Annotated in this window: 113 protein-coding genes and 1 riboswitch (2 of these 114 running past the window's edge); of the genes, 54 read left to right on the top strand and 59 right to left on the bottom strand. The window is 44.8% G+C overall.

The window, feature by feature from the left end:
* The 4 genes from FFM75_RS00540 to FFM75_RS00555 all read right to left on the bottom strand — a co-directional run.
* Positions 1–299 carry the beginning of an ATP-binding cassette domain-containing protein gene (locus FFM75_RS00540; RefSeq protein ID WP_137627239.1) on the bottom strand. 595 nt of this gene lie to the left of the window's left edge, so 299 of the gene's 894 nt are visible here — the first part of the coding sequence; the start codon lies at positions 297–299; its stop codon lies off the left edge, out of view.
* Complete coding sequence (locus FFM75_RS00545; RefSeq protein WP_414672086.1) at positions 296–661, bottom strand: GntR family transcriptional regulator; 366 nt, start codon at positions 659–661, stop codon at positions 296–298. The genes FFM75_RS00540 and FFM75_RS00545 overlap by 4 nt, the downstream gene beginning before the upstream one ends.
* A 123-nt stretch (positions 662–784) precedes the next feature.
* Entirely contained in the window at positions 785–970 is a 186-nt protein-coding gene (locus tag FFM75_RS00550) for a hypothetical protein (RefSeq protein ID WP_137627240.1), read from the bottom strand.
* Between the two features lie 123 nt (positions 971–1,093).
* Entirely contained in the window at positions 1,094–1,621 is a 528-nt protein-coding gene (locus FFM75_RS00555; RefSeq protein ID WP_137627241.1) for a GNAT family N-acetyltransferase, read from the bottom strand.
* A gap of 208 nt (positions 1,622–1,829) precedes the next feature.
* Between FFM75_RS00555 and FFM75_RS00560 the strand changes: the two genes are divergently transcribed.
* The 7 genes from FFM75_RS00560 (at position 1,830) to FFM75_RS00590 (ending at position 8,088) form a co-directional block, all read left to right on the top strand.
* The gene (locus FFM75_RS00560) at positions 1,830–2,297 is read left to right on the top strand and encodes an ASCH domain-containing protein (protein ID WP_137627242.1); all 468 of its coding nucleotides are present in this window, start codon (positions 1,830–1,832) and stop codon (positions 2,295–2,297) included.
* Positions 2,298–2,724: 427 nt separating this feature from the next.
* A complete protein-coding gene (locus FFM75_RS00565) occupies positions 2,725–3,267 on the top strand; it encodes a helix-turn-helix domain-containing protein (protein ID WP_137627243.1) in 543 nt (180 codons plus the stop codon).
* 37 nt (positions 3,268–3,304) lie between these two features.
* Positions 3,305–4,402 (top strand): ABC transporter ATP-binding protein, encoded by a 1,098-nt coding sequence (locus tag FFM75_RS00570; RefSeq protein WP_137627244.1) that lies wholly within the window; start codon positions 3,305–3,307, stop codon positions 4,400–4,402.
* A gap of 12 nt (positions 4,403–4,414) precedes the next feature.
* The gene (locus FFM75_RS00575) at positions 4,415–5,248 is read left to right on the top strand and encodes an ABC transporter permease (protein ID WP_137627245.1); all 834 of its coding nucleotides are present in this window, start codon (positions 4,415–4,417) and stop codon (positions 5,246–5,248) included.
* The gene (locus tag FFM75_RS00580; RefSeq protein WP_137627246.1) at positions 5,245–6,054 is read left to right on the top strand and encodes an ABC transporter permease; all 810 of its coding nucleotides are present in this window, start codon (positions 5,245–5,247) and stop codon (positions 6,052–6,054) included. The genes FFM75_RS00575 and FFM75_RS00580 overlap by 4 nt, the downstream gene beginning before the upstream one ends.
* Positions 6,051–7,121: an ABC transporter substrate-binding protein gene (locus tag FFM75_RS00585; RefSeq protein WP_137627247.1), complete on the top strand. Its 1,071-nt coding sequence runs from the start codon at positions 6,051–6,053 to the stop codon at positions 7,119–7,121. Before FFM75_RS00580 ends, FFM75_RS00585 begins: the two co-directional genes overlap by 4 nt.
* A 190-nt stretch (positions 7,122–7,311) precedes the next feature.
* Positions 7,312–8,088 carry a CPBP family intramembrane glutamic endopeptidase gene (locus tag FFM75_RS00590; protein WP_137627248.1) on the top strand — a complete coding sequence of 259 codons (777 nt, stop codon included), beginning with the start codon at positions 7,312–7,314 and terminating at the stop codon, positions 8,086–8,088.
* Between the two features lie 45 nt (positions 8,089–8,133).
* Here FFM75_RS00590 and FFM75_RS00595 read toward each other — a convergent pair whose 3' ends face one another.
* Both FFM75_RS00595 and FFM75_RS00600 read right to left on the bottom strand, forming a co-directional pair.
* Positions 8,134–8,391, bottom strand: a complete 258-nt coding sequence (locus tag FFM75_RS00595; RefSeq protein ID WP_137627249.1) for a hypothetical protein — start codon at positions 8,389–8,391, stop codon at positions 8,134–8,136.
* Positions 8,392–8,459: 68 nt separating this feature from the next.
* Positions 8,460–8,894, bottom strand: a complete 435-nt coding sequence (locus tag FFM75_RS00600) for a MarR family winged helix-turn-helix transcriptional regulator (protein ID WP_137627250.1) — start codon at positions 8,892–8,894, stop codon at positions 8,460–8,462.
* A 79-nt stretch (positions 8,895–8,973) separates the two neighbouring features.
* Here FFM75_RS00600 and FFM75_RS00605 point away from each other — a divergent pair, with 79 nt between their 5' ends.
* Entirely contained in the window at positions 8,974–9,399 is a 426-nt protein-coding gene (locus tag FFM75_RS00605) for a GNAT family N-acetyltransferase (RefSeq protein ID WP_137627251.1), read from the top strand.
* Between the two features lie 132 nt (positions 9,400–9,531).
* Here the strand turns inward: FFM75_RS00605 and FFM75_RS00610 are convergent, their stop codons facing one another.
* Entirely contained in the window at positions 9,532–10,740 is a 1,209-nt protein-coding gene (locus FFM75_RS00610) for an acetate/propionate family kinase (RefSeq protein ID WP_137627252.1), read from the bottom strand.
* Positions 10,741–10,946: 206 nt separating this feature from the next.
* Between FFM75_RS00610 and FFM75_RS00615 the strand changes: the two genes are divergently transcribed.
* From FFM75_RS00615 to apf (FFM75_RS00645), 7 genes are all read left to right on the top strand, one after another.
* A complete protein-coding gene (locus FFM75_RS00615; RefSeq protein ID WP_137627253.1) occupies positions 10,947–11,309 on the top strand; it encodes a hypothetical protein in 363 nt (120 codons plus the stop codon).
* Positions 11,310–11,446: 137 nt separating this feature from the next.
* Positions 11,447–13,843: an ATP-dependent DNA helicase gene (locus FFM75_RS00620; RefSeq protein ID WP_137627254.1), complete on the top strand. Its 2,397-nt coding sequence runs from the start codon at positions 11,447–11,449 to the stop codon at positions 13,841–13,843.
* Positions 13,815–14,531: a hypothetical protein gene (locus FFM75_RS00625; protein ID WP_137627255.1), complete on the top strand. Its 717-nt coding sequence runs from the start codon at positions 13,815–13,817 to the stop codon at positions 14,529–14,531. Before FFM75_RS00620 ends, FFM75_RS00625 begins: the two co-directional genes overlap by 29 nt.
* Positions 14,528–15,460 carry a sce7725 family protein gene (locus FFM75_RS00630; RefSeq protein WP_137627256.1) on the top strand — a complete coding sequence of 311 codons (933 nt, stop codon included), beginning with the start codon at positions 14,528–14,530 and terminating at the stop codon, positions 15,458–15,460. Before FFM75_RS00625 ends, FFM75_RS00630 begins: the two co-directional genes overlap by 4 nt.
* Before the next feature lie 48 nt (positions 15,461–15,508).
* Positions 15,509–15,880, top strand: coding sequence for a biotin/lipoyl attachment domain-containing protein (locus FFM75_RS00635; RefSeq protein WP_137627257.1), 372 nt, complete (start codon positions 15,509–15,511; stop codon positions 15,878–15,880).
* Between the two features lie 441 nt (positions 15,881–16,321).
* The gene (gene apf / locus FFM75_RS00640) at positions 16,322–16,882 is read left to right on the top strand and encodes an aggregation-promoting factor (protein ID WP_137627258.1); all 561 of its coding nucleotides are present in this window, start codon (positions 16,322–16,324) and stop codon (positions 16,880–16,882) included.
* A 438-nt stretch (positions 16,883–17,320) separates the two neighbouring features.
* On the top strand, positions 17,321–17,860 hold the full coding sequence (gene apf / locus FFM75_RS00645; RefSeq protein WP_137627259.1) for an aggregation-promoting factor: 540 nt from the start codon (positions 17,321–17,323) through the stop codon (positions 17,858–17,860).
* 401 nt (positions 17,861–18,261) lie between these two features.
* On the opposite strand, the gene FFM75_RS00650 is transcribed toward apf (FFM75_RS00645), so the two are convergent.
* The 4 genes from FFM75_RS00650 to FFM75_RS00665 all read right to left on the bottom strand — a co-directional run bounded on the left by FFM75_RS00650 (position 18,262) and on the right by FFM75_RS00665 (position 25,495).
* On the bottom strand, positions 18,262–18,921 hold the full coding sequence (locus tag FFM75_RS00650; RefSeq protein ID WP_137627260.1) for an ABC transporter ATP-binding protein: 660 nt from the start codon (positions 18,919–18,921) through the stop codon (positions 18,262–18,264).
* Positions 18,922–18,933: 12 nt separating this feature from the next.
* Complete coding sequence (locus tag FFM75_RS00655) at positions 18,934–20,415, bottom strand: ABC transporter permease (protein WP_137627261.1); 1,482 nt, start codon at positions 20,413–20,415, stop codon at positions 18,934–18,936.
* A gap of 360 nt (positions 20,416–20,775) precedes the next feature.
* On the bottom strand, positions 20,776–21,339 hold the full coding sequence (locus FFM75_RS00660) for a DNA-3-methyladenine glycosylase I (protein ID WP_137627262.1): 564 nt from the start codon (positions 21,337–21,339) through the stop codon (positions 20,776–20,778).
* 109 nt (positions 21,340–21,448) lie between these two features.
* Positions 21,449–25,495 (bottom strand): MMPL family transporter, encoded by a 4,047-nt coding sequence (locus FFM75_RS00665; RefSeq protein ID WP_137627263.1) that lies wholly within the window; start codon positions 25,493–25,495, stop codon positions 21,449–21,451.
* Between the two features lie 181 nt (positions 25,496–25,676).
* Between FFM75_RS00665 and FFM75_RS00670 the strand changes: the two genes are divergently transcribed.
* Positions 25,677–26,261, top strand: coding sequence for a TetR/AcrR family transcriptional regulator (locus FFM75_RS00670; protein WP_137627264.1), 585 nt, complete (start codon positions 25,677–25,679; stop codon positions 26,259–26,261).
* A 337-nt stretch (positions 26,262–26,598) separates the two neighbouring features.
* Here the strand turns inward: FFM75_RS00670 and FFM75_RS00675 are convergent, their stop codons facing one another.
* From FFM75_RS00675 to FFM75_RS00685, 3 genes are all read right to left on the bottom strand, one after another.
* A complete protein-coding gene (locus FFM75_RS00675; protein ID WP_137627265.1) occupies positions 26,599–27,288 on the bottom strand; it encodes a GTP pyrophosphokinase in 690 nt (229 codons plus the stop codon).
* Positions 27,289–27,341: 53 nt separating this feature from the next.
* A complete protein-coding gene (locus FFM75_RS00680; RefSeq protein ID WP_137627266.1) occupies positions 27,342–27,629 on the bottom strand; it encodes a hypothetical protein in 288 nt (95 codons plus the stop codon).
* 151 nt (positions 27,630–27,780) lie between these two features.
* Positions 27,781–29,175, bottom strand: coding sequence for an FAD-binding oxidoreductase (locus FFM75_RS00685; protein WP_137627267.1), 1,395 nt, complete (start codon positions 29,173–29,175; stop codon positions 27,781–27,783).
* A gap of 317 nt (positions 29,176–29,492) precedes the next feature.
* Between FFM75_RS00685 and FFM75_RS00690 the strand changes: the two genes are divergently transcribed.
* A complete protein-coding gene (locus FFM75_RS00690) occupies positions 29,493–30,518 on the top strand; it encodes an LCP family protein (protein ID WP_137627268.1) in 1,026 nt (341 codons plus the stop codon).
* A gap of 160 nt (positions 30,519–30,678) precedes the next feature.
* Here FFM75_RS00690 and FFM75_RS00695 read toward each other — a convergent pair whose 3' ends face one another.
* On the bottom strand, positions 30,679–30,945 hold the full coding sequence (locus FFM75_RS00695) for a hypothetical protein (RefSeq protein ID WP_137627269.1): 267 nt from the start codon (positions 30,943–30,945) through the stop codon (positions 30,679–30,681).
* Between the two features lie 229 nt (positions 30,946–31,174).
* Here FFM75_RS00695 and FFM75_RS00700 point away from each other — a divergent pair, with 229 nt between their 5' ends.
* From FFM75_RS00700 to FFM75_RS00725, 6 genes are all read left to right on the top strand, one after another.
* Positions 31,175–31,486: a hypothetical protein gene (locus FFM75_RS00700; RefSeq protein WP_137627270.1), complete on the top strand. Its 312-nt coding sequence runs from the start codon at positions 31,175–31,177 to the stop codon at positions 31,484–31,486.
* Positions 31,487–31,642: 156 nt separating this feature from the next.
* Positions 31,643–32,347 (top strand): response regulator transcription factor, encoded by a 705-nt coding sequence (locus FFM75_RS00705; RefSeq protein ID WP_137627271.1) that lies wholly within the window; start codon positions 31,643–31,645, stop codon positions 32,345–32,347.
* Positions 32,334–33,722: a sensor histidine kinase gene (locus tag FFM75_RS00710; RefSeq protein WP_137627272.1), complete on the top strand. Its 1,389-nt coding sequence runs from the start codon at positions 32,334–32,336 to the stop codon at positions 33,720–33,722. Before FFM75_RS00705 ends, FFM75_RS00710 begins: the two co-directional genes overlap by 14 nt.
* 638 nt (positions 33,723–34,360) lie before the next feature.
* Positions 34,361–34,609, top strand: a complete 249-nt coding sequence (locus tag FFM75_RS00715; protein WP_137627273.1) for a hypothetical protein — start codon at positions 34,361–34,363, stop codon at positions 34,607–34,609.
* Between the two features lie 47 nt (positions 34,610–34,656).
* Positions 34,657–34,962, top strand: a complete 306-nt coding sequence (locus FFM75_RS00720; RefSeq protein ID WP_223876579.1) for a hypothetical protein — start codon at positions 34,657–34,659, stop codon at positions 34,960–34,962.
* 28 nt (positions 34,963–34,990) lie between these two features.
* A complete protein-coding gene (locus FFM75_RS00725) occupies positions 34,991–35,617 on the top strand; it encodes a hypothetical protein (RefSeq protein WP_137627274.1) in 627 nt (208 codons plus the stop codon).
* 71 nt (positions 35,618–35,688) lie between these two features.
* Here the strand turns inward: FFM75_RS00725 and FFM75_RS00730 are convergent, their stop codons facing one another.
* Positions 35,689–37,083 (bottom strand): Nramp family divalent metal transporter, encoded by a 1,395-nt coding sequence (locus FFM75_RS00730; RefSeq protein WP_137627275.1) that lies wholly within the window; start codon positions 37,081–37,083, stop codon positions 35,689–35,691.
* A 186-nt stretch (positions 37,084–37,269) separates the two neighbouring features.
* Complete coding sequence (locus tag FFM75_RS00735) at positions 37,270–37,950, bottom strand: TetR/AcrR family transcriptional regulator (protein ID WP_137627276.1); 681 nt, start codon at positions 37,948–37,950, stop codon at positions 37,270–37,272.
* 182 nt (positions 37,951–38,132) lie between these two features.
* On the opposite strand from FFM75_RS00735, the gene FFM75_RS00740 reads away from it, so the two are divergent.
* Positions 38,133–38,573: an Rrf2 family transcriptional regulator gene (locus tag FFM75_RS00740; protein WP_137627277.1), complete on the top strand. Its 441-nt coding sequence runs from the start codon at positions 38,133–38,135 to the stop codon at positions 38,571–38,573.
* Between the two features lie 142 nt (positions 38,574–38,715).
* Complete coding sequence (locus FFM75_RS00745) at positions 38,716–39,597, top strand: tyrosine-protein phosphatase (protein WP_223876580.1); 882 nt, start codon at positions 38,716–38,718, stop codon at positions 39,595–39,597.
* A gap of 100 nt (positions 39,598–39,697) precedes the next feature.
* On the opposite strand, the gene lpdD is transcribed toward FFM75_RS00745, so the two are convergent.
* From lpdD to FFM75_RS00760, 3 genes are all read right to left on the bottom strand, one after another.
* Positions 39,698–40,108 (bottom strand): prenylated flavin chaperone LpdD, encoded by a 411-nt coding sequence (gene lpdD / locus FFM75_RS00750; protein WP_137627278.1) that lies wholly within the window; start codon positions 40,106–40,108, stop codon positions 39,698–39,700.
* A gap of 3 nt (positions 40,109–40,111) precedes the next feature.
* Positions 40,112–40,675, bottom strand: a complete 564-nt coding sequence (locus tag FFM75_RS00755) for a UbiX family flavin prenyltransferase (RefSeq protein WP_137627279.1) — start codon at positions 40,673–40,675, stop codon at positions 40,112–40,114.
* Between the two features lie 141 nt (positions 40,676–40,816).
* Positions 40,817–41,242: a MarR family winged helix-turn-helix transcriptional regulator gene (locus FFM75_RS00760; RefSeq protein ID WP_137627280.1), complete on the bottom strand. Its 426-nt coding sequence runs from the start codon at positions 41,240–41,242 to the stop codon at positions 40,817–40,819.
* Between the two features lie 128 nt (positions 41,243–41,370).
* Here FFM75_RS00760 and FFM75_RS00765 point away from each other — a divergent pair, with 128 nt between their 5' ends.
* A complete protein-coding gene (locus FFM75_RS00765; protein ID WP_137627281.1) occupies positions 41,371–41,835 on the top strand; it encodes a DUF2798 domain-containing protein in 465 nt (154 codons plus the stop codon).
* 171 nt (positions 41,836–42,006) lie between these two features.
* Here FFM75_RS00765 and FFM75_RS00770 read toward each other — a convergent pair whose 3' ends face one another.
* Positions 42,007–42,822: a chitosanase gene (locus FFM75_RS00770; RefSeq protein WP_137627282.1), complete on the bottom strand. Its 816-nt coding sequence runs from the start codon at positions 42,820–42,822 to the stop codon at positions 42,007–42,009.
* 223 nt (positions 42,823–43,045) lie between these two features.
* On the opposite strand from FFM75_RS00770, the gene FFM75_RS00775 reads away from it, so the two are divergent.
* Positions 43,046–43,825 carry a hypothetical protein gene (locus FFM75_RS00775; protein WP_137627283.1) on the top strand — a complete coding sequence of 260 codons (780 nt, stop codon included), beginning with the start codon at positions 43,046–43,048 and terminating at the stop codon, positions 43,823–43,825.
* A gap of 111 nt (positions 43,826–43,936) precedes the next feature.
* On the opposite strand, the gene pnuC is transcribed toward FFM75_RS00775, so the two are convergent.
* Entirely contained in the window at positions 43,937–44,716 is a 780-nt protein-coding gene (gene pnuC / locus FFM75_RS00780; protein ID WP_137627284.1) for a nicotinamide riboside transporter PnuC, read from the bottom strand.
* Between the two features lie 542 nt (positions 44,717–45,258).
* On the opposite strand from pnuC, the gene map reads away from it, so the two are divergent.
* Entirely contained in the window at positions 45,259–46,047 is a 789-nt protein-coding gene (map, locus tag FFM75_RS00785) for a type I methionyl aminopeptidase (RefSeq protein ID WP_137627285.1), read from the top strand.
* A gap of 50 nt (positions 46,048–46,097) precedes the next feature.
* Here map and rbsU read toward each other — a convergent pair whose 3' ends face one another.
* From rbsU to FFM75_RS00810, 5 genes are all read right to left on the bottom strand, one after another.
* Positions 46,098–46,982, bottom strand: coding sequence for a ribose/proton symporter RbsU (gene rbsU / locus FFM75_RS00790; RefSeq protein WP_137627286.1), 885 nt, complete (start codon positions 46,980–46,982; stop codon positions 46,098–46,100).
* A 28-nt stretch (positions 46,983–47,010) separates the two neighbouring features.
* Positions 47,011–47,406: a D-ribose pyranase gene (gene rbsD, locus FFM75_RS00795; protein WP_137627287.1), complete on the bottom strand. Its 396-nt coding sequence runs from the start codon at positions 47,404–47,406 to the stop codon at positions 47,011–47,013.
* Entirely contained in the window at positions 47,406–48,326 is a 921-nt protein-coding gene (gene rbsK, locus FFM75_RS00800) for a ribokinase (RefSeq protein ID WP_137627288.1), read from the bottom strand. Before rbsK ends, rbsD begins: the two co-directional genes overlap by 1 nt.
* Positions 48,327–48,430: 104 nt before the next feature.
* Positions 48,431–49,429, bottom strand: a complete 999-nt coding sequence (gene rbsR, locus FFM75_RS00805) for a ribose utilization transcriptional repressor RbsR (RefSeq protein ID WP_137627289.1) — start codon at positions 49,427–49,429, stop codon at positions 48,431–48,433.
* 102 nt (positions 49,430–49,531) lie between these two features.
* Positions 49,532–50,881, bottom strand: coding sequence for a DUF2252 domain-containing protein (locus FFM75_RS00810; protein ID WP_137627290.1), 1,350 nt, complete (start codon positions 50,879–50,881; stop codon positions 49,532–49,534).
* 217 nt (positions 50,882–51,098) lie between these two features.
* On the opposite strand from FFM75_RS00810, the gene ndk reads away from it, so the two are divergent.
* Positions 51,099–51,563: a nucleoside-diphosphate kinase gene (gene ndk / locus FFM75_RS00815; protein ID WP_137627291.1), complete on the top strand. Its 465-nt coding sequence runs from the start codon at positions 51,099–51,101 to the stop codon at positions 51,561–51,563.
* 74 nt (positions 51,564–51,637) lie between these two features.
* Here the strand turns inward: ndk and FFM75_RS00820 are convergent, their stop codons facing one another.
* From FFM75_RS00820 to FFM75_RS00845, 6 genes are all read right to left on the bottom strand, one after another.
* On the bottom strand, positions 51,638–51,862 hold the full coding sequence (locus FFM75_RS00820) for a hypothetical protein (RefSeq protein WP_137627292.1): 225 nt from the start codon (positions 51,860–51,862) through the stop codon (positions 51,638–51,640).
* A 16-nt stretch (positions 51,863–51,878) separates the two neighbouring features.
* Positions 51,879–52,211, bottom strand: coding sequence for a thioredoxin (gene trxA, locus FFM75_RS00825; protein ID WP_137627293.1), 333 nt, complete (start codon positions 52,209–52,211; stop codon positions 51,879–51,881).
* 165 nt (positions 52,212–52,376) lie between these two features.
* The gene (locus FFM75_RS00830; protein WP_137627294.1) at positions 52,377–53,531 is read right to left on the bottom strand and encodes a mannitol-1-phosphate 5-dehydrogenase; all 1,155 of its coding nucleotides are present in this window, start codon (positions 53,529–53,531) and stop codon (positions 52,377–52,379) included.
* Position 53,532: 1 nt separating this feature from the next.
* Positions 53,533–53,982, bottom strand: a complete 450-nt coding sequence (locus tag FFM75_RS00835; RefSeq protein WP_137627295.1) for a PTS mannitol transporter subunit IIA — start codon at positions 53,980–53,982, stop codon at positions 53,533–53,535.
* 14 nt (positions 53,983–53,996) lie between these two features.
* Positions 53,997–56,072 carry a BglG family transcription antiterminator gene (locus tag FFM75_RS00840; RefSeq protein WP_137627296.1) on the bottom strand — a complete coding sequence of 692 codons (2,076 nt, stop codon included), beginning with the start codon at positions 56,070–56,072 and terminating at the stop codon, positions 53,997–53,999.
* 24 nt (positions 56,073–56,096) lie between these two features.
* Positions 56,097–57,929, bottom strand: coding sequence for a PTS mannitol transporter subunit IIBC (locus tag FFM75_RS00845; RefSeq protein WP_137627297.1), 1,833 nt, complete (start codon positions 57,927–57,929; stop codon positions 56,097–56,099).
* Positions 57,930–58,234: 305 nt separating this feature from the next.
* Between FFM75_RS00845 and FFM75_RS00850 the strand changes: the two genes are divergently transcribed.
* Entirely contained in the window at positions 58,235–58,441 is a 207-nt protein-coding gene (locus tag FFM75_RS00850) for a hypothetical protein (RefSeq protein ID WP_137627298.1), read from the top strand.
* Positions 58,442–58,510: 69 nt separating this feature from the next.
* A complete protein-coding gene (locus FFM75_RS00855; protein ID WP_137627382.1) occupies positions 58,511–59,929 on the top strand; it encodes a C69 family dipeptidase in 1,419 nt (472 codons plus the stop codon).
* Positions 59,930–60,022: 93 nt separating this feature from the next.
* On the opposite strand, the gene FFM75_RS00860 is transcribed toward FFM75_RS00855, so the two are convergent.
* Together FFM75_RS00860 and FFM75_RS00865 are read right to left on the bottom strand one after the other, a co-directional pair.
* Entirely contained in the window at positions 60,023–60,736 is a 714-nt protein-coding gene (locus tag FFM75_RS00860; protein WP_137627299.1) for a glucosamine-6-phosphate deaminase, read from the bottom strand.
* Positions 60,737–61,022: 286 nt separating this feature from the next.
* Positions 61,023–61,514 (bottom strand): DUF4352 domain-containing protein, encoded by a 492-nt coding sequence (locus FFM75_RS00865; protein WP_171001400.1) that lies wholly within the window; start codon positions 61,512–61,514, stop codon positions 61,023–61,025.
* 229 nt (positions 61,515–61,743) lie between these two features.
* Between FFM75_RS00865 and greA the strand changes: the two genes are divergently transcribed.
* Positions 61,744–62,214, top strand: a complete 471-nt coding sequence (greA, locus tag FFM75_RS00870) for a transcription elongation factor GreA (RefSeq protein WP_137627301.1) — start codon at positions 61,744–61,746, stop codon at positions 62,212–62,214.
* A gap of 71 nt (positions 62,215–62,285) precedes the next feature.
* Here the strand turns inward: greA and FFM75_RS00875 are convergent, their stop codons facing one another.
* On the bottom strand, positions 62,286–63,116 hold the full coding sequence (locus FFM75_RS00875; protein WP_137627302.1) for an aldo/keto reductase: 831 nt from the start codon (positions 63,114–63,116) through the stop codon (positions 62,286–62,288).
* A 15-nt stretch (positions 63,117–63,131) separates the two neighbouring features.
* Positions 63,132–63,605: a glutathione peroxidase gene (locus tag FFM75_RS00880; RefSeq protein ID WP_137627303.1), complete on the bottom strand. Its 474-nt coding sequence runs from the start codon at positions 63,603–63,605 to the stop codon at positions 63,132–63,134.
* A gap of 147 nt (positions 63,606–63,752) precedes the next feature.
* Positions 63,753–63,845, top strand: a riboswitch (TPP riboswitch).
* Between the two features lie 106 nt (positions 63,846–63,951).
* Between FFM75_RS00880 and FFM75_RS00885 the strand changes: the two genes are divergently transcribed.
* From FFM75_RS00885 to FFM75_RS00895, 3 genes are read left to right on the top strand one after another with little or no spacing between them, the layout of a single operon-like run.
* A complete protein-coding gene (locus FFM75_RS00885) occupies positions 63,952–64,527 on the top strand; it encodes an ECF transporter S component (RefSeq protein ID WP_137627304.1) in 576 nt (191 codons plus the stop codon).
* Between the two features lie 13 nt (positions 64,528–64,540).
* The gene (locus FFM75_RS00890) at positions 64,541–65,959 is read left to right on the top strand and encodes an ATP-binding cassette domain-containing protein (RefSeq protein WP_137627305.1); all 1,419 of its coding nucleotides are present in this window, start codon (positions 64,541–64,543) and stop codon (positions 65,957–65,959) included.
* Positions 65,949–66,608, top strand: a complete 660-nt coding sequence (locus tag FFM75_RS00895) for an energy-coupling factor transporter transmembrane component T (protein ID WP_137627306.1) — start codon at positions 65,949–65,951, stop codon at positions 66,606–66,608. Before FFM75_RS00890 ends, FFM75_RS00895 begins: the two co-directional genes overlap by 11 nt.
* Before the next feature lie 127 nt (positions 66,609–66,735).
* Here the strand turns inward: FFM75_RS00895 and FFM75_RS00900 are convergent, their stop codons facing one another.
* Positions 66,736–68,250: an ABC-F family ATP-binding cassette domain-containing protein gene (locus tag FFM75_RS00900; RefSeq protein WP_137627307.1), complete on the bottom strand. Its 1,515-nt coding sequence runs from the start codon at positions 68,248–68,250 to the stop codon at positions 66,736–66,738.
* A gap of 302 nt (positions 68,251–68,552) precedes the next feature.
* Between FFM75_RS00900 and FFM75_RS00905 the strand changes: the two genes are divergently transcribed.
* From FFM75_RS00905 to uhpT, 3 genes are all read left to right on the top strand, one after another.
* Positions 68,553–68,936 carry a fluoride efflux transporter FluC gene (locus FFM75_RS00905; RefSeq protein WP_137627308.1) on the top strand — a complete coding sequence of 128 codons (384 nt, stop codon included), beginning with the start codon at positions 68,553–68,555 and terminating at the stop codon, positions 68,934–68,936.
* A 1-nt stretch (position 68,937) separates the two neighbouring features.
* Complete coding sequence (crcB, locus tag FFM75_RS00910; RefSeq protein ID WP_137627309.1) at positions 68,938–69,291, top strand: fluoride efflux transporter CrcB; 354 nt, start codon at positions 68,938–68,940, stop codon at positions 69,289–69,291.
* Positions 69,292–69,368: 77 nt separating this feature from the next.
* A complete protein-coding gene (gene uhpT / locus FFM75_RS00915) occupies positions 69,369–70,757 on the top strand; it encodes a hexose-6-phosphate:phosphate antiporter (RefSeq protein WP_137627310.1) in 1,389 nt (462 codons plus the stop codon).
* Between the two features lie 56 nt (positions 70,758–70,813).
* Here the strand turns inward: uhpT and FFM75_RS00920 are convergent, their stop codons facing one another.
* The gene (locus FFM75_RS00920) at positions 70,814–72,652 is read right to left on the bottom strand and encodes an FAD-dependent oxidoreductase (protein WP_137627311.1); all 1,839 of its coding nucleotides are present in this window, start codon (positions 72,650–72,652) and stop codon (positions 70,814–70,816) included.
* A gap of 126 nt (positions 72,653–72,778) precedes the next feature.
* Here FFM75_RS00920 and FFM75_RS00925 point away from each other — a divergent pair, with 126 nt between their 5' ends.
* Complete coding sequence (locus tag FFM75_RS00925) at positions 72,779–73,672, top strand: LysR family transcriptional regulator (protein ID WP_137627312.1); 894 nt, start codon at positions 72,779–72,781, stop codon at positions 73,670–73,672.
* A gap of 53 nt (positions 73,673–73,725) precedes the next feature.
* Here the strand turns inward: FFM75_RS00925 and FFM75_RS00930 are convergent, their stop codons facing one another.
* Positions 73,726–73,920 (bottom strand): small multidrug resistance protein, encoded by a 195-nt coding sequence (locus FFM75_RS00930; protein ID WP_137627313.1) that lies wholly within the window; start codon positions 73,918–73,920, stop codon positions 73,726–73,728.
* Between the two features lie 135 nt (positions 73,921–74,055).
* Entirely contained in the window at positions 74,056–75,240 is a 1,185-nt protein-coding gene (locus FFM75_RS00935; RefSeq protein WP_137627314.1) for an acetate/propionate family kinase, read from the bottom strand.
* A 110-nt stretch (positions 75,241–75,350) separates the two neighbouring features.
* Here FFM75_RS00935 and FFM75_RS00940 point away from each other — a divergent pair, with 110 nt between their 5' ends.
* Together FFM75_RS00940 and FFM75_RS00945 are read left to right on the top strand one after the other, a co-directional pair.
* A complete protein-coding gene (locus FFM75_RS00940; RefSeq protein WP_137627315.1) occupies positions 75,351–76,232 on the top strand; it encodes an NFACT RNA binding domain-containing protein in 882 nt (293 codons plus the stop codon).
* Positions 76,219–76,569: an iron chaperone gene (locus FFM75_RS00945; RefSeq protein WP_137627316.1), complete on the top strand. Its 351-nt coding sequence runs from the start codon at positions 76,219–76,221 to the stop codon at positions 76,567–76,569. Before FFM75_RS00940 ends, FFM75_RS00945 begins: the two co-directional genes overlap by 14 nt.
* A 35-nt stretch (positions 76,570–76,604) precedes the next feature.
* On the opposite strand, the gene FFM75_RS00950 is transcribed toward FFM75_RS00945, so the two are convergent.
* The 5 genes from FFM75_RS00950 to FFM75_RS00970 form a co-directional block, all read right to left on the bottom strand.
* Positions 76,605–76,826 carry a hypothetical protein gene (locus FFM75_RS00950; protein WP_137627317.1) on the bottom strand — a complete coding sequence of 74 codons (222 nt, stop codon included), beginning with the start codon at positions 76,824–76,826 and terminating at the stop codon, positions 76,605–76,607.
* A 122-nt stretch (positions 76,827–76,948) separates the two neighbouring features.
* Positions 76,949–77,593, bottom strand: coding sequence for an NAD(P)H-binding protein (locus FFM75_RS00955; protein WP_137627318.1), 645 nt, complete (start codon positions 77,591–77,593; stop codon positions 76,949–76,951).
* A gap of 244 nt (positions 77,594–77,837) precedes the next feature.
* Positions 77,838–78,830 (bottom strand): aldo/keto reductase, encoded by a 993-nt coding sequence (locus FFM75_RS00960; protein WP_137627319.1) that lies wholly within the window; start codon positions 78,828–78,830, stop codon positions 77,838–77,840.
* Between the two features lie 253 nt (positions 78,831–79,083).
* Positions 79,084–79,704 carry a GyrI-like domain-containing protein gene (locus tag FFM75_RS00965; protein ID WP_137627320.1) on the bottom strand — a complete coding sequence of 207 codons (621 nt, stop codon included), beginning with the start codon at positions 79,702–79,704 and terminating at the stop codon, positions 79,084–79,086.
* Positions 79,705–79,718: 14 nt separating this feature from the next.
* Complete coding sequence (locus FFM75_RS00970) at positions 79,719–80,342, bottom strand: histidine phosphatase family protein (protein ID WP_137627321.1); 624 nt, start codon at positions 80,340–80,342, stop codon at positions 79,719–79,721.
* A gap of 404 nt (positions 80,343–80,746) precedes the next feature.
* On the opposite strand from FFM75_RS00970, the gene serC reads away from it, so the two are divergent.
* The 6 genes from serC to FFM75_RS14105 all read left to right on the top strand — a co-directional run bounded on the left by serC (position 80,747) and on the right by FFM75_RS14105 (position 87,057).
* A complete protein-coding gene (serC, locus tag FFM75_RS00975; RefSeq protein ID WP_137627322.1) occupies positions 80,747–81,835 on the top strand; it encodes a 3-phosphoserine/phosphohydroxythreonine transaminase in 1,089 nt (362 codons plus the stop codon).
* On the top strand, positions 81,835–83,004 hold the full coding sequence (locus tag FFM75_RS00980; RefSeq protein WP_137627323.1) for a phosphoglycerate dehydrogenase: 1,170 nt from the start codon (positions 81,835–81,837) through the stop codon (positions 83,002–83,004). Before serC ends, FFM75_RS00980 begins: the two co-directional genes overlap by 1 nt.
* A gap of 14 nt (positions 83,005–83,018) precedes the next feature.
* Positions 83,019–83,453 carry a GNAT family N-acetyltransferase gene (locus FFM75_RS00985; protein WP_137627324.1) on the top strand — a complete coding sequence of 145 codons (435 nt, stop codon included), beginning with the start codon at positions 83,019–83,021 and terminating at the stop codon, positions 83,451–83,453.
* Positions 83,454–83,611: 158 nt separating this feature from the next.
* On the top strand, positions 83,612–85,270 hold the full coding sequence (locus FFM75_RS00990; protein ID WP_137627325.1) for a peptide ABC transporter substrate-binding protein: 1,659 nt from the start codon (positions 83,612–83,614) through the stop codon (positions 85,268–85,270).
* 726 nt (positions 85,271–85,996) lie between these two features.
* Entirely contained in the window at positions 85,997–86,839 is an 843-nt protein-coding gene (locus tag FFM75_RS00995) for a helix-turn-helix domain-containing protein (protein WP_137627326.1), read from the top strand.
* Between the two features lie 86 nt (positions 86,840–86,925).
* On the top strand, positions 86,926–87,057 hold the full coding sequence (locus FFM75_RS14105; protein ID WP_263390544.1) for a hypothetical protein: 132 nt from the start codon (positions 86,926–86,928) through the stop codon (positions 87,055–87,057).
* Positions 87,058–87,130: 73 nt separating this feature from the next.
* Here FFM75_RS14105 and FFM75_RS01000 read toward each other — a convergent pair whose 3' ends face one another.
* Positions 87,131–91,426, bottom strand: coding sequence for a SpaA isopeptide-forming pilin-related protein (locus tag FFM75_RS01000; protein ID WP_137627327.1), 4,296 nt, complete (start codon positions 91,424–91,426; stop codon positions 87,131–87,133).
* A 304-nt stretch (positions 91,427–91,730) separates the two neighbouring features.
* On the opposite strand from FFM75_RS01000, the gene FFM75_RS01005 reads away from it, so the two are divergent.
* Positions 91,731–91,937, top strand: coding sequence for a hypothetical protein (locus tag FFM75_RS01005; protein ID WP_137627328.1), 207 nt, complete (start codon positions 91,731–91,733; stop codon positions 91,935–91,937).
* 53 nt (positions 91,938–91,990) lie between these two features.
* Here FFM75_RS01005 and FFM75_RS01010 read toward each other — a convergent pair whose 3' ends face one another.
* The 5 genes from FFM75_RS01010 to FFM75_RS01030 all read right to left on the bottom strand — a co-directional run bounded on the left by FFM75_RS01010 (position 91,991) and on the right by FFM75_RS01030 (position 96,857).
* Positions 91,991–93,238 carry an MFS transporter gene (locus tag FFM75_RS01010; RefSeq protein WP_137627329.1) on the bottom strand — a complete coding sequence of 416 codons (1,248 nt, stop codon included), beginning with the start codon at positions 93,236–93,238 and terminating at the stop codon, positions 91,991–91,993.
* A 2-nt stretch (positions 93,239–93,240) separates the two neighbouring features.
* A complete protein-coding gene (gene aroE / locus FFM75_RS01015) occupies positions 93,241–94,125 on the bottom strand; it encodes a shikimate dehydrogenase (protein ID WP_137627330.1) in 885 nt (294 codons plus the stop codon).
* A 33-nt stretch (positions 94,126–94,158) separates the two neighbouring features.
* Complete coding sequence (locus FFM75_RS01020) at positions 94,159–95,043, bottom strand: shikimate dehydrogenase (RefSeq protein ID WP_137627331.1); 885 nt, start codon at positions 95,041–95,043, stop codon at positions 94,159–94,161.
* Positions 95,044–95,142: 99 nt separating this feature from the next.
* Positions 95,143–95,982: an SDR family NAD(P)-dependent oxidoreductase gene (locus tag FFM75_RS01025; RefSeq protein WP_137627332.1), complete on the bottom strand. Its 840-nt coding sequence runs from the start codon at positions 95,980–95,982 to the stop codon at positions 95,143–95,145.
* A 23-nt stretch (positions 95,983–96,005) separates the two neighbouring features.
* Complete coding sequence (locus FFM75_RS01030; RefSeq protein ID WP_137627333.1) at positions 96,006–96,857, bottom strand: sugar phosphate isomerase/epimerase family protein; 852 nt, start codon at positions 96,855–96,857, stop codon at positions 96,006–96,008.
* A gap of 214 nt (positions 96,858–97,071) precedes the next feature.
* Here FFM75_RS01030 and FFM75_RS01035 point away from each other — a divergent pair, with 214 nt between their 5' ends.
* The 3 genes from FFM75_RS01035 (at position 97,072) to FFM75_RS01045 (ending at position 101,260) form a co-directional block, all read left to right on the top strand.
* Positions 97,072–97,977, top strand: coding sequence for a LysR family transcriptional regulator (locus FFM75_RS01035; RefSeq protein ID WP_137627334.1), 906 nt, complete (start codon positions 97,072–97,074; stop codon positions 97,975–97,977).
* 878 nt (positions 97,978–98,855) lie between these two features.
* Complete coding sequence (locus FFM75_RS01040) at positions 98,856–99,749, top strand: LysR family transcriptional regulator (RefSeq protein ID WP_137627335.1); 894 nt, start codon at positions 98,856–98,858, stop codon at positions 99,747–99,749.
* A gap of 74 nt (positions 99,750–99,823) precedes the next feature.
* Positions 99,824–101,260, top strand: coding sequence for a hypothetical protein (locus FFM75_RS01045; RefSeq protein WP_137627336.1), 1,437 nt, complete (start codon positions 99,824–99,826; stop codon positions 101,258–101,260).
* A 72-nt stretch (positions 101,261–101,332) separates the two neighbouring features.
* On the opposite strand, the gene FFM75_RS01050 is transcribed toward FFM75_RS01045, so the two are convergent.
* From FFM75_RS01050 to FFM75_RS01060, 3 genes are all read right to left on the bottom strand, one after another.
* Positions 101,333–102,805 (bottom strand): vinyl phenol reductase, encoded by a 1,473-nt coding sequence (locus FFM75_RS01050; RefSeq protein WP_137627337.1) that lies wholly within the window; start codon positions 102,803–102,805, stop codon positions 101,333–101,335.
* 13 nt (positions 102,806–102,818) lie between these two features.
* Positions 102,819–103,685: a helix-turn-helix domain-containing protein gene (locus FFM75_RS01055; RefSeq protein WP_137627338.1), complete on the bottom strand. Its 867-nt coding sequence runs from the start codon at positions 103,683–103,685 to the stop codon at positions 102,819–102,821.
* Positions 103,686–103,910: 225 nt separating this feature from the next.
* Positions 103,911–105,587, bottom strand: a complete 1,677-nt coding sequence (locus FFM75_RS01060) for a glycoside hydrolase family 13 protein (protein ID WP_137627339.1) — start codon at positions 105,585–105,587, stop codon at positions 103,911–103,913.
* 437 nt (positions 105,588–106,024) lie between these two features.
* Between FFM75_RS01060 and nhaC the strand changes: the two genes are divergently transcribed.
* Together nhaC and FFM75_RS01070 are read left to right on the top strand one after the other, a co-directional pair.
* Positions 106,025–107,434: a Na+/H+ antiporter NhaC gene (gene nhaC / locus FFM75_RS01065; protein WP_379832556.1), complete on the top strand. Its 1,410-nt coding sequence runs from the start codon at positions 106,025–106,027 to the stop codon at positions 107,432–107,434.
* Positions 107,435–107,545: 111 nt separating this feature from the next.
* Complete coding sequence (locus FFM75_RS01070) at positions 107,546–108,466, top strand: NADP-dependent oxidoreductase (protein ID WP_137627383.1); 921 nt, start codon at positions 107,546–107,548, stop codon at positions 108,464–108,466.
* Positions 108,467–108,514: 48 nt separating this feature from the next.
* Here FFM75_RS01070 and FFM75_RS01075 read toward each other — a convergent pair whose 3' ends face one another.
* Positions 108,515–109,495, bottom strand: coding sequence for a LacI family DNA-binding transcriptional regulator (locus tag FFM75_RS01075; RefSeq protein ID WP_137627341.1), 981 nt, complete (start codon positions 109,493–109,495; stop codon positions 108,515–108,517).
* Positions 109,496–109,505: 10 nt separating this feature from the next.
* Positions 109,506–110,981, bottom strand: coding sequence for a sucrose-6-phosphate hydrolase (locus FFM75_RS01080; RefSeq protein ID WP_137627342.1), 1,476 nt, complete (start codon positions 110,979–110,981; stop codon positions 109,506–109,508).
* A gap of 288 nt (positions 110,982–111,269) precedes the next feature.
* Between FFM75_RS01080 and FFM75_RS01085 the strand changes: the two genes are divergently transcribed.
* Complete coding sequence (locus FFM75_RS01085; RefSeq protein ID WP_137627343.1) at positions 111,270–112,136, top strand: fructokinase; 867 nt, start codon at positions 111,270–111,272, stop codon at positions 112,134–112,136.
* A 525-nt stretch (positions 112,137–112,661) separates the two neighbouring features.
* Here the strand turns inward: FFM75_RS01085 and FFM75_RS01090 are convergent.
* Both FFM75_RS01090 and FFM75_RS01095 read right to left on the bottom strand, forming a co-directional pair.
* Positions 112,662–114,938 carry a glycoside hydrolase family 65 protein gene (locus FFM75_RS01090; RefSeq protein WP_137627344.1) on the bottom strand — a complete coding sequence of 759 codons (2,277 nt, stop codon included), beginning with the start codon at positions 114,936–114,938 and terminating at the stop codon, positions 112,662–112,664.
* A 100-nt stretch (positions 114,939–115,038) separates the two neighbouring features.
* Positions 115,039–115,343: the end of an ABC transporter ATP-binding protein gene (locus FFM75_RS01095; protein ID WP_137627345.1), read on the bottom strand. Its footprint extends 799 nt past the window's final position; only the last 305 of its 1,104 coding nucleotides appear in the window; the start codon falls outside the window, past its right edge; it ends in the stop codon at positions 115,039–115,041.

The following is a 115,343-nucleotide window of genomic DNA, read 5'->3' on the forward strand; positions in this document are numbered from 1 at the left end:
GCTTGATAAAACCACGCGATTTGTTTAGCGGTCGCGGTTTTAAAAAAGGTCGCTTGTGGATCCACAAAGCTCAATTGTTGCCGTAATTCCGGTTGGGTGACCACTACTTGACCATCGACCAACACTTGGCCGTCGTCTGGTAAATACTGACCATTGATCGTTCGAAATAGTGTCGTTTTGCCGACCCCATTACGACCAATGATCCCCACGATCTGCCCTGGTTGGATTTCAAAATTCAAGGCCGCTAATGTGGCTTGCTGATTAATTTGTTTACTTAGATTAACAATGTTTAAGCTCATGGCTCGGATGCCTCCATTTGTGTCAGCCAGTTCTTTAGACTAGCAATTGTAATGCCGGCTTGCGCGGCTTGTTGGACTAATTGGCTTAGCTGTTGTCGGACCACCGTTTGGGTCTCTAACGTCGTGGCGACATTGACATAGCTGCCCTTACCCGGTATGGTTCGGATCACTTGTAAGGTTTCAAGTTGCTTATAAGCTTTACTAACAGTGTTTGGATTCAATAAATGCTGCTTGGCCATCTCGCGTACCGAAGGCAATTGATCCCCCGGTTGCAAGATACCATGGGCCAGATCTTGTTGGATACCCGTCACTAGCTGTGCGTAGTACGGTTGTCCACTCTGGCGATCAATGACGACCATCATATCAGCTCCCAACTGTGCGCTACTGTATTACGGTGTATTATATCAGGCTAGTACAGTTTGGGCAATCAAAATCAACAAAAAAAGATTCAACGCCAGTGATCACGTTGAATCTTGCTAATACCATTATTTACGTCGTAATTCGCGGGCCGCATATTCCATGACGCCCATTAATAACAATAAGCTGATTGGAAAGGCCACCACACTGACCATTAAGTTCGCCGTAATTTCAAAGAAGTAAAAGATCACTGCTAAAACCAAAATTGCCGCAATTAACATGCCAGTATCCACTTTCGCCCAGTGCTTAATCATCGGTACAACCCCGTTTCGATTTATTTGTCGTACCGAGTGTAACACGAACACTATCAGTTTATCCGGGGACCGCGTAAGAATTCCATTAGAAATCTTTTAATGTTGAAAGCGATTAACTAGGTGCTAAACCAGCAACCGGGTCATCGTCGTGACAGCTAGCCGGCCATCGTGGGCTAATGGTAAAAAGAGTTGATCGCCATCTTCAAAGCCTAGCTTTGTCCAAAAGGCTTTCACGCCAGTATCGGCCGTCACCCGTGTCAGTTGTAAACAGTGAATATTACTTTGCAACGCTGCTTGCATGAGACCAGTCATAATCACACTACCAACCGTTTTACGTTGATAAGGTGCCCCCACCATTAATAAGCCAATAAATAGGAAGTCTTGTTCTGGATATTGATTTAATAAGTCGACAACGGCCACCAAATGATCCGCCAAGTAAAATCCAAAGACTTGCTTTTGATCAGCGCTAACTTGATCAGGATGGCCCGTCAAGTCATCATGAATTTCCGCTAAGGTCAATTCACCCGCCCCTAAAGTGGTCCGATAATCAGGATTGCTTTTTTCTAACTCAAATAAAGCTTGTTGATCCGCATCGGTTAACAAACGGATCTTAAAGTTTGGTAAGTTTGCTTGTAGAGCTGATAATTTCATCTTGTCTGCCTCGTTTCCGTCCAAATTCATCATCGGCCATTATACCAGAGAATACCGGTTAGTTGCTTGTCGGAACAAAGTCAAAAAATCCCCGGTGGACAAAATGGTCAACGACATGTCGTTTTTTAAGCGAACATGCTATACTTAAGTTGTGAATTCGTTTACAAATACGTGAATTCAGTAATCTTAAAGAAAATGGGTGACTACTATGCCAGCACAATCTGCCGAACAATTATGGAAAGATTTTAACGAAACCACCGATACCAACGGGGCTTCTTATCAAACGCGTTGGTTTGGTGACCAAAACCAACCGGCCCAAGTCCAAGCCTTAACGGATGCTATCTTAGCTGGTCAGAAAACTGCCACGACCACCCCACTCGATAGTTATACTGCCGAACAAGTGGCCATTCCACAAGTCGGTGACTATAACGTCTTATTAAATGGTGAGATGAAACCAGTGGCCGTCTTAAAGACTGTCGTTTCAGAGCTCATCCCGTTTTACCGCATCTCTGCGGAACATGCTTATCACGAAGGTGATGGCGACCGCAGTATTGGCAATTGGCGGGAAATCAAAACAACCGAATTCACCCCAGCCCTAGAAGAACATGGCCATAACTTGGGACCTGATACCCCAATGGTCAGCGAAGTCTTTGAAATCGTCTACCGCGCGGATTAATATATGATGACAACGGCCTGAGACTTTGTCTTGGGCCTTTTTTGTCGAGTGTGAAGGCGGGTGGGAGTTTCTGAGCATTAGCCTAGCTAGGGGATTATCGCGGTGGATTTTCCGCGATGGTCACCTAGCGTAGCTAAGCGGAAGAAACTGCCCGCCTGAACACGTTTCGACACGCTGAGTAAAGTGGCGCTCGTTCAATTTAGCGAGCCGAAACGTGTTCGCTTGGACTGCCAGCTCCGCTTGCTACGCTAAGACAACTATCCGGAACCCCACCGGATAATTGTCTTAGCTAGGCAATGCTCACTAGCAACCCGTCCGCGCTCACACTCTAAAAAAACTTGCCACCCCCAAAATTTCCGTTATAATAATAAATCGTACTAAACTTTAAGTTTACTAATACAAAACAAGCACCTAAGGAGGTGACGTCATGGATATCGGTCAGCGCATTCGTAACTTACGGATGCAAAAACAATTGACGCAAGAAGAACTCGGTGAACGTACCGATCTTTCAAAAGGTTACATTTCTCAATTGGAACATAATCAATCTTCGCCCTCGATGGAAACATTTTTCTCGATTCTAGCGGTCTTGGGTGAAACGCCGGCTAACTTTTTTAAACCGGAAGCACCGACGCACAAGATTGTTTATCATCCAGCAGAACAAACGACTTATGACGATGAAACATTAGGCTATCAATTAAAATGGTTAGTACCTGCTTCTAACGAAAATGCATTAGAACCCGTCACCATTACCCTAGCCCCTAAAGGATGTTTCAAACCCTTTGAGCCGTCGCCAGCCGAAACCTTTATTACGGTTCAAGCTGGCACGTTAACATTACATCTGGGGGCACAACACTACACCGCAACGGCTGGCGATACACTGTATTTTCACGCCACGAAAAAACATCAAATCAATAATGCGGGGACTGGTCCATGCACGTTTACCTTAGTGACGACCGAGTCCTACCTATAGTAACTGGGATATCCAGTTTTAAAAGGAGGGGTTAAAATTGGCGGTCAATACACAACCAATTATTCGTTTAACCAATGTATGTAAAAGTTATGGGGATCATCAAATCCTGAAAAATATCAATCTTGAGCTCGAAGCAGGTAAGTTCTATACCTTACTAGGACCGTCCGGTTGTGGGAAAACCACGATTTTACGGACGATTGCTGGCTTTACTGATGCTACCGCCGGACAAGTGATGTTTGATGGGCAAGTGATTAATGACCTCCCTGCTAACCAGCGGCAGGTCAATACGGTCTTTCAAGATTACGCCCTCTTTCCACATCTCAATGTGGCGGAAAACGTCGGCTTTGGACTCAAGCTACATAAAGTTGCCAAAGCTGAAATCGATCAACGGGTGCAACAAGCCCTCGCCCTCGTGCAATTAGCCGATTTCGGCGATCGTGAAATCAGTGAGATTTCTGGTGGGCAACAACAACGCGTCGCCATCGCCCGGGCATTAGTGATGCAACCAAAAGTCCTCTTATTAGATGAACCTCTATCGGCGCTTGATGCAAAGCTACGTAAAGATATGCAATATGAATTACGCGACTTGCAACAACGATTAGGGATCACTTTCTTGTTTGTCACTCATGACCAAGAAGAAGCGCTCGCCATGAGTGATGAAATCTTCGTGATGAATAATGGCGAAATCTTACAAGGTGGTACTCCGGTTGATATTTACGATGAACCGATCAATCACTTTGTGGCAAACTTCATCGGTGAAAGTAATATCATCCCCGGCAATATGTTGCAAGACTATGAAGTTGAATTCGTCGGCAAGCGCTTTGAATGTGCCGATGCTGGGATGCGTCCTAATGAAGCCGTCGAAATCGTCTTGCGGCCAGAAGATTTAGATATCGTCGCCGCTGACCAAGGCAAACTCGTGGTCACGGTTGATTCACAACTCTTCCGCGGCAACTACTTTGAAATCGTTGCTTATGATAATGACCACAATGAATGGCTCGTCCATTCAACTAATCCGGCTGATGAAGGCACGCCAATTGGGTTAACCTTTGACCCACAAGACATCCACGTCATGCGGTTACACGAATCTGAAGCAGCCTTTGATGCGCGGCTTGAACGCTACGAAGATGATTAGGGGGTGACTGATTTGCAACGAAAACAACGTTTGACGCGTAGTACCGCTTATTTTATCCCGTACACTTTGTGGATTTTGTTATTTGTGATTGCCCCGGTCTTATTATTGATTTATCAGTCATTCTTTAATATCGATGGTCAATTTACTTTCGCCAATTATCAGACTTACTTTGCTTCTAGCACTTATCTCATGATGACCGTGAATTCCGTTTGGTATGCCTTTTTAATTACCTTGGCGACTTTATTGATCAGTTATCCCACGGCTTATTTATTGAATGAAACCAAACATCCACAACTTTGGTTACTATTGATCATTATGCCAACTTGGATTAACTTATTGCTCAAAGCCTATGCGTTTATTGGCATCTTTAGTCAGGCCGGGATCGCCAATCAGTTCTTGAGTTTTATCGGCATCGGCCCCAAACAGTTATTATTCACGAACTTTAGTTTTATCTTTGTCGCCGCCTATATCCAGATTCCATTTATGGTGTTGCCAATTTATAACTCAATCAGTGAACTAAAACCGTCGTATATCAATGCTAGTCGTGATTTAGGCGCGACCAACTGGCAAACATTTAGTCGCGTAATTTTTCCGTTGACGTTGCCCGGGGTTAAAGCCGGGATTCAAGCCGTCTTTATCCCATCACTATCGCTCTTTATGTTGACGCGTTTAATCGGTGGCAACAAAGTGATCACGCTAGGGACTGCGATTGAAGAACACTTCTTAACTACGATGAACTGGGGCATGGGTTCCACGATTGGGGTCGTCTTAATCGTCGCCATGGTGATTATCATGTGGTTGACCGGTGGTCGTAAGCCCCGCTCACGAAAGGGGTTGACGAAATGAAGACCCGTTTTAAATGGCGTAACTTATATCTGTGGTTAGTCTTTATCATCTTATACGCTCCGATTATCTTTTTGATTGTTTATTCGTTCAGTCAAGGGACCACCATGAATAACTTCCACGGCTTTACTTGGTCACATTATCAAGATTTATTCGCAGATAGTCGCTTGATTGCAATTTTCTTAGATACGTTGTTAATTGCCCTTTTATCATCCTTACTTGCAACAACGATTGGCACTTTAGGTGCTTTAGGCATCAATAATACGACCCGGCCGGTAACCAAAAGCACGTTACTTGCCTTGAATAATATCCTAATGGTCTCACCCGACGTGATTATCGGGGCCAGCTTTTTGATTTTCTTTACAGCTTTGAAAATTCCCTTAGGGTTTGGGTCGGTCTTATTGAGTCATATCGCCTTTTCAATTCCGATTGTGGTGTTGATGGTCTTGCCAAAGATTCAAGAAATGGGTACTAGTCTATTGGATGCGGCCGCTGACTTGGGCGCCAACAACTGGCAATTATTGAGTCAAGTCATCGTGCCATATATCATGCCTGGTATCTTCTCGGGCTTCTTTATGGCCTTGACCTACTCATTAGATGACTTTGCGGTAACCTTTTTCGTCACTGGTAATGGTTTTACGACTTTGTCTGTCGAAATTTACTCCCGCGCACGCCAAGGCATCAACCTAGAAATCAACGCGCTATCTGGCTTGATGTTCTTGTTGGCCTTAGTCTTGGTCATTGGTTATTACTTTATTAATCAATATAGTAGTCAACATCGTAAGGCAGTTAGGGGGCGGCGCGGATGAAAAAGCTCTTTAGCGCCATCATTGGCTTACTGTTAGTTTGCGGGCTGCTTGCATTTGGCGCTCACAGTTTGCAGACGAGTTCCGGCAGCACTGGTAAAAAAGTCTTGAATTTATATACTTGGGGTGATTACATTGATCCCAGCTTGTTGACCAAGTTTCAAAAGCAAACTGGCTACCACGTTAACGTCGAAACCTTCGACAGTAACGAAGCGATGTTCACCAAAATCAAACAAGGTGGCACTAGCTATGATTTAACCGTTCCGAGTGACTACATGATCGAAAAGATGAAAGCTGCCCATTTATTATTACCGTTAAATAAAAAGCGGCTGACCGGCATGCAAAATTATGATGCTCGCTTTATGAACTTGGCGTTTGACCGTCACAACAAGTATTCCGTGCCTTACTTCTGGGGGACTTTAGGGATTATCTATAACGATAAGTATGTCAAACCGGGTAGTATCAAGCATTGGAACGACTTGTGGACGAAAAAGTACAGCAATAACATCATGTTGATCGACAGTGCGCGTGATGTCATGGGGTTTGCCCTAGCGTCAATGAATCAATCCATGAACACGACTGATCCAGCGACTTTATTGGCGGCCAGAAATAAGCTCAATCGCCTATCACCGAATGTTAAAGCCGTCGTCGCTGACGAAATCAAAATGTACATGATTCAAAACGAAGCCGCAGTGGCCGTTGACTGGTCTGGTGAAGCGTCTGAAATGTTGGCTGGCAACTCACATTTACATTATGTCGTGCCGTCTGAAGGCAGTAACTTGTGGTTTGATAACTTAGTCATTCCCAAGACCGCTAAGCATTTCAATGCCATTTATGCGTTCTTGAACTTCATGAGTGAGCCCAAAAACGCCGCGCAAAATGCCGAATATATTGGCTATGCCACGCCTAACGCCAAAGCGAAGGCGTTATTACCTAAAGCGGTGCGTAACGACCGTCAATTTTATCCTGACAATCGGACCATCAGTCACTTACAAATCTATCAAGATTTATCACCAGCTAAAGTTGGCTTATATAATGATCGTTATCTTGAATTCAAGATGCATCACTAATTAAGTCGACCGTATCTCCAACTAATAAGGTCTCTCAACGTGAGACCTTATTTTTGTACCTTCAATCCGCTCCCTGGCCAACGACGATGCTGATAGCTTAGTTCATAAACTTGTTTTGACAGCAGTTTGATCAGCGCTTTAGCGGTCAGGCATGCTACACTTAGATTATTAGACTAAGGAGAAAACTTCGATGAAAACTTTTAAACGCGGTTGGGGTGCCGCCGTATTGCTCTTTATTTTGGTCCCCGTCATGATGTTTGCCGCCGCTTGGTTCGTCAAATTAACCGGCTTATCTAGCCAAGTTTCTGGGCCGTTACAAGACGGTATCGTGCTGTTAGGTGCTTGGACGTATAATCGCTTCTTTGCTAAGGTCCCGATCCACTGGGGACACGTCCACCATTTAGGTGACCAATTGCGCTTAGCAGTCCCCGCTTTGATTCTAGTGGGCTTGCTGGCAACCGCTAAACTCGTGCAATTATTCCAAACCCCATTTCAACCTTTGATGATTTTCTACCTCTGTTACGTCATCTTGATTGGCTTAACTGAAGAATTCGTCTTTCGTGGGGTCTTGATTCCATTGTTAGCACGTTCTTTACCGGGGAAGACATTAACCGTCATCATTTTGGATAGTGCTTTATTTGGTGGCTTGCATCTGATCAATACGACCCAAATCTCATGGACTTATGTCCTGCCACAAATTTTATTCGCCATGGCTTTAGGCACATTCTTCGCTGGCCTTTACGTCAGCACCAACAACCTAATGTTGCCGATTATTTTGCACGCGGTGACCGATGTGTCGTTGATTACCCAATTGATCAATCATCCGACTAATTGGAATAACTTCAACATTTCAACTTCGGCCTCAATGGCCGTCTCAGCATTTTACTTCATCATCTTGGTCATCGCGATTCTAGTCGTCAAAAACCAAGTCCGTGGCATTACCATTCAAACTGAATTAAAGTCCTAACAAAAACGTCGATTGACCAAACTGGTCAACCGGCGCTTTTTAGGCTCACAGTGCTGATAACACAAAGAACTTGACTAGACTGATTACAACTAAACTCAAGGTGCCCCATAAACTCAAGCGACTCATCCAATCGGTTGCTGCCGTATCAGGAAATAACAAGAAGTGCCCGTTCAACAACACTAGCGCACTAAAAGCTAAGCCCCCGACTAGCCAACGATTAAAACTGAGACAGGTCACCCCTAACCAAATGCCGACCATCAATAAAAAGAACCGTTGCAGTCGTTTATAAGTTGTCGCGCGCATCAGCACCATCCCCTTGGTACTTTGAGTTTAACCGCACGTCCTGCCAACTGACCAGCCGCAAACCTTGGTTACTTAACTGGCCGTTCAATACCTTGTTGCACATGAGCGGCTACTAGCGATAAGTCTTCAAATAAGACTTGCCGCTGTCCGGGCGTCAACTGATCAGTGACCAAGTCAGCACACCACTGCTCATACGCGTGTAATTCCGGATAAAGGGCTTCGCCGGCTTTAGTCGGATACAAGCAGCGGACCTTCTTATTATCTGGATGGGTCGTTTTGACCACATAGCCTTTTTTGATCAGATTTTGGACGGCACGATAATTCGTCGTACGATCCATCTTCATCTGGTCGGCCAGTTGACTGAAAAATAGGCCGGGTTGTTCACAAATTCGAATCAAATAAATAAATTGATTATTATTGAGACCATATTGGGCAAAGCGTTGATTACCTTCGTTCATAATCACCCGTGAAATCGTCCCCATTAATCTTAAGGTTGGAATCATCGCATAACGCTCCTATTTTTGATTGCATATGCAATCATTAAGTGATAGACTTAAAAACATTCGAAAGGAAGTGCTCCTAATGTGGCAAATTAAACGGTTTGCAGATCTAACGACCACTGAATTATACGCTATTTATCACTTGCGCGTCAAAACGTTCGTCGTTGAACAAAATCGGGTCTACCAAGAAGTCGACGAAATCGACCAACAAGCCATTCATATTTTTAAAGTGCTTGATCATAAAATTGTTGCATATGCACGTGTTTTTCAAGAAGGTGACCATTTATCGTTTGGTCGGGTCGTCGTCGATCAAATGCTGCGCGGTCAGCACTTGGGTGCCGACTTGATGGACCACGTCTTGGCGGTAGCCCATGACCAGTTCCCACAAGAAACCATTCAAATCGAAGCCCAGATTCAAGTTCAAGACTTTTACAAACGCTATCAGTTTCAACCTGTTGGGGCGCCTTTCTTATTCAACCACACCCCTCATATTAAAATGATCAAATAAACGGACCAGCACCTCACCTCGAGATGCCGATCCGCTTTTTGATTGTTGCTAATTTAAACCCTTGTTTTCGCCCCACACATCTGTAAAAAAAGAACGCGGCAAGTTGCACGCGTTCTTCAAGTTTCATTTAACTTATTTTGTCACTGGGGCCTTTTTCGTCAAGCGGGCCACATCACGCACAATCATTAACTCTTCGTTCGTAGGGACAACTAACACATCAACGGGTGCGCCATCTTGATTGATGATTTGTTCCTTACCATGAACGTTATTCTTGGCATCGTCAACCGTGATGCCAAAGTAGCCTAATTGATCAGCAATCTTGGCGCGCATCGCAACTGAGTTTTCACCAACCCCAGCCGTAAAGGCAATCGCATCAACGCCGCCCATTTCGGCAATGTAACTCCCAACATACTTCACAACGCGGTTCGCAAAAATATCTAATGCCAATTGAGCTAACCGGTTCGTATCTTTGGCTTCATCTAAGTCACGCATATCAGGTGACAAGCCTGAAATACCTAGTAACCCTGACTTATTGTTCAAAATATCAATAAAGTCCTGCACATCTGAGATGCCTAAATGCCGCATCAAGAATGGAATCAAGGACGCATCGATATCCCCTGACCGGGTACTCATCGTGATCCCAGCTAGTGGGGTAAAGCCCATCGAGGTATCCACCGCCTTGCCGTGGTCAAAAGCGGTAATGGATGCCCCTGACCCTAGATGTAAGGTGATCAACTTCATGTCATTTAAGTCTTTGCCCAAAATTTCAGCTGTCCGGTGCGCAACATAACGATGACTCGTGCCATGGGCGCCATATTTTCGGGCCCCAAATTGCTTGTAATAGTCATAAGGGATGCTGTATAAGTAGTTCACTTCTGGCATCGTTGCATACAACGACGTATCAAAGACAGCCACTTGAACTGTTTTTGGTAACAGTTGTTGGAAGACTTCGATATAGTAAGCTTGCGTCGGGTTATGTAATGGCGCATATTCCGATAAGTCTTTGATTTGCTTCAAAGTCGTTGGGGTAATGATGACGGAATCCTTAAAGTTTTCCCCACCAGCCACGATCCGGTGACCGATCCCGGTAATTTCACTCAAATGCGTCAAAATACCGTCACTCTTTAACCGCGTTAAGACCATCGCAGCCGCTTCTTGGGCATCGATTTGATCTCTAGTTTCAGACTGCTTTTCACCGCCAGCCTTTTGGATAACGAACTTTGATTGTGGTAACCCTAAGCGATCGACCATCCCGGATGCGATCACTTCTTCTTCTGGTAAACTAAATAACTTCCACTTTAACGTTGAACTACCAGCGTTAATTGCTAAAACTTTTGCCATTTTCTTTCCCTCCATTTTCTCGCGTGCTTACTGTAAGTGTAACCAATATTGAATGCGCTTTCAAGGACTGAATGAAAAAGCTTGTCTTTTTCTTGAAAGCGGCTTCATTTTCATTAAAAATCAACTGATTTTGCACGCATATCATTTTATTCAATCGCCACAGCGGGCGTATAATAAAGGTAGTCAAAGATAAGGCGGTGAGTCATATGACCTCAAAATTCACTTGGACCTTGAGTCACCTTTTTGCCACGCTGTTACTCATTATCGGTAGTGGCTTGTTGCTTTGGACTCTTAGTACAAACTTCGGCACCCATTTGAGCGTTGACGCCACGGTGACCGCTGGTATGTTAGGTCTGGCCGGATTGGTCTTTTTACACCCCATTCCGTTTAATATCCTAGCACCGGCCATTGGGATTATCAGTTTAACGCTCGGTTACGCTACTTTTTATAGCACGGCTCATTCTTGGCTCAGTGCCAGTATCGCCGTCATCGTCATGGTAGCCATCTTAAGTTATGGTTTTAATCTCCGACGGGCCTTACGCCAACGCCACAACCAATGGCCAGCTTAATCTTGTTGCAATCCCCCCAACGGTGGGCTGATAGCTTCCTATCACCTACCGCTTTTTTTGTGCCCGCATACAGACAAACTCGAACGTCTGTTTTATAATTAAAACCGATTTGTTTTTTACGGAAAGGAGGCCCCACCATGCCGACCAAAATCGGAATTCGCCAATTAGTCGAGTTCGTCTTACGCAAAGGCGATTTAATTGAAGTTAAGAATAGTCAAAATACGGCCCAACAAGGCGCAAAGATTCATCGCCAACTTCAAGGTACTCGTTCCGAAGCTTATCAAAGCGAAGTTTATCTAAAAAAGACGGTCACCATGAATGGGGCCGACTACGTGATTGCGGGACGCGCTGACGGGATCCAAACCACTGATGACGGGATTTTGATTGAGGAAATCAAGACTTCCGACCAAGCCTTTGAAGACTTAACTGATAATACCCGGGACTTATACTGGGGCCAAGTCAAAGTCTATGGTTATTTGTGCTTACAAGATCATCCCGAACTGGACCAAATCACCTTACAACTAACTTATGACCAAGTTGATGTTGAAAAAATCACGATCACTAAACACGTGCTGACACGGGCCGAACTCGACACCTTTTTTAAAGACCTGATTACGGAATACGAGTATTGGTTGACGTTACGGGCGGATTTGCGGGTCCGACGCAACCAGTCGATCACTGATTTGCCATTTCCATTTCCAGCATATCGGGCCGGTCAACGTGACTTAGCGGTCGCTGTTTATAAAACGATCCGGCTCAAAAAGCGGCTCTTCGTCGAAGCCCCAACTGGAACTGGCAAGACGATTTCAACGTTATTTCCGGCTATTAAAGCCTTAGGCGAAGACGAAATCGAACGACTCTTTTACTTGACCGCCAAACAAAGTACCCGTCATGTCGCCGAAGAAGGCATCGCCTTAATGAGTCGAGACGGCTTACGCTTAAAAAGCATCACCCTAACGGCTAAAGATCAAATTCGCTTCCCAGAAGAACAAGCGGTGCCACCAGAAGAAAATCCCTTTATGATTGGTTACTATGACCGCTTAAAACCGGCTTTGAAGGATCTGTTAACTAATGAGGACCAACTAACTAGACCCGTGATCGAGCAATACGCGCGCAAGCACACGGTCGATCCATTTGAATTTTCACTCGACGCGTCCTTATTTTGTGATGTCGTCATTTGCGATTATAACTACCTATTTGATCCCCTGGTTTACTTACAACGCTTCTTTAGTGAAAGTGACGATGACAACTTTTTCTTGATCGATGAAGTCCACAATCTCGTCAGTCGGGCCCGGGATATGTATTCAGCGACAATCAACGATCAGCCGATCGCCCCGTTACTGAAGTTAGCCAAACCCGACAAGTCACAAGCAAGCGACGACTTACAACAAGCGCTCAAAAAAGTCCGCCGTAGCTTTAATCGCTTACGCCGGGTCTTAACGGATGATGGCAAAACCGAATTACTCGCACCAGAGCCACCCGAAAGTTTGCTGCGAACGTTACGCAACTTTAACGAATTCATGGGTGATTGGTTGGCTAAACAAGCCCCATCGCCATTATTAGACGCCGCCAGAGCTTATTTTTTTGATTGTCTGACTTTTGTTAAGATTGGTGATCTCTATGATGGCAGTTATCAGACACGGATCGTCTCAGACGGGCATCATGTAACGGTCAAAGAATTGTGCTTAGATCCCAGTGATTTCTTGAATCGTTCTTTAGAGCTAGGCGCTGGGGCAGTGTTATTTTCCGCCACCTTATCACCTATGTCGTATTATCAGACGGTCTTAGGTGGGACGGCTAACAGCTTGGCGTATCAGTTGCCATCACCATTTCCACCTAAGCATCAAGCGATTTTAGTCACGCAATATGTCCAGACGACCTATCACGAGCGCCCGCATAATGAGGCCGCAATCGTCGCCAGTTTGAACGCCTTAGTCAGCGCAAAGACTGGTAATTATTTGGTTTTCTTACCCTCATATGGTTATTTGACCCAAATTAAAGCAGCCTTTGAAACGGCCTATCCAGCAATTGCGACTACCGTCCAAGCTGCCGCGATGGATGCGCAAGCACGGCAGGACTTCTTGGATCAATTTCAGGCCAATACTAATCAAACGTTGGTCGGCTTTTGCGTGTTAGGCGGCATCTTTTCAGAAGGCATCGACTTACGGGGGGATCGCTTAATTGGCGTAGCCATCGTTAGCGTCGGCTTACCGGGCATCAACCCAGAAACGAACTTGATTCGCGACTACTATGACCACGAAAATGGCCAAGGCTTTGCTTACGCGTATCAACTGCCCGGGATGAACAACGTCTTGCAAGCCGCGGGCCGGTTGATTCGCAGTAGTCATGATACCGGGATCGTCTTATTACTTGATCAGCGCTTTGCCAGTCGGCGCTACACAGACTTGTTTCCACCCCACTGGCAATATTACCAAACGATCCAATCAGTGCCGCAGTTGACGGCCACGATTCAAAACTTTTGGCACCAATTAGCGGAGGCTCCAGATGAAAACGAAACTCACAAAACAACTTGAAAGTACCCTCTACCAGTATTGCCTTGAACAAGGCGCCTACGTCGTTGAAGAAGTCTCGATGCCGGACAAACAAGGCATCGTGGATACGTTAAGTTACCAACAATTACCCGATGGCCAATTAGAATGGCGTTGTTACGAATTGAAAGTCACTAAGGCTGACTTTCATTCCAAAGCCAAGCTCTCTTTTATCGGTAACTACAATTACTTCGTCTTACCCCAAGCACTCTATACCGAAGTTGCTGCTGAAATTCCAGATCATATCGGCGTCTTGATTTATCGGGCCTTTGATCAAAAGGCGATGGACTTGGCACCTCAAGCTTTGCGGGCACCTGGATTTTTAACTGTCGCAAAAAAAGCCCAGCGTCAAGATTTACAAGTCGACGAAACGGCCTTAACCAGTCACTTTGTGGCCTCACTATTTCGCGAAGTCGATAAAGCTAAACGCGTCCAAAAAGGCCTACAGCTCTACACGGACGACCAATTATTTAAAGCCCTCAAGAAACGTTCCCAAGTCGGTTATGACGTCTATGACCCCGACCACAACTTATACGACCGGTTTGTCGCTGATCTGCAAACGGATGCCGTTGACGCTTTGCAAGCTGAACTTGATGCACGTAATGCTGAATATCAAGCCTTACAACTGAAATATCGGGCGCACGTTCATCCTAATCTGGAGGACCAAATTTGACAACTTATTATCCCTATTTACGCGGCCGGATGTATGACTTACTGGCCCTCAAAGCGCTCGCCGAGCAACAACAGCTAGGGCCACATATCGTGCCAATTATCGAACCAGTCCGCGACTCTAAAGAATTACTGGCCACGGTCAACGCGTTAATCGCCGCCCAGCAACCGTTCAGTGTGATCACCAATCCACAAGTCAGTGTGTATGGTTTAAATGATACTAAGTTATATCCACTACCTGATTTAACGGCGGTGCCGTTCTTTCACCCTAGCGCCATTTTAGCCGCCGACTTTAGTACGACTTTTTTAACCACGGGTTCCCACCAGACCAGCCTCTTAATTGCGCCCAACTATGCGTTACTGGCAGCCTATCACCAGAGTCGCATCTTACAACAAGTCAGTGGCATCTTGATTCCAGATGAAGCCCGTTTGCGCGCACTTGCTGGGCCACGGGCCATTAGTCTGACGGATCCAATGCCATTCTTAAAACATGTCGAAGACTACGGGCAATTGACGGATGAATTCTTTGCGCCCGCTAACTGGGCTTACCAACTCAATGGGCAGCGCGGTTTTGGCGATTATTCAATGGTTGGCCAACCCTACTTCGACAAAGGCTGGGCGTCACGAGCCATCGCGATTCATCTCATTTATGTCACCGCCGATGGTAGTTTGCGACTGCATCACTTTGTCTCCGATAGTAATGCGTCGATGCGCGGTCAAAAGCAAAAGTTCTTCGAAGCCTTGCACAAACTCACAACTTGGGCACCAGACCATTTACACGGTCTTAATGCCACGCCGGCGTTAGCGACCTTATTGGCTTATGCCACCCAAGATAAATTTCCAGGGTTAGGCAACGTCAAAAAATTGTCGTTGATGCATCACTTTCAATTAATGCACCGCTTACTAGCCTTAGATACGACACCAACCGATTGACAGCGCTTAATGTGCTATACTTGAGCTCTACATAGAGGAGGAGTTTTTATGGCTTCAGCATTCAGAGAAACATGGGATTATTTTAAAGATGATTGGCTCACACATCATTCAAAAGTCACGACGACTTATGATGGCGTCTGGCTTCAAAGCGGTAAACACGACCACATCGTGTTAGGTTTGACTGATGACACTAAAACAACTTTGGGTACCATCACGGCTATCACCTATCCTAGTAATCAGACCAGCTTGCAAGCTGGTGCTGTCTTGGCCACCTTGACGGGAACCCAAGCCACCATCACGCTTAAAGTTCCAGTCGGTGGAACTGTCATCGGTTATAATACCGACTTGCAAGCCCAACCCGACCAAAGCAATCACCAAAAAATGGCCAAGAACTGGTTGGTCGAATTGCAAGGTGATTAATTCTTAAGTCCATTAATTACTAAAAATAAGTCAATTTAAAACGATGTAATCGGTTGCAAGTCCAATGAATACAATCATATTTATGAGAATGTTCGTTGACCGCAACAGACTACTAAGCCGCTCACCGTGCAAAACGCACGGTGGGCGGCTTTTTTGTAAAGCGCGGTCTACCGCGCTTACGCGTTAATTTTAATAATAATTAAATGAATTTATTAACCGATTATCTCATCTTTTCCAGTGAGTCGACCTGATTTCGGCTTTAAATATTACGGAATATTACAAGAAATCCCTTATATTACAAAAAGCCACCAATTTCGTAAAATAACTGCTATTCGTTTGTCACACTGCCCAGTTATACTAGTCCCAGATAAGTTGCTTAGCGAGCAATTCGGGGGCTAAGCAAAAAATTCGGAAATTAAAAAAACAGGAGTGTACATTACTTTGAAAATTAAGAGTGCCTTATTATCAACCGTTGCAGCGGCGTCTGGTCTTTTAGCTTTAGGAGCAACTGCTAACGCAGCTACTGTCACAGTTAAAAGCGGCGACACTGTTTCTAAGATTGCGCGTACCCACAAGACAACCATTTCTGCCATTGAAAAAGCTAACCATTTAAAAAACGTTAACTTGATCTATGTTGGTCAACAATTGACCGTTAATGGTGACAGTGACACTACTAGTGCAACAACTAGTACCACGCAAGCTAGTGCCAACACAACCACGACTCAAGCGACAACGAACACGACTAGCCAAAGCACGACGACTGCCAGTGCAACTAATAGTTCTGACAGCTCAGCTAAAGCTTGGATCGCCAACAAAGAATCTGGTGGCTCATACAGTGCCCGCAACGGCCAATATATTGGGAAATACCAATTAAGTTCATCTTACTTAAACGGTGATTACTCTGCTGCCAACCAAGAAAAAGTTGCCAATAGTTATGTCGCTTCACGTTATGGGTCATGGTCAGCGGCCAAAGCTCACTGGGAAGCAAACGGCTGGTACTAAACTTAAATCGAATGCACTAAAAGCAACGCGTTGGCGTTGCTTTTTATTTGGCCTTTTTTAGGTCGACTACTTGGACTATCGATATGGTTGCGACAATTGTAGGTGGTCGTCGCCGGCCAGCTAGTCTCGCTCAAATCTTTTTCATAATCCTTACAAATCCACTAATAATCAGCTTAATCGGTCCTTTTGCTTAACTATCGTTACCCAATTTTATGAAAAAAGCCCCAAAAATGTTACAAAAGATTACAGAAACTACCGTTTATTACATTTGACCTTTCAAAACGTAATCTCCTATTTATTGCCTTGCAACACTCACCCGTTATACTAGTCACTGTTGTTTGGTTAGCGCGGTTCAACTTGCTAGCCAATTAGGAACGACCTACTGAGTTAGGTCTGATAATAGAAACCCACTGCAAATTATAGGAGTGAATTAATTTTATGAAGATCAAAAATTTTGTTTTATCAACTATCGCTACTTTCGGTTTATTCGCTGTCGCAACGACGACTGCTAACGCCGCTACGGTTACCGTTAAATCTGGTGACACGGTTGCTAAAATCGCTAACGCTCACAATACGACGGTTGCCGCAATCAAGAAAGCCAACAGCTTATCTAACGTTAACATGATCTATGTTGGCGATAAACTTGAAGTTGGTGGGACTAGCACAACGACAACTAGTACCAGCACGGCTTCAACCGCTAGTGCAACCACGACTAGTACCGCAACGACATCAACGACGTCAACCACAACTAGCTCAAGCGATTCAGCTGCTAAAGCTTGGATTGCGAACAAAGAATCTGGTGGCTCATACACCGCTTCAAACGGGAACTATTATGGTAAATATCAATTAACTAAGTCCTTATTAAATGGCGACTTGTCAGCTGCCAACCAAGAAAAGGTTGCCAATGCTTATGTCGCTTCCCGTTATGGGTCATGGACCAAAGCCAAAGCCTTCTGGATGGCTAACGGCTGGTACTAAAACTCCGCATTAACACAACAAAAGCTATGAAAAGCCTCGCTTGTCATCATCAGTTGCAAGCGAGGCTTTTTGCGTCTTTATCCACAACGTACCCCTGGCAATTGAATTACAACTATTTATCCACATGGGGATAACTTTAACGCGTTTATCGGTCGCTAATTAGTACAATCCCAGCTGCCAGTTGTTCCAAGTGACCTTTTGTTGTGCGTTAGGCTCACGATATAGTGACCAACTGATGCTTGACACCTTTTGATTTATCCACATTTACATGTTTCAGCCTCAAATACCGGCCTTAAACCACTACTTTATCCCCAGATGTGGGGATAAAGTAGTGGTTAACCAGCCATAAAAATAATCCCCAACCAGTTATGCACACTGGTTGGGGATTATTTCAGTTAACCTTAGCTTTCTAAAGCAAATTCATGCTTTGATAACCGATAGGAATGGTCACAAGCTTTCGCCACATCCGATTCATGGGTGACGATGATCACACATTTATTTTGTTCATGAGCAATCTTTTGGAACTGCTCAATCACATACTTCGTGTTTTCTTCATCCAAGTTACCAGTTGGTTCATCGGCAACGACTAACTTGGCATCACAGCACATCGTGCGCGCAATCGCGACCCGTTGTTGTTGACCACCAGATAGTTTTTGAACATTTTTCTTCATCTGTTCATCAGTAATCCCAAGTTTACGCAACATCTCAGCCGCATAGTCCTTGTCACCACGATGACTGGATTCTGTCACCGCCATGGCAGTGAGCAAGTTATTCAATGGCGACATGTAGTTAAACAAGTTATACGATTGGAACACGATTGCCACGTGCGACTTACGATAATTCGTAAGGCCAATCTTATTGATAGGCTCACCATTCAATTCGATTTGTCCAGCCCGCGGTTTATCAAGCCCCGCCAACAAAGATAAAAATGTCGTTTTACCAGAGCCACTTTGACCGACAATCGCATATGAGGTGCCGGACTTAAACTCCAAGTTGACATGTTCAAACAAGCTATTTTCCTGGCGATCATACCAGTAACCTAAATCATTCGTTTTTAACATTCAAGACACCTCCTATTCAATCAAGACTTTCTTCGGTTGTAAGCGTAAAATCCCACCAGATGCTAACATGATCGACAAGAACATGATGGCTAACCCGAAGCCGCCAAGTTCAACTAAGTCTAAGACGGTGACGCTAACATCTAATTCAGTTTGTTTTTGTGACGTTGTGGTACTACTACTGCTGCCAGGGGTACCACCATTCATGTTGCCACTAGGCTTGCTGCCACCACTTGGGGCACCACCGCCACCACCAGGTTGACCACCTTGGGTTTGCGTGCTAGTTGAACTAGTTGTCGCCGTGGTCGTTTGTTGTGAAACTAACTGTTGACCCAGTTTATTTCCAACGAACTTACCACCAGCACCGGCAATCACGATTGAAACAATTAAAACCATGACCATTTCAACGAAGAATTGGGCCACGATCTTCCACCGTGCTTCACCAAGGGATAACAAGACCCCAATTTCGTAACGGCGTTCACGGATCATTAAGATCACGATCAAGGCTAAAATAATCGTCCCAGCAATGGCCACTAACCAAACGATTTTATCGGCAAACGACTTCACATTATCCATCGATGCTTTAACCGTTTGATAGCTACTGTCATTAGTTGATAATGAATACTTCGACGTATTGATCAACTTCTTACCAGCAGTCTTAACCGCACTAACTTTAGCTGGATCAGAAACGTTGAAGGTCACTGAATCAGCTGTATTCTTATACTTCGAACCCTTAACGGTATTGGCAAAGGTATATGACGTATAAACGCTGTTAGATGGATCGGTTGCACCAGGGCCTTGTTCGGTACTTGTACTTGAAGAAGCTTTATAAATCCCCACGATCTTCATGGTGTAAGTCTTCTTACTCCCAGTTGTCGCCTTCAATTTAATCGTGTCACCGACACTCAAGCTATCTTCTTTAGCCAGTTCACTTTCGATAACGACATTATTGGTGCCTTCATCAGCGGTCGTGATGCCACGACCTTTAGTGATCTTGCTAGACTTTTCTTCAAAAGCCGACGTTGAAGCAGTTGATGTCACCCCAGAAATGGCGATATCGCCCGAACTAGAACTACTGCTCATGCCGCCCTTCATACCCATGCCACCGCCATTGCTACTACTTGATGTCGAAATGGCATCAAAGCCCTTCGCGTTTGCGGAAGTCGAAACGGTCGCACTGTAACTTGAAATATTGTTGAGCTTCGCAATCTTCTTGGCATCACTCAGTTTAACCGGCGACGTTGTCAATTTTGGTTTTGACTTTTTAGAAGTGCTCGTACTACTCCGCATCTTCTTAAAAGCCGCTTCCCGGTTAGCAGACAACGTAATTGTCGCCCCGACACTCTTCTTCGCATTACTCGTCGCGGTATCGGCGGCGTTGCGAATCAGTAGGCCAGCTAATACAAACAACATAATTGCTGATGTAACTAGAATTAATAGAATTGAACGGCCTTTCTTTGCCGTCAAATTAAGCCATGCACGTTTAAAGAAATTCACGGCTTGACCTCCTTAAAATAAGTATTCGTACTGCTTAGGTACTTGAACACTTAACAACATACCGGAAAAAAACTACTAAAATGTGAAATTCTTAGGTTCTTTCAACGTTACGCTTAGACCTTTTTTAGAAAATTCTAGCCAAACCTCGAATTAACGTGATGTTTACAAAAAACTGGTGACGACCAGACACGGTCGTCACCAGTTCGACTAGCTCAATTGGGATGATTAATTCATTATTTTAAACCTCTGGAACCTATCATCCAGTCAGTAGAAATGTCAGGGGGTTACTGACTGGTTCGCACATGAATTAACACCTTCAATATACTACTCGTTAGTGTAAGATTCAATTGCAAGCAACTACTATTTCTTTTGATTTTCCGGTGCCCAATCACAAGATTTTAAATGGTCATTTATTAAGCCAGCGCCTTGTAAATAAGAATAAATCGTGGTTGGACCAACAAACTTAAAGCCCCGTTGTTTCATCGCTTTAGATACTTGTTGCGCTAACGCGTTGGTCGCTGGTAGCTCGCTGACACTCGTCCAAGCTTGGCGAATCGGCTGATTATCCACAAATGCCCACAACCACTCGGCATACGTGGGTCCGGCCGGCCAATCGCGAATCACGCGGGCATTATTGATTGTCGCCATTAACTTCTGACGATGGCGAATAATCCGTGCATCGGTCAACAAGCGTTCAACATCGGCCGGCGTCATCGCCGCCACTTGGTCAATGTCATAATGGTAGAAATCCTCATTAAACGCCGCACGCTTATTCAAAACCGTCTGCCAACTCAACCCGGCCTGATACGTTTCCAGACACAATAACTCGAATAGTGGTTGTTGTTCACATAGTGGTTGGCCCCATTCTTGATCATGATACGCTTGCATTAATGGGTTATGACCAACCCAATCACAACGGTGCATCTGCTTCACCCTTTCCTTCAAAAAAGCGGTGCCCGCCGCAGTCTTTTGACCACGACCGGCACCGCCAGCTAAGTTAACAGTAACATATGACTGTACTTATTTTGAGTTTTTAGTTCCGACTACGCTTGGTCTTTTTTTCAGCGGTATCTTCATTTTCCATGCGATCGGTCAACGGATAAGTTAATCGAATCAAACTTGGAATAATAGTTGGAATCGCAAAGACTAAGATAATCAACCCGATGATAACGACCATTGCCACTTGAATCAAGGTCAAGACACCAGATGGCATCAAGGCGGCAAAAGTCCCACTTAAGATCAAGGCAGCTGATAAGACCACGGCCCCAATCACACCAGATGCTCGTACGATCCGGGTGCTTGGCGTTGCCGCTGAATTATCGAATTCTCGATACTTCATCATCAAGAAGATACTGTAATCGACCCCTAAAGCAATTAACATGATGAACCCGAAGAATGGGGTATTCCAAGTTAACATGCTTTGACCTAAGATCAAGTTACTCAACATCCGCGTGATGCTCAAGGACATGATGTAAGCCAACAATAAAGTCCCTAAGATGTAGAACGGTTGTAAGACTGAACGCGTGATAAACATCAAGGCGATCAAGATACCAACTAACATAATCGCGGCCGTCCGGGTAAAGTCACTCGAGGCGATCGATTGGGTATCGTTAGTTTCAGATGTTTGACCACCGATGGCAATCGTTGCACCGTCTAACGCAGTTCCCTTCAACGTGTTGGTTGCTTGGGTTTGAATAGCTGCAATCCGGTTCATCGCCGTCTTAGAACTTGGATTATCATTTAAGACAATCGTCAACTTCGTGGCGTGATTGTTACCAGACATGTAAGCCTTAATGGCAGATGCATAAGTCTTACCCTTCAACGTGCTCTTTGGTACATAGTACGTCTTAGCCGCATCGGAGTCCTTCACACCAGTTAAGTAACTATTGGCGGATTTAACCCCAGTGTTGACTTTCTTCGTCCCAGAACTTGCAGAAGCCAAACCTTTTTGTAAGGTCGACATTTGTTTAACTAGACCTTGCAACGTGGTGTACATGGTTTCGTTACCAGTAGCTAATTGGCTAGCACCGCTGTTCAAGGTTGCTGAGCTATTGGCTAACTTGTTCGTCCCAGCAGCTAAAGTTTCAATCCCACTAACTAAGGTAGGTACCTTGTTGTTTAAGGTCGTTAAGCCACTAGAAATTTGTGAACTCCCACTAGTTAACGAACTTGAGTTATTTGCTAACTTGTTCGTCCCAGTTGCTAATGCATTGATTGCACTCGTCAAGGTTGGTACTTGTGAGCTTAATTGGCTAACCCCAGAATTCAAGGTTGAAGCCCCACTCGTCAATTTATCAGCACCAGAAGCTGCTGAAGCCACCCCATTGGTGTATTGATTCAATGAACTAGCCATTGATTGGGTACCAGCTTGTAACTTGGTCAAGCCTTGAGAAACTTGACTAGACCCACTTACCAAACCAGTTTGTGAGCCACTACCCGTTAAGGCCGTTTCAATTTGTTGCATCCCAGTGATTGCTTCTTCTAACTTACTAATAACTTGCAATGAAGCCGTATTAGCTTTGATAGAACCTTGCGCTAAGGTACTCAAATCAGACAAACTGCTCAATTGCGTGCTTAAACTTTGTAACTTAGTCGTAGCCGTTGTTAAGCTCGTCAATTCTGATTGTAAGTTACTCAAAGCTTGCAACCCTTCTGCTGCCGTCACAGTAGAAGAACTAGCCCGTGTCGTTGCCGTTGAGCTGCTTGCTGAACTAGCATTGGCACTATTTTGTGAGGCAATTTGGGCTGCAACCGCTGAACTGATTGCGGCTTTTTCTTCTGAAGTTGCAGAAGAGCCTGCTGCTGACACCGCTGCTGCAGCTACCGGACTAGCATCAACACTCGTACTCTTAGTGCTCGTTGAACCAGAGGCTGCTTCAGCAGTAGCTGCTGCCGTCAAAGCATTTTTAATCGTCGTCATATCACTAGTAATAGCTGATTGTGAATTACTGAAAGTTTCAGCAGTTGAATTCAGCGACGATACACTAGAATTGACAGTTCCAGAAGCACTAACTAGTTTTTCCATTTCAGTATTCAACGTATTCAAACTGGCCGTCAACGTCTTCAACTGCGAGGTATCTGCTGAACTAGTTGCTGATTTAACTTGTGCTTCCATTTGTGCCAAACCATTGGCGACTTGCGCCGAACCGCTTTGCAATTGGGCAACACTTGACGTTAACGTCGCTGTCCCACTAGTCAAAGCCGACTTCTTACTATTCAACGTATCCAACCCCGATGATAAAGATTGGGTGCCGCTAAATAGCGTACTCGTCCCGGTTGCTAATTGGTTAACACCACTCGCTAACGAACTGGTTTTACTATTAAGTGTATTCAACCCTTGATTAACGGTATAAACACCATTCGTGTAAGTGACAAGCCCACTATTAAGTTTCGTTGCCCCCGTTGAGAGCTTGGAAACGCCACTCGCTAGCGTGCCGGTACTACTATTAAGTTTTTTAACCCCGGTATTAACGGTATAAACACCGTTCGTATAAGTGACTAAGCCTTTCTTCAGGCTATTGGCACCCGTTGCTAACTTCTTCGCACCACTAACCCCAGAAGACATATCTGAGCTCTTCAACTTCGAGTTAGCACTGTCTAACCCTTTACTGATCTTCGTCAATCCACTACCAGCGGTCTTCATCCCACTCGTAACGGTACCTAATTGACTCTTCAAGTAAAGCGCACTAATTTCAGAACCACCTGGTTGGGTCACAGAAGCAACCGTCTTAACCCCTTTGACCTTTTGTAATTGCTTGGTCAAGTTGTCGATGGCTTTAAGATCTTTTTCGTTATTCAAGGCATGATCAGTCTTGATATATAACGTTGATGGTTCAGCCGTCCCTTTAGAGAAATGCTTTTGAACGACTTTAAACCCTTTTTTAGCTGGAATCGTATCGTTCAATTCCGCTAACGTGTCATAGTTTAATTGATTATTGTATGTCAGCATAAATGGTAATGACACACCTAAGACAACTAATAACGCAATCAATGGATAACGTACTGAGCCAGCAGCAATCCCATGCCACATCTTGCTCGTACTCCCACCGGCGAACTTCTTACTTGGCCAGAACAACCGTGGTCCCAGCAGTGCCATGAAGAATGGATTCAATGTTAGTAAAACTAACAGTAAAATCGCCACGGCAACCGCGACCCCAACGGCCGAACGGTAAATCGAGAAGTTGGCTAACCCTAAAGCAGAAAACCCAATTAAGAGTGAAGACCCACTAAAGAGAATCGTCCGGCCGGCAATCTTTAATGCACGCCCAGTCGCGGCGACCGGACTATCACCATGACTGAGTTCTTCTTTGAATTGATCAAACAGTAAAATGTTGTAGTCGGTCCCAATCCCAAAGAGCACGACGACCATGAAGACTTGCGTAAAGTTTGACAATGGAAAGTTAAACTTATCGACTAAGTTCATGACGATACTCAACGAAATAATAAACGAGACCCCAACTGATAATAATGAAACTAATGGGGTAATTGGTGACCGGAAGACTAAGGTCAACACGATGAAAATAAAGATCACGGTAATGATTTCAGTCTTCTTGATCCCAGCTTCAGTTTCTTGCGTGAAGTCATCATTTAAGATGTCACTCCCAGTCACGTAAGTTTTCACGCCACTGGTTTTGGCCCCTTCGGTAATCGTCTTAGTCATGTTCTCGACGGTTTGATTCTTACCAACCATCAATTGCAATAACTCGGTCGATTTATCTTTAGAAATCAGTTGTTTCTTGGCTGCCGCATTATCGCTAGCCGCCGTCATTGATTTCACATGATACTTCGATTTTTGTACCTTGAAGCGTTGAATCGTCCCATCGATTTCTTGCTTCTGGGTATCTGTCAGCGGTGAATCGCCGTTGCTAAAGACCACAACCACTTGACGGGTATTGTTCTGGTTCCGCCCCCAATGGTTTTGAATCACTTGTGCAACTTGACTTTTCGCACTACTTGGTAGTTGCGTTTGGCCCTTGTCGCGGACCAATTGGCTGACGTTTGGTAACATGATAACGGCCGCTACCATTACCACTAACCAAACGACGGCCTGAATAATAAAGCGTCTACGGCTCCCTTTCAATCTGTATCCCTTCCCTAAATCAGATTCTCAAAACGACATCGTGACATTTAATCAACAATGTGTTTAAATAATAACAACATGTTAGTTGAAAACAAATGAAATATCAACCAACAATTTTCATAATTTCGTCATTAAATAAACAATTAATGGCGTATTGTTCAAACAATGAGGTGAAATTAAAGTGGTAGGTACGAAAAATAACCGACGGTCGCAAATGACGGAGCGATTGATTCAAGATAGCTTGATTCAACTACTTCAAACCCAAGACATTAACGACATTACTGTGACTGCCGTTTGCAAAGCCGCTGACATCAATCGGGGAACGTTTTATGCGCATTATGATGATGTCAAAGACTGTATGCATACAATGGAACAAGATGCGACTAAAGAGTTATTAGCCGTCATTAATGAGCATCTGCATCCGAACTCATTGCGCGCGATTTTAACTGGTATTTTTGAAGTCGTTAAAAAACGCCATGCGGTCACGTCATTTATCTTAACGACGGACCAAGATTTCTTAATGCACTTCATTGCCACGACTAAGCGTGAGATTCTTGAGCATAACCAAGTGCGAATCGGCAACATTAGTCCGCGCGAGAGCCAATACATGTTTGAATACTACTTAAATGGGATTGTCGGCGTCGTCCGCTATTGGCTCAAAACCGGCTTACAAGAATCGCCAGAAGAACTGGCCAATTTTATTAATGATTGGTGGTATCGTGGTAAACCTTTCAAAGACATCTCGGACCTACCGCCGGAAGCTTAAGGTTATTACGAGATCACAACCTTTCTAAACGTTATCAAACACCAAACGTGCTGATTATCAGGTCCTGCTGTATCAGTATCATAATCGGTTAATTATTAATACTTATATACCTAAAACAACCTGACGAATATGTTGAATGCTAATAACCTGCGTATTAAAAATATCATGCCCACCAGGATAGTGAAAGTATTCCATCCTTAATAATTGACCTGACCGACTAATCAAGTTCAATCGGGTCATTTTAGGCTATCAAATTCACAGCAATTGCAACTTGACGACCATCAAATTAGACCTAAAAAATGCCCCCCAGCTCTTAAGTTGGGGGGCACGCTTTGTTTTATGGCCGCTTATCAGGCGGTGTTTGATCATACATGCGCGTTTTAATATCGTCCATTTCTTGATCAAGTTCCGTAATCAGTTGCGCCTTTTTCGTCAGCGACTGCTGCAAGGCAACTTGATGCGGGACATTTTTCTTATAGTTCAGTTCATGTTCCAAAGAAGCCCAAAAGTTCATCGCAATCGTGCGAATCTGTAATTCGACTTCAATAATATTAGGGCCATCGACGGTGTACACCGGCACGCCCAATATGAGATGTAGACTTTGATAGCCATTGTGCTTCGGATGATGGACATAATCTTTCACCTTCAGCACTTTGATATCAGCTTGTGTCGCCAGCAAATCTTCAACAATCTTAATATCACTTAAGAATCGCACGATTAAGCGAATCCCAGCAATATCATGTAAGTTATTGAAAACGGCTTGAAAGGTCAGCGGTAAATTTTTACGCCGTAACTTACCTACAATACTTTCTGGCGACTTAATTCGTGATTGCTTACTGTCAATCAACGCATACCCATATCTTAGTTCGTACTCTTGACTAATATAATCTAATTTATCTAAGACCAGTTTCATTGCGACTTCATACCGGAGCGAATATGCCTTGAGTTGATCAACGGCTTGTAATAACTCAGGCGGGGCCGGTAAGAATCGATCATCGTCAGCTGGTTGTGATGCAGAATTACTCACATTTTCCACTCCAATGGTGAACGCTTTCTCTCAAATGCCTAAATTGAGGCGGCTTATTGAATCGTGACAACCCAGTCGCTAACAATCTGATCATACGCGACTTGATACGTGTCCCCGCCAGCTGAATAACTCAACTGACCGTTAACATCTTTGAACTCACTCGGGATTAACCCGTGCCCTTCCAACACATTTAAGTGACCCCAAACCATGCGATCCTCTAAAAAATGTTCGAAACGTTGCCAGAAGCGTTTAAAGCTAGCGAAATCTACGATGTCGGCCACTTCGTTGCGTAAGACCTCAGCGTCAAATTCGATGCGAATGTTAGTACTACGTGGTGCCAAACAATCTCCTCCCCACTCAAAAAAAGTGCTGACTACCCCCTAATCATAACGATAATCATCACCCGACGCAATCATTAACCGACCGCTAATAATTATCGTGTCAACAAACTGCGCCGAAAACTCCTGTAAACGACGCAGTCCTTAAATTGATTTAGTTAATTTTTCGTTTAGGATTCAATAGATTCATCGGGTCAAATAAGGCTTTGATTTGATGTTGGATTTGATCAACATCTTCACCCAATTCAGCGTTGTTCCATTGATTCTTCAACATGCCAACCGCATGTTCACCAGAAATCGTCCCGCCTAAAGCCAAAGTCTTATTAAACATCTCTTGTAAGGCAACAATGACATTTTCAGGCACTTCAGTTTCGTCTTTTGGCCAGATCAACGTTGGATGCACATTCCCATCACCTGCGTGACCAGCGGTGTAAATCTTAACGCCTAACCGCTTGCCAAGGTCTTGAATATAATCCATTAATGGCGCTAACTGTGACAATGGTACGGCCATATCTTCCATAATATGGTTTTGCCCAGCAAAGACCGCTGGTAACATATCTTGTCGCAACTTTTCTAGTTTAGCTTGTTCGGCTGGATCAGTCGTGACGGTGACATGACTAGCTTGTTGGTCAGCCAACAGTTGCTTGACCACATTCATACTAGCCGTCCCACCATTATCTAGCTTGAAAATCAACATCGCACCATTGTTATCGGCATAATGGGTCTTTTCATACCGGTCTAACGCAATCACGGTGTTGCCATCGAGTGCTTCTAGCATTGTTGGGTAGACCCCTGAAATCCGAATTGCAGTCACGGCTTTGGCTAAGGCGGTCATATTATCAAAGAAGGCGACCCCCATCACGGGTGTTCCAAGTGGAATCGGCAATAATTTGACGATAACTTGGGTAATAATGCCCAATGTGCCTTCTGAGCCGACCATTAATTGGGTCAAATCGTAACCAAAGGCTTGTTTGAGCGTCCGACCACCGAATTGGACTTCGCGGCCATCAGCTAAGACCACTTTAACGCCTAATACGTTATCCTTTGTCGCGCCATACTTCACCGTACTCATCCCACCAGCATTCGTGGCGACATTACCCCCAATACCAGAGATTGGCTTAGAACCGGGATCTGGGGCATAAAACATCCCTTGCTTCCGGGCTTCGCGGTCTAAATCGCCATTGATGACCCCGGGTTCAACGACCGCTAATGAATCGTCTTTACTGATCTCTAAAATCCGATTCATCTTAGCCGTCGACAAAATCAAGCCACCCGCTAAGCCATCAGAACCAATCACCGTACTCGTCGTTTGTGCTTGGGGAACGACTGGCAAATGAAATTTACGCGCCGTCTTTAACACCCCTTGCACATCTTTAGTCGATTGCGCTTCAATGTAGGCTAACGCTAACCCACTATCATCATCAGTTAGATTCTTGCTGAATGAAAATTTTTGTAACGTTGCTGCATCGGTTAACACTTGACCATCTGGTACTTGTGCCGTTAAAAAGGTCACGACATCAGCATCGGAAAAAGCTTTAAAAACTGTCACATTCAAGACCTCACTTCATATTATGATCCGCCAACTTTTGATACGGTTAACAACTTGTATCTTGCTATTGTGATCGAGTCCGACCACATTGTCGCAGTTGACGTTGCCAACTTAATTCACAGTCTCAGTATAGGCCAAAATAAAAGATCTAACTATTAATCTGCACGCAATCTTAACGAAGTGTTTAGACACTTACCTTTTAAGCAAGTTTAGTGGTATTTATTTTTTTGATTCTCTACACTTAATTTTAGTATTTTTCAACGACCATGTTTACCGCTATGCTAAATAGCAGTTACCAAAAAAGAGGGGTGCAACACATGCAACATATGGGACGTTCAAAGCGGCGACCGCTTTGGTTAATCTTTGTACTGGTCGTCGTCATTATCGCCGCAATCGTGGTGGGGTTACGATTACATCAAGCACAAGCACGTTATCAAACGAAAATTTATACGGGGACTAAAGCTGATTCAGTTGATACAAGCAAACCGATGAGTATCCTACTACTTGGCACAGATACTGGGGCCGATGGGCGCATCACCAAAGGTAATTCAGATACGATCATGGTCGTAACGATCAATCCGAAGACGAAAAAGACTGTCATCACCAGTATTCCGCGCGATACATTAGCACAGATGGTTGGCACTAAAACAACGAATGTGCAAAAGTTAAATGCCGCTTACAATATTGGCGGCTCAACGATGGCCAAAGCCAGCGTTAGCAAACTATTGAACATTCCAATCAATTACTATGCCACGATCAACATGGGCGGCTTAAAACAAATCGTCGATGCCGTGGGCGGTGTCACGATTAAAAGTCCCATGAAAGTCAGTTATGATCATATTACGATTACTAAAGGTCGCCATCACTTAAATGGTAAGCAAGCTTTAACCTATACCCGGATGCGTTATCAAGATCCCCGTGGTGATTACGGTCGACAATTACGTCAACAACAAGTTATGAAGGCCGTTTTAACTAAGCTAGCAGCCACCAAAACATTGACGCGCTATAACCAGTTACTGGATTCTTTAAGCAACAACTTGCGGACTGATCTAAGTTTTAATGACCTAGTGGCCTTAGCAACGAATGACCACGCCAACACCAAGCACATTACGTCACACCAAATGGTCTTAACGCCAGCCTGGATCAATACGAGTGCCTATCAAATCGCCAGCACCGCGAAGTTACAATCAACTTCTGATGCCATTCGCAAACAGCTAGGCCTTAAGTCCGAAAAGATCGACAATATTGAAACCAAGTTAAATGCATTAAATACAGACTATGATGGCGTCAATAACTTGAACTACAACACTGATGGTCTAGATACCATCACCTACACCGACTAAAAAATACTGACAGCAGCTAACTAAAATAAGACCGATGTAACCGTGAGTGATTGTCTCTTCACGTTACATCGGTCTTATTTTGTTGCCGCCTATCGCACTTGGCGTCACCAGTTTGTAAGCTGGCCTTACTAATCCACTAACCCGTTAATCGTCGGACAGACTAACAGACGGCACCTCGTTGCCAAGTCGCTAATTGTGAAATCAGGCCACCCGTATTATCGTTAAATTCATATTTTTTATTCGCCGTAGCAGCTTCTGCATGCTGCTGATGAATATGCAAATCTTGCATACTTACCGTTAACGAGAATGGCTTAAATGCTTGTGTTGACCAGATTTTCAGCTGGTCGGCTTGCCGTTCGACGGCCACAAAAAAGTACCGTTCAATCATCGTTTTCAAATCAACCTGTTTTAAAATGCCAGTTTCCATGACTAGCATCTCCTCTCTACTTCTTATGGCTCTACTATACCGACTGAAACGCGTTTCAGGTCAAGCCGCCACGCTTAACTTTTTTAATTGAAACTAAGATTATTACATTTTAGTAACAGTCACTTAAAATACTAGGCTTATTAGTCAAATGGTTGTACTATATTACTGAACCATTTTCCTCGGCTAGGAAGCGTTTTACAGCCGATTATTTGTAAAGGAGTTGCCCACCATGATCAAGACTGCGCCAGTACATCATCAAACGTATTGTTACTTAATTGAGTTGACCGGCAATGCACAAACTGATTTATTAATGACTTTATCAGCTGCGGAACAAAATCTGGGCGACTGGGAACGGGTCTATTCGGCCAAGTTACCAACATGGCGCTTGTGGACCAACGCAAACGCGGATGTCGTCCGCTTTACCGTCACGCACTTGATTGCGCGGCATGCGTTACCCCAAAATGATTATTGGCTGATTCAATACCGCGGGCATGACCACCGGCATCCTAAGATGCTGCATCCGCAATTCCACACCCGCTAACTTCTAAATAACATTGTTCTGACTGGCATTTACACCATGTAGATACCAGTTTTAATTTACCCTTTTTTTGAAAAACAGTGGTTTTAGTCCAGTTTGATTAACTTTTTAGCTATAATGAGAACAATAACTAATCGCCCCTAGGAGGCCTGCTTTAAAATGAAGAACACGATTATGATCGTTGAAGATGAACTGAGTTTGTCAGGCTATTTGACTAAAGAACTTCAATTTGAAGACTTTGAGATTGTGGTTGCCAATGATGGTTTAGCCGCAATGGACACTTACGACGCCCACAAAAATGACTTATTACTGATCCTATTAGATTGGATGTTACCAAAGCTTGATGGGATGGAAGTCTTACGCCGAATTCGCAAACATGACCAAGTCCCCGTCATTATTATGACTGCTCGTGATTATGTTGGTGATAAGGTCGCTGGCCTTGATAATGGTGCCGATGACTACATCACCAAGCCCTTTGAAATCGAAGAACTACTCGCACGGATTCGGGTCATTCAACGCCGCGCCGAACATCAGACTGATACCAGCCAAGTTTATCAGCTCGACGACGTTATTTTAGATACGAAAGCCCACCGGGTCACTTGTGCGGGTGAAGACGTGCAATTGACCCATCGTGAATATGACTTATTGCAATTCTTCTTAGCCCATCCTGATCAAGTCTTTACGCGTGACGAATTACTCGACCAAGTTTGGGGCGCTGACTTTTTAGGGCAACAAAACGTGGTCGATGTTTACGTCGGTTACTTACGCAATAAAGTTGATGGCGACAACGATACGCCACTGATTGAAACCGTTCGTGGCGTTGGTTATAAACTAAGGGAGTCGACAGCCAATGGCGAAAACTAAACCTGCAATTCCAACTTACGAACAACTCATCAACAAAGAGATCAAGCGACTCGTTTTACTGATTACATTCATTATTAGCCTGGTCATTCTCGTGATGGTGGGCACGCAACAGACCCTAAACACAAGTCGGGAGGCTCGGGATTTAATGACCAGTTTGAATCAGGCCAACATTAAAGACGTGCCTAGTTTTATTCATTGGAATAACACGACCACCCGTAATACGAAACAACCAGCCTTCATTCGGGTGTCCACGCAAAAAGCCACGTTAACCACGACCACTAAAGGCAAACGGACAATTTTAACCTCACCATCATCCAAAGCCTTTTTTGCCCGTAATCAGACGAAACTATTCGGTAGTCTGGTTTACGTCCGGGGGTTTGGCTTCTTCTTAGCATATACGCAAAAAGATGGTAATAACACCTATCAGCTTTGGGTTAGTCTGCGACGCTTGATTAATAGTTTGTTGATTTTGATTGCTTTAATTATCGTTGTTATGGTGGCAGCATCAACTTTAGGCACTTGGTGGGCGCATCGTCTAGCTTCACGGCTAAGCGCACCCACGATTGCATTACTGCATGAGACCAAATACACGTCTAATGACCCCGACGCCGATCAACCGACCTTAACTGTGCCGGATAGTCCAAGAGAAATCAACGACTTAGGCCAAGCCTTCAATGAATTATTACTGGCACAAAACCAACGACTACAACACGAACGTCAATTCATTTCCGATGCGTCGCATGAACTACGGACACCAATCGCCGCAATTCGTGGTAATTTGAGCCTCATCCGTCGGCGCAGAGATGCCCATCCGGAAGTGATTCCGGAATCTTTAGACTTTATTGATGAAGAATCCTTACGCATGCAACATTTGATTGAAAACTTACTGCATCTCTCACGGGCTGACCGCGCCAAAATCGAACTAAGTGACCAAGACTTATCTTATTTGGTTTTACAATTAGGTGAACATTACCAACCAACCTTGGCACCACAGCTTTTACAAGTTAATGTTGATCCTAATATCCACGTCAAAGGCAATGCGGAGATGCTCCAACAAATCGTGGTTGCGTTACTCGATAATGCCCATAAGTATTCACCCGATGATCAACCAATCACTTTAAGTCTGCATCAAACAGCGCAAACGATCGACTTAGCCATCGCTGACCACGGTGAGGGGATTCCTGATGACCAAAAGAATGCGGTCTTCCAACGCTTCTACCGCGTTGACCAGTCACGGTCACAAGCCATCGAAGGCAGTGGACTAGGTTTAGCCATCGTCCAACAACTCGTCGCGTTAAACCAAGCCACGATTAAAATCACCAATAATCACCCACAAGGCAGTATCTTTACCGTCAGTTGGCAGTTAAGTGACTGATTTTGAGGCTAGCACATCTAATATCAGTGTGTTAGCTGCTTCCGGCCGACCGTAATTCCATCTGCTATGAGGACCGGTCCAAGCCTGTAACCCGGTCTTGAACCTCGCTTTAATGCTTTGTCAAACCCACAAATCATTAAAGACGTCCGTCCTGTAAACGGCAAACCCACCCGTTAACATGGCAGATTCCATTACGGTCGACCTACAGCTAGCAAGGTGTTCCTTACAACTCTACTCACTATCAAGCTCGCCAATATCAAACTAGGCGTAGGCAATCAGTGATGAAGCAGTGGTGCAAGTGGCATTAGCTCGGCGTTTTTTGCCGAGGTTATACCACGGACGACCTTGGTCATTTGCGGGTTTGGCAAAGGATCAAGGCGAGGCTAAAGACCGATTCTTAGGCTTTAGCCGGTCCGCACCTCAGCTGAAATCGCTGATTGCCGGAGCTGGAAAAATACTATTTTCAATCATTACACCAAATGGCGCTAATCCTTTTAAATCAAGGGTTAGCGCCATTTTTGTTTAAACATAAGTTGGTTTCTAAGAAAATCTTATTTAATGCTTACGATAACTCGGTAGTTGATTGGTGGATTTGCCGGTAAACTAAAGTCATTCAATTAAGCAAGGAGCTAATCAAAATGTTACTAGATACCGATCCTAAAATTAAAAACATCACCGCCGTCCATCTGGTCAAAGTGTTCTACCCACTTGTGATTGCTAAGACTGAACAAGGTGAATACATTCAAGTGAAATTGAGTGATGACCAACTTAGTGATCCGCTATTCTGGGAAACCGCCCGTGACCTTTGCAAGAATCAACTTTGGGTGCCAATGGGTCGCAAGTTCCATCAATTGCTTTCAAATGACTGGTTGATCCCAACCGTTTAACTAAAAAATGACTTTAAAAACTTTAATCAACTAAAAGGAGTTCGATTATGATGAAAAACATTTTTACGAAATTAACCATTACTTTAATGACTGCCGGTACTTTATTTGCCACAACGGGGACTGCTTTAGCTGATACCAAACCAACCCCTAACCAAACCTCAACAACACTCGTTAACCGGGTCAATCGCGACACTGACTTAGCTACGAGCACAACCGTCGATGCCCCTCACCGGACTTTAGCGCCGAAAGCCACCAGACTCGTTACTAAGACCACTCAAAGTCAAATCTTAGCGACGGTGGACACTAGCGTGCAAACCTTAGACAAAACCAAATACCAACCAACTGCAAACTAATCTCTGAACTTGAAAGGTGGTGCGACCGATGTCTGAATTAACGAATCAAATTACCACACAATTACAACTGCATAGTCAAGAGGCGTTAATTAAGAATCGGGCGCAAGGGATTTGGTACACTGGCGCCGATTTATTGGAAGATATCGCTTTATGTAAAGCCAGTCTACAACAACAATCAGTCACTGCTGGACAAAATATGCTGATCAGCGTGGATAATACCGCGGTCTTACCCGTGCTCCTACTTGCGAGTTGGCAATTGGGGATCAACGTCACCTTAATTCAACCATCTACTAAGTTAACGCCCGCCCTAGCGGAACGCTATACCGCAATGGTGTATGCAACCGCGCCGACGCAATCGTTGGCTGCACAGCTCAACCCACAAGAAATGAGTTTGCTAACGTTAATTTTAAATACCGCCCCAAACTTCGCCTACTTCGTCCATGACTTAGCCCCGAGTTTAACCCAAACACCGGAAGCTAACTTACAAGTCACACCGACGACTGCCGCGTGTTCGCAACAAGAATTACTTGACCGGGCACAACAATTAACGCCACCAGCGACGATTACCAACTTATACGATTTAGAACATGGTATTTTGCCACTACTCGCTAACTTACTTGACCCCACCCCATTTGCCCTGGCATGGGCGGGCTAACTTAAAAACACCAAAAAAGGCAAGTACCTGTCGTCTGACAAGCACTTGCCTTTAATACTCTCAATTGACCTTTAAACTAAACCGACCGTTTGTAAAATCAAGTAAATGTTTAACACGATCAAGACGGCGGTAATCACCCAAGCCGTCCATTTAACCCAAGTTCGGCTTGTAAAGTTACCCATTAACTTCTTATCACTCGTAAACATCACCAGTGGAATCATCGCAAATGGCAATGCGATACTTAAGAAGACTTGGGAGAAGGTTAATAGGCTTTCAATCTTAGCTTCGTTCCCGTGATAATAAATCGCAAAAGCTAACACCGGTGCCACTGAAATCAACCGGGTTAATAACCGTTGTGCCCAGAGTGGCATCTTTAACCGAATAAAACCTTCCATAATAATCTGACCAGATAACGTCCCCGTAATTGTCGAACTTTGACCAGAAGATAACAACGCAATCGCAAACAACATACTCAAGACTGGACTCGCAATTGAACCCACGATTTTGCTGTTGCCTAACGCATTGTATAAATCAACGAACCGACCTAAGTCGCCTTTAGTTCCAAAGAACAAGGCCGCCCCTAAAATCAACAGCAAACTGTTAACGACAAACGCAACTGACAATTGAATATTTGAATCGATGGTCGTAAACTTCACGGCCTTAGCCACTTCTTTTTCATCGCTACGGTCAACGGCCCGCGTTTGGGAAATTGACGAACCAAGATACAAGTTATGTGGCATAACCGTGGCCCCAACAATCCCTAATGCCAAGTACAACATGGATTGATTTGAAACAATTTGGGTCGTTGGCACATAGCCTTTAAACATTTCTGGTACGTTTGGCTGTGAAATGATAACTTCATACAAGAAGACGAACAAGATCACTGCCACTAACGTCGCCACAATCGCTTCAATCTTGCGGAACCCTAACTTCATTAATAGTAATAATATCAAGACATCCGCCGTCGTAATCAAGATCCCGACAACCAGCGGGAAACCAAATAACAGTTTCAACGCGATCCCAGACCCAATAATTTCGGCCACATCTGTCGCCATAATAGCTAATTCAGTAATAATCCAGAGAAAAATCCCCATTCCTTTTGACGTTCGTTCCCGTGTCAATTGGGCTAAATCTTTCCCAGTAACAATCCCTAACCGGGCTGCCATTGCTTGCAGCAACATCGCAATCAAACTTGATAGCAAGATGACTGACAGCAACGCGTACTTATATTGTGACCCCCCAGCAATTGACGTGATCCAGTTACCTGGATCCATATAGCCAACTGCTACTAGTGCCCCAGGGCCAGTATAAGCAACCAAAGTCCGCCAAAAGCTGGCGTCCTTTGGTACCCGCACACTCCCGTTTACTTCGTCCAAGCTCTTACTATCGGTCCCAGTCGAATGGATCCCCGTACTACCCTTGGTGGCTACCATCGCTGAACGGTCCTTCGTTTTTGCTAGTTTCATAATGAAACCCTCTCTTCTATTGGTTTAGAATTCAGGTTGTGGACTACTGTGTGATCCTCAACAGCGGCTGCCATCCGCTCAAGATTGAGCAGTCACTTTAATTCCACTAGGTAGTATATCATCATTAAGAAAATAGTCAACTGGTTTCATTTATTTGTTTGGCTTTCCTAAAATCAGTGCAACCCCTTACTGCTCAAGTTGTAAGGGCATTCGTCGTGGGCTTAAGCCGTTAACTAAAAAATCGCTGAGATAATCAATCGTTGCCTGCTGATCAGTCGGCACCAGGTCGGTATATAAGACTTCCTCAACCAAATAACCACCTAACGTTGAAAAGAGCAATTGTAAGATCATTTGGTTTGGCCAATCGACCAATTCACCGGCTGCTTTTAACCGATCCATCACTTCATTCGCCTGGGCTAAAACCGTTGGCGAGACCATGCTTAAGACCGCTGCTCGGTCAGCGGCATTATTGAAAAATTGCGATAGAATCACTTCTAGCGAGGTCCGATTGCGGGTCACAAATGCCACCCGATCGGTCACCAATGCCACAATAAAGGCATCTAACGTTTGGGCGTCTTGCTTTAAAACTGCTTCATCCAAAGTATTCAACATTGTCGGCAAGATATTTTGCACAATCGGCTGCATAATCGCCTTTAAAATCCCGTTCTTATTATTAAAATTATGGAACAAGGTCCCTTCGGCCACGCCTGCGCGTTCAGCAATCTCACGGGTCCCAACCTCTTCATAACTTTTCTCGGCAAATAAGGCTAATGCTGCTGATAATATCTTCCGTTGGGTCTTGGTAATCTGACCATCCTTCCCCAATGAGGCCGCATAATATGCCTGGATGGTTTCAAGTTCACTCATGTTGCAACTCCTTTTTTGCAGTAACTGCTCAATTAATTACCATCATCATAACTGATTTCATCATCAGATGCGACCAATTTATTTGAAAAGTTACATGATATTTTCAATAAAAGTTGATAATTGCTTTAATTATCTGGCTATCGTATAATCACAGTAATTAATCTAGTTACAGGAGGCTCACCATGCGTGTTTCAACCCGTTTTAGTGATTCGATCCATTTATTAGCGTTTCTAAAAATTTATGCTGACCAACGACTAACCAGTGACTTAATTGCCAGCAGTATCGAAACTAGTCCAGTCGTCGTTCGGCGCTTAATGGGAAAACTGCGCCAAGCTGGTCTTATCACCACGACGCCTGGTTCGGCGCAACCGGCTTTGGCAAAACCACTCGATCAGATTTCGTTATTAACGATTTTTTACGCTGTCGAGGGAGATAAACCACTATTTGCCGTGGACCCCAAGACCAATCCTGATTGCATCGTCGGTGGCAATATCCAAACAGTGCTACAACAATATTATCAAGATGCCCAAACCGCTGCTGAAGCACGATTAGCCAAGACAAGTTTGCAAGATATCGTGGATAACATTCTCGTGGAACAAGCAAAAAAAGAAGCTTTATCCTAGTTTTGACCCCCGTTACACGCGTTGTAACGGGGGTTTCTTTACCAAAAATATATGCCGCTTACATAATCTTTACCCAATACATATATGAGCTTTACATGCAATCGCTATAGTATAGATATTCTTTAATTGGAGGGGAATTCCATTGAAAAGATCACTTATTGTTGCCATGTTAGCTTTATCGGTCGCCAGCACTGGGACCAGCGTCACCAACCCATTTTTAGCCCACGCCGCGACTAAAACCGCCAAGAAAGCCAAGACGGTTAAGCAACCAACGGTCAAAGAAATCAAACTTAAAGGTGCGATTAACGTTCGCGACCTCGGCGGTTACAAGACTAAAAACGGCAAGACCATCAAAAAGCACAAACTTTTACGTTCAGCGGCCTTGAATACCTTAACTAAGACCGATGCACAAAAGTTAGTCAAAACGTATCACCTCGCAACTGATATTGATTTACGGACTGACATGGAGAAACAAAAAGCCCCCGACGTTAAAATCAAAGGTGTCAAATATGTCTTTGATCCAGTCATGAAACAATTCTCAAAGATTGGCAAGACTGAATCTGGCGAAAAAGTTATGGAACATACCTATAGCCAATTTGTCACCACCAAGACATCACGCCAAGCTTACCACAAGCTTTTCCAAGCACTCTTAACCAACCCTAAAAACAAAGCCGTCTTATGGCATTGTTCAGCTGGTAAAGATCGTGCTGGCATGGGTTCTGTCTTAGTACTTTCTGCTTTAGGGGTCGATCGTAAAACCATTAATCATGATTTTATGTTATCGAACAAATTCCGCGCTAGCACCAACAAACAACACCTAGCTGCGCTTACCGCTAAGGGTGTCGCCAAAAACTCACTCGATTACAAGCGCACTAAAGCAATGGATGACGTTCGGATGGCATACCTGAACACGTCTTACCGCTTAATCAAGAAAGATTACGGTTCCATGAACAACTTCTTGCACAAAGGCATCGGCTTATCCGACCACGACATTACTAAGCTACGCCAAATGTACTTGAAGTAAACACCACGAGTAGACATAATCTTCCATCCTAAATCCTAGTAAAAAGGCGTCCTAGTACTGGTTTGTTAACCAGTCCGGGGCGTCTTTTGTTTCAACTCATTTATTTAGGTTGTTCATTTTTTTGATAATACTCTGGTTGCGCTGCTTGAGTTGGATGCGCTTTGATCCAAGCGATAAGTTGATTGCCCAACTCAGTCGTCATTGGCGCGGCCGCCGCAATTTGTGCTTTCGTAATTTGATTGACATGAATGCCAGCTGTAATCGTACAACTTCCCGTTAAATACGGTTGTACCTGGTGGGCCAAACGTTCTGAAATAAAGTTATCTTTATGGAAACGGCCATCATGACTCGGAAACTTAACTGTTTGTGGTTGGCCGGTTGCGGTCAAGGTCGTGACATCGCCGATATGCGGATTGCTGCCCCCCGTCACCACAATTAACCAGTCAAAACCAATGACTTGTAGGGTTGCCGTCATTTGATAACCGGCTTGCGTGGTTGTAAAAGTTGGCATACGCTAATCCCCTTCCCAACGGCGATCCGTTTCATTTTGAATTTGGAACGCATCTAAGACTTTCATCGTTTGATGATTGACCAAATCTTGAATCGTCTGCGGATGATTATAAAACGCTGGAATCGGTGGAATGATCTGTGCGCCTAACTTGGCTAACTTAGTCAAGTTTTCCAAATGAATCACGCTTAACGGTGTTTCACGTGGAACAATCACTAGCTTTCGTTGCTCTTTGATTGTCACATCGGCGGCTCGCGAAATCAAGTTATCCCCGAAACCATACGCAATCCCGGCGACGGTCTTCATACTGGCTGGCACAATGACCATCCCGTCATTTAAAAAAGAGCCACTGGCAATCGTCGCCCCTTGATCATTGATATTATACGTATAGTCAGCTAAGTCCTTTAACTGCTGCAAGGAATAGTCCGTCTCTAATTCAAGATTCTTTTTCGCCCACGTACTCATCACCAAGTGTGTTTCAACTGTGGGTATTGCCTGTAGTTTTTCCAGCAAATCGACTGCATATACTGTCCCGGAAGCTCCGGTAATCCCAACCACGATCCGTTTCATTTTTAGGTCTCCTTTAATTCGATTTATCTCATCAGTTACTGTGTCGTTCTACAATAACTATCCTACCTGGTTCACCCTCACTGAACAAATCGAGTTTTGACTATCTCTTATTCGATATCGGAATATTAAAGGAACCCCCGGCTAGTGTAAGTCTTCCGCGCGTTGCGACCAAGTTGCCAACTGTTGGGCCACAGTCGTTAAGTCTTTACTTTCAGTTTCAGCCAAAACTTGATCCCAGAGCTGTGTCATCAACTGATTGATGGTTTGGCACGCCGTTAAGCCGGCTGGTGTAATTTGGACCCAAGCAGTACGATGATCGGCAACTACTGGCAAACGTTTGATGTAACCAGCGGTCTCGAGTCGTTTGAGTTCGCGGCTGACTAAGCCTTTATTGATGGCCAATTCAGTTGCAATCTGTTTAGCCGTCACCTGCTCATGCTCACTAATAAAGAGTAAAAAGTTCGCATTGGTCGCATTCAATGCCGGCAACTTCAACTGCCGACTAATTTCCGTTTGAAATCGCCGATGTAGTACCCCGATATATTTTCCTAATGCATTGACTCGCATAGGCTCACCCACTTTTAATTAATAATTGGTGCTATTGTAGCATATCTGGCTATTTAGTTGACAATTAAACTAAATCACCTATAATTATTAGTTGACTTGTAAACTAATAAGCTAAAGGATTTGATCATATGCCATTAAAACAACGTTTAACTTTTACTTTAATTATGTGTATTGGTATGGGTAGTCTGATGAGTTTGCTTGGCATGGGGCTCAGTATGGGTTGGTCGCCACGGGTGTTCCACGCCTTTTGGCTCAGTGTCTTGCCAACGATTGCCTTTGCATTTGTCTTTAACTTACTGATTGCTTCAAATATCGCCAGTTTGCTCATCAAATTAGGCACCCATCATTTGACTGACCAGCTGTTGATTCGCAAACGGACTGGCCAAATTCGTGGCTGGGCGATGATTTTAGTCATGTGTTTTACCATGAGTACTCGTGCTTTGATCATGAACGGCACATTAACTCACCTGACACTGGTGCAATTTATCAGCGAATTTTTAGTGTCACTGACATTAGCCTACATCGTTCGCGGTAGCCTAGTTAAGCCAATCGCCCGAAAGCTAACCGCCCCACTCGCCGTTGGCACCCACTAAAGAGAGTGGGACAAAAGGCGTTTTGCTACCGAGCATAGCCTAGAAAGACGAATGATTGTGCACTTTCAATCATTCGTCTTTCGTAGCTAAGCGGCAGCCTTTTGTCCCACGTTTCGGCTATAAATATTCGGAGATGCAAAAAGAGTTTGGGGTTTTATCCCAAACTCTTTTTTAATTGGTTTCAAGTTGTTTTAGTTTCGCACGTGTTAATCGAAACGACTGCCCATACATCGTCCAAGTTAAGGGCAATTGCAACTTATCTTGATGCGTTTGCACAAACCGCCACTGGGTATTTAACCGGGATAAGTCATGGTGCGCTGCTTCTTGACGCATGACTTTTGCCCGCACGGTTAAAAACGTCCGGAGGTAAGTTGTCGCCGTGCCTCCCTGCTGTGGTGTTTTGGCCCGTTGCTTAGCGGCCCGCCGAATCCCACCGAAACTAGTCGCATCATTCCCCGGACCATGGACGACCAAGGCATCATAATAAATATATTGGCCGAGTGGTGTTAGACCATCTTGTTTTGCCGCTTGAATCGCCGGTTTTAAGTACATTTGATCAACGACTCGATCTTGGGCTTGCACTAACCGTGGATCACGTGCCGCTTGATGCCAAGCTTTGACAAATTTAGCGCCTAGGCCGCGATGACTGGCGGTCCCATTGACTCGTTTTAAAGCTGGTAAGTACGCCACCAAGCGGTTATGTGGCCGCAACTGCTGATACGTTTTAACGACTCGCAATAAATCTCCCGTTCCCGAGGTAAAACCGATAATTCCAGCAGTGTAACCCCGACCATCACCAATATCTTCAATGTAACGATACTGTTGCCGATAATTTAATGATGAATTCTCAGCACTTGAGACCAGTGCAAATGTCGTCGCCCGCAAATCTCCCGTTGCAATCGTCCGCTGCCGACATCGCCACCAATATCCCCCCACAACCAGTCCAATAACCACGATACCGCCAACTAGCCAACCCCACTTCTTCATCTATCCCGCCTACTTTCATGCCAATTAAAACTTAGTGTACGCGTTTTCTAAAACACTGCGGCAACAAATCTTAAAAACTGTCGCAAAATTCGACATGGCGCCCAATTCTCACGCCCAAGCTGGGCCGATTGAAAAGGCGCCTGCTTTCATAAACGAATTATGTGTCGTTCTCACGATTTAGGCTTATACTCAAGGTAGTTTATTGTGACAGGAGGCCTGGTCAATGGCTAATCGACGTACCACTCATAATCCCCATCAATTCGTCAATACTGCCGACCATCGGCGTCAACTCCAACTCGCTGTCCAGATGGCATTACCGACTAATGTCCACGTCTTAGCCCGTAACTTTGCCCGCTCGAGTGCGAGTTCGTATTGGTTACTGATGTTAGATCAATCCCACGGGCAAGCACCGTGCTTTTTAACGTTGCGGATCGCTGACCATACGTTGTGGCTAGCAAACCATGATCAGTTAACGATCACTTGGCAAGCCGGTGACTTTCAAGCCGTTCAGCAAACCTTACGGGATCAACTGACACCCGCAATTTTGCAACGCTACAGCTATCAGTTAACGACGGTTGATATCATCACATTACGATTAATTTTACACTTAGAACAACACCAATTAATTTGGCTCGTCCAGCTGTCACCGACTATCGCGAAGGCTTATAAAAATCAACAACTAGATTTGCAGGCTGACTTCTTAGACGCAAAATTATTGTTGGGTAATATGAACAACAGCAGTTTACAGTTAGTCCCGGTTGAACAAGCCGCTTTTCAGCAACGCTTAGGGCAGTATTTTGGCCGTAATTTATTATTTTCACAATTCACCAGTCACCGCTTATTACGACTACTCCCAACCAATCAATGGATTCGCCCGTTACTGCAAGTCTTACCACCAACGCCCCACTTGGAAACCCAGTTAGCGGCAGCTTATGGCACTGACTTTGTGCGCGTTGGCGTCGAAGCGATTCGGCAACAAGCCCAACAAGTAGTAACATCATAGGCAAAAACGGCACCTTTGCAGGGCGCTGTTTTTTATTTTTTAGGTACAAAAAGGTCCAAGTCAACTGACTTGGACCCACTGCCGGAAAGACAAATTCCGTTGATTTAATTTTTAGTGATCTAAACCAAAGGCATGTTGGTCATCGCTATTAGCCTCAGCTGCTGCTTTTTCTTCAGCAACTAACCGGGCCCGTTCACGCTTGTTGTACCAAGGTGAAACTGTGAAGGCCAAAATATCATTGATCAAGTAGATCGAACTGTTGATAAACATCGCTAAGGTTGCAGAACCTTGACGGAAAGAAATGAACCAAAGCACCATTTGGGCTAACCCAGAGGCGATCCACCAGAAGTATTGGTTGTTGTAACGCAAGAAGCAGATCACACCAGCGGTTAAACAGATGGCAAAGCTAATCGCATCGACCCAAGGCCGAGGATCATCAGTTAACGCTCCAATTAAGTAGCCTGAAAGTCCATAAACAACTAGTGTCGCCACAATGGCAACAACCCAAGTCCGGCCAGTAAACTTCCGAATCTTAGAAACCATGTTCACGTTCCAGTTAGCACTTAGCAAGACCGGGATATCCAAAGTCACCACATAGGCCAATTGTTCCCCGATACTTAAATAATTCTTGGCTGAAAAGCCAACAACGATAAAACAAAGTGCTGAAATAACCCCTAACAATCCATTAACAGATTTGGCAGCGTTGATTGCTAGCACACATAAAACACCCAAAGTCGTCCCAATAAATGTTAAGATGGTTAATGGCGTAATTGGGGCGCTCACCAAAGTCATCACTTGGCAACCCAAGCTAAAGTAGAATAAATAGTAGTTTTGTTGTGGCCAACCTTTTAGTTGGTGCGATAAAAATTTAAAATAATTACTCAAAATCAAAATCCTCTTTCCGTCATTCAATATCTGCCGTTAAAACGCTTAGTTGGCCAACTAATAAGTTGAACACTACCACATGTAGTGTTCCCGTTTGAAACAACACTATATATTGTATCATTATCTTTGACGATGAAAAGGACTAATTTTGATTTATTAAAATGGTTGTTTACAATCAATCCGCTTACTTGACCGTCAGACCGGTATTTTTGGCCTGACGATTTTTTTATAACTTTTTTATATCAAGGGCTGTACTAATTTTAGGATTAGTTCTAACTTCAAACACACTAAATCAGCGTTAATGCCCGTCATTATGCTGATTTAGCTCCGTTTTAACTCGTTATTATCCTAATCGTTAATGGCCCTCTCACTAACTAAAAGTCATTAATTAACAGAATATTTTTAAATCAAGTTGTCTGTCTTATCTCCAGCCGTAATCGGCCCCTGCCGGCCTAAAACTTTGCGTTTTGTCGGATTTCACTGGCTGGAGTATACTAGGTGTTGGAACGTATTTACTACTAAAATATTTAAGTTTTAATGGAGGACACATGATAACACTTAAATCAGATCGTGAAATTAAGGGGATGCAAGCAGCCGGCGACATTATGGTCGGGTTGTTTCATGCCTTAGAAGATTACATTAAACCTGGAATCACCACTTGGGATGTAGATCATTTTGCCTATGACTACATTACCGCACACGACGCGACGCCTGGCGAATTAAACTTTGAAGGCTACAAGTACTCCACTTGTGTCAGCGTCAATGACATGATTTGTCATGGTTGCCCAAGTAAAGATATCTTGGTTAAAGATGGTGACTTATTAAAAGTCGACACTGTTATTAACTATCATGGTTACTTGAGTGATTCTTGCCACGCCTTTGTGGCTGGCACCCCATCACCAGAAGTTGAGAAGCTCATGGCAGTTACACATGAAGCGTTATACCGTGGTATTGACCAAGCCGTTGTCGGCAACCGGATCGGTGACATTGGCTGGGCAATCCAAGACTATGCTGAAAACCAAATGGGTTACGGCGTGGTTCGCGAATACATCGGCCATGGTATTGGACCAACGATGCACGAAAAACCAGATGTACCCCACTACGGCGAAGCCGGTCATGGGACCCGTTTAAAGGCGGGGATGACGATCACCATCGAACCAATGGTCAACATTGGCGACTGGCGTTCATGTGAAACGGCTGACGATGGTTGGACCGTTAAAACCCTTGATGGTAGCTTAAGTTGCCAATACGAACACACCCTCGTGGTGACTGATGATGGGCCTAAGATCTTATCATCATTTGACAATGACTTTGATGCTAAATATTTATTGAAGTAAGCAAAAAGACCTGCTAGCAAGTTGCCAGTAGGTCTTTTTTTGTCGGGCACTTAAATCAAAACCGTGACCGTCGCCGCTGCTAAGATTAAGACTAATCCTAACACGGTAATTTGCATTTCCTTGCGGGTCTTCTTTTGGCCTAAGAACCAGATTCCCGTTAAAGTTGCCAAAACAACTGACGTTTGAGACAAGATAAATCCGGTTGCTAACCCATTCATGTTTGGTTGCGCTGAAATCAAATACGTTAAGGCTGCAAAGGCAAAGAACAAACCGGAGAAGATATGGCGATAGGATACGCCTTCAGTTAGCGCTAGCTTTTCACCGCGCATTGCCAACACCACCGCATAAACGACGCCCACTAAGACCATCCCGATCGCTTGTGGTAAGAACGCCTGCATCCCACTTAACTTAGTGGCTTGTGGCGCCGCAGAATAAGCCCAGTAGCCGATTTCACCAACGGCCAACCATAAGACCGCTTTTCGCAATAACTTGGCATTACCAGCATCTTTATGTTCCGACCAAACGGTTAAGCTCGCACCGATAATAATTAAGACTAACGCCAAACCACCTAACGTCTTCGCCATCGCAGTTGGCCAATCACCTAAGGCAATCACACCCCACAATGACGCGCCTAACAATTGAAAGGCCGTTGTCACTGGCATGGCACGTGATGAACCGACCATCGTAAAAGCTTTAAAGGTAATGATTTGAGCACTCGCCCAGCCAATTCCTGAAATGATGGCAAAAATCAAATCATGACCGGTCGGTAAGGCGATACCTTGGATCATCGCAAAGACGATGGCAAATAACAATGTCCCTAAGGTCGATCCTAAAATCTGATTAACGGGACGACCACCGATCTTTGAAGCAATGGTGGGATATAATCCCCACCCTAACAATGGGCCAAGCCCAATCAACAATGCCGTTGCGTTCATGTGTATTCCCTCCTATGCCAGTTACCGCTTAAAACGTGACGCCACTTTCCAATAAGATATTCGCATATGGTGTCATTTCACCCGTGCGCACAAATGCACGACAGTCATGCAAACTTTGTTTCATCTCATCATGTGGGATAAATGTGATTGGTGTGTCTGGCAACCGCTTTTTAATCGCCGTTAACATCGCCGGATTTTGCGTTTTGATTTCGCTGGCCAAATAGATCCGTTGAACTTCTAGTTCTTCTAAGACATTGTTCAAAACTTGCATAAAGCTTGGAATGCCGTTATCTACGGCTAAGTCGATTTTTTCAGTATCCATTGGAACAGGCATGCCAGCATCACCGATACTAAGCTTGTCAAAATGGCCCATTTGCGCAATCACGCGTGATAAATCTGAATTGATCACTTTACTTTTTTTCATTAGTCTAACCCCGCTTCAATTAATTCATGCCGATAAGGAATCGATGGTTGGGCACCAAACCGTTGTACCGTTAATGACGAGGCCCCATTACCATAACGAATCGCTGCTTCTAAATTACTAAAATCAGTGGCTAAGACGCTCGCCATCGCCCCAATAAAAGTGTCACCGGCTGAGGTCGTATCGACCGCCTCAACTTTGTATGCCGGGATAATCCCATGGCGACCATCAACATCGTAGAAGGCCCCCTTGCTGCCAATCGTAATAATGACGGCAGCAATGCCTAATGCATGTAAGGCTGCCGCAGCGGCTAACATGCTGGCTTCATCAGTAATCTTGATTCCCGTTAAAATTTCCGTTTCCGTCTCATTTGGGATAATCATGTCAGTCACTGCAAGTAACTCAGCTGGGACTTCTGCCATAGCAGGGGCCGGATTTAAGATGGTCCGAACGCCGGCTGCTTGCGCCAACTTAAACGCCGTGATTGTACTGTCGGTAGCGCTTTCAAATTGAGCAATAATGAAATCACTCTGTTCGATCAACGCCCGTTGAGCCGTGACATAAGCTGAATCAAACGCCATGTTGGCCCCCGCGTGAATCATAATCTGATTTTCACCGGCATCATCGACGACAACATACGCTTGACCAGTCGAAGTCTGGGTCAACGTCGTCACCCCAGTTAAATCGATTTGTTCTTGTTGTAACAAATCAAGCATCGCCTTACCGGCATCATCATCACCGACTGCCCCAATAAAGTAAGTTTTCGCATCTGAGCGTTGGGCCGCAACCGCTTGATTAGCACCCTTACCGCCGCCAGCTGAGAAGACTTCTTTTGTGTGCATCGTTTCGCCGGGTTTCGGCATTTGCTTCACGCGAATCGTGCGATCGAGATTGATACTACCAATAACAGTGACTGTATTCATGAGAATCCCTCCAATAATTACTGATTATGTGCTATTTTTCCGTTATTAAAACGTTTTATGAAAACGTTTTAATAGAACAACAAAAATATAGCACATCTGAATCATTAATTCAAATGTGCTGTTGAATTTCTTTCAATTAATTTAACTGGTAAGCGGCGCTCATCCCACGGTTGGTCGGGGGTTTGAATCCGCGATAATAAAATTTTAGCGGTCACTTGTCCGAGCTCAAAAATCGGCTGGGCAATCGTGGTCAGTTGCGGTGTCACATATTCACACATCTCCACATTATCATAGCCAATCACACTATAATCTTGTGGGACTCGTTTACCCGCTTCGGCTAAACCGAGATAGAGTCCAAACGCGATCTCATCGTTGACCGCAAAGACCCCCGTCGCTGTTGTCTTTAATAGTGCTGGCACCGCTTGGCGGCCACCAACTTTAGACAGTGGTGTGGTAATTAACGTGAACTGTGATGATGCATAGACCGTGCGAAAGCCAGCTAGCCGCTGTTGAATGTTGCTGGCGGCTTGATCCGGCATCAAAATAGCCACGTGTTGATGGCCGAGTTGCTTTAAATGCATCGCCGCTAAGCGACCCCCTTCAAAGTCATCGGTCAGCACAGCATCACTAATCCCTTCCGCTTTTTTTTGATCCAAAACAATAAACGGCCGCTGATTGGCACGTAAGACTTCATTGATAGCCTGATTCGAAACGGCCGAGCTGGCAATAATGAAGCCATCAACACCACGATGACTAAGTTCGGTTAAATAGCCGGTTTCTTTAGCTGCATCTAAGTCGGCATTGCAAAGCATCGTAATGAAGTTGGCTTGATATAAGACTTGTTCGATGCCGCGAATCAACTCACCGAAAAACGGGTTCGTAATGTCCGGGACTAAGACACCGATCGTCTTACTTGTCTTCATAATCATCCGACGCGCAAAATAGTCTGGTTCGTAATGTAAATCTGCTTTAGCCGTTTGGACCTTAGCGACAGTCGTTGGACTGAACTTATCGCCTCTGCCGTTCAAAATTTGGGAGACCGTCGAAATGGAGACCCCCGAAAGTTTCGCCACATCCTTGATTGTGATTGCTTTGTTCTTCATGTTCATCCCCCTATCCCTAAGTTACAACTTATTGTATAACAGTTATGCCAATTATGCGCGCCCAATCAAAAAAGCGTGCTCATTGCAAGCACGCCATCATCATTAAACCAAATCTAAAAAGGTCTGATAATCATCTTCAACTTGGCTCACATAGGCTTCCGCCCATTGACCCATCGCCTCATCGAACTTATCAGAACTGCCAACGTAACCACGAATCATGGCGGCCGTTGGACTTTGCGCATGGGCTTGGGCCAAAATCATCGCACAAGTATTGGCATAGGCCTTGAATTGGCCCCAAGACAGTGTTGGAATATCGATCGATTCCTTCATGTCCCGGAACTGCCGCACGTAAAAACTCTTATCTTGCATTTGAAAATAACCTAAAAAGACATCGGAAGTCGATTGTAAAATGCGTTGTGAACTGACGATCCGTTGCCCTTCCGTTAATTCCAAAGCCGCCGTCAATTCTTGACGAGCTTGACTACCGACTTTCCGCGTTGGTAATGCCTCTTTGATTTGTAAGACCATATGGCTACCGTCCGTACTCGTTAATAAGACCAAGTAACATAACGATCCAAAGCTCCCGACCCCAACACTATGGCGAATAATATCCGTGACCTCATATTGCGATAACAGTAACGCCACATCGGTCCGAACGGTTTGTAAGTATTGCTTGATACCATGTTTTAAATTCCGATACGTCTTCTTGTTAACATGAACCGAGCGAGGGGCATTGTCTCTAAATTGGCGTTCACCTTGACTGTTCGTGAGGGTAAACTTACGCACGACTTGTTCAGAATTACGTTTAGCCGCTTTTTTGACCAAATCAGCAATGAAATCCACCGTATCTTCTGGTTCACCGCCGAAATTCAAGACCGACTGTACTTCATTATCACGATAAAAGCGCGCCAGCGTCGTTTGGTCAAACATCTGCTTAATCCCTTCACGATAACTAGCACTCGCTTCACGCACCAGCTTTTCAACTTTTTTAGGTTTAAAGTCATTATCCCGGGCTGCTAAAATGATGCTAACTAATAACCGGCGTAAATCCCATTCCCACGGGTGTACCCCGGCTTCATCGAAGTCATTTAAATCAAAAACTAACCGCCGTTCTGGTGACGCATAAAACCCAAAGTTACCTAGATGGGCATCCCCGCAAACGACAGCTGGAATCTCAGTTGAGTGTTGATAATCTAAATCATAATCCATTAATTCGACCGAACCGCGGAAAAAAGCAAACGCGGACGCACTCATGCGCTCCCGTCGCAGTGGCAACAGTTCGGGCACCAGCATTTCACGGACATGGCGTAAATAAGCGGCGGCGTCGCGTTCAACTGGGACAAACGTCCCTAATTGGTCAAATGACGTGACCGAACGCCGGGCTTTACCGATCGCAATCAATTCAGCGACGGTGTGGTGCTGACGAATATGCGTTAAATCTAATGGTGGCATGGACATCAATCCTTTGTTTTGAGCTGTCTCTATTATACCGATTTATACCCTTAAAACGAAATACTTGTGCATCGAATTATGCTGTTATTATTAAGGACTGCAAACTGTTCTGTCACAAGGCTTAAACATGGTTGACGCCACGCCAGACTTAGGCTACCATTAAGTCAGCGGCTAGTGGAAGCGCTTACTAAAAACTCTTTTCTAGGAGGACATCATTATGGCAAATTCAGAAAAAACATTGGTACTAGTTAAACCAGACGGGGTTGCTGAGGGTCATATTGGCGAAATTATCTCGCGTTTCGAAAAAAAGCACTATCACATTTCAGCATTAAAGGTGATCAAGGCTGACAAAGACCAATTAGCACAACATTATAGGGAAAAAGTCGAAAAGCCATACTTTAATGAAATCGAAACATACATGATGGAAGGGCCATTAGTAGCCATTATCGTGAGCGGCACTGGCGTGGTGAAGTCCGTTCACCGCTTAGCTGGTAATACCCGGCCAAGTGATGCCCAACCTGGCACGATTCGGGGCGACTTTGCCCACGAATATCCAGATGGCATCTTAAGAAATGTCATCCACACCTCCGATAGTCGCGAAAATGCCCATCACGAAATCGCAATCTGGTTCCCAGAACTAGCCGTTAGTGCGCGTAAAGACTTGAAAAAGAGTAAAAAATAATTAAAAATTAGCGACAATTTATAAAAAGGCACCTGCGACTTCAACCGTCACAGGTGCCTTTCATTTACACAAACTTAACGCCGATAATGTTGGATAATCGCAATAATCAAAGCAACCAGTAAAATCACACTGCCCGCAATCACAATCCACACTGCTGACCACAACAACGGCTGTAGCTTCTGATAGCTAGCCCCTTGGTCTAACTTCACCAAATTCGCCACTAATTGACCAGCACCCACAATTAAGATCGCAATCGCCCCAATTAGAATATTTCCTGGTAATTTCAATTGTCCAAACATCGCACACCCCACACCTTTATTCAGCCGTTACTTCAGCTAATTTTTGATCCAGATACTTCTTCAACGCCCCTTGTGGATGAAAGCCCACAACTTTTTCAGCGGGCTTACCGTGCTTAAAAATGACTAATGCAGGGATACTCATAATCTCAAGTTTTTCAGCAAGTGCCTGATTTTGATCCACATCTAATGAGGCAAATTTGATTTTGCCATCATATGCTTCATCTAGCGCTTCTAAAGCCGGCGTTTGCATCTTACAGGGCCCGCACCAATCGGCCCAAAAATCAACAACGGTCAAATCAGTACCAGCCGCTACGTTTTCGAATTCAGCGCCCGTAATTGGTTCTAACATATTTTGTTGCCTCACTTTAATTAATTTCGACGTATCTGTACACGCCTAAGCTAAGTCTTATCATACCACGGTTAATTCAGTCCTCGCACATTCGCGGTTTTTAGCAACACAAAAAGCGTTAGTTACTATGGCGGTTTGTAACTAGCGCTTTTAAGTTAGACAGCTTTACTTTTCAGCTAAGTGCTTTTCGTAAGCTGCTTTAATTTCATTGATTAAATCTTCATCCTTCAAACTCGTCGCTTCACGAATCACTTGTTCGATTGGTTCATCCTTAAGCATTTGTTGTAACTTAACGCTTTCGGCATCATTAGGGAAGTTGAAGAAGAACATCATACCAGCCGTATCAACTAGCGCGCTGTAATCACGGCCGCGTTCCTTCAATTCACGGATTGGGCGAATGAAGCGTTCGTCAAAACCAAGCTTGCGAATTGGCGTCCGGCCAACCCGTTCAATATCATCTGAGATATATGGGTTTTCAAACCGGCTCAAAATCTTTTCTTGATAAGCATGGTGTACTTCTGGATCAAAGCCCCATTTTTGAATGAGCAAGTCCCCAGTTTCACCTAAAACATGCTTCGCTTGTTCAACGACGCTGTCGTCTTTAACGGCTTCACCAATCGTCTTGTAGCCCTTCATGTTACCTGTATAAGCAACGGTTGCGTGCCCAGTGTTAACTGAGAATAACTTCCGTTCAATATATGGTTCCAAGTCGTCGGCATAATCAACACCCTTTAATTGGATGCTGTCATTCTTCATTTGTGACTTGTCGATGACCCATTCTTTGAATGGTTCAACGGAAACAAATAAAGGATCATCATGCTTTTGTAATGGCACGATCCGGTCAACGGCCGCATTAGGGAAACCAATGTATTGGTCAGCCCAAGCTTGTTCGTCGTCATTTAAAGCTGCATAAACTGACTGCTTCAATGATTGGCTCCCACCAATCATGTTTTCACAAGCAATCACGTCGATCGGCGTGGTATTGTTGTTAGCTTGACGTAACTTAATCCCGTCAGCAATCAAAGGTGCAATGAACTTCAAAATCTTAGGACCAATCGCGGTTGTGACCATGTCAGCTTGCGCGATTTCTTCCGCAACGGCCTTAGGATCTTTGCCATTGTTGATACCTTTAACATCGTGAACTTCAATATGCTTTTGGCCTTCAGCGGCTAATTCAATGGTATAGCCATTGCGCTTGTTCAATTCATCGATCAAAGTTTCGTTAACATCGACAAACGTGATTTTAAAGCCATTGTCAGCCAAGGTTTCGCCAATGAAACCGCGACCGATATTACCTGCACCAAAGTGTACGTCTAACATTCTAATCAACTTCCTTTAATAGATTAATAATTTCATCTTCAGATTGAGCGTCCGCTAACTTAGCAACGTTAGCCACGTCACTGCAGTATATGGCAATCTGAGACAAGAGGTTCAAGTGTTCACCGTTTAACCCGGCAATCCCAAAAATAACTGTGACGGTCTTATCATCATCGTTATTTTCTGGATCACCCCAGCTCACACCCATTGGTACTTGGACCACGGAAATCCCGGTCTTTTTAATATACTTCATGCCATCTTCAGTACCATGGGGGATGGCAATGAAATTACCCATATAAACAGATACATCTTGGTTTCGAGCCTGCATCGCATCGATATATTCGGGCTCGACACAACCGCCATCGACCAATAATTGACCGGCTAAGCGGATGCCTTCAGCTTGCGTTGCGACTTGTTGATTCAACGCAATCATTTTTTTATCTAAAGCTTCCATTTTATTCACCTACGCTATTTCGTTAGTTCGTTTAAAAAGGCGCTACTAATTAACTGATAAAGTTGTTGGCGACTGCCGGTCATAAAGGTCTGGGTATTTTCCTGACTCTCAATGACTAACGCACTCAACTTCCCCATCAAGCGATTTTCAAAATCACTGATGGTGGCTGGTCCTAGCATTAAGACGATCCGTTGTAGTTGAATCATTTGATCGCCCATACTTTTAAACGGGACCGGTTGTGCTAATTCAAAGATGGCACAATATGGCGCTGTAACTTGCGTACTTAACGTATGCACCAAGGCTAAGTTGGTCTTAGGAATACCAACTGGCGCTAACCCAATCCGGTGTAACAACTTACCAGCGACCTCTAAGGGGTCATGCACAAGTTCTGGGTCAATTTGCCGGGTAATCTTCACGAGGGTCTCGGCCATCGTTTCATTCTGATTACTAATGGGGGTAATGGTAAATCGATCCAAAATTTGTTTGGCAATCGTTAACTGATCGTAAACCGTATCGAAATCCAAGGTTGGCTGTGCCACCATTGACGGTTTCGTTTCGGTTGCTTGCGTACTTGGAAAATACTGATGAATATACTCACGCAAGGCACTGACTTCATTTTCCAACAATAATGGGCTCACGACCCGATAGTTCAACTTAAAGCCTGGCAGCTGGGTCGTCGACAGAATCATGTCAAATTGTTTTAAGTCAATCTGACCAAGATTGCCGATTCGGGCCACTTCAATCGTCGTAATCTCTGGGACTAACCGCGTTAAGCGGGTCTTTAGAATCCGGGCGGTCGTCATCCCATTCGGACAAAGGACTAAGACTTTCAACGCCTGATGACTTAACTGTTGTTCATACGTACTTGCAAAATGAATCAACAAGTAAGTCAATTCGTCGATTTGAAAGTTCTGATCGGGGAACGTGGCTGCAAAGCCATGTACCACCGCTGCGTACAATTGGGGATATTGTTCGCGGACCTCTTGCAGTTCCGGACTCGGGGGAATTGGTCCCGGCATGCCGTTGCGTTGCAAGGCAATCTGCATATGGGCCGTCAGATTATTGAGTAACCGATCGTCCGTCCCGAATGACCAATCGAAGTAAGCTGCCACCGCATCAATGAATTGCTTGACGCGATAAGTGAGTTGCAAATCATAATTAGATAAGGACGCGTCTGGACCGATTCTAAAGGTCAACCCTTTAATTTGTTGGGCCAAGAAGTCAATCTCAGCACCCGTGACTTGGGCTTTAACTGGGCTCGGCAACTGCGTTAAAATCGCTAACGCAATGCGTTGATACTTTAAAAAGTCATCCCGGTTAATCCCTTGTAGATACGTCACCCGATGATCATGTTGTAAGCGCATGACCGCCGTCGTTAACGTGATGATCAACTGTTGGAGTTGACCATCTGGTACTGATGCGAAGTATTGCTTTTTTAAATTTCGGACCGCTTCGTAGCAATGTAGTAAGGTTTGCGGTGCCAATTGATTTAAAAAGTAAGACTGCTCATCGTCAGCTTCAACTGCTAAGCCCCGTTTGAGTTTGGCAATTGTTTTGAAAAATTCATAATCATTAATGGCATTGTTCAAGATCGTGGCGAAGAGACTGCGAACATTGCCCTCCGTCCCGGCAACTTGAATGCCCCGCGATTTCAAACGTTCAATCGTTAAGTTATAGTCCGCAAATGGCGTGGCTAAAATGGTCAAATCATTTGAAATCGTGGCAATACTCACGTTAAAGTCCAACGCCAAAGCTTTCAACTTCATGGCTTCACCGGCCATTAAGATCCGGCAAGCTAAAGCATTTTGTCGTGTTTGGGTATCAAACGCTGGCGTCAGTCCTTGACTGGTCGTCAACTCGGCTTTGAAAGCCGCCAAAGCGGCCGTCGTTCCACTTAATTGGAAGCGATGGTCTTGATTGACGATTTTTAAATCCGCATTGGCTAAGACTAACTCTAAATTACTAAACTCCCGATAGATTGTCCGCCGACTGCTATTGATGGCGGTTTCAATCTGATTCATCGCTAAACCAGTCGGGCTTGCTAATAATAATTGTAATAAGTCGTCTTGACGCTTTGTGAACTTAACCATGGGGCCACCTCATATGATAACGGTTTATTTTAATCCTGCTACCATCTTATCATATTTAGGTGAGTTCAGAAGATCGTCGGTAACTAGCACTTGAACGTGGGTGTACCGGGTCTTCAAGTTCTTAGCAGCTTCTGATGTTGAAACAACTAAGAGACTATTGTTATCTTGTAATTCATCGATACCTAAGTTCTTCACAACCGCTTGCTTATTGGCTTTCTTCAAACGACCCTTCATTAAGGATGTTGCCATTGTGGCCGTCCCTAAGTGGCTATCATGATGGACAAAGACCACTTCTTCAACGGTCGTTAAGTCCAAGTCAGCTGGTAAAGCGGTCGCATCAGTTTCAGGAGCCGCGGGTGCGGCAGAAGCTGGCGCTGGTTCATCATTGACTTGATCACGAGCCTTTAAGTTAACCACGACTTGGTCATACTTAGGACTGCTCAAGAAGTTATCAACGGCGATCCGTAATGCATGGGGCGCTTTTTGGGTGGCCCGGTCAGCTAATTCATTTTGCGTAATGACTAACAACCCAGGTTCATCTTTCAAGTTGCTAATCGCGGTATTGGTGACGGACATATCGATGCCAGCTTTTTTGACTTTATCACGTAATAAGGAAGCCCCCATTGCGGATGAACCCATCCCAGCATCACAAGCAAAGATAATGTGGTCCACATCTTTATAAGAAGCAATCACATCAGCTGCTTCTTCAGTAGAAACTGCTTCGCCATTCTTAGTGGCTTTCATATCGCTCATTTGACCCTTAGCCGCAGCTAAAGAATCATCAGTCATACTCTTGTCGCGCTTCAAAATAATGGCCGCCACAAGGAATGACGCTAAGGTCGCTAACGTTACCCCGATAATCAACCCGATGTAGTTTGAAATGCTTCGTGGGGCCATCGCAAACAACATAATGATTGAACCAGGTGATGGGGTTGAACGTAACCCAACGTTTAAGAGACTGAATGTAGCGGTCCCAGTAACCCCACCAGCAATAACGGCTAAGAACAACGCTGGCTTCATTAAAACGTATGGGAAGTAGATTTCATGAATCCCACCAAGGAAGTGAATAATCATCGCACTTGGTGCGGAAGCCTTGGCACTCCCTTTACCAAATAAGGCAAAGGCTAATAAGATCCCAAGACCTGGACCTGGATCTGGTTCAAGTAAGAACAGAATTGACTTCCCAGCACTGGCAGCCGCTTGAATCCCAAGTGGTGTCAAAATACCTTGGTTAATCGCATTGTTCAAGAACAAAATCTTCGCAGGTTCAATAAAGACATTGGCTAATGGTAAGAGGTTGGCTTTAATAATCCAGTTAACCCCGACCGCCATTGCGGCACTGGCACCGGCAACCAATGGTCCAATACCAAAGTAACCGAGGATTGCTAATAACATCCCCATAATCCCAGCGGAGAAGTTGTTAACTAACATTTCAAAGCCACTGTGGACTTTGTCTGAAATGGCATCGTCCCACTTCTTAATGCACCAACCACCTAAAGGCCCCATAATCATGGCCCCAATAAACATTGGGATGGTTGACCCAACAATCACACCCATGGTGGCGATCGCACCAACGACCCCACCACGGTGACCGGCAATCATATTCCCACCGGTAAACGCTATCAATAATGGCAATAAATAATGGACCATGGGTTGAATCATCTTAGCTAAATCTGCATTTGGGAACCAACCACCGGCCATAAAGATGGCGGTAATTAAGCCCCAAGCGATAAAGGCGCCGATGTTCGGCATGACCATGTTACTCAACGCACTCCCGAACTTTTGCACGCGGGCTTTGATGCCCACTTTTTTCTTTGCAACAGGAGCGGATTGGGTTGCTGTACTATTTTCACTCATCAGATATAAGCTCCTTCCTTTTCTTTACTCTTACATCATAACGAGCTTAGAAAACGGTTTCAAGAAGTTCTAGGCAGAGCGGTGGCACAGCAAAGTGTGCCACAATTAAACTCACCGATTCACAACACTTATTTTTGACACGATTAGCTACAATCACTGATGTAAAAGCAATGGTAGCCTTTTCTAAAATAGCAGAATGTGCGATAATGATTACGGTTTCACAAGTAAAGTCACGCGTTTTTATGGCGCTATTTTTTTAATATTAACGATTAAGCACACCACAACTCAAAAGAGAAGGCCGTCTGATGTTAAAGAAACGTTGGTTCCGCTATCTGCTAGATAATGTCGTCACTTGCTTCGTCATCGCGCTCATTGATTTCCAACACCCACTCCCTTTAAGGACCTATCTTTGGACGATTCCGATTGGTCTGGCAGGCTATTATCTAACTGACGGCTTAAAGTGGTTAGGTCGCCGATATGGTGATTGGCTTGACCGTCATTTTTCTAAGTAATCCCCCTTGCCCATTGTTTTCTATCTTCAGACTCCTATACTGAAAAGTACAAAGGGGGCAGAACTAATGATGAAGAAAAGTTCTGATTGTACTGAAATCTTAGTAGGAAAGGCCGCCACGATCGACGGTTCCACAATTGTGGCTCGTAATGAAGACGGTTACGGGCCCATTAATCCAATCAATTTTGTCGTTCACGCGGCGGCTGATCAACCCAATGCCACCTATACTTCCGTGACAACTGGAGTCACTGTGCCACTACCTGACCATGCTTATCGTTACACAGCTACACCACAAGCTGACCAAAGCGATGGTCAATATGAAGAGGCCGGCATTAATGAATTCAATGTTGGCATGAGTGCCACTGAAACGACTGCCACTAATCCCCGGGTCTTAGGTTACGACCCATTGGTCACTGACGGGGTCGATGAAGAAGCGATGGTCTCACTTGTCTTACCTTATATTAAGACGGCTAAAGAAGGTGTCCAACGTTTAGGCGCTTTACTGGAAAAGTATGGGACTGGCGAAAGTAATAGTATCGCCTTTAATGACCACAATGATATTTGGATCTTAGAAACCGCTGGTGGGCATCACTGGGGCGCGATGCGCTTACCTGATGACACTTATGCCATTGTGCCCAACCAAACTGTCGTTCAAACCATGGACTTGACCGATACGAACAACTTTCTTGGTGCCACTGACTTATTAGCTTTCGTTGACAACTATCATTTGAATCCTAATCCAGACAGCTTTAACTTCCGCACAATTTTTGGCACGCACGGTGAAGATGACGCCTATTACAACACCCCACGGACTTGGTACGGCCAAAAGTTATTCAATCCCGAAATTGAACAACAACCAACCGCCCAAGATATGCCAATGTGTCGCAAACCTAGTCATCAATTAGCGATCGAAGACGTCCAAGCTTTCTTGTCGTCACACTACAATGGCACCCCTTATGATCCGTTTGGGACCTACGCTTCCGGTTCTGAAGCTGACCAACGGAAATATCGCCCCATTGCGATGGATCGGAATCAATGCTCATCGATTCTCCAAATCCGAAACGATGTCCCTGCCGACCGCGCAGCCATTCAATGGGTCGCTATGGGCTTCTTTGCTTACGCCCCATACATGCCATTCTTTACCAATATTAATGACACCCCAATTGATTACCGCAACGCAAGCGCCGATGTCGACGTCAATAACGTTTATTGGTTGAATAAGACGTTATCGGTCTTAATCGAACCACATTGGCATGACTACGCTGAAGCAGTCAACGCCTTTAAGAATGGCTGTCAATCTTATGCGCGCGGGCGTGTGGCAGTTACCGATGCCGCCGTCAGTGATGGTGATGTGACGACCGCTTTGACCCAAGCCAATCAAGCCACCGCTAGTGAGATTTCTAGCCGGACCCATCAGTTATTCGATACGATTGTCAAACATGGTTTGAACTTATCGAAGACCGCTTGGGAAAAGGGCCAAAACCTTTAGCTAGTCCTGACAATAACCAACAAAAAAAGGTACCATCAATCACCGTTTTCGCTGATTGATGGTACCTTTGTCTTTTTAATTGGTATTAGCTAATTAGTATTTTTTGCTTAACTTGCTAGCAGCCGCTTCGTCAATAATAACGGTAACGTCTGGGTGGTTTTGCAAAATTGAAGCTGGCAAGTCAGGTGTGTCAGGGCCTTCGATCATACCCTTAACAGCATCAGCCTTGTTTTCGCCAAAGGCTTCTAAGATTAAGTGCTTGCTCTTCATGATTGAAGCTAAGCCCATTGAGAAGGCTTGCTTAGGCACATCATTTTCGCTAGCGAAGAAACGCGCATTGGCTTCGATTGTTGATGGTGTTAAATCAACCACGTGAGTCGTCACGTTACGATCAGTCCCTGGTTCGTTAAAACCAATGTGACCATTACGACCAATCCCTAAGATTTGTAAATCAATTGGGTGTTCTTCAATAACTTTGTCATAACGTTTAACTTCTTCAGCTGGATCAGTTGCTAAACCATTTGGTAAGAATGATTCCTTGAATGGTTTTTCGTTAAACAAGTGTGATTGCATGAAATATTTGTAGCTTTGGTCGTTATCTGGTGCGATACCAACGTATTCATCCAAATTAACAGATGTACAGTTACTGAAATCTAAATCACTATTTACGATTTCTTGATAAGTTGTTACGGGCGTAGAACCAGTCGCCAACCCAAATACTTTTGCCCCATTGTCTAAGGCATTCTTGAATACTTTAAATCCTTCTTTGCCGCCAGCAGCTTGATCCTTTACTACGATAACTTTCATAATTAACTGACTCCCTCTTTATTTGGTATAGTCCAATTATATATTGGTCTAGACTGAAATTCAAGGGATTTGCCCAAAAAAGTTTAAAAAATCTTGTAACCGGTGTCAAATATTGCTTTCATCGTGTTTTAGGCTAACTTAAAATTTGTAATTTAGCTCGTGTTTGCCTATACTTAACCTGTTCGTAACTCCGTAGAGCGTGAGAAACTCTACGACTAGCCAAGGCTGATGAAGCTGTTGGCTATTTTTTTTACACTCACACATCCTCATTAGGGGATTTTAATTGTCAACTTAGTAAGACCGTTTTACTTTTTGAACCAAATACTGATTCACCAATTTTTAAATAGACCCGCCCTTTGATTTGATTAGCATCTGGGATCTCAAAAACAATGGTCCCTTTTAAGCTTGATTCCGGATAAAGTGTTTCAAAAAAGAAACTATCTTTGTGCTGGGTAGTTTGCTGGTTACGATTAATAGTACTGACGTTAAGCGCATTATATTTTCGATTTTGAGTCAATAGTTGAAAATTAAGTCCTGATAACACTACTTCCCTCGTACCAGTATTTTTAACATTTAGGTCCAATCGTACTTGCTGGCCTTCAATAACTAATTCATCTGAACTTTGCACCCTTAAGTTACCAACGTTCACAGTTGTTTTCGCGATCTTGCGCTTACTTAGCTGTAAACGACTTCGTGGCTTAATAATCGCATTCGCAGTAACCCCATTTACAAAAACAATAACACACACAAGCATTGCAGTTCGTAAAGACTTTCTCATTTTCGCACTCCTCCAATCTTTTCTCATGATATCATCGGTTTAATTTAATTCATACTATAACGTTTATTATTTATATATTATAAATAATAATATTTCATATTAAATATCAAGTTTGTAACACTATCGACCATGATATGGCTCGCTGAACTTTTTATTGCCATTTCCAAACTAATACCTAATGTGGTACCCTATTCCCAGCAAAATCCAACAAACATGCGAGGTTTTATCAATGGAACCAACCTTTAATAAAATGACGCCCGCTGGCTATCAAGCTATCGAGCAAGAAATCGAAGCCTTAAAACAACAACGCCCACACCGGATTAAAGTCCTAGCCGCGGCAGCAGCTTTAGGTGACCGTTCTGAAAACGCGGAATATACTAACGCTAAACGTGACTTAGGTCGTTTGGAAAGTCGCCTACGGTTTTTAAACAAGCAACTCCAATATGCGCAAGTCGTTGAACCAGCCGACAACGATAAACTAGATATCGGCAAATCGGTCACCTTGGAATTCTTAGATGATCATGACCAAGTAACTTACCAATTAGTTGGCAAACAAGAAGCCAATCTGGAGGCCCAGAAGATCTCATTCACCTCACCAATCGGCCATGCACTAGATGGTCATACGGTTAATGACGTCGTCACGGTAGCAGCGCCGAATGGCAGTTATCAAGTTAAGATCATCGATATTCAGCGTAGCTAAAAAACGAGTTCAGGATAAAATCCTGAGCTCGCTTTTTCATTAATAACTGTTTTCGACCTAATATAGGTTGCTTAAAATTCCTGATAAACCGCTGGGTCTTGATTCTTCAACCGGCCATCAGCGTGACTTAAACCATTGATTGTTGCCATATCGGCCGCATTGATTTCAAAGTCAAAGAGATCGATGTTGCCAGCTTGACGACTCGGTGTAGATGATTTTGGAATCGGCAAGGTCCCTAATTGCAATTCCCAACGTAAGATCAATTGACCAACATTCTTATTGTAATGGGCTGCGACTGTTTGTAACGTTTCGTTCGTTAACATTTCACTGGCCCGGCCTAATGGACTCCAGTCTTGAGTTAAGATTCCATGGGCTTGATCATAATCGCGTTGGGCTTGTTGATTGAAGTATGGGTGTAATTCCACTTGGTTGATAACCGGTAGAACGCCCGTTTCTTTTGCCAATCGGTCCAAATGGGCAGGCAAGAAGTTTGAGACCCCAATTGACCGGACTAACCCAAACTTTTGCGCATCGATTAGCGCTTGCCAAGCTTCAACATAATGGTCTTCCTTAGGATTTGGCCAATGGATCAGATATAAATCATAATAGTCCAAACCAGCGCGGAATAATGATTCTTGAATCGTGTCTAACGCTTCACGATACGCATGATGCCGACCAGGTAACTTGGATGAAATCAACAGTTCTGAACGTGGCACTGATGACCGTCGCACGGCTTCACCAACGACCCCTTCATTTTCATAATTAAAGGCGGTATCTAATAAGCGATAGCCACGATCAATCGCTGAATCGATCACTTGTACCCCATGCGCACCATTTAATTTATAAGTGCCAAAACCAACTTTAGGTAACGTTAACCCATCACGTAATGTATATGTTTCCAACGTCAAAATTCCTCCTTAACGATCCGCGAGTGCATCGCGAATCTCATCTTCAAATGTTTCAGGCCGAGTCACTGGTGCAAAGCGATTCAACACCCGACCGTCACGCCCAATCAAAAACTTGGTAAAGTTCCATTTAATCCGACCATGACCAGCAGTTTGCTTTAAATACGTAAACAACGGGTCTTCAGTCTCACCGTTGACGACAACGCGCTTGGTCATTGGAAACGTCACCCCGTAGTGGCGTTGGCAATAGTCATGGGTCGCATCGTCATCCGCTTTTTCTTGATGAAACTGATTTGAGGGCAGCCCTAAAACGACTAGCCCTTCGGCTTGATATTTCTGATAAAGCGTCTCTAAGCCCTTGAACTGTGGCGCTAAACCACAATTACTGGCAGTATTTACAACCAGTAAGACTTGGCCACGATATTGTTCGAGCGGTAATGCCGCACCACTCATTTCAATTTCAGTAAAATCATAGATTGAAGCCATTTGCTTTCCCTCCCTCGTCTACCTTAAAACGACAAGTTGCTTAACTAAAGTAAAGCACAAATTTGTGACTTTCGAACACACTTTGCTCGAAAAGATGGAAAATTGTTTGCGCTCTCATTTGAATTCCGGTACACTGAACGTAATCATTCATAGCAACTGGGGTGCCATTCGGCTGAGATCATACCCATTGAACCTGAATCTGGATAATGCCAGCGCAGGGAGCAATGCTTATTTGGGGAACACTGACTTAAGACTTAGCCGTCTGTCACTAGTTGCAATTAACTAGTGGCAGGCGTTTTTTGTTTCCACGGAAGCATGAATGTAAAATCTTTGGGAGGTTTTATTGATGAAATGGGCAAAAAGTTGGACGTTAAGTGATGTCATTTTGATTGCCTTGATTGGGATCTTTTTTGGCGCGATTTTTATGGGGACAAACTACTTATACGATGTATTAACCGCCGCCCTCACGCCATTTGGACTCGCTGGCTTAGCAAATGAACTCTTACTCGGGATTTGGTGTATGCCCGGGATGTTAGCTGGCTACATGCTACGGCTCAAAGGATCCGCCACCCTCGGGGAATTACTGGCCGCCGTCGTTGAAATGTTCTTTGGTGGCCAATGGGGCGCCGCAACTTTGATTTCTGGGGTCTTACAAGGGTTCGGTTCCGAACTCGGCTACATTATCACCCGCTACAAACATTATGACTGGCTGGGCTTGACTGCTTCGGCATTGACGACCACCATCGTCACTTTTGGCTGGGACTTAGCTAAAAACGGCTACTTAAAGCTCCAACTCTGGCTATTAGTACTTTATTTAGTCGTCCGGTTTATTTCGATGTTTGTCTTTGGTGGCGTCTTGACCCGCTTGATCACCGATCTACTCGACCGCAGTCACGTTTTAAAGTCAACACACACGAACTAAGGAGAGGTTATTTATGGCGACCATCGCGCTCAATAATTTAACGTTTACGTACCCACAGGCGGTGGCCCCGACCTTGCAACACGTGTCATTAACCTTTACGAGCGGCCATTTCACCTTACTAACTGGGCCTTCTGGTACTGGCAAATCCACGTTATTAAAACTCATGACTGGTTTGTTACCGCTCGATGATCCAGCGGCGATTCAATACGACCAAGTCAATTTGTCAGCCATTGATCAGACCGACCGGGCGGCCAAAGTCGCGATGCTATTTCAAAATCCAAATCAACAATTCGCCATGGATACGGTCGAAAATGAATTGGTGTTTGCTCTTGAGAATCGCCAAGTCGACCCGACCCAGATGGCTGCCCGCATCACGGCGGCGTTAGACTTCGTGGGCATTAGTGCCTTACGTCAGCGTAAATTGTTACATTTATCTGGTGGCGAAAAGCAAAAAGTTGCTTTAGCCGTGATCGTCGCCATGGATAGCGATGTCATCTTACTAGATGAACCATTTGCGAGTGTTGATCCGACTGCCCGCGCTAGTTTATTACGCCGGCTGGTGCAATTACGTGATAAAGCCGGCAAAACGATTATTTTAGCCGATCATGATTTGACCGACTATCAGGCCCTCGTCGACGACGTGGTTAAAGTAACGCCAGCACGCAACATCGTGCCCGTCACAGTGGCCCAGCGACCCGCATTATTTCAAGCCTTTGAACAACGGGTATCAACCACGACTACTTGGCCACAGCCGACTAGCGGCCAGCCAGCTTTCAAGCTACATCAACTAGCCTTAACGCAAGGCCAACATCAGCTCTTGCAACCAACTGATCTGACTTTATTTCAACAACATGTCACTTTGATCACCGGTCCCAACGGCAGTGGCAAGTCGACCTTTTTTGAGGCACTGGTGCGTTTACACGCTTATCAAGGCCGAATCAGCTATGCCGGCCAAGATATCCAGCGGCTAAAACGGCGCGCTTATGCCCGCCAAGTCGCCTTGTTATTTCAAGATGCGGAGACGCAATTTTTAAATATTACGGTCCAAGAAGAACTCGCTCAAAGCCAAAAACATGCCGCGGGGACTTACTTTACGACTGCCCGCATTCAGCAAGCTTTGGCACAACTCAATCTCGCTGGCCGTGATGAACAAGTGATTTACACCCTTAGTGAAGGGCAAAAAAAGAAATTACAGATTTTATTGATGTTGATCATGCAGCCACCGGTCTTATTAATGGATGAGCCGCTAAAGGGTCTCGACTTAGCGTCAATCAATGCTTTGGTCCAACTACTGCAAACGACTTTAGCTGCGACCCAGCAAACCTTAGTCATTATTAGCCACCAATTAACGGGACTCACGCCATTAATCGACTACCACTTGCATTTCGATCAGCAACAATTGCGCTATCAGGGGGTGCCGCATGAATCCTAGCCTGAAACTGTTACTGCTCCTCTTGATTGCTTTAGAAATCTCATTCACCACGATTGTGAGCTTGAATATCGCTTTAGTCTTATTGGCCGCACTTTATCTACTGTTAAAAGGGACCAAATTCAAAACACTCGGTTGGCTACTGATCGTACCATTATTACCCGCGATTGGGTTATGGAGTACGCAATATATTAATGGTAGTGGCGATAAGACGCTCATGGCCTGGGTCTTATTCACCCGCATCTACGCGTTCGTCTTCACTGGCGCCACCTTTACACTGACGACCAATATTTTGCAGCTAGCCGATGCCCTTGAGCAAAATTGGCATTTGCCCTCAAAATTCGCTTATGGCGTATTGGCTGCTTATAACTTGGTTCCAAAGATTCAACATGAAGTCCAAATTATTCGCGCCGCTGGCTTGATGCGCGGTCAACAATTGTCTTTTTGGTCGCCACAGCTGTACTTCAAGGCCATTCTAGTTTCAATCAACTGGTCACAAAACTTGGCACAAGCGATGGCGTCGCATGGGTACGTTGAAGATGCTCCCCGCACCCATTATCGCCAAGTACGGTTACGACTGCGCGACTGGTTGATTTTAGGGCTTGGTTTGAGTTGCTTACAATTGGGAGTCTTTGTGATTCCTTGGCGCTAAAAAGGAAAACTAGCACATCAGTCAAAAATGGCACTTGCTGAAGTTTGAACCTTCAACAAGTGCCATTTAGTGTTTTCATCTCTAATTGTCGAAACATGGGAATTGCAGGTTGGCCGACGCTACCTGGCTACCCTTTAGCAGCCGCAATTTGTGCGCGTAACGCCTGTAACACTGCTGAATCGGCACTAGGATCTAACATCATTTGATCGTATTTAAACTGTAATAACGGTAAGTCTGATGGTGCAGCTGCTTTAACGGTAACGCGCGCTGGATCAATCAAGCGTTGCTGATCAAACGTCAATTGGCGCGTGGCCACTTGCGTGCGAAACGTCGTATCGTGTGAGACAAAGATAACGGTCCCCGGATAATGCTGCAAATAGTCAGCTAATGCATCCAAGGCATCGACGTCCAAATAATTTGTCGGTTCATCTAGCATTAACACGTTATAATTACCGACCAAAATCGCAACTAATTGTAGCTTAACCAACTCGCCACCGCTTAAACTGGCAACCGACTGTTGATAAAAACGAGCCGGTAAGCCAAGCGCCCCCATCACATTACGCACCGTTTGATCTGGCAACTGACTCGCGGCGCGTACAGTTTGCCAGACTGTCAATTGTCCATCTAGCGCGGTCATATCTTGTTTGAAGACGCCAAGCTTGGCCGCTGGGGCAAGGTTTAATCCGGCTTGATGCGCCAAAATTGCGGTCAATAATGTCGTTTTACCACTCCCATTTGGCCCCACTAAGGCGACTCGCTCACCCGGCTTGATTTGAAAAGTCGCTTGTTTTAGGAGCACTTGCTGTTGACGACGCAACGTGAAATTCGTTGCTGTCACGACGGTCTTCCCTGTAAATGCGGGAAAATCAGTCGCCACTAATTTAAAGCCCGTCGTGGTAAATGGCTTCGTTACTTTGGCCTCACGTTCACCGCGTTCAACTAGTTTTTTGGCACTGCGATCCAGCTTAGCGGCGGTCGCTTCGCGTAATGATTTGGAATTCGATCGTTCACTCGGCGTCATCCGCCGATTGCCTTTGCGAAGCCGTTGTGCTTTTTCATGTCGCGCTTGCATGGCCAGCTTCAAATCATGTTGATGCCGGTTTTGACGCACGTAGGCAGCTTGTTGACTAGTGATTTGTTGGTCCAACTGCGTGCGATAAGCTGCATAGTTCCCCGGATAAGCCTTGAATTCACCATGGCGCACGGCCCAAGTTTGGGTCGTGACAGCATTTAACAAGTGACGATCATGCGAGATCAATAGCAACAAGCCATGATAGTGTTGCAATTGCTTGATCAGCCAAGCTTGATGCGGTTCGTCTAAATTAGATGACGGTTCATCTAAGATCAAAATCTCTGGTCGGACGCTCAACGCTTGTCGGACCCGAGCCATCATCGCTTGACCCCCGCTCTGTTCATTAGATGCCGCAATTTGTGCGACATATGTCACGACTCCATCGACGATCAGTTGGCCATGGTAATCATGATCCGTACCGGTTAATAAATGCGCTAACGTCGACTTACCAGCGCCGTTACGGCCAACAATCCCAATCCGGTCGCCACCATTGGCAACTAAGTGTGCCACTGTAAACAATGGTCGCCCATTGATCAATTTTTCAAGTTTCATCATGTTAATTTCAGACATTTACGTGTCCCCCTTTTTTTAGCAGGGATTAAATCGGCGCACAAAAAAAGCGTCCTCAGATTGACCGAGACCGCTGGCTTTGGAATTCTGCCAGCGCCACTAATTAATCCCACAAACGACAGTCCACCCCTAAAGTGAGTTGGTGAAACTGTAGCATTGATGACATTAATTAGTTGCGCATTGGCTGAATACCTCGTGTTTTCATAAGTTGTGTTATAGATTAGCATGCTTTAAATTATTTTGCAACTCCCACTCATTTTCAGTAAGATTAAAGTATTTTCTGAAATCAAAGGGGCCACAACATGAAAAAAATCTTTTATATCGCCCTGTTTGCCGCAATTGGTGGCGGCAGTCGCGAAGCACTGAACTTACTGGTCAGTTGGCCACAACACTTTTGGATCACGGTCATCATTAACGTGACCGGGGCTTTCTTACTGAGCTTGATCACGACGCTATTACCCGCCCGCTTGCCTGTTAGTGACGCTGTTATCACGGGGCTTAGTGTCGGTTTGATTGGGAGTTTCACCACTTTTTCGACCTTTACATTAGAGACATTGACGCTCTGGCAGCAAGGTCAAACTAGCCTCGTGTTAACCTATGTTGGCACTAGTTTAGGTTTGGGCCTTTTAGCGGGTTTAGCGGGCAACTTACTCAGTCAACATTGGTTACCAAAGGAGGCGGCTTAACATGTGGGGCTTAATCGGACTCGTTAGTGGCGGTGCCGCCTTAGGGGCGTTGACCCGTTACGGCGTGATGGCGGCTAGTCGACCGCTAAATCAACGGTTTGCGTTACCAATCGCGACGTTAAGCATTAATCTTGTGGGCGCTTTATTACTCGGTTGGGACATGACCAGTTCGCTGCCCACCGCTTGGCAATTGTTCTTAGGCACTGGCATTATGGGCGGCTTGACGACATTTTCCACAATGATTAACGAAATTATTTTGTTAGCTCGTAATGGGCGGTACAAAACTGCCAGTTGCTATTTAGGGCTAAGTCTCATTGGTGGGCTAATCATGGTTTGGCTAGGAACACTTCTTTGAAAGCAAAGCAACCGTTTTCAGCAATGTGCTATACTGGAATTGGTCGATAAATTTTTACATTCTAAGAAGGGTTGTTTATGTTGCATTATTTTGACCTGAAACGGCCTAAAAAGCTGGGACTTTCCATTGCTGATCAACGACAACGTTGGTTGCGGGAATTTCTGAAAGCATTTTTAGTCGTTTTCTTTGTTTATTTCAGTATGTACCTGATCCGCAATAACCTCTCCGCTGCCCAACCATTGTTGGTCAAAGATGGGATCTCGACGACACAATTAGGTTGGATTGGTTACGGCTTTTCCTTAGCTTACGGGATTGGGAAAACGGTCCTTGGTTACGTGGTCGATGGGAAGAACACCAAGCGTTTTATGTCCTTCTTGTTGATTTTAGCGGCTTTGATGACGTTGATCATCGGAGTGGCCTTACTCATGAACCACGCACCAGTTGGCCTGATTTTAGTCCTCTGGTCATTGAATGGGGTCTTCCAGTCACCTGGTGGTTCCGCATCACTGTCCACGATTTCACGGTGGACAACGACCACAACTCGGGGGCGCTACATCGGGATTTGGAATATCTCCCATGAATTTGGTGGTGCGGTCGCTGGGGTGATTGCGCTTTGGGGTGCCAATCATTTATTTGCTGGTAACGTCGGCGGTATGTTTATTTTTCCTGCTATTATTGGTCTCATTATTGGATTTTGGGGACTGTTTTATGGCGCCGATGACCCGCAAGAACTTGGTTGGGATGCCAGTGAAGTTATCTTTGGTGAAACCATTTCTTCTGCTGACCAGACCGCTTCTAGTATGAGCAAATGGGACATCTTTAAGACCTTCGTTATGAAGAGCCCCTGGGTTTGGTTGTTATGTATTGCCAACGTCTTCGTCTACGTGGTCCGCATTGGGATCGTTAACTGGGCACCCCTTTATACCGTCCAACAACTCCACTTTACGGTTGCACAAGGGGCCAACACCCTATTACTCTTCCAGCTTGGTGGGATTATTGGTAGTGTGGTTTGGGGTTGGTTCTCCGACGTCTTAAAAGGTCGGCGGGCAGTAGTTTCCATTATTTGCTTGGCTTTAACTGCGTTTGTGGTATTAGGTTACCGCTACGGGACGACGCCGATGATGATCAATACCTCATTGTTCTTCTTAGGTATGTTGATCTATGGCCCACAACTCCTAATCGGGGTGGCCGTCATTAGTTTCGTGCCTAAAAACGCGTTAAATGTTTCCGATGGGTTAACCGGGACCTTTGCCTATATCTTTGGGGACTTGATGGCGCAAGTCGGCTTTGCCGCAATCGCCGATCCCAAAGCAAATGGGTTGTCATTTTTAGGAATGACCTTACATGGTTGGAACGATACGTTTATCGTCTTTTATATCGCCGTTGTCTTAAGCATTATCATGCTGGCAATTATTGCGATTGGGGAAGAAAAACGGATTCGCCAACAATTAAAGCTTGAAAAATAAGCCAAATTAAAAGGTGTCACGACTAGTTTTTGCTAATCGTGGCACCTTTACTTTTACTATGATTCAGAAACCGTTAACTCCTGTTCCATATATGCCTTAGCATTCATTGCTGCATGGCGACCAGAATTTACATTATGCGCGCATGCGGAGCCACCTAATGTGATTGTATAAACATTCCGATACTGCATCGTACTATCCATCCCAGAAATATATAATCCCGGAATCTTTTCAAAATTATCTTTAATGACTTCAAACTTACGATTAGAACCAACGCCACCAATTCCAATCAAGTTAGACGGATCTAAGCGGGCAATGTAGAACGGTCCTTCATCTAAAGCGACTAGCATATCAGGTTCTTTGTTAAATTCTTCGTCTTTACCTTGGTGGGCAAACTGATTGTAACGCTTGATGGTTGCCGTAAAGTCAGCAACTGGTAACCCAACTGCTTTAGCTAAGTCTTCAAAGTTATCTGCTTGATATAAAGAATCGCCCTCATTGGTCTTAACCGCTGCCGCTAAAACATCATCAGCACCAGCGACATCCTTAGTGATTTGATCATAAATCGCCTGGTTAAAGACCTCATACGTTACCTTCGTTGAGCCGATCGCCATTCGTTGATACAGTAAGTTTTCTTTTTTCACATTTTCATTAACTAACCGCACCCCATCTTGGTTCACAAAGACCACTGGTCCACCTGATGGTAACGACATAAAACCGTTAATTGGATCAATATAGAGATGTACCCCGGCGTGTGGTAATGCTTGGATGTAATTCATCATAAACTCTGGTGATTCAGTTAACATGTCTTTAGCGCCTAGTGACATTGCCATCATGTAGCCATCGCCAGTATTACTTGGCATTGAACAATAATGTAAATTCTTAGTCTGCCAACCTTGCTTAGCAATCAATTTATCGTTATGCCCGACACCACCAGTTGCTAGCAAGGTTGCTTTAGCATTGATCTTCAGCGTCCCTTTAGGATTAGTCGCATAAACACCGGCGACCCGCTTACCATCGTAGATGATGCTAGTCGCACTAGTTTCTAACACAAACTGAACACCTAATTCATCAGCACGTTGTTTCATGTAAGGCACATAGCCTTCAGAAGCAAACCCGTCTTTAAACCAATGGAAGGTCGGAAAAGCACATGTACCATGATAATCGTCGACATTTGTTAATTGCACACCTTGTTTAAGCAACCAATCGATATTTTCAGCTGAATGGTTAACTAAATCCACCCAGAATGAACCGTCCGCGCGATATTGGCCTAATTCTTGTTCACGGGCAATAATTTCTTCTTTATTGGCGTGAATCCCGGCAGCTTTTTGCATATCTGTATTGATGCCAAAGATACCTTCAACCCCACCACCATTACCAGCAACAAAAGCATTCTTCTCAATCACTGTCGTTTTTAAACCTTCTGAGGCTGCTTGAACGGCCGCGGCTAGTCCAGAAATCCCGGCCCCAACGATTAAAAAGTCTGTGTCAATGGTTTGATCAACTTCTGCTGGTGTCTCACGCCAACTTGCATAATCATTGGCATCACTATTCGCATTTTCAGGTCGGTCAGTTGTAGTTTTAACAACTGATTGAACGGGCTTTTCAAAATCAGTTACTTGACCACCAGCGGTTTCAATGATTTGTTTAACAGCCGCTAATAATCCCTTGCTTGAATAAGAAGCACCGGTTAAGGCATCGACACTAACTGTCTGTTGGTCAATAATCGTTTGTGGTAGTCGTGTGAAGACCGCTTCTTCTAAACTTCCTGGCTTTATGTCTTTTTTAGCGACAATCCGCTTAATTCGATTATCAGCAATTTCGATTTCTAAGTCCGTGGTATTGCCTTCATAGCCTTCAGCAGTAACTTTATAAACACCTGATTTTAAACTTGTCATGAATAAAAGCCCTCCTAAAATTATTAACACTTTTCAACAAGTTAAATTTATCACATAAAGAGCTTACCTTAAAATTGAATAATGTTATTATTAATAACAAAAGCTTATAAGTTAGCAGGTGATTATATGAATCTCGAACATCTAAAGTTATTTACGAATCTCGCCGAAACTTTGAATTTTTCGCAGACTTCGCAAAATCTCCATATTACACAGCCTGCGGTTACCCAGGCAATCAATTCGTTAGAAAACGAACTGGGCTTCAAACTATTTAAACGTAACAAGCGTCAGGTCAAGCTTACAACAGGCGGCCAACTTTTTTATGAGCAAGCTCAACCCTTATTAATCAAATTAGAAGCCGCCGTTGAAAACGCCCGTCACGCTGAAGAACGAAAAGCGGCCTCAATTTCCATTGGTTATACTAGTACCTATTATGAAATCCAGCGTTTTCCACAACTTATAACAGAATTTAATAAGCTGCATCCAGAGACCCATATTTTTCTTGAAAACTTTAATCACAATTTACTAAAACAACACTTGATAAACCAAGAATGCGATGTGACTTTTCCAATGCAAGATAGTATTGCCGATACCCAAAACATCCATTTCATTCCATTAATTACTGGTCGTTTCGCCTGTATCGTCCCCAATAATAATCCACTCGCCCGTAAAGACAGTATCGACATTACTGACTTAAACGGTGAATGCGTCATCGTATTAAATGCCAATCAATGTCCACCACGCCAATTCGCATTGCAACAAATAATCAAGCGGACTTGTCCTGACACGACATATCTGTACTCTGACTCCGTCATGCTAAGTCATACCATGGTTCAAGGTGGCCTAGGTATCGCAGTGATGGTCAATCTAGCTAGCCTACCAGACAGTAAGCAATTTAAGGTCATTCCATTAACTTATCCCAAACAACACGCCTACACTTATGGAATGGCAATCCTGAAAAGCAATTCTAATCCCGTCCTTAATGATTTCATTCGCTGTGCCACCAAAGTTATTGGCCAATAAAAAAGCCGTAAATCCAGTTTTGATGAACTGAATTTACGGCTTTACTTTTAGGCTTAATTACTAAACGGACTGGCAAATAATGCCAAGCCACCGATAGCGATGACGGCAATCCCAATCCACAATGCTACTCGAATTAAGAACAGGCCGACGATAATCATAAACGCCAAGCCAATCAATTTAAAACCAATTCTAAAGAAAACTTTGAGTAACCAAAGTCCAATTACTAAAGCAATCAATAAACCGATCATTTCTCCGCTCGTCTGCGAGCTTCCCTCCTTACGGTCGTCGCGACCGCTGGTTGAACCTTTCGTTCTTGCCAGTAAGTGTAGCACGCAGCGCTGAAATCACGGTAATGATTCGTTCGAAATTACGAAAAGCTTAACTTACTGAATCGCGGCCACTTGACGGACCATGGCCAACTCTTCGTTAGTTGGAATCAATAAAACTTTAATCTTTGAGTCCGCGCTACTGATGACCCCTTCTTGACCAGCCGCATTTAAATCAGCGTCTAATTTCACACCAAAGATGCTTAACTCGTCAATGATTTGTTGCCGTAATTGGACGTTATGCTCGCCAATCCCACCAGCAAAAATTAAGGCATCGGCCCCATGTAATTCAGCTAAATAGCTCCCCGCATACTTCACGATGCGATTGACGAAAATTTCCACGGCTAATTTAGCTTGCGGATTCGTCTTTTCTTGAGCTTTGATTTCTCGCATATCTGGTGAGATACCAGAAACACCTAACAACCCAGATTCGTTGTTCAACATCATCATGATTTCATCAGGATCCGTAATCTTCAATTGCGTCATCAAGAATGGCAAGATTGACGGATCAACGTCACCAGCCCGAGTGCCCATCGTCACACCGGTTAGTGGTGTAAAGCCCATCGACGTATCGAACGCTTTCCCATCTTTAACCGCTGCCAATGACGCACCACTACCTAAATGCATCGTGACTAAGTTAACTGTATCCTTTGGTTGGTGTAATAATTCAGCCGCACGCCCCGTTAAGTAACCATGCGAAATACCATGTTCACCATAGCGACGAATGTGGTATTGTTGCGTTAACTGATACGGCAAGCTATAAATAGCATTCATTTCTGGCAAGTCCGTAAAGAACTGACTGTCAAAAACGGCATATTGCTTCACATTTGGTAAGGTTTCGGCCATCGTCGCAATCCCCTGGGCTTCCATGGGATTGTGTAATGGGGCAAAACTACTTAACCCTTTGATTTGGTCTAAGACTGTCGGCGTGACTTCAACGGCGTGCTTGAAGGTCTCGCCCCCAGCAACGACGCGATGCGCGACAGCGGTAATTTCTGCTAAGTCTTTAATAATTGCCAAACGTTGGAGTTCAGCCAACATCATTTGGGCGGCATGCGCCTGATCTAAATTATCAACAGTAGTTTCAAATTTTTGATGATCACCGTACTTGATGGTAAAAATCGAGCCCGGCATACTAATTCGTTCAACTAAACCACTGGCGAGTACGTTTTCAGCTGGCATTTCGAATAACTGCCATTTTAACGATGAGCTCCCAGCGTTAATGATCAATGTTTTTTGCATCGGATATCATCCTCCCACTTAATAGCATACCGAATTTTCAGAAAAAGTGCTGAATTATTTTCAGCGCGGTACAATAGAACTTAACTAATCAAAATAAAGGACGGCTAATCATGTCAACTCAAGCTGAATTAGCGGAAGTTACCGTCGTTAGTCAAGCTATCGAACGACAACTTTTCCGTACACGTAAACAAATCGATGCTTTAACCCGCGCAGTCAATCGCGTTGATGATTTTTCTGATTTACAAGTTAAAGGGACCTTGTTGAAAACCTATGCTAGTCAAATCAACGGTCGCCATAACTATGTCGAACTCCCAGATTATCGTCACCCAGACCAAACCTTAACGATCCAACTCGACGCCAGCAAGTCTATTATGGCGAACGCCGAAGCTTACTTTCATCACTATCGTAAAAATAAACGCGGCTTACAAACCGTTGAAGCCAACTTGGATCAAGCCCAACAACAATTAGCCCAACAGCTAAAACGCCAGACTGACTTTCAACCTTTAGACCCTAAACAAGTCGCCGCTGTTAAGCAACAACTGATTGCTGAAGGTGCCTTAAAGACCCATGTTTTACACTCATCTAAGCAACCAGAACCGGCGCATCCTCGCCGCTTTTATACCACCGACCACGTCTTAGTCGAAGTTGGTAAAAATAGTGATCAAAACGACCACTTAACGTTGACGGCACGCAAAGATTATTACTGGATGCATGTCAGTGAACTCGCTGGCTCACACGTCGTCATCCACAGTAACCATCCGAGTGAACAGACCTTACAAGAAGCCGCCGTTTTAACGGCCTATTACAGCAAAGGCCGCAAGTATCCCCGGGTCCCCGTCGATGTCTTAAAAGTCAGCCAACTACACAAACCTAAAGGCGCTAAGTCCGGGTTAGTGACCTTTACTGGCAAAGCTGCGACAATCACCGTCCGGCCAGATGCCACTTTAGTCCAACAATTACGCGTGGAGGATCCTAGTGATGACGCCAATTGAACGTTATATTCATGCCCAACCAGCTGCTTATCAATCAGCCCTAACGACGATTTATCACACCATCAAATCAGACTTACCATTGGCTGAAGAACAACTCAAATACCAGATGCCAACGTTCTATTGGCATGAAAATGTGATTCACTTTGCCTTGTTCAAACACCACATTGGGCTGTATCCAACGCCCAGCGCCATTAGCGCGTTGCAAGCTGAATTAACGGCCTATCATACTAGTAAAGGCGCGATTCAATTGCCTTTAGACCAACCAGTTCCAGTGGCGCTTATTCATCAACTTGCCCAATTTCGACAACGCGAAATCGACGCTAACTATTACTCATAAAAACAGCGTCGCAAGCTTAAACTTGCGGCGTTGTTTTAGCGTTGCCACCAACTCTCTTTTAAGAAGGTAATCTCGGTTACTTCGTTGATTTTAATTTGATTAACCACGCCAGCGGTTTGATTCAACAACAATGACGTCCCATTCACCGCAGCAATTAGCCCACTTGGCTGGTAGCCATTGGTCAGCGTTAGGCGCACCACGCAATTCATCTCGTAGGCTTGTAACAACGACGCTTCAATTGTCTTCAACTGTTCCATCCTCGATCACCTCATCGCAAATAAGTACCTTGATTATAGCACAGTTTTAGAACGTGTGTTCGTTTAATTAAATGAAAATAGCCTGAAAATTCCAAGCTAGAATTTTCAGGCTATTTATCGACTTAATACCCACTTGGCCGATCACCGTCAGTCCCAGGCTGATCTAAACCAACACTGACACGTTGATAAGTCGTCGGGTCCTGCATAACTTTCACCACAAAGTCGGCCACACTGGCCCGTGAAACGACAGTACCTTTAAACCCATCCGCTAAAGTCGTCACTTCATAATCAACCAGCGCGTCATTCGTCAACCAGGCTGGCCGAATTTCGGTATAAGTGATATCATCGGCGGCAACTAAACTGGCCGTTTGACGGAAGCCAACCAGCTCACCAGCAATTATCGCCTCGTTCCAAGCCCCAAACTTACCGGGGACTTCATGATGCGCACCTAATGCACTGATATAGATTAGGCGCGACTGACCGGCTTGATGCATCGCTTTTAACACACTCGCCGTTTGTTCAGCCAAATGCACGCCGTTACCAAGATTAGAATACACGACCGTCACATCGGCCATCGCTTGCGCCAACTTGTCGGTCTCTAACACACTGCCATCGACTAAAGTGACCCGGTCATTATCAGCATATCTTGCCAACCGATCAGCATTGCGTAAATACAGGACTAGTGACAGGTCTGTTTCGGCCAATAAACGTGCGGTAACCAATTGCGCCATCGCCCCGTATGCACCAATAATCATTGCTTTTGTCATCTTGAAAATCCCCCTTAAAAGTTGATGGTCTTAGCATACGAGGTTCGTCTTACTCGAAGGCAATTATTTAGTTTCAGGCGTTGTCAAAACTTGGGTCAAATACCGCGCCAGCTTAGATTAGCGGCAAACAGTAGGTTCAATTAACTGGCTGATTGTCAATCATTCGAAGACTTCTAACTCGAAACAAAACTCCGGCAATGACACGAGATAATGTCATTGCCGGAGTTAATTTTTAAAAGCTAACTTAAACGTTTAAAATTTTCTCGATTGCCGCAATTTCATCGGCACTAAAGTCTAATTGATCCGTCGCCGCTAAGTCAGCGTGCAAATGATCAACACTCGTCGTACCAATGATGACACTGGCGACCGTATCTGTCCGCAATAACCAAGCTAAGGCCATCTGTGCCAAGGTTTGACCGCGTTGTTGCGCGATAACGTTCAAGGCATTTAGTTGTTGAACGACCACATCGGTACCTTTATCCAACAAATACTTATTCGTCCGATGAATTGGAAAATCAGCGGGGATGCCTTTCAAATAACGATCCGTTAGCAACCCTTCTGATAATGGACCATAAGCCACTAAACCAGCATGATGCTTGCCCAGATACTTCAATAGCCCATTTTCCTCAGCTTGCCGGTTCAACATGTTATAAGAGTATTGGTTGACCGTAAATGGCGTCTGCATATCTTCAAAATAACTGACCATTTCAGCCGTTTGCTTTTGGTCATAATTTGAAATACCGACATACAAGGCCTTACCTTGCCGTACGAGCAAGTCCAAGGCTTGGGCCGTTTCTTGTAAGTCGATGTTTGGATCTGGTCGATGTGAATAAAAGATGTCGACATAATCTAAGTTCATCCGCTTCAAACTGCGATCAAGCGCACTGATCAATGTCTTGCGTGAGCCAAAGGCCCCATAAGGCCCAGGCCAGGCTGGATAACCGGCTTTGGTCGTAATCACCAATTCATCCCGGTACGGCATCAAATCACTTTTCAAGATTTGTGCAAAGGTTAATTCGGCCGAGCCTTTAGAAGGACCATAGTTATCAGCCAAATCAAAACTAAACACCCCATGATCAAACGCATCCAAGACCACTTCGCGTGAATTGGCAAGTGGCGCTTCGTCGCCAAAGTTACGCCATAGGCCTAATGAAACTGCTGGTAATTGTAAGCCAGTTCGGCCGACCCGCCGAATCGGTAAATCATTGTAGCGGGTATCTGCTGCTGAATAAGTCATCAAAGTCACCCTTTTTACATTTTTTTGGTTCCGGTTTCATTATAGTACAAACGAAAAGAGCAGTCCTCACGAAAGGTGCGGATTGCTCTACTTAGGAGACCTAGAATTATGACATTCTATCTGTTGCAGTCTAACGTTGTGTCACACCTTGGACCCGAGAGCAACAGTGACTAGCGTAGTCCAAGTTTTACTGCTGGTTTAATTAGCATTAGTACCATTGTAATCCCTGCTTTAGATTGGTCAAGTTCCAAATTCAAACGACCAACCAGCGCAAGACCGTTTTACGCTTAGCTACTGGCGTTCGCCGTGGGTCTGATAAATAAATTTCTTTATGCGCTAACGTCCGGCGTGTCAATTGATGTTCGGTCGCATACACCGCCAATTTTTGAAAGCTAGCGGGTTCATCATCATAAGCACCAACATGCAAGATTTGTAAACAAGCCCCATCAGTCAGCGTTTCAAACTGCACATCGGCTAAGTAGGGATTCGGCTTCTTTGCTTGAACTGCAGCTAAATTTCTTGCAGCCAAGTCGGCAGTGACAAACGCTGGCTGCCGTAACATCAGTTGATACTGTAAATCGGCTTTATCAAACTGGCCATCCGCGCGAACGGCCGCTGGATCCAACGTCCAAATTCCTTCAAGGGGAAAGACCGTATATTCATAATACCCAGCTGGCGTCACCCCGCTTTTAGGCATCATCCGGATGCCATAGGCCGCCGCATATAACGCAGCCGTCCGGTCACCAAATTCTTGATCATTTGGATCACCTTGACCACTGATTGTGTAGTAATTAAATGTTGGCACTTGCACCGGTGTTGCAACTGCTTTGGGTAAATATAACGCCTTATCTTGCTTACGCCATTCGTATTTCATCATGGAATCCCCCGTTAAAAGCCGCTGTGACGATTGTAGTAACTTAAATAATGACGCTTAGTCGTCGCGTCGACCGTTAGCTTCGTGACACTCGTGTTTTCTGGTTCCGGCAGGCTCATTGGATCTTGTGGTTGCAAGATCGCTAAGGCCATCGCTTTAACGGTAAACCCATGCGTCACCACGATGATGCGGTCATCAGGATATTTGGCGGCTGTAGTCGTCAAAAAATCAGTGACGCGGGCAATGACCTGATCAAAGGTTTCACCAGCCGTCGCCGCTTGCACGTATGTTGGGAGCACATCATTTAGCGCCGGATCAAAATACTGCGGGTATTTGGCTTTTAAGGTATCGTTTGGTTGCCCATCCCATTGACCATAAGAGATTTCTAGTAACCGGGCATCAGTCGTGACGGGTAATTCGCGACCATGATTTAAAATAGCCGCCGTCGCTTTAGTGCGATCCAAAGGACTACAAATCAAGCGGTCCGCAAAACTAATATCAAATACCGCATGCAGTGCTTGGGCTTGTTGTTGCCCAACCGCATTCAACTGCGTGATAGCAGTATTGATCGTGCCTTGCTTTAAGTTTTGCGCATTTGCTGTCGTCTGACCATGGCGCACGATGTAAAAAGTTGTCATGTTAAAATTACTCCTTATTGCGAAATTTTTTTGTTGGATCGGCTCAAAATAAATCATTAGGTTACCGTTAAAACAGTTTGGTTAATTTTAATTATGCCATAGATTTTCTAATATTACTGTATTGACAAACACAAGCCAACTTGGTAAATTTATCTCATAACGAAATCAAGGAGTGGTCATGATGTTTATCAATCAAAACACTAACTTAATCGTCTCCTCCTGGTCTACACACTCATCTGTGTTGGCCTAATTTCGCGTGACATCAAGCCTAAACATGGATGTGTAATCAACATTCGATGATGAGGGCGGTTATTATTACTGACATTAACAGTCCTCGTGGTCTTAACGACCACTGGGACTTTTTTTATAGCAAAATTTAACCTTTTGAAAGTGGGGATTTTTTAATGACAACGTATAACTTTTCAGCCGGGCCGGCCGTCATGCCGCAACCCGTTATTCAACAAATTCAGGCCGAATTACCGTCCTTTCAGGGCTCGGGCATGAGTATTATGGAGCTTTCACATCGGTCAGCGCTGTTTGATCAAGTCATTAATGACGCTGAAGCTGATTTACGCGATTTAATGCAGATCCCCGCTAATTATCGAGTCTTGTTCTTTCAAGGCGGCGGTACGCTTCAGTTTACGGCCGCCCCATTAAATCTCGCAACCAAGCACCATCACATTGGACTCCTCGACAGTGGTCATTGGGCCAGTCGGGCCGCCGATGAAGCCCGACGTGTCCAAACCAAAGTCGATATTTTAGGGACCGGTGCTGACAATCACTTCACCACCCTGCCGATGCCTAATCAGCCGGTCGATCAAAACTTAGATTATGTGCATTTAACGACTAACAATACGATTGAAGGCACGACTTACACGACGTTGCCACAAACTGGCCGTGTGCCTTTAGTCGCTGATATGTCTTCGAATTTCTTAGGCCAGCCTTACCAAGTCAGTGACTTTGGCATGATCTTTGCGGGTGCACAGAAAAACTTAGGTCCCGCCGGCTTAACAATCGTCATTGTTCGTGACGACTTGATTGGGCACGCTACCAATTTACCGAGCATGCTCGACTACCAATTGTTTGCCGACAAGCGCTCGATGTTTAACACCCCACCAGTCTTTGCCATCTATGCCGCGGGCTTAGTCCTAAAATGGCTCAAAGCACAAGGGGGCCTAACTGCCATGGCCCAACGCAATCGTGATAAAGCAGCCTTACTATATGACTTTTTAGATCAATCCACGCTATTCACCTCAAACGTGAATCCAGCTGATCGGTCACTCATGAACGTGCCCTTTGTGACCGGAGATCCGGCTATTGATGCCCAAGTAATTGCCGGTGCTACTGAGCAAGGGCTCTTGAACTTAAAAGGTCACCGCTTAGTCGGTGGCATGCGGGCCAGTCTTTACAATGCAATGCCGCAAGCTGGCGTCCAAGCACTTGTCGATTATTTAGCCCAATTTGAAGCCACCCATACAAAGGAGCATGCCTAATGTATCAAGTTAAAACTTACAATGCAATCGCCCAAGCCGGGCTAGATACGTTTACAACCAACTATCAACTGAATCAATCTGATCAACCAGATGCGTACTTGATTCGCTCCGTCGACTTGCACCAACAAACTTTACCAAAATCACTAAAAGTGATTGCCCGCGCCGGGGCTGGTGTGAATAATGTGCCCTTGACCGCCGCTACTGAAAATGGCACCGCCGTTTTCAATACCCCGGGGAGTAATGCCAATGCGGTGAAGGAATTAGTCATCGCTTTACTCGTGATCGCCTCACGGAATTTAATGGCGGCCGCTAACTACTCGGCCGAACACACTGAAGCCGACGTGTCGCAACGAACTGAACACGATAAAACCAAGTTTAACGGGACTGAATTATTGGGTAAGACGTTAGCCGTAATCGGCTTAGGTCACGTCGGTTCACTCGTCGCCAATGCCGCATTAAATCTAGGCATGAACGTCATCGGTTATGACCCCTACTTATCAGCCGATGCCGCTTGGAACATTGCCAAACAAGTGCAACGTGCCAGCAGCATTGAAATGGCCGTTAAACATGCCGATTACGTGACGGTGCACGTCCCTAAAAACGAAGATACCTTAAATCTCTTGGGGACCCCAGAGCTTGCCGCCATGCAACCAAACGTTCAATTGTTCAACTATTCGCGCGGTGGGATCGTCGACAATGCCGCCGTCTTAGACGCAATCACCACCGGCCAAGTGGCCCATTATTACACTGACTTTGGTGAACCCCGGTTGGCCAATCAGACCGCCGTTACCGTCACGCCACATATTGGCGGCTCAACGATTGAAGCCGAAGTTAACGGTGCCACACAGGCTGCGCAAACGATCATGACTTATTTAGAAACTGGTAACGTCCAAGCTGCGATTAATTTGCCTAACTTAACTGTACCGTTCAACGCCGCTTATCGGTTTACCGTTATGCATCAAAACGTGCCTAATATGGTCAGCCAAATTACTCAAAAACTAGCGGCGGCCAATTTAAACATTGCCACCATGGCCAACGCAGCCAAACATGAAACGGCTTATACGATTATCGATGTCGATGACCTCGACCATGACAGCAGTCAACAATTGATCGATGCGCTCAATCAAATTCCAGCGGTCTATCGTGTTCGGCTACTCATCCACCATTAAAAAGGACGCTAATCATGTCAATTGACTTACTGAAACAACCGACAACTGCACAATTAGACCAACTCATGGCCATCTGGCTACAAGGTAACTTGGATGCCCACCCCTTCGTGCGTGCCGACTATTGGCGCAAACAAGTTCCAGCCGTACGGGCGGCGCTACCACAAGCCACGCTACTAGTCGCCAGTGACCATGGTCAGATCCAAGGGTTTCTTGGCTTACAACATCACTACATTGCGGGGATCTTCGTTGCTACGACAGCTCAGCAACAAGGTATCGGCACAGCGTTATTGACCGCTGCTAAAGCCCAACAACCCCAGCTTGAACTGTCGGTCTACGTGGCTAATCGGGCCGCCGTCGCTTTTTATCATCACAGTGGCTTTCAAGTTCATGCCCAAGGAATTGATAAAACCACAAATCAGCCCGAATATACGATGCGTTGGCACCGTTAATTAAGCTACTTACAAAAGGCTCGTGTTTGCCAAAACCTGGCAAGCGCGGGCCTTTTGTGACTTTTTGATGAATTAATTAAAAAATAACTGTTGATTTTAATTTAATTTTAATGTATTCTCATTGTCATATCATAAAAGTGATCGAGGGGGATACATATATGCAATGGAAACAACTTTCGGCCGTCGTCGCGGTAACTGCCGCTACCGGCTTCTTATTAACCGCTTGTGGGCAAAAAAGCACCTCTAGTTCGAGTAGTAGTACTAGCGGGAGTTTAGCCAAATCACAAGTTTTGAATTGGTCTGAAAATGGGCAGGATCTTTCAACTTTGGACCCATCACTAGCCATCGATGTCATCAGTGGGACGATGATCAATAACTCGCAAGAAGGGCTTTACCGCTTAGGCAATAACAGCAAGGTTACGCCAGGAATTGCCACTTCAACTAAAATTTCTAAGGATAAAAAGACGTACACCTTTACGCTCCGGAAAAATGCCAAATGGAGTAATGGTGATAAAGTCACCGCCAAAGACTTTGTCTATGGCTGGCGCCGGACGGTTAATCCCAAGACCGCGTCACAATACGCTTACTTATATTCTGGTATCAAAAATGCCGATAAAATCACTAATGGCAAAGCCAAAGCCTCAACTTTGGGGATCAAGGCTGATGGCAACTACAAGCTGACTGTCACGTTGGAAAAGCCAATGCAATACTTTAAACTCCTCATGGGCTTTGTGGTCTTCTTCCCACAAAATCAACATGCCGTTGAAAAGTATGGCAAAGACTACGGGACCAGCTCCAGCAAGATGGTTTACGATGGGCCGTTTAAGATGACTGGTTGGACGGGGACTAACGATACTTGGACCTTGGTCAAGAACAATCAATACTGGGATAAGAAAAACGTCCGTTTAACGAAGATTCATGACCAAGTCGTCAAATCAACGACCACAGCCTTTAACTTATTCCAAAGCGGCAAATTAGATATGGCCACTTTATCTGGACAACAAGTTAAAAATGAAAAGAATAACAGCAAACTTAAGATTCGCAAGTCATCACGTTTGAACTACTTGGAATTCAACCAAAAGAAAGTCAAAGCCTTAGCAAATAAGAAATTACGCCAAGCAATGTCCTTATCATTGAACCGTGAAGAACTCGTTAACAATGTCTTAGGCGATGGTTCCGTTACCCCTAAGGGCTTTGTCACGGCTGGCTTAGCCAAAGACCCAACCACAGGTAAAGACTTTGCCACGCAAAACGAAGTTAAATCAGCGGTTACTGAAAACACGACCAAAGCCAAGACGCTTTGGAAGCAAGGCTTAAAAGAAGTCGGCAAGAAGAAATTAACCTTAACATTGACGCATGATGATACTGATCAAATGAAAGCTTTATCAGAATACGTTCAAGGTCAATTGGAAAAAGAACTACCTGGCTTAACGGTCAAGAGCGTCACCGTGCCATACAAGACACGGATCGCACGTGAAGTTGCCGGTAACTTCCAATTGGTTATCTCAGCTTGGCAAGCGGACTTCGCTGATCCAATCTCTGATTTAGGGATCATGACTTCGACCAACGATTACAACTTCGGGAAATGGCAAAACAAGACCTTTGATGCCGCCATCAAGACCGCTAACAGCACCACTAGCACTAAGAAACGCTGGCAAGCTTTAGCAACGGCTGAAAAGACGATTGCGACCGACCAAGGGGTTGCCCCATTATCACAAAATGTTGTCGCCCAAATGGTTAATCCAAAGCTTAAAGGCTTGGTTTACAATACCGCTGGGATCAACTACAACTTCAAGAACGCCTACATGGCAAAATAGCTATATTTAAAATAAGCGTTGTAAAGCCAAACCGGTTTTGCAGCGCTTATTTTGATCTCTCATTATTTTTCATTCAACAATAGAAGCAGTTCCAATCATGCCATATCCTAACGACTTTAATGAACTTTGCTATGATACTTTTCTAACTGTCTGTACTAATAAACAAACACCAATCACAACCTCTAGTACAGCAAACAATATCAATAACAACGTACTGTTAGCGAAATTAAGTATTTTTTGAATACCTAATACCACCAGTATCAATCCAAGCCAAAACCAGATATCTTTGTAAAATTTCTTTTTGAACTTCAAGACCTCATCCCCATTTCTAAGTTAAGAAAATTACTGTAGGCATCTCCTCTTACCTAATGCTAATTTTACAACTTCTTAGCATCGTTCGCTTTTATTTTTAGGTGCGCGTAACTTTGATTTCAAGACAGAAATAAGCCCAAACCATGCCTGGCACGTCCAATTAAGTCATCTAACAAGGCAGTCGCTATTAGAATGATTACTAATAGTTGTTTTCAACATTTTTCACTTTATCGGGCACCTAAAGATCCTCATTTCATGAAAATCAGCATCAAATATTCATATATTTTCAGAATATTAAGTATACCTTCTAAATATTGACAAAATTATATAAACATTGTTTAATTAGAAGTGGAACTGTTGTCAAGACGTGGCAGCATGGTAAGTCTAATTACCTTTCAAGGGAGAAAAATAGAAGTGAATATTGAATTATTCATTGCCCGCCGGAAGGCTTTAGGGTTATCACAAAAAGCCCTTTCTGACGGCATTTGTACCCAAGCAACATTAAGTAAGTTTGAAAATAACGGTAAAGCACCGGCGATTCGCATCGTGGCGCAACTATGCCAACGACTTCATTTACAATTAGAAGATGTCTTTCCAACGGAACGGGTCGCCGATGCAGCGGTCTTAAAAGAACTCAGTCAAATCGAATTCGACTTAATTACGAGTGAATATGCTGATGCCGAAACTCGTTTAAATAAAATTGCCGATAAGCCCCGGCATGATTTAGAGACCAAGTTACAATATTGTTTCTTAAAGGGCTATGTCGCCGCTTTGAATCAACACCCGATCAGTGATGTCTTATTTAATTTCGATCAAATCATTACTGATTTAGATGAACAACATGCCACCATTTACACCCAGTTGGCCTATTGTGGTACTGGGATTGCTTACCAAAGTAACCATGAACCCGAAAAAGCCAAGTATTACTTCGAAAAAGTACGGCAAGCACTTCCCGACCTGTCGCTTGAAACGACCGCTAGTGTTTGGCGCGTTATCAATCTCGCCTATTACACTGGGAATTTCTACGCTGAAAGTGGCGCTACCGCCCAAAGTAAGAAGTTACTAGATTATGCGATTCAGATTTGTGCCCAATACCACGTCACATTTTATGTCGCTAAGATCAAGTTCTTACAAGCTCATCTCAGTGAAGATCCCGACCAAGTTCAAGAACTTCTAAACGACGCCACCGCCTTTGCCCGCATTAACAACAACCAACAATTGCTTAAGAAAATTACAAGTTATTCAAATTCGCTTTAATATCCAGCATATTAATTGCAATCCTAAAAAAAGTCGCCTACACTGCAAGTATCAAGAGTTAGTTAGACGATTTGGAGGTGCTAGATATGTTATTAGCAGGTTTATTAGCAGCGGCAGGCTTAGCTGCCGTCGCAGGCGTGGTGGCCGGTAATCGAACTCCCGCGGCCCAGCCGGTTCGGGTTCGTCATGATGAAGCATCTGGCCAGAATCGTCGGTAATTCAGACAAAAACGACTAAATTAAAAATAACGCGTTCAACATCTCAACTTAATGGGATGTCGAACGCGTTATTTTAGTTTGCGCGTTGCTTAATCAAGCCATAACCTAAGCTCAAAATAACTAAGCTTAGCCAACCTAACCAAGCCCAACGTGACGGTTTGTCATTCGTTTGTGGCAAAGTCGTCATTTTCGACGTGGTTTTTACTGGTGCTTGTAACTGACTTGCACCTTGCAAGTGATCAGCTTGCGCTGTCAATTGCCGTGTCGCTACTGGCGTTGGTGTCAACTTAACCAGTGTCTGTTTTGCCGTTGCTGGCGTTGGTTGATCCGGGGTGATGCCCCCGGCGTATTCACCAAAGGTGCTCTGCCCGACATGGTTAACGATAACCTTAACTGTTGGTACCGTTGGCTTAGCCGGTGTATTTGGCACACTTGGCGTCGTCGGTGTAATGACATCCGGTGTGCTTGGCTCAGTTGGGTCAACCGGCACGGTCGGCTCAACTGGATCAATTGGATCAACTGGGGTCACCGGTAACTTCGTATCTGCGATGGTCACTAATTGTGCCTGTTCAGCACTGACCGTAATGGTCGTGGCCGTCGCATTCAACGTATAGCCCGCTGGTGCCACCGTTTCAATCACCTGATACGTCCCAGCTGTCAGGTCAGTGAAACTGACTTGGCCGCTAACATCGGTGGTTCCCGTTGCAACCGTTTGGCCAGCTGCGTTCACAACTTTAAAAGTTGCGCCAGCTAACTTGGCCTGCGTCTGATCATCAACTTTAATGACTGTCAAACTGCCCGTCGGTGTGACTGGCGTGGTCACTAACGTATTCGTTAAGTCAACGCTACCGTTAGTTGTGGTTTGTGCCGTTAAGGTATAACCCGCAACTGGCGTTTCAACGACCGTATATTGAATCGTTTGACCAGCTGCATCCGTTACGGCCAAGTCACTAAATTGGCTTGTATAACCGTTGGCTTTAGTCAACATTAATGTCTGACCAGTAGCTGTGCCATTGGCGTAGAGGGTTACCGTCACCGCAGGCGTGACCGTCGTGGCCGTTACCCCCGCCCAATGCTTATTGACCGTCAATGTCGTCGTTGGCGTGACTGGTGTTGTAATTAACGTATTCGTTAAGTCCGCTACCCCGTCAACCACGGTATTACTAGTCAATTGATAGCCCACAACTGGGGTTTCAACGATGGTGTACTGAATCGTTTGCCCTTGGGTATCCGCGACTGCGAGGTCCGTAAATTGACCCGTATAGTGTGTCGCGACACTCAACGTTAACGTCTGACCAGTAGACGTGCCATTGGCATAAAGCGTCACTGTGACACTTGGCGTGACCGTGGTCGCTGTTGTCTCAGCCCAATGTTTATTGACGGTTAATGTGGTCGTTGGCACGACCGTTTTGGTATCCGCAACCGTTATAGTCACCGGTGCCGAAGCGGTCGCATCGATCGTAACCGCTTGATCAGCTGCTAAGTCATAACCAGTTGGGGCCGTCAGTTCGTGTAACGTGTATTGGCCAGTTGCCAAACCGGTAAATGTTGCTTGACCAGTCGCATCGGTCGTTTGTGCCGCAATTGTTTGACCTGTGCGATCCACTAAACTAAAGGTCGCATTGGCTAACGTTGCTTGCGTTTGCTGATCCACTTTCGTCACAACCAAACTCCCGGTTTGTAACGTATTGGTAAAGTCAGCCACGCCATTAACAATTGTCCCACCAGTCGTGGTATAACCCGTCACTGGGGTTTCAACCACCGTATACGTGATGGCGGTGCCAGTCACATCAGTCGTATCCAAATCAGTAAATTGACCAGTATAACCATTAGCGTTCGTTAACGTCAACGTTTGACCTGTACTGGTATCATTCGCCATTAACGTGATCGTGACTGCCGGTGTGACTGTATTAGCAGTGAGGCCCGCCCAATGCTTATTGACCGTAATTGTCGTTTGGTCGATTTTTTGATCAACGACTGTGAGTGCGACATTGTACTGCGTCGTTTCATCAATCGTGACGGTTTGATCTGCAGCTAACTGATAGCCCGCTGGCGCCGTCGTTTCATGCAGTGTGTAAACACCTTGCTGCAAGCCAGCAAAAATCAAACTACCAGTCGACCCAGTCGTTTGTGTGGCAATTATTTGGCCAGCATTATCTAACAACGTAAATGTTGCGCCAGCTAATCCCGTCGCTGAATCATCACTGCCAACTTTAGTGACCGTGAGTGACCCATATTGATACGTGTTGGTTAACGTCACAGTGTCACCACTAGTGGTTTGCGTGCTAACATAACCCGCAACTGGCGTTTCAACGACCGTATACGTATATGGGTTACCATAATTATCAGTAACCGGTAAGTTGCTAAACGTCCCTTGATACTGATTGGCAGCCGTTAACGTCAATGTTTGCGTCGTGGCACTTAAACTAACCGCACTAGATTGACGATACAGCGTCACCGTCACACTTGGTGTGGTCGTGCCAGTTGGTACGGCCACCCATTGTTTCGTCACCTTGACCGCGGTTCGTTCAACCGTCGCATCAGTCGTTGCAACTGGTACTACGATATTGCTAGTTGGCTCATCAGCTGACAAATTCGATGGTGCTGGCACCGTAAAGGTCACGGCCGTTGGATTAAGCGCATAATCGTCTGGCGCCCGGGTTTCTTTTAAAACGTAGTCCCCAGAAACCAAGGACCCAATCGTCAGTTGCCCTTGCGCATCAGTGGTTAGGCCACTACGCAACAAGGTCGTGCCGTCACTGGCATAAAGACTATAAACCGCCCCGACGACCGGATTCCCTGTCGTGGCATCCGTCTTAGTTAATAACGCACTCCCAATCAGTGAGTCTGCGGCACCAGAACCACCTTGAGCAGCCGTGGCATTAACATTAGCGATGCCTGGCACCCCAGTTGCTGGGGTGTAGTTCAAGACCGCACTATTAATATAGAAATGATTAGGTTGTAAAGTCGCCGTATATTCAATATTAATGGCGGTCGTCACTGGCGTCAGAAAAGTCAACGTTAACACATTACCATCAGTCGTTAAGGTATAATCCGTCCCCGCAACGAGCTTAGCCGTCGCCACAAAGTTACTATTATCGTCATTATAAATCCCGGTTTCAACCCACATATCTTGATTGTAAGTTTGATAGAGTCCCATGTTATCAACAACGGTGACTGAATGCCAAGTATCGGCAAATGGATTAATAATCATCTGCCAATAACCCGTCGTTTTATTGGTGCCATCGACCCAACCGATCTTATTGATTTTAAAAGTACTATCACCGGCTGAAGTCGTTGTCCCAGAGACATAAAATAGCAAGTTACCCTTGCGACTATCGCCAGGATTAGTGGCGTAATAATCGTTAAAGGTCAAGGTTGCCGTTTGCGCATTTTCATCCGCAACGGCCGTCCCAATCACTTCACCGGTCATAAAATCAGTGACGTCAAAGTCAGCGGCGGTGGCTTTCGTATTACTTGGCAACGTAATCGTCACCGAGTCCCCGTCGTTGATGACTTCACCATCTGGAATTGACCAAGCATATTTCACAATATAATGTGAATAAGCATCCAGCGTCTCACTCGTGGTATACGTATTACCAGTAGTATCTGTAATAGTCGCATCGTCAGCCGTTAACCCCGTTACCACAACCGTGGCTTTTGCCATCAACGCTTTAAAATTGCTGAAGGCTAAGGTCCCACTCGTTAAAGCGCCGGTTCCCTTTAAACTGGTAGTTACCGCACTATACATTTTGGTGGTCGTTTGCTGATTTGCCGTGGTTGCCGCTGCTGACTTAGCTTGGACTTGCGTCGTCGTGGCCGTTTGTGTCGTCTGACTAGCCGTGGTGTCAACCACGTTATCACTAGCCGTAACCACCGTCGTATCGGTGGCGTTGGTCGTTTGCGTGGCTGGTTGGTTAGCCGTGGTGGTACTAGTTGGCGTCGAACTTGTTGCATTCGTCGTTGGCTTCGTCGTTGAACCTTGATTTTGCGTAGACTCATCAACATTTACATCAGTTACTGTTGAACCTGAATCCGTCTCATCAGCACTAGCACTGTGACTACTACTACTGATCGCGGCATTGCCGTCTTGATCAGTCGCTGGTTGATCACCAGTACTTGACGATGTCGTACTTGATGCCGTTTGATCATCATTAGCACTAGTATCACTCGCTGTTGACTCAGTCGTGGTCGACCCACTTCTCAAGGTCACCTGCGATTCACTAGTTGCCTTAGCCGAACTTGTCGCCGTGGTATTTGCCGCAGTCGTCGCCGTGGTGGTTGCTTTAGTCGTATCGGCTTTTGCCGTATTAGCCGCTAACAATGTTAATAATGTCGCGGTTCCCGCTAAAATTGTTTTTAATCGCATGATCGTTTCTTCCCTCCTTTCTTCAAGGATTGGTTGGTTAATTCAATGTATATAAACCAACGCTACCCTTTAATTATAAATCACTTCATACATTCCTAACAATGATTATTATCAAATATCATTAAGCCCGTTAATAGATATAATTATATTTATATTTACAACTAACGACAGTTATAAAAAAACGTCGTTACGCCAAAATCAGCCCTAACCTGTCAAAGAAATTGACTTGCAACCGTTATCGCCGTTATACTATTTGCGAATTGATAAGTAAGTTTGTTGGCATTACCATGAGAGGAAAATAGCATTGGATCAAAAATTGATTATGACGAACGGACGCCTGATTTTTGCCTTGATTTGCGTGATTGGCGCCGCTTTAATTACCTTACGGGTCAGTCCAGCCACTTTATATCCAACCTTGCGGGTCTACTTAACTGGCATGGTGATCTTAGGGATCGGGTTGGATATCTTTGGCCGCCTAAAGTTAGCTAAGTTGGATAACGATGAATCTTAATTTTGGACGCAAAAAGAGCGTGACCACTTGGGCCGCGCTCTTTTTTGCAAGCTTTAATTTTCAACTTTAGCGGCCGTTACGTTAACAGTCGGTTGGCTCCGCCGCTTGACGATTACGGCTAATCCAACCCCAATCAAGGTAATGACCACATTTAACAAGATAATCATCCGCGGTGCACTAGCACCAGTGGCTTTGGTTAAATAAGCGGCTAGTGATAAGACCGCATAATTTGCAACACTAGATGCAATCATGACCAAAGACGTTGCTAAACCCTTGCTGTCTGGGAAGAACCCGACCGTCGTTGAGGTCGCCAATTGTAAGACCCCACCAGCCGCCGCATAACCAATAACGAAACTCCCAATGTAGAGAATCGTCGGACTCGTAATGAAGTAACAAAGTAATAGCATCACGACTGAGATACTTGGATACATAATTAAGACGGTGGTTTCTTTTAACCCCATATGGATGAACTGGGCCGTCAACAAGACCGCAATCGTGGCACCAACGGCATAAAATGACTGTAATACACTCGGATCTTTAATCCCATAGCTCGTTCCCAATTCTTGGTTACAGTTCAACCAAATCATAAAGGTCGCTGAACTGGTAAACCCAATCAAGATGGATGCGATTGACGCAGCAGTAAAGCGATGTTGTGGCTTAGCAGTCGTATCAGCTTTCGTAGCTGGTGTTTTGGCCGTTTGTTTAGGGAATGGTAAGATCAAAACTAAGATGGCATCGATCACCATTAGTAACCCACAAGCAATGAAAATCACTTGATAAGACATATTCGCACTAGCCACTAAGCCAATGACGAATGGTAAGACGAATTGAGCGACGGTAATCGCAAACTTAGTAAATAAGTTCGCAATCGACGCGGACTTTGGAAAAATCTCCATCACACTAGGTGATACACAAGTATCTAAGAAGGAATTGGCAATCCCATTCATCACACCGACGCCATAAGCAAACCACATGCTATGCACACTGATCATGCCAAAGAAGAACGCCGCATACAAGGCCATGCCAATAAACCCACTGACGCGCCGGCCGACTTTATCGGAAATCGGTCCCGCAAATGGATACGCAATCAAGCGACCTAAGCCATATGCTGCAATGACGGAGACGACCATACTAACATCGATCACACCGCTGGCCGAAGTCGTCGCGCCCCAAGCCTTTGCAAACTCGGTTTTATATTGCCCCATGATTGATGACGCAATCCCTAAGATAAAATAAGCAAAGTAAAGCGCCAGCGCAGTTGGATAATACTTTTTATTAGAGTTGGTGGTGGTGGTTGTCATGATTAATTACCTCCGGTATCGCTGAAGAAGAGTCGTTTGACATCATCAACCGGCATCTCTTGCCCAGTATAGAGTTTAAAAGCTGCGGCCCCTTGCCAAACCAACATGCCTTTACCACCAATCGTGGTACTGCCTTGCGCCTTGGCATCAGCAAGCATCTTCGTCGTGGCTGGACTGTAGACCGTGTCTGTAACCACTAAATCGGGCCGAAAGACACTAACATCTTTAATGTTACTTTGATCAGGATGTGGATTCATGCCTACTTTAGTCGCATTCGCTAAAATATCACTGGCTTTGATAGCTTCAGTTAAAGCGGTTTGATCATTGATATCACCCACTTCAACGTGGCAAGCCGGAACTTTAGCCATGATCTTTTGCGCGGTTAGTTCTGCATTTTTAAAGAAAGCATCTTTAGGATTAAAGATGCGAATGACTGCGGCACCTTCCAAGGCCATTTGGACCGCAATCGCCGTCCCAGCACCGCCAGCACCTAAAATCGTCAAGCGTTTGCCTTGAGGATCAACATCATGGTGTCGCAAATTTTCAACATAGCCAGCGCCATCCGTATTGTGACCAACTAAAACACCGTCATTATTGACAATCGTGTTGACTGCCCCAATCAATTCAGCGGCTGGCGACAGTTCATCAACTAATTCAGCGGCGACCTTTTTACAAGGCATCGTGACGTTAGCCCCACGCATGTTAAAAATCCGCATTTTTTCTAAGGCACTCGCCATTTGGTCAGCTTGGATATCAAAAGCTAAGTAAGCATCATTGATCCCGGCTTGTTCAAAACTATAGTTATACATGGCTGGGGAACCGGAATGGCCCACCGGCGACCCAAACAACCCCAACATCGTTGTATGCCCATCAATTCGTGACTCCATAATCGTCAATCCCTCCTGTTAATCAATCCTTCATTAATGTTGCGCTGCCGCTTGTTTGGCTTCATAAGCTTGATACGCGTCAGTTGGCATTTCTTGACCCGTAAATAGCGTATAAGCTGCGGCCCCTTGCCATAGCAACATGCCTTTACCAGGCGCAACCGTGCAACCTAGCTTTTCTGCATCTTCAATTAGCGTGGTCTTCAATGGGTTATAAACCGTATCCGCCACCACTAAATCTGACCGTAAGAAGCTTGGATCAATCAGTGATTGACCATCTAATGGCTTCATCCCAACAATCGTCGCATTCACTAAAATATCCGCATCGGCGATTTCAGCCTTTAACTTCGCTTGATCAGCTAATGGATAAACGTTAACCTCAACTTCTGGCTTGGCATCATGCAACTTAGCTTGCGTCTTTTCGGCATTGGCATAAAAACTATCATCTTGGTTAAAGATTGAAATTGCCCGCGCCCCATCTAAGGCACATTGGACTTGTAAGGCTGTGGCAGCACCGCCAGCACCTAAGACGACCAATTTTTTGCCTTTGACGTCAACGCCATTTTCTTTTAAGTTACGAACAAAGCCGATACCGTCCGTAATATGTCCCGTTAGCTTGCCATCATCATTAACGATCACGTTGATTGCGCCCACGATTTTAGCCGCTGGTGATAAATCATCCACTAAAGTGGCAGCCACCGTCTTGCAAGGCATCGTGACATTGCTGCCGCGGACTTTAAATAGCCGTAAAGCATCGATGGCTTGTGGCATTTGATCTTTTTGCACGTCAAAGGCTAAGTAAGCATAATCGAGGCCTTGATGTTGAAAGCTAAAGTTATACATCGCTGGGGAACCTGAGTGACCAACTGGTGACCCTAGTAACGTAAATAAACCGGTCGTTCCTGAAATTCGTTTTTCCATAATAATATGACACTCCTTAGTTTTAGGTCGTTTTAAACGTGAAAGGAGACCGAGACAGCTGTCCCAGTCTCCTTTCGACCACATTCAAATGATATGCAATTATTTCTTAGCTGGTTGATGATGATCGATGGCGTATTGACGACGGCCACCTGGCTTTGGAATCATGTCAGAAATCATCATGTTCAAGCCACCATCAACAGTGACTTCACCACCATTAGTGTAGTCAGAACGATCACTGGCTAACCAAAGAACGGTGTTGGCGATATCGTCTAAGTTACCGATCCGCTTGCTAGCGACTAAGCGCTTGCGGCCATCTTCAACTTTAGGATCGCTGTAGAAGTTTTCTGAAAGTGGCGTCTTAACCAAGCATGGGAGGACACAGTTACTACGAACCCCATATTGGCCCCATTCAGCAGCCATTTGTTTCGACATCATGTTGACGCCAGCTTTAGTGGTACTGTAAGCCCCACTATAAGTTTCTGGATAGCGAGAAGCGACCGTTGAGATATGGACCATGTTCCCATGTTTTTGTTGAATCATCACACGACCAAACCGTTGTGACATTAAGAAGTAGCCCGTCAAGTTGACGTTTAAAGCCGCTTGCCATTCGTCTAAACGTAAGTCTTCTAATGGTGAGAAACGGAGAATTGCGGCGGTGTTAACTAAGACATCGACTTCACCGAAAGTATCAACAACCTTCTTAACGGCCGCATCAACTTCAGCTTCATTAGTCGTATTGCAGACCACTGCAACCGTCTTAATCCCATATTGATCAGCCAACTTTTTCGCATAAGCTTCAGTCTTATCTTCAATCATATCAACTAAAGCAATGTTAGCACCTTGCTTGGCAAATTCTTCACAGAACTTAGTCCCCATCCCACCGACAGCACCGGTGACAACAACAACTTTACCATTTAATCCTAACCAACTATCACTCATATTTAATTCCTCCTAATCAATTATTACGCGTTTACTGGATCTTTTAAAATTTCAGGCCAAGCCTTTTGAACGGTTGCGACCGTTTGTTTGTAGGTATAATCAGCGACGTAGTCAATCCCTTTTGCCATGTAGGCATCAGAAATCACTTCAACCCCAATGACCTTTGGATCAACGCCAGCATCTTTAATCATCTTAACGAAACCAGCCGTATCTAAGTCACCAGCACCTGGTGCTAAGCGGTCATGCATGGATTCATCCCGCAAGATTGAATCTGCATATGGCCGGGTGTAAGCATCGTCGATTTGAATTGAGATGACCCGCTTGGCTTGTTCTTTCGTCAATAAATCATATGGTTGGTTGGCGCGAACCCAGTGCCACATATCTAATAACATGTAAACATTGTCGCAGTCAGCCTTTTGCATGATCTTCCAAGTCTTATCCAAGTTTGGTAACCCGCTGTATGGCATTGGTTCTAGGGCGATGATATATTGACCAGCCCGAGCAGCCAATTCTTGTAACTTCTTAGCGGTGTAATCAATTGAATAATCTTCCATTAAACCAGTATTGATATGTTTAACGCCGAACAAGTCACACATATGGAAACAAGTTTGTTCCTTGTATTTTTGTTCGTAAGAGCGTTCTGCTTCACACCATTGCACGATATATTCAACTTCGGTACAACGAATGTTGTATTTAGCTAAAGTAGCCAAGATATCTTGGTCGGTCAACCCTTCATTTAAGGCATCAACGTAAGTTTCAGCCCGTAAACCGATGCCATCGTAGCCTGCTTCACTAGCAGCCTTGCAACGATCTTCAAAACTACACTTGTCGCCTAATGTCCAGGAACTAATGGTAATTGGATGTGTCTTCGTCATAATTGATTCCTCCAAATTGTGGATTTTCAGCATGCATGCTCTTTAATTCACATAATTTATTTTACAAGACTAATGTAAGCGTTTTTCGTAATAGCGTCCAATTGCTTTTGTCCACAGTGAACCATAGCCAAAAGTTATTAATTCTGGTATATTAGCTATAGTAAGCGCTGGCAATCCCCGTTTGCATTACTCTTTATTGGAGGTTACATGTGGCATGAACTTAGATCATCTGCGGTATTTCGTGGCCCTATCACGGACCGAAAACTATACCCAAACTGCCAAACTGTTACATATTACACAACCAAGTTTGACTAAAGCGATCCATTCATTAGAAAGTGAATTAAACATCGCCCTCTTTAAGCGCACTGGCCGTAACGTGGTTTTAACTCCTGCCGGCAAATTATTCGCTAATGGGGTCGAATCATCCTTAATCACCCTAGATAAAAGCATTGCTGATATTAAAACCTTCAATCAACAAAAAGCGATTATTCGCGTAGCATCACTACGCACCATGAGTATTAAATGGTTACCTGACATGGCGCAACGGTTCCTACAGGCGACGAATAATGCGGCCATTCGGTTTCAATTCAATACTGATACGGGCTTGTCACCCGATATTTTAAACGGCCTGCGCGCTAAGAAGTACGATGTGGCTTTTTGCTCGAAATTAGATAACTACAGCGACTTGGATTTCTTTCCGGTCGCCGAGCAAACGATGGTTTGCATCACACCTGTCGATCATGCCTTAGCCAATCGCTCAAGCATCAACTTAACTGAAACGCTTGCCTATCCACAAATTACGTTCTCTGAACGCAGTGGCTTGCACCCAATCATGACTAAATTATTCAACGACTGTGGCGGCCAACCGATCAGCGCCTACTCAGTTGAGGAAGATCAAGCCATTGCTGGTTTAGTCGCCAATGGGTTTGGGATTGCGGTGGTCCCAAACATGTCGATTTTGCAAACGATGCCCGTCAAAGTAATCCCACTCTCATTTCCAAATTGGCAACGGATCCTTTACATGGCCGCTTTGAAAACGGCGACGCCACAACCAGCCGTGACGCAATTTATTAGCTTTGTCCGTGACCAAAGCAAACAACTTTCAATTAATAATATTTAATCAGACGTGTGTTAAAAGATAGCGTGAGCTGCTGCTTTTGACACACGTTTTGTGGTCATCGGCAAACCACTTATTATAATAAAAAATTATACTGACCTTACAAACTAACTGGTAAAACAGTGTTTTACTGTTAAAAATCGTCACAAGTATTATAATTGCTTATAGTGATTGTGAATGGCATTGGGCTGCTGGTTTTAATCCAACACCCCTTCAAGCGATAATTACCAGTTATCACTTGAAAACTAAAAGTGATAATGGCGCTCTTATTTGAAAGCGCTATTAAAAATAGTTATAACTTAGACCCGTTAACTATCACTGCGGCACCCAGCGCCTAATTAGGCCAGTGCTTTTATGGCAACTTGCTGCTGGCCTTGAGACGCTGATTGCGTCAATCTGGCACGCAACATTAATTTTGCTTATAGTTTAAACCCGTTAACGACTTTTACGGGCAGCTGCCAAGTTACTTTGTCTTAGTCTGACTAAATGCCGGTCGTCACAATTAATTTAAGACCAATCCAACAGTGCCTTAATTAATAACTGATCATCATAGCCAACTAGGCACATTCGCTTGTTATCAGTATTTAGACCAGTTTTAGTTATCAGGCTATAAACATTACTTATAGCTTAAGGGCCTGCACAATTAGATTACTAATTGCCCTAAATTAAATACCCGGTGTCATAAATCGCGCAATTATCGTTATATTCGTGGTATGATTAATTGGTCGATTGATAACTAAACTAATCAACGACCGTAATCCAACAACACCTTAACCGATAACGATTTTTTATAACCGGCAGCTAAAAGTTCCATTGAAACGGAACCCTAACGGTTAGTATTACCTAACACGTACGAACAATTTTATGGAGGCTGCATTTCTATGAATATTAAGGATTTGTACTATTTCCAACGCTTAATTAGTACACAAAGTTATACGCAAACGGCCGCCGATTTCCACGTCAGCCAACCGACCATTTTGCAAGCTATCAAGCGCTTGGAACGACATTTTCAGACGACACTCTTTTTTCGGCAAGCTAAGACCAAGGCTTTGGTCCTAACCCCCAGCGGGCAACAATTATTACTCGCCGCCAACGATATTATCGCTAACTGGCAACATGTTAACGAATCAATTGGGCATTTACGGCAACATACGCTACGCCTCGGTATCGAACCATCCGTTGGCGAACGCTACCTACCAGCCTTAACCAAACCAATTGTCGAAAAAGACTTACTTAGCAGCATTCACACCGTCGAAATGGGCGCCAATCAATTGGTCAAGCAAGTCTTAAACGGCCAGCTTGATCTCGCCGTTAGCTGTAACCTTGATCAAACCTTAGATGAACGCTTGGCAGTAACGCCACTGCGACCATTCACTTTTAAAATTCTTTGCAGTCCCGAACACGCCATCACCAAGTTGGAGCATCCGACCTTTAAAGATGCCCTCCAACATCCATTTGTGATCTTAAATGCCACCTACTTAAACAAATTAGTTTTCCATCAGCTTGCTGAACAACTATCGATCGAACCGCAAGTGATGTTTGAATCCGATAATAGTACGTTGATCAGCGGTCTCGTTAAAGAAAACTTGGCGCTTGGCTTTATCTCAGACATTGGGACGCCACCTGAAGATGGGTTAGTTGAAATTCCAATTACTGATGTCCAAGCCCCTAGCGTGCACATTAACTTAATTCGTCGGGCACACCAATTCCCAATTGGTTTGTTTAAACAAGTAATGGACATTGTTGAAGACACCTTTAAAGACGATACAATCTAAATAAATGATTTACCCCCGCGAAAAAACCGCTACAATGGTAATTGTAGTTTTTCATTTCGCGGGGGTTTTATTGTATGCAAATCAAATCAATTGGACTACTACTTGGTAGTCTTTTAGTGATCAGTGGCGGTGCACGGCCTTTGGCGGGGCAAGCGGCCACCACTTATCATGTCAATAAATTAAAAGTTACGAAACATCAACACTACTATGTCCCAACCAGTCATTTTCAGCAGTATAGCTGGTATCTTGGCTTACATGGCAAGCATGCGACTTTAAAGCACGCTAGTCGTCTGACCAAAACAACACGAACCACCTATACGAGCTATAAACGGATCCAACTAAAACACGGTAAAACAACTGTCACGTTGCTCGGTGTCCGGCCTAATAATCGTGGTCAAGTCGTTTGGATCAACCAACATTATCTTCATGCTGGTGCTAATCCCAACCGTATTCGCGCGACAAAAACGGCCAAAGGGCACTACCAGCAACATGGAGATGCCCTAGATTGGTACAATCCGAAGCAGTTCAAAACACTACGTAACGCAGATTACTATGTCACGACGTATCCGTTTGCCCGTAGTAGTGCGTATCAAGCATCAAAGTATCAAAAGACACCGACCACGATTAAGGCCGTCGCTGGTAGTCATCTAGCTAACTTCAAGACCCAAGTCTATCTGCCAATCACCATGCACACGACTGGGGACTTCAGTAATCCTCAAAGTGTCGTGATGACCCCACATGGACAAGGCATGTACATCATGCAAACTACGCACAGTTATTCAACGACTGGCCGCGTTGTTTACTATGATTTGGCTGGGCTAAAGCAATATGGCATCACCAGCACGCACATGGACCGCCTGCGACGTGCGAGTCACGACCGCGCCGTCAATAAGCTAACTGCCACTGACCAAGCGATTTTAAGTCATGTTAAAGTCGGCCCGCAATTTACGACCGGGCACGGACAATCCTTAGCTTATAATCCCCACAACCATCAACTCTGGTTCATTGGGCACGGCGGCAAACACGCTAATTTACAACGGTTATCAAAGACAACGCTCAAACCCATTAAAAAAATCAGTTTTCACTTGAACGCTAAAACTAGCATGGGCAGTGTTTTAACGTTTGACAGTCACGGCACCGCTTACTTCTACAGTGCCGCACCGAAAGTCGGCAGTGCCCCTAAAGGGTCGGTCAAACTATTTGCAGGTAAAATCGGCAAAACGACCGTCCGCTTTCATCTCGTCATGCAAGGGCTCCGTTATAGCCCAGGAACGATTGCCCAAACGATGAGTTACAATGCACATCGTAACCGGCTTTATTTGGTATCTAACGGTAGTATTATCTCATTACCAGTTAGTCACCTCGGGCACCTCAAACGCAGCGCTATTGAGTCGACAATGTTTCAAACGACCCGTGAGTTTGAAGGGTTAAGTTTCACCTCAACGGGTGGCGCTTATCTACTGGTCAATCGTGGTGCCGAAGTCTTAAAAGCCACCACTAATCAGTTCTAAACGAACCGTTTTTTTAAAGCAACCTAAAAAAATCAGTTTGAACGTTATGACGTTCAAACTGATTTTTATTTTTTAAGGCATCACTGTCGTAGCAGTCACATACTGTTGCACCTGTTGGGCAGCATTGCGACCGGAATAAATCGTAAAGCCTGATTCAGTCCCCGGTAAGTTGACCCCATACGTATCGCCAGTCAATACCCCCGCGGCATCGTTACCAGCGGCATACAGGCCTGGAATCGGCTGACCAGTTGGCGTTAAAACGCGATTTTGTGGATCGATTTGTAAGCCGCCCATCGTGCAAAAAGCTGAATTGCCCAGTTCAATCGCATAATATGGCCCTTGGTCAACTGGCAACATAAAGGTGGCCGGTTTACCAAAGTCAGCATCGACACCAGCTTGCGCATCAGTATTATAAGCCGCAACAGTAGCTGGTAAGTCAGGCAAGCCCAACTGATCAGCTAAAGCATCAATCGTATCCGCCTTAGTGATGAAAGCGGCAGATTGCGTCAAAGCCGTTTGAATCTCATCCATTAAGTCAGGGAGCTTGTCATCTGGATAGCTCCAAGTCCCCATTTCTTTTAGCAAGTGTTGTTGTAACGTCGCGATATTATTTTGTGACAAGATACTATAAACCTTAGCTTGGGTCGACAACGCATTCCCCGCTTCGGCGAAATTTTGTAACGCCGCAAATTCATTGACGAATCGTTGACCAGTCTGGTTGACCCATAACAAGGCTTGCTGTGAGGCCGCCCCGTTTAGTTGGGTCTGCCAATTCAAATAGGCCGGTTTCGTTTGGTCATTGATCTGGCCACCAAAGAGTTGGGCCGTGCCCATCCGATACCGACGCGCCCCTACTTGCCAAGCCAGTTTCAAGCCATCACCCGTATTCTTACCCGAGTTAACTGGAATTAACCGATCGGCATAATTCGTATAGGTTTGCATGAGTTCGGGATCATTCAAATATCCACCGGTCGCTAAGATCACTGCTTTGGCGGTGATCGTCACCGCTTGCTTGGTAACAAAATCCGTTGCTTTAACCCCAGTGATCCGTTGTTGATCATCCGTAATTAACTGGTCAACCGTGATTGAAGTCACCACTTCGGCACCAGCTGCTTGCGCCTTAGGTTCCAAGGTGCCATGAATCAGTTGAGCGCCGCGACCCGTATATAGATGCATCGTATGCATGCCGTCACCGACGGGTAAGATGCCATCGAACTGCACACCTAAAGACTGTAGCCAGTCAATATTAGCTGGACTTTGCCGAATATAATTGCGCCAAATCCGACTATCCGCTTCATAATGCGAATATGATAAGGCCGCCTGTAAGACTGCTTGTGGGTCTAACTTCTCACCGGCCGCTTGTTGCAGCTTAGAATTAACGGCCAAACCGCCATCCATATAGTTACCACTACCACCAGTCGTGCGCCCTTTTTCTAAGACTAAGGTCGTCAACCCCCGACTCGCCGCTTCTAAGGCAGCGACAAATCCTGAAGCGCCGGCGCCGACAATCACAACATCATAGTTTGTTTGCTTTGGTAATCCCATCATAAAGACCCCTTTACCTTGATTTTAATTGGGCGCGATACGCGGTTGGCGTTAAACGCGTCTGTTGTTTAAAGTGCTGATTGAAGTTAGCGGTATTTTGATACCCGACTTGCTGACTAATCTGCGCGACAGTTTGATCGGTCAATGCCAACTGGCGTTTACCTGCCTCGATGCGCATTTGAATCAGCTTTTGTGAAAATGATTGCTTAAAAATCGTCTTAAATAAACGTGAGAAATAATTCGGTTGATAGCCAAAATAAGTGGCAACATTTTGTAAAGTTGCCGTCGCCAGATGCGCCGCTAAATAGGTCATAATACTGCCACCTTGCGTTGCTTGATTCGTATACCGGATTTGGGTCCGTTGTGGAAAATGCGAATCTGTTAACGACCCCGCATCAAAGTGTTGGCGCAATAGCTCCGTTAGTAACAGCATTGTGACAGCTTGGCGTTGATACGTGACCATGCGATCATCAATCGGCAACGCTTCTAAGCGTGCCAGTTGATCACAATAGCCTTGGCAAACCATTGATGTTAACTGGCGAAACACCACATAAGCACTTTGTGGCGGTTGACTGGCTAATAAGTCTCTAAATAATGGATTATCACCAGCAATTCCAATCGGTGCCGTTACCCGCAAGTCGACCGTTTCGTCAAATAGTCGTACCACCGCCGTTTGACCAGGTCGTACTGGGTCCACGGTAACGGTCTTGATTGTGCGCACAATCACTAATTCACTTGGCTTTAGCACGATGGCTTGTTGATCCAGCTTGACGACGGCTTGTTGCTGACAATCAATAATCAATAAATGCGGTTGCTGCGTGGTCGCTAAAGTCGCTGCTATCGGTAAATCTTGTAATTGTTTGGTTCGAACCGTCTTCACCCTCAGCCACCTCCACTTGCAACCATGTTAACTACTGAACACTTTGGATTATAGTATGAAAGCGCTGTTACGAACACCCCTGTAAATAACTATTTTTATTGCCATAAGTATCTTTTACAACCGGTTAAACACTAAAAATCCCAAACGACAAATAAAGCCTCCGTAAGTATACGGAGACCTTATTTGCATCTTATCAATCGCATTTATTCAATTTAGAAACGACCATTAAAATTGATAAATCTTGGCTTCATACGGGCGTAAAGCGGCCCCTTGATCATCGGCATAGTTGCCTAACAACAGTTTTGCGGTCGCTGGTAACTGGTCATAATCCCGGATTTGATCCGTCGCGGTAAAGTTACAGATAACTAATAACTGATCAGTATCACTTGTCCGCAAATAGGCGTAAACCGAAGCGTCGTTAGCATCTAACAATTGATACGTCCCGGTCGTCATCACTGGTAACGTATGGCGTAACTTGATTAAGTGTTGATAATAGCTAAAGATCGACGCGTCACTCGCTAACGTTTGTTGCGCGTTGATCTTTGGATAATTAGCATTCACTTGTAGCCATGGTTTCGCCGTTGAAAAGCCTGCATTGAGACTCGCATCCCATTGCATCGGTGTTCGGGCATTATCCCGCGACATATGGGCCAAATACGCCAGCATCTGCGTTGCCGAGACCCGATGTTCTTCATCCACAAGATGATGATACGCATTCAGGGACTCCAAGTCTTGATAGTCACTGAGCTTGGTAAAGTGCGCATTTGTCATGCCTAATTCTTCCCCTTCATAAATATAAGGGGTCCCTTGTAATCCGTGTAACATCGTTGCTAACATCTTGGCTGCCACGACCCGATCCTTAGGCTCATCGCTACCAAACCGAGACACGATCCGTGGTTGGTCATGATTATTCCAATACAGACTGTTCCAAGCCGTACCTTGTAAGCCAGTTTGCCACTTGCTCAAACTCTGTTTTAAATCAACAAGATCGACTGGTTGATCATTCCACTTACCAAGTTCAGGCGCCGGATTGCCATCGAGATTCATGTGTTCAAATTCAAACACCATATTGAGTTCATTGGTCGTTAGTCCTGCCGATTGTTGTGCATCTTTGATCGTAGCCGACGGCGTTTCACCGACGGTCATCAAGTCATGTCCCGCTAAAACTTTGGCATGCATTTCTTGTAAGAACTCACTTAAGCGATGCCCATTGGCAATGATTGGGCCAATGTCAGCATAGGGTTCGCCCGGATTAGGCTGGCCATCGACAAACTTCGTGGGTTTTGAAATCAAATTGATCACATCTAATCGGAAGCCATCCACGCCTTTATCGACCCAAAAATTCATCATGTCATAGACCGCTTGCCGTAATTTCGGATTCTCCCAATTCAAATCGGGTTGCTCTACCGCAAACGCGTGCAAGTAATATTGCCCACGTGCCGGGACATACGTCCAAGCTGAACCGCTGAAAAATGACCCCCAATTCGTTGGCGCATGCCCATCGACTGGATCACGCCAGATATAGTAGTCTGAGTAAGGATTATCTTGACTCTTAGCACTTTCAATAAACCATTTATTCTGATCTGATGAATGATTAACAACAATATCCATCATGATCTTTAAGCCCCGTTGGTGCGCTTGGGCTAACAGTTGATCAAAGTCAGCCATTGTCCCAAATTCAGGATTAATATCGTAATAATCGCTAATGTCATAGCCATTATCCACGCCCGGTGACCGGTAAATCGGATTTAGCCAAATCACATCGGCGCCGAGTTTTTTAATATAATCGAGCCGACTCGTAATGCCAGGTAAATCCCCAATCCCATCACCATTTGAATCCTGAAATGACCGCGGATAAACTTGATACACAACGGCTTGTTGCCACCATTTAGTTGTTGCCACTAAGATCACGCTCCCCTTTGATTGTTTACGCTTACATCAGTTCTATTTTAGCATGCAAGCTTGGGCAGTGACTGGATAGATGACATGTTACCGGTAACGATATTTTACCCCTGCACCCGCTTGACGTTGTCATCAGGACATGCTATCATCACACATAACTTAATTAACGAACGATAATTCCACTCCCAAGTAACATCTTAGCTGTGCGTCAGGAAGTCGGTGGTTGCTGCGAACCGATCAGGCTAATGATGATGAAATACGGTGGAACACGTCCGGGTACGCCCGGCGGCTAATAACTAGAACCGTTACCTTCTAGTGAGCGGAACTTGCTTTGGCAAGTTCAAGCTGGGTGGTACCACGGTCTAATCAATCGTCCCTGTTGTCTTTTTGACAGCGGGGACGATTTTTTAGTTACATAAAAGAACTTGGAGGAATTGATGATGAAAAAACAAAAAACGTGGCAACCGGTGAGTTTGACGGAAGCCTTAATTGTCTTATTATGTATGCTCGCAATTATGGGATTGGGGGTCATCAAGTTTGGCCTATCCCCACAAACGCCCGTTATGTTAGTGATTGCCTTAGTCATCTTATGGGCCCGTGTTCGCGGTGCTGATTGGGATCACATTCATGGTGGCATTATTGATGGTATCAAAACTGGGATCATTCCCATCTTTATTTTCTTGTTAATTGGGGCCTTAATCAGTGTCTGGATTGCTGCTGGGATTATCCCGTCAATGATGGTCTTTGGGTTTCATTTAATTTCTGCACAGTGGTTCGTGCCTTCTGTTTTCTTAGTTTGTGCCATTATTGGGACATCAATTGGGAGTGCCTTTACGATTATCTCAACGATTGGGATTGCGCTGTTCGGGATTGGAACCACCATGGGCATCAACCCCGCCTTGATTGCTGGGGCCATTATTTCCGGCGCCATCTTTGGCGATAAGACGTCACCATTATCTGACTCCACTAATTTAGCTTCCGCTATTGCCGAAAGTGATTTATTCAGTCATATCCGTAACTTAATGTGGTCGACAATTCCGGCCTTTGTCGTCTCATTAATTTTATACACGATCCTCGGTACCGGCGCCGCCACTGAAAATAATCTCGGCAAAATCAATACAACCTTAGCCGTCTTAAACCAACACTTTACGATTACTTGGTGGGCCGCCTTACCCTTAATTTTGATGTTGGTCTGCGCCATCCGAAAAGTTCCAGCGATTGCCACATTACTGATGAACATCGGCTTAGCAATCGTCATGATCTTTATCGAACAGCCACACACCGCATTGAGTCAGATCGCCACTTGGATCGAAACTGGCTTCGTGGCTAAAACAGGTAACGCCGGCGTCGATCAATTACTCTCACGAGGTGGCATCAGCGCCATGATGGGCACCGTTTCCTTGATTTTATTGACGTTATCACTAGGTGGCCTGCTCATGAAGTTTAACTTGATTCAAACCGCAATGGTGCCACTAGCCAAACGCCTAAATGGAACTGGGGCAACTGTCACGGCAGCGATTTTAGCCGGTATCGGCGTCAATATCTTCGTTGGGGAACAATACTTATCTGTTATCCTCCCAGGGAAAGCCTTCAAAACGACCTTCAACGACCGTGGTTTAGCTAACTTGGCTTTAAGCCGGGTCTTAGAAGATGGTGGGACCGTCATCAATTACTTGATTCCTTGGGGCGTTGCGGGGGCCTTTGCCGCCAATACGTTGGGTGTTTCTACTTTAGCCTACTTACCATTTTGTTTCTTCAGTTTACTATCACCAATTTTCTCAATCATTAGTGGTTTCACCGGTTGGGGCTTGAAACGTCAAGCACCAAGTGCTGTGAAAGCCCGCTAAGTCGCTGAACGAACAAATCCGGCGAATGAGTGGTTCTGGCTTGTGATTTATCGGTGCTCCCCGCTACAATTAACTTAAATGATGCTGTTGGCGTCTTAGGGAGGGGTTATGATGCTTGCATATGGTTATCGAAAATTTGGGGGACCCGCCGTTTTTGAAGCATTACGGCAGCCGGCATTAACACCGACACCGAACCAGATCGTGATTAAAACTTTGGCAGTTAATTTAAATGATGCAGATCGTATCGAACGTTTAGGGGCAACCCCGGCGACACCTTTACCACTGATTCCGGGACATGATGTCGTGGGTGAAGTGGTCCAAGTCGGCGAAAACGTGACTGATTTACCATTAGGAACCCGGGTAGCAGCGTATACCCAACATACTTACGCTGAACAAGTCGTTGTCGACGCCGACACTGCTGTAACGGTACCAGACAACTTAACACCAGCCGATGCCGTTAGCTTAATTACGCCCGGTATCACCGCTTATAAGACGGTACGCTACTTTGCTGACGTGCAAGCGGGACAAACCGTGATTGTCAAAGGCGCTGCCGGTAGCGTTGGTTCGTTGGTTGTCCAATTAGCCGAGCGTTTAGGCGCGCACGTGATCGCCATCGCCAGTCAACGTCATGCCGATGAACTGATTGCCCTGGGTGTGCAACAAGTCGTCGCCTACGACCACCACGACCCGGCGCACGTTTTGGCCGATCAAGGCGATGTCGTTATCAACGTGGCGTTAAATGGCGTCGATGGCAAAACTGATTTAGCAATGGCCAAATTTGATGCGACAATTGCATCAGTCGCCACACGGTTACCCGCAACTAGCAAATCGATTCATTTCGAAGCGATTCATCCAACCAATGCCATTTCAGACCAAGCGGCGTTACAAATGTTATTTAAACTATTAAGTACCGGGCAGTTGACGACCCATATCGGCTATCACTTGCCATTAACGTTAGCGGGGTTTATTCAAGGCCACGCCTTGCTTGATGAACCCCATGATGGTCATATTATTGTTGAGCCTGAAGCTTAACCTAAAAAATCGCTGCGACAAAACCTGTCGCGGCGATTTTTGCTTGGCTTAAACTGTTGTACCAGCGATTACTTTAACTGGTAAGGTATATTGTGCTTCTAAGTGACAGTCCGTATTTTTGATTCGTTGCAATAGTAAGTCGATCATCAGTGTCACCAAATCATCGATTGGTTGACTAATCGTCGTTAACTCTGGATGATAAGCTTGCATAAAGGGCGTGCCATCATAGCCAATGACACTTAGATCCGTTGGTACTTGTAATTGTAGCTGTTGCGCGACTTGCAACACCAAAAGTGCCGTTAAGTCATCCGTACAAAAGATGCCATCTGGACGTTCAGCCCGCGTTAAAAGTTGTTTAATTTGAACTAACTTTAATGTCGGTGATAATTGAAAGTTCAAAATCGACCGTGATGCCGTTAGTCCCGCGGCTTTCAAGGCCGCATAGTAACCCGCTAACCGTTGATTAGTCGGACTATTAGGCTGCTGCCAACTTGTGATGATATGGGGCCTTTTCACGCCCGCATGGACCATCAACTGACCGGCTTGGCGCCCGCCTTGTGCATTGTCAGAACTCACAATGGGAATCGTCTTTGATAAATAACGGTCAAATGAAATAATCGGCAAACCCGTTTGCTCATATTCTTGAATACCCAAGTTATGGGCGCCGGCAATGATGCCATCAACTTGATTAGCCATCAACATCCGTAGGCAGGCCCGTTCTTTGTCGGGATCATCCCCGGCATTACATAGCATTACCCGATACCCCTTCGCAAATAACTGTGTCTCTAACAATGACACCATCGCCCCAAAGAAGGGATTCGCCACGCTTGGAAAGATCAAGCCAATCAACTTCGTTTGCTTGCCCTGCAAGGAACGCGCCAAACTATTCGGCTGATAATTCAATTGTTGCATCGCCGCAAAGACTTTTTGTTTGGTCGTTTCAGATAACGACCCATAATTATTAATGACGCGTGAAACTGTCGTCGGTGAGACACCGGCCACCTTAGCCACATCGGTTAGTTTTACCATTTTAATCCCATCAATCCTGATTTATTGAAGCAAGCTGCCAGCCTTGTAAGTTTAACGCCACCGTAAAGCCGGTGGTGGTTAATTGCCACGGCCCGGCCGGTGGAAATAGCCGGCCCGTTAAGACGGTCGCACCATCATTCAAGTACAACTCAAACACGCTATTATCGAGTAATAGTTGACCGGTAACAGCCTGTCCAACCGGTAAAGTTGCTGTTCGACTCGTCCCATAATCCACGGCAACACCGGCGCCAGCAGCGCTTCGATCAACCACTAGTTTACCATGAACCGTATCAAATGTGAGAGTTAACCCAGCACCAGTCACCTGGTTCATGACAATTGTTAGGGTGCCCTGCTGGTCAGCTGGAATCGTAAACTGCAACTCACTTTGAGCTGGAATGCTGGCTGATTCAGTAGTTAAGGCTAATCGTCGCGTCCGTAGTGTTTCAAGACTGGTGACGGGGGTTTGTCGTAATTCGCCGTGGCATAGCCGTAACGTTTTGACCATGCTCAACCCATTAGCCCAACCTTCCTGGTCACTCGGATAAGTGGTATCTGGCAACCCAATCCAGCTCACCGCTAAAACTTGACCATCTGGGGCATTAAACGCTTGGGTCGCATACACATCAAAACCCGCATCTAATAAACGCAGTGGACTCGGATTAACAATGCGCAGGTGCTCCCAATCAAAAGCCGTCCCCACCACATACGCATTCGGATAGCGATTATCACTAGCTAACACGTCTGGGCTAATGCCCTGTGGACAAAAAGTCAGGACGGGGCGATCGTCAATGAAGACTAAATTTGGACATTCGACCATGTACCCTAAAGCTTGGTCGCCAAACGTCAACTCACCAGCAATGTGCCACGGACCGGTGACATCACGGGCCCGATAAACCAAGATATGACCCGTTTGATCCTGCTTTTGTGCCCCTAAAATCGCATAATACCACTCGCCGTGTCGAATCAACTGTGGATCGCGAAAATGTTCAGTCACGCCCGTTGGTGGGTCACTGATAAGCGGCGCTACTAACTTAGTCACTTGATTAGCCGTCGTTAACCAAGCCCCATTTTGTTTCGGATGCCGTTGCCACTGCTGATCACGGACATTGCCGGTATACATTAAGAATAACCGGTCTTCAACTGGCAGTGCCGACCCGGAATAAACCCCTTGTTGGTCTAGTGGGCTATCTGGCGTTAGCGCACGACCCAAGTTTTGCCAATGAAGCAAATCATCACTAACTAAATGTACCCAGCTTTTTAATCCATGTACCGGGCCAAATGGAAAACTTTGATAAAATAACTGCCATTGACCATTGAAGTAAGTAAAACCATTGGGATCATTTAATAAACCGGTCGTGGGCTGGATATGATACCCAAACCGCCAATGTGATTGTGCGATTTTGGCACGTAAGTCGATTAATTGTTGTGCCGGCCATTGCGCATACGGTCGATAGCGCATTGCCGTCGTCCAACTGGTAACTGTCATTCTTGGTTCCTCCTAATGTATCCGTTATCATTAACGCTATCTTAAGGTCTATTGATAAAAATGTCAAACGATTATCAATTAAAAAAGTTTCTTCTTGTCTGAATAGCATCATTAACAGCATCACACCAGAAATAAATATTGTCACACGTTTGACATTTAGGCCAAAACTAGTATGATTAATGACAACGATACTGATGATTTTTTTGTAACCGTTCACAATTTCAAGCAAAAAGCGTATACTAATACACAAAAGTATATACATATAACGATTAATTGGAGGATTTTAACATGACTTTAGGTGCAATTGAAGCAGGTGGAACTAAATTTGTATGTGCGATTGGTGACGAAACTGGGCAAGTCACCGATCGGATCTCGATTCCAACCACGACCCCCGCTGAAACCATGGCAGCCGTCGAAACTTATTTTAAAGCCCATCCGGTAGCCGCCATCGGCATCGGTTCATTCGGCCCGATTGGGGTCAACCCTGACGATCCGAAATACGGCTATATCACGACGACACCTAAACCTGGTTGGGGCGATTTTGACTTTTTAGGTCACTTGAAGCAACATGTCGATGTGCCTTTGTATTGGACGACTGATGTGAATGAAGCGGCTTACGGTGAAGCAGAAATGGGCATTGCTAAAGATGTTCCTAACAGCATTTACGTCACGATTGGGACTGGCGTTGGCGCGGGGGTCATTAGCCACAATCAAATTTTCAATGGTCGCACGCATACTGAATTAGGCCACATGCGGTTAAACCGCCTACCTGGTGATGACTTTGAAAACAACTGCCCTTACCATGATATTTGCTTAGAAGGTATGGCCGCTGGTCCCGCAATTGGCAAGCGAACTGGTAAAACCGGCAAAGATGTTGCCAGTGATGATCCGGTCTGGGAAACTGTCGCTGATTACATCGCGCAGGCCTGTGTGAATTTAACGGTCGCTTTTGCGCCAGATAAAATCATTTTAAATGGTGGCGTTATGAAACAAACCCAACTATTTCCAATCATTCGTCAAAAATTTGAAGCCTACTTGAATCACTACGAAACGGTCCCCGCTTTAGATCATTACATTGTGCCGGCCGGACTCGGTGATAATTCTGGGGTTGTTGGTGGCTTACTCTTAGCTAAGCTTGCTCTGCAAGAAGCTTAATCTTTACAAGATTCATACACAAACTTGATGAAACCTTTGTATCAGCTTGTTACACTACGAATTGAAACAAGCTAGCCAACCCCTAGAATGTTTTCGGACAGTCTTCCTAATATGTGATGACTATCTAAAACGCGTTCAGCTATTTGCTGGACGCGTTTTTGTGTGCTGATTATGGGCCAGCAGGATGATGCAATTAACCAGGGCCACTAATAATGATGACGCTTTTTTCATGTGACGCTTGGCTACGACCGCTTCCTACTTTGTGAGTCGAAACGTGTTCAGACCGACTGCTCCCTCCGCTTAGCTACGCCAACGATACAATGCCAAGCCCGCATTATACCGTTGGCGTAGCTATGCTCAGGAGCAACCCGTCGGTCCTCACACTCTTGTAAATAAAAAGAGACCCGGAAATTCCGGGCCTCCAAGGAGTAGGTTAGAATGAATTTAACATCATTCTAGAGTTTTGGGACTTGACCCCAACAAGTTTCGGACACGTCGAGATCAAGTTTAAAAAGGTTAGCTAAATTAATTGGTAGCACTTGCCACTGAATCGGCCAATTCCACTGACTTACCGTTAAGTTCGATCGTTAATGGTTGTCCACTAACTAAGTCAACAGTCGTCCCGTTTTGATCCACGGCCACCTTCAACAAGCGACCCCGGAAGTTAACGTGGAATTGATAGTGTTGCCATTGCTTCGGTACAAATGGCGCAAACGATAAGGTATCGTCGCGAACCCGCATCCCAGCAAAGCCTTGCACAATTGCCAACCATGAACCAGTCATCGAGGTAATGTGTAACCCATCGACCGTATCATTGTTGTAGTTATCAAGGTCTAACCGCGCTGTCCGGGCATACATTTCAACGGCTTTGTCTTCATAATGTAAGTCCGCCGCTAAAATCGCATGAACTGCTGGTGACAAGCTTGATTCATGAACCGTTAATGGTTCGTAGAAATCAAAGTTAGCCTTCTTTTGTTCATGGGTAAAGCTATCCATGAAGTAATAGACCCCTTGCAAGACATCGGCTTGCTTGATGTATGGTGACCGCAAGATTTTATCCCATGACCAGTTTTGGTTGATTGGCCGTTGGTCCGCTGGAATGGCGGAAACTGGCTTGATATCTTTGTCCAAATACGTGTCATTTTGAACAAAGATGCCTAACTTGTCATCATGTGGGAAGTACATCCGGTCAACAATATCTTGCCATTTCGCCAATTCGGCCGCTGAGATGTTCAGTGATTCACGCTTATCATCATCGACCGTCTTCAAACTAGCCAACGTATATTCTAACGTCCAGCGCGCCATAAAGTTGGTGTACCAGTTGTTGTTGACATTATTTTCATATTCATTTGGCCCAGTGACCCCATGAATCATGTATTGTTGGTTTCGTTCAGAGAAGTGGACCCGATCAGCCCAGAACCGTGAAATCGCAGTTAAAACATCAATCCCTTTGGTCTTCAAATACGTGGTATCGCCCGTGTAACGGGTGTAATTGAAGATGGCATACGCGATGGAACCATTCCGATGAATTTCTTCAAAGGTAATTTCCCATTCGTTATGGCATTCGATCCCGTTGAAAGTGACCATTGGGAACAACGCGCCATCTAAGCCTTGCATTTGGGCATTATGATAAGCGCCATCCAATTGGTTATAACGGTATTCGAGCAAGTGTTCCGTGACGTCTGGTTTAGCTAATGACAAGTAGAATGGTACCCCGAAGGCTTCGGTATCCCAATAAGTGGCACCACCGTATTTTTCACCGGTAAAGCCCTTTGGTCCTAAGTTCAAGCGACTGTCTTCACCATAGTAAGTTGAGAACAACTGGAATAAGTTAAACCGAATCCCTTGTTGCGCCGCATCGTCACCATCAATGGCAACATCGGCAAGTTCCCAGCGTTTAGCCCAAAGATCTGTATGCGCTTGGCGTAAGTCTTCATAACTTTGGCTTGCCACTTGTTCGCTGATTTGGGCTAAGCCGGTCCGCAAAGCCGTCACGTCTTCATAATCACGTGAGGTCACCACAATGACCCGTTTTTCAAAGGTCTTGGTTTCGTCAGCGTCCAACGTGCCACGGAAGATGTTGGTCACGGCTTTTTCGGTTTCCGGTGCAGCTGCACCCCGAAAATCCGTTTTATGCATCATTTGCATCCCTAAAGTAAAACGTGGGGTGCCAAAATCGTTTGGCTTAGTTTCAGCGACCATGCTACCACCAGTGATGGCATGGCTCTTGTCTAAGACTTGCCAGAATTGTTCATCATAGTTCGCGTCTTCGTTGAAGACGTCCGCATCGATTTGGGAGATAAACCCGAGTTGCACTGGTTCTTCACTCAAGTTATGCACGCTATAGTGCACATCGAACAATTCTTTTTGGGCAACACTGACAAAGCGGTCGATCATGAACTGCACGCGCTTATCCCCTTTGGTCACAATGAATGACCGCCGTAAGATACCACTATGCATATCAAGATCTAAGGTGAAATCACTGACTTTATCTTTAGCTAAATCAACTTGGTCACCATCAATCGTCAAGTTGACTTTGATGAAGTTGACTGCGTTGATGACCTTACCGAAGTAAGCTGGATAACCGTTCTTCCACCAACCAACTCTAGTCTTGTCTGGGTACCATACGCCCCCGAGGTAAATCCCCTTTAAGGTGTCATTGGAATAATGTTCCTCAAACATCCCGCGCATCCCCATGTAGCCGTTTCCAATACTAGTAATACTTTCTTGTAGGCGTTTATCCGTTGGCACTAATTCGTGGCTAAGCACGTGCCATGGATCAACTTCAAAAATTCGTTTCATTCGTTTACGTCCTCCTAATTGGCCCTGATAAAAAGAGCCTGAGACATTCCTGTCACCAGACTCTTTTCAGCAGATCTAACGTGACCGCACTACGCTTGAATTATTCAATCGTAACTTGGGTATCGTCATCGAAGAAATGAGCCTTGCTCATTTCAAATGCCATTTTGACTTCTTCGCCTGGTTTATGATAATCACGAGCATTAACTTGAGCCACAAATTCAGTGTCCCCGGTCCGTGAATAGAGCATTGAATCAGTCCCTAAGAATTCTGAAACTTCAACTTTGGCATCAACCAAAGCATCCGACATGGCTTCTAAGGCCACTTGTTCGGTATGAATATCTTCTGGCCGGACCCCAACGGTAAGTTTCTTACCTTCGTAGCCTTTATCCCGTAAGACCTTTAAAC

Source organism: Lactiplantibacillus daowaiensis (assembly GCF_005405085.1).
GTDB lineage: Bacteria > Bacillota > Bacilli > Lactobacillales > Lactobacillaceae > Lactiplantibacillus > Lactiplantibacillus daowaiensis.

Coding starts and splice junctions, on each gene's coding strand:
- FFM75_RS00545 (WP_414672086.1), bottom strand. CDS start 661: ATGATGGTCGTCATTGATCGCCAGAGTGGACAACCGTACTACGCACAG.
- FFM75_RS00550 (WP_137627240.1), bottom strand. CDS start 970: ATGATTAAGCACTGGGCGAAAGTGGATACTGGCATGTTAATTGCGGCA.
- FFM75_RS00555 (WP_137627241.1), bottom strand. CDS start 1,621: ATGAAATTATCAGCTCTACAAGCAAACTTACCAAACTTTAAGATCCGT.
- FFM75_RS00560 (WP_137627242.1), top strand. CDS start 1,830: ATGCCAGCACAATCTGCCGAACAATTATGGAAAGATTTTAACGAAACC.
- FFM75_RS00565 (WP_137627243.1), top strand. CDS start 2,725: ATGGATATCGGTCAGCGCATTCGTAACTTACGGATGCAAAAACAATTG.
- FFM75_RS00580 (WP_137627246.1), top strand. CDS start 5,245: ATGAAGACCCGTTTTAAATGGCGTAACTTATATCTGTGGTTAGTCTTT.
- FFM75_RS00585 (WP_137627247.1), top strand. CDS start 6,051: ATGAAAAAGCTCTTTAGCGCCATCATTGGCTTACTGTTAGTTTGCGGG.
- FFM75_RS00590 (WP_137627248.1), top strand. CDS start 7,312: ATGAAAACTTTTAAACGCGGTTGGGGTGCCGCCGTATTGCTCTTTATT.
- FFM75_RS00595 (WP_137627249.1), bottom strand. CDS start 8,391: ATGCGCGCGACAACTTATAAACGACTGCAACGGTTCTTTTTATTGATG.
- FFM75_RS00600 (WP_137627250.1), bottom strand. CDS start 8,894: ATGATTCCAACCTTAAGATTAATGGGGACGATTTCACGGGTGATTATG.
- FFM75_RS00605 (WP_137627251.1), top strand. CDS start 8,974: ATGTGGCAAATTAAACGGTTTGCAGATCTAACGACCACTGAATTATAC.
- FFM75_RS00610 (WP_137627252.1), bottom strand. CDS start 10,740: ATGGCAAAAGTTTTAGCAATTAACGCTGGTAGTTCAACGTTAAAGTGG.
- FFM75_RS00615 (WP_137627253.1), top strand. CDS start 10,947: ATGACCTCAAAATTCACTTGGACCTTGAGTCACCTTTTTGCCACGCTG.
- FFM75_RS00620 (WP_137627254.1), top strand. CDS start 11,447: ATGCCGACCAAAATCGGAATTCGCCAATTAGTCGAGTTCGTCTTACGC.
- FFM75_RS00625 (WP_137627255.1), top strand. CDS start 13,815: ATGAAAACGAAACTCACAAAACAACTTGAAAGTACCCTCTACCAGTAT.
- FFM75_RS00635 (WP_137627257.1), top strand. CDS start 15,509: ATGGCTTCAGCATTCAGAGAAACATGGGATTATTTTAAAGATGATTGG.
- apf (WP_137627259.1), top strand. CDS start 17,321: ATGAAGATCAAAAATTTTGTTTTATCAACTATCGCTACTTTCGGTTTA.
- FFM75_RS00650 (WP_137627260.1), bottom strand. CDS start 18,921: ATGTTAAAAACGAATGATTTAGGTTACTGGTATGATCGCCAGGAAAAT.
- FFM75_RS00660 (WP_137627262.1), bottom strand. CDS start 21,339: ATGCACCGTTGTGATTGGGTTGGTCATAACCCATTAATGCAAGCGTAT.
- FFM75_RS00690 (WP_137627268.1), top strand. CDS start 29,493: ATGCAACATATGGGACGTTCAAAGCGGCGACCGCTTTGGTTAATCTTT.
- FFM75_RS00695 (WP_137627269.1), bottom strand. CDS start 30,945: ATGGAAACTGGCATTTTAAAACAGGTTGATTTGAAAACGATGATTGAA.
- FFM75_RS00700 (WP_137627270.1), top strand. CDS start 31,175: ATGATCAAGACTGCGCCAGTACATCATCAAACGTATTGTTACTTAATT.
- FFM75_RS00705 (WP_137627271.1), top strand. CDS start 31,643: ATGAAGAACACGATTATGATCGTTGAAGATGAACTGAGTTTGTCAGGC.
- FFM75_RS00710 (WP_137627272.1), top strand. CDS start 32,334: ATGGCGAAAACTAAACCTGCAATTCCAACTTACGAACAACTCATCAAC.
- FFM75_RS00715 (WP_137627273.1), top strand. CDS start 34,361: ATGTTACTAGATACCGATCCTAAAATTAAAAACATCACCGCCGTCCAT.
- FFM75_RS00720 (WP_223876579.1), top strand. CDS start 34,657: ATGATGAAAAACATTTTTACGAAATTAACCATTACTTTAATGACTGCC.
- FFM75_RS00725 (WP_137627274.1), top strand. CDS start 34,991: ATGTCTGAATTAACGAATCAAATTACCACACAATTACAACTGCATAGT.
- FFM75_RS00730 (WP_137627275.1), bottom strand. CDS start 37,083: ATGAAACTAGCAAAAACGAAGGACCGTTCAGCGATGGTAGCCACCAAG.
- FFM75_RS00735 (WP_137627276.1), bottom strand. CDS start 37,950: ATGAGTGAACTTGAAACCATCCAGGCATATTATGCGGCCTCATTGGGG.
- FFM75_RS00740 (WP_137627277.1), top strand. CDS start 38,133: ATGCGTGTTTCAACCCGTTTTAGTGATTCGATCCATTTATTAGCGTTT.
- lpdD (WP_137627278.1), bottom strand. CDS start 40,108: ATGCCAACTTTTACAACCACGCAAGCCGGTTATCAAATGACGGCAACC.
- FFM75_RS00755 (WP_137627279.1), bottom strand. CDS start 40,675: ATGAAACGGATCGTGGTTGGGATTACCGGAGCTTCCGGGACAGTATAT.
- FFM75_RS00760 (WP_137627280.1), bottom strand. CDS start 41,242: ATGCGAGTCAATGCATTAGGAAAATATATCGGGGTACTACATCGGCGA.
- FFM75_RS00765 (WP_137627281.1), top strand. CDS start 41,371: ATGCCATTAAAACAACGTTTAACTTTTACTTTAATTATGTGTATTGGT.
- FFM75_RS00770 (WP_137627282.1), bottom strand. CDS start 42,822: ATGAAGAAGTGGGGTTGGCTAGTTGGCGGTATCGTGGTTATTGGACTG.
- FFM75_RS00775 (WP_137627283.1), top strand. CDS start 43,046: ATGGCTAATCGACGTACCACTCATAATCCCCATCAATTCGTCAATACT.
- map (WP_137627285.1), top strand. CDS start 45,259: ATGATAACACTTAAATCAGATCGTGAAATTAAGGGGATGCAAGCAGCC.
- rbsU (WP_137627286.1), bottom strand. CDS start 46,982: ATGAACGCAACGGCATTGTTGATTGGGCTTGGCCCATTGTTAGGGTGG.
- rbsD (WP_137627287.1), bottom strand. CDS start 47,406: ATGAAAAAAAGTAAAGTGATCAATTCAGATTTATCACGCGTGATTGCG.
- rbsK (WP_137627288.1), bottom strand. CDS start 48,326: ATGAATACAGTCACTGTTATTGGTAGTATCAATCTCGATCGCACGATT.
- rbsR (WP_137627289.1), bottom strand. CDS start 49,429: ATGAAGAACAAAGCAATCACAATCAAGGATGTGGCGAAACTTTCGGGG.
- FFM75_RS00810 (WP_137627290.1), bottom strand. CDS start 50,881: ATGCCACCATTAGATTTAACGCATATTCGTCAGCACCACACCGTCGCT.
- ndk (WP_137627291.1), top strand. CDS start 51,099: ATGGCAAATTCAGAAAAAACATTGGTACTAGTTAAACCAGACGGGGTT.
- FFM75_RS00820 (WP_137627292.1), bottom strand. CDS start 51,862: ATGTTTGGACAATTGAAATTACCAGGAAATATTCTAATTGGGGCGATT.
- trxA (WP_137627293.1), bottom strand. CDS start 52,211: ATGTTAGAACCAATTACGGGCGCTGAATTCGAAAACGTAGCGGCTGGT.
- FFM75_RS00830 (WP_137627294.1), bottom strand. CDS start 53,531: ATGTTAGACGTACACTTTGGTGCAGGTAATATCGGTCGCGGTTTCATT.
- FFM75_RS00835 (WP_137627295.1), bottom strand. CDS start 53,982: ATGGAAGCTTTAGATAAAAAAATGATTGCGTTGAATCAACAAGTCGCA.
- FFM75_RS00840 (WP_137627296.1), bottom strand. CDS start 56,072: ATGGTTAAGTTCACAAAGCGTCAAGACGACTTATTACAATTATTATTA.
- FFM75_RS00845 (WP_137627297.1), bottom strand. CDS start 57,929: ATGAGTGAAAATAGTACAGCAACCCAATCCGCTCCTGTTGCAAAGAAA.
- FFM75_RS00850 (WP_137627298.1), top strand. CDS start 58,235: ATGTTAAAGAAACGTTGGTTCCGCTATCTGCTAGATAATGTCGTCACT.
- FFM75_RS00855 (WP_137627382.1), top strand. CDS start 58,511: ATGAAGAAAAGTTCTGATTGTACTGAAATCTTAGTAGGAAAGGCCGCC.
- FFM75_RS00860 (WP_137627299.1), bottom strand. CDS start 60,736: ATGAAAGTTATCGTAGTAAAGGATCAAGCTGCTGGCGGCAAAGAAGGA.
- FFM75_RS00865 (WP_171001400.1), bottom strand. CDS start 61,514: ATGAGAAAGTCTTTACGAACTGCAATGCTTGTGTGTGTTATTGTTTTT.
- greA (WP_137627301.1), top strand. CDS start 61,744: ATGGAACCAACCTTTAATAAAATGACGCCCGCTGGCTATCAAGCTATC.
- FFM75_RS00880 (WP_137627303.1), bottom strand. CDS start 63,605: ATGGCTTCAATCTATGATTTTACTGAAATTGAAATGAGTGGTGCGGCA.
- FFM75_RS00885 (WP_137627304.1), top strand. CDS start 63,952: ATGAAATGGGCAAAAAGTTGGACGTTAAGTGATGTCATTTTGATTGCC.
- FFM75_RS00890 (WP_137627305.1), top strand. CDS start 64,541: ATGGCGACCATCGCGCTCAATAATTTAACGTTTACGTACCCACAGGCG.
- FFM75_RS00895 (WP_137627306.1), top strand. CDS start 65,949: ATGAATCCTAGCCTGAAACTGTTACTGCTCCTCTTGATTGCTTTAGAA.
- FFM75_RS00900 (WP_137627307.1), bottom strand. CDS start 68,250: ATGTCTGAAATTAACATGATGAAACTTGAAAAATTGATCAATGGGCGA.
- FFM75_RS00905 (WP_137627308.1), top strand. CDS start 68,553: ATGAAAAAAATCTTTTATATCGCCCTGTTTGCCGCAATTGGTGGCGGC.
- crcB (WP_137627309.1), top strand. CDS start 68,938: ATGTGGGGCTTAATCGGACTCGTTAGTGGCGGTGCCGCCTTAGGGGCG.
- uhpT (WP_137627310.1), top strand. CDS start 69,369: ATGTTGCATTATTTTGACCTGAAACGGCCTAAAAAGCTGGGACTTTCC.
- FFM75_RS00920 (WP_137627311.1), bottom strand. CDS start 72,652: ATGACAAGTTTAAAATCAGGTGTTTATAAAGTTACTGCTGAAGGCTAT.
- FFM75_RS00925 (WP_137627312.1), top strand. CDS start 72,779: ATGAATCTCGAACATCTAAAGTTATTTACGAATCTCGCCGAAACTTTG.
- FFM75_RS00930 (WP_137627313.1), bottom strand. CDS start 73,920: ATGATCGGTTTATTGATTGCTTTAGTAATTGGACTTTGGTTACTCAAA.
- FFM75_RS00935 (WP_137627314.1), bottom strand. CDS start 75,240: ATGCAAAAAACATTGATCATTAACGCTGGGAGCTCATCGTTAAAATGG.
- FFM75_RS00940 (WP_137627315.1), top strand. CDS start 75,351: ATGTCAACTCAAGCTGAATTAGCGGAAGTTACCGTCGTTAGTCAAGCT.
- FFM75_RS00945 (WP_137627316.1), top strand. CDS start 76,219: ATGACGCCAATTGAACGTTATATTCATGCCCAACCAGCTGCTTATCAA.
- FFM75_RS00950 (WP_137627317.1), bottom strand. CDS start 76,826: ATGGAACAGTTGAAGACAATTGAAGCGTCGTTGTTACAAGCCTACGAG.
- FFM75_RS00955 (WP_137627318.1), bottom strand. CDS start 77,593: ATGACAAAAGCAATGATTATTGGTGCATACGGGGCGATGGCGCAATTG.
- FFM75_RS00960 (WP_137627319.1), bottom strand. CDS start 78,830: ATGACTTATTCAGCAGCAGATACCCGCTACAATGATTTACCGATTCGG.
- FFM75_RS00965 (WP_137627320.1), bottom strand. CDS start 79,704: ATGAAATACGAATGGCGTAAGCAAGATAAGGCGTTATATTTACCCAAA.
- FFM75_RS00970 (WP_137627321.1), bottom strand. CDS start 80,342: ATGACAACTTTTTACATCGTGCGCCATGGTCAGACGACAGCAAATGCG.
- serC (WP_137627322.1), top strand. CDS start 80,747: ATGACAACGTATAACTTTTCAGCCGGGCCGGCCGTCATGCCGCAACCC.
- FFM75_RS00980 (WP_137627323.1), top strand. CDS start 81,835: ATGTATCAAGTTAAAACTTACAATGCAATCGCCCAAGCCGGGCTAGAT.
- FFM75_RS00985 (WP_137627324.1), top strand. CDS start 83,019: ATGTCAATTGACTTACTGAAACAACCGACAACTGCACAATTAGACCAA.
- FFM75_RS00990 (WP_137627325.1), top strand. CDS start 83,612: ATGCAATGGAAACAACTTTCGGCCGTCGTCGCGGTAACTGCCGCTACC.
- FFM75_RS14105 (WP_263390544.1), top strand. CDS start 86,926: ATGTTATTAGCAGGTTTATTAGCAGCGGCAGGCTTAGCTGCCGTCGCA.
- FFM75_RS01000 (WP_137627327.1), bottom strand. CDS start 91,426: ATGCGATTAAAAACAATTTTAGCGGGAACCGCGACATTATTAACATTG.
- FFM75_RS01010 (WP_137627329.1), bottom strand. CDS start 93,238: ATGACAACCACCACCACCAACTCTAATAAAAAGTATTATCCAACTGCG.
- aroE (WP_137627330.1), bottom strand. CDS start 94,125: ATGGAGTCACGAATTGATGGGCATACAACGATGTTGGGGTTGTTTGGG.
- FFM75_RS01020 (WP_137627331.1), bottom strand. CDS start 95,043: ATGGAAAAACGAATTTCAGGAACGACCGGTTTATTTACGTTACTAGGG.
- FFM75_RS01025 (WP_137627332.1), bottom strand. CDS start 95,982: ATGAGTGATAGTTGGTTAGGATTAAATGGTAAAGTTGTTGTTGTCACC.
- FFM75_RS01030 (WP_137627333.1), bottom strand. CDS start 96,857: ATGACGAAGACACATCCAATTACCATTAGTTCCTGGACATTAGGCGAC.
- FFM75_RS01035 (WP_137627334.1), top strand. CDS start 97,072: ATGAACTTAGATCATCTGCGGTATTTCGTGGCCCTATCACGGACCGAA.
- FFM75_RS01040 (WP_137627335.1), top strand. CDS start 98,856: ATGAATATTAAGGATTTGTACTATTTCCAACGCTTAATTAGTACACAA.
- FFM75_RS01045 (WP_137627336.1), top strand. CDS start 99,824: ATGCAAATCAAATCAATTGGACTACTACTTGGTAGTCTTTTAGTGATC.
- FFM75_RS01050 (WP_137627337.1), bottom strand. CDS start 102,805: ATGGGATTACCAAAGCAAACAAACTATGATGTTGTGATTGTCGGCGCC.
- nhaC (WP_379832556.1), top strand. CDS start 106,025: ATGATGAAAAAACAAAAAACGTGGCAACCGGTGAGTTTGACGGAAGCC.
- FFM75_RS01070 (WP_137627383.1), top strand. CDS start 107,546: ATGCTTGCATATGGTTATCGAAAATTTGGGGGACCCGCCGTTTTTGAA.
- FFM75_RS01075 (WP_137627341.1), bottom strand. CDS start 109,495: ATGGTAAAACTAACCGATGTGGCTAAGGTGGCCGGTGTCTCACCGACG.
- FFM75_RS01080 (WP_137627342.1), bottom strand. CDS start 110,981: ATGACAGTTACCAGTTGGACGACGGCAATGCGCTATCGACCGTATGCG.
- FFM75_RS01085 (WP_137627343.1), top strand. CDS start 111,270: ATGACTTTAGGTGCAATTGAAGCAGGTGGAACTAAATTTGTATGTGCG.
- FFM75_RS01090 (WP_137627344.1), bottom strand. CDS start 114,938: ATGAAACGAATTTTTGAAGTTGATCCATGGCACGTGCTTAGCCACGAA.